At 47.7% G+C, this 115,343-nt stretch carries 86 protein-coding genes, 7 pseudogenes and 1 riboswitch (2 of these 94 cut by a window edge); of the genes and pseudogenes, 18 read left to right on the forward strand and 75 right to left on the reverse strand.

What is annotated here, in order from left to right; genetic code table 11:
* The 9 genes and pseudogenes from MHH48_RS17905 to MHH48_RS17945 all read right to left on the reverse strand — a co-directional run.
* Positions 1 to 23, reverse strand: the start of a protein-coding gene (locus MHH48_RS17905) for a GNAT family protein (RefSeq protein WP_076323595.1). Its footprint begins 568 nt before the window's first position; only the first 23 of its 591 coding nucleotides appear in the window; its start codon is at positions 21 to 23; its stop codon lies off the left edge, out of view.
* 235 nt (positions 24 to 258) lie between these two features.
* Positions 259 to 1,731 carry a serine hydrolase domain-containing protein gene (locus MHH48_RS17910; RefSeq protein WP_076323596.1) on the reverse strand — a complete coding sequence of 491 codons (1,473 nt, stop codon included), beginning with the start codon at positions 1,729 to 1,731 and terminating at the stop codon, positions 259 to 261.
* Positions 1,732 to 2,182: 451 nt separating this feature from the next.
* Positions 2,183 to 3,487, reverse strand: a complete 1,305-nt coding sequence (locus MHH48_RS17915) for an alpha/beta fold hydrolase (protein WP_076323597.1) — start codon at positions 3,485 to 3,487, stop codon at positions 2,183 to 2,185.
* A gap of 178 nt (positions 3,488 to 3,665) precedes the next feature.
* On the reverse strand, positions 3,666 to 4,094 hold the full coding sequence (locus MHH48_RS17920) for a DUF3021 family protein (protein ID WP_076323598.1): 429 nt from the start codon (positions 4,092 to 4,094) through the stop codon (positions 3,666 to 3,668).
* A 13-nt stretch (positions 4,095 to 4,107) separates the two neighbouring features.
* Positions 4,108 to 4,554, reverse strand: coding sequence for a LytTR family DNA-binding domain-containing protein (locus MHH48_RS17925; RefSeq protein ID WP_218641283.1), 447 nt, complete (start codon positions 4,552 to 4,554; stop codon positions 4,108 to 4,110).
* Positions 4,555 to 5,650: 1,096 nt separating this feature from the next.
* Positions 5,651 to 5,890 (reverse strand): annotated as a pseudogene (locus MHH48_RS17930) (aldo/keto reductase); the annotation flags it as partial.
* Positions 5,891 to 5,892: 2 nt separating this feature from the next.
* A pseudogene (locus MHH48_RS17935) lies at positions 5,893 to 6,150 on the reverse strand (2-dehydropantoate 2-reductase N-terminal domain-containing protein); the annotation flags it as partial.
* A 304-nt stretch (positions 6,151 to 6,454) separates the two neighbouring features.
* Positions 6,455 to 6,982: a LysR family transcriptional regulator substrate-binding protein gene (locus tag MHH48_RS17940; protein ID WP_340386361.1), complete on the reverse strand. Its 528-nt coding sequence runs from the start codon at positions 6,980 to 6,982 to the stop codon at positions 6,455 to 6,457.
* A gap of 2 nt (positions 6,983 to 6,984) precedes the next feature.
* Positions 6,985 to 7,353 (reverse strand): LysR family transcriptional regulator, encoded by a 369-nt coding sequence (locus MHH48_RS17945; protein WP_340386364.1) that lies wholly within the window; start codon positions 7,351 to 7,353, stop codon positions 6,985 to 6,987.
* A gap of 183 nt (positions 7,354 to 7,536) precedes the next feature.
* On the opposite strand from MHH48_RS17945, the gene MHH48_RS17950 reads away from it, so the two are divergent.
* The gene (locus tag MHH48_RS17950) at positions 7,537 to 8,391 is read left to right on the forward strand and encodes an alpha/beta hydrolase (RefSeq protein ID WP_340386367.1); all 855 of its coding nucleotides are present in this window, start codon (positions 7,537 to 7,539) and stop codon (positions 8,389 to 8,391) included.
* Positions 8,392 to 8,719: 328 nt separating this feature from the next.
* On the opposite strand, the gene MHH48_RS17955 is transcribed toward MHH48_RS17950, so the two are convergent.
* Positions 8,720 to 9,076 carry a helix-turn-helix domain-containing protein gene (locus MHH48_RS17955; RefSeq protein ID WP_083659889.1) on the reverse strand — a complete coding sequence of 119 codons (357 nt, stop codon included), beginning with the start codon at positions 9,074 to 9,076 and terminating at the stop codon, positions 8,720 to 8,722.
* A 153-nt stretch (positions 9,077 to 9,229) separates the two neighbouring features.
* On the opposite strand from MHH48_RS17955, the gene MHH48_RS17960 reads away from it, so the two are divergent.
* The 6 genes and pseudogenes from MHH48_RS17960 to MHH48_RS17985 all read left to right on the forward strand — a co-directional run bounded on the left by MHH48_RS17960 (position 9,230) and on the right by MHH48_RS17985 (position 12,593).
* Positions 9,230 to 9,871: an NAD(P)H-dependent oxidoreductase gene (locus MHH48_RS17960; protein WP_076326757.1), complete on the forward strand. Its 642-nt coding sequence runs from the start codon at positions 9,230 to 9,232 to the stop codon at positions 9,869 to 9,871.
* Between the two features lie 134 nt (positions 9,872 to 10,005).
* Positions 10,006 to 10,080, forward strand: a complete 75-nt coding sequence (locus MHH48_RS17965; RefSeq protein ID WP_340390704.1) for a hypothetical protein — start codon at positions 10,006 to 10,008, stop codon at positions 10,078 to 10,080.
* A 106-nt stretch (positions 10,081 to 10,186) separates the two neighbouring features.
* Positions 10,187 to 11,173, forward strand: a complete 987-nt coding sequence (locus tag MHH48_RS17970; RefSeq protein WP_340386371.1) for a zinc-dependent alcohol dehydrogenase family protein — start codon at positions 10,187 to 10,189, stop codon at positions 11,171 to 11,173.
* Positions 11,170 to 11,520, forward strand: coding sequence for an antibiotic biosynthesis monooxygenase (locus tag MHH48_RS17975; protein WP_076321350.1), 351 nt, complete (start codon positions 11,170 to 11,172; stop codon positions 11,518 to 11,520). Before MHH48_RS17970 ends, MHH48_RS17975 begins: the two co-directional genes overlap by 4 nt.
* Before the next feature lie 203 nt (positions 11,521 to 11,723).
* Positions 11,724 to 11,954: pseudogene (locus MHH48_RS17980) on the forward strand (LysR family transcriptional regulator).
* A 219-nt stretch (positions 11,955 to 12,173) separates the two neighbouring features.
* Positions 12,174 to 12,593 (forward strand): annotated as a pseudogene (locus MHH48_RS17985) (DUF4158 domain-containing protein).
* Positions 12,594 to 12,733: 140 nt separating this feature from the next.
* Here MHH48_RS17985 and MHH48_RS17990 read toward each other — a convergent pair.
* The 8 genes and pseudogenes from MHH48_RS17990 to MHH48_RS18025 all read right to left on the reverse strand — a co-directional run bounded on the left by MHH48_RS17990 (position 12,734) and on the right by MHH48_RS18025 (position 19,398).
* Positions 12,734 to 12,964 carry a hypothetical protein gene (locus MHH48_RS17990; protein ID WP_076321352.1) on the reverse strand — a complete coding sequence of 77 codons (231 nt, stop codon included), beginning with the start codon at positions 12,962 to 12,964 and terminating at the stop codon, positions 12,734 to 12,736.
* Positions 12,965 to 13,452: 488 nt separating this feature from the next.
* A complete protein-coding gene (locus MHH48_RS17995; protein WP_076321353.1) occupies positions 13,453 to 14,847 on the reverse strand; it encodes a serine hydrolase in 1,395 nt (464 codons plus the stop codon).
* A 19-nt stretch (positions 14,848 to 14,866) separates the two neighbouring features.
* Positions 14,867 to 15,265, reverse strand: a pseudogene (locus MHH48_RS18000) (chemotaxis protein); the annotation flags it as partial.
* 116 nt (positions 15,266 to 15,381) lie between these two features.
* Positions 15,382 to 15,618, reverse strand: a complete 237-nt coding sequence (locus tag MHH48_RS18005; RefSeq protein WP_076321354.1) for an integrase — start codon at positions 15,616 to 15,618, stop codon at positions 15,382 to 15,384.
* A gap of 106 nt (positions 15,619 to 15,724) precedes the next feature.
* A complete protein-coding gene (locus MHH48_RS18010) occupies positions 15,725 to 16,393 on the reverse strand; it encodes a Type 1 glutamine amidotransferase-like domain-containing protein (RefSeq protein WP_076321355.1) in 669 nt (222 codons plus the stop codon).
* Between the two features lie 295 nt (positions 16,394 to 16,688).
* Positions 16,689 to 17,060 (reverse strand): hypothetical protein, encoded by a 372-nt coding sequence (locus tag MHH48_RS18015; protein WP_076321356.1) that lies wholly within the window; start codon positions 17,058 to 17,060, stop codon positions 16,689 to 16,691.
* 435 nt (positions 17,061 to 17,495) lie between these two features.
* A complete protein-coding gene (locus MHH48_RS18020; RefSeq protein WP_256720419.1) occupies positions 17,496 to 17,981 on the reverse strand; it encodes an HIT family protein in 486 nt (161 codons plus the stop codon).
* Positions 17,982 to 18,474: 493 nt separating this feature from the next.
* Positions 18,475 to 19,398, reverse strand: a complete 924-nt coding sequence (locus tag MHH48_RS18025; protein WP_076321357.1) for a 2-dehydropantoate 2-reductase N-terminal domain-containing protein — start codon at positions 19,396 to 19,398, stop codon at positions 18,475 to 18,477.
* 147 nt (positions 19,399 to 19,545) lie between these two features.
* Here MHH48_RS18025 and MHH48_RS18030 point away from each other — a divergent pair, with 147 nt between their 5' ends.
* A complete protein-coding gene (locus MHH48_RS18030; protein WP_076321358.1) occupies positions 19,546 to 20,097 on the forward strand; it encodes a TetR/AcrR family transcriptional regulator in 552 nt (183 codons plus the stop codon).
* A 298-nt stretch (positions 20,098 to 20,395) separates the two neighbouring features.
* Here the strand turns inward: MHH48_RS18030 and MHH48_RS18035 are convergent, their stop codons facing one another.
* A complete protein-coding gene (locus MHH48_RS18035) occupies positions 20,396 to 20,764 on the reverse strand; it encodes a VOC family protein (protein ID WP_076321359.1) in 369 nt (122 codons plus the stop codon).
* Between the two features lie 1,176 nt (positions 20,765 to 21,940).
* On the opposite strand from MHH48_RS18035, the gene MHH48_RS18040 reads away from it, so the two are divergent.
* Entirely contained in the window at positions 21,941 to 22,534 is a 594-nt protein-coding gene (locus MHH48_RS18040; protein WP_076321361.1) for a TetR family transcriptional regulator C-terminal domain-containing protein, read from the forward strand.
* Between the two features lie 503 nt (positions 22,535 to 23,037).
* On the opposite strand, the gene MHH48_RS18045 is transcribed toward MHH48_RS18040, so the two are convergent.
* The 3 genes from MHH48_RS18045 to MHH48_RS18055 form a co-directional block, all read right to left on the reverse strand.
* The gene (locus MHH48_RS18045) at positions 23,038 to 24,039 is read right to left on the reverse strand and encodes an NADP-dependent oxidoreductase (protein ID WP_076321362.1); all 1,002 of its coding nucleotides are present in this window, start codon (positions 24,037 to 24,039) and stop codon (positions 23,038 to 23,040) included.
* 96 nt (positions 24,040 to 24,135) lie between these two features.
* Positions 24,136 to 24,459 carry a metalloregulator ArsR/SmtB family transcription factor gene (locus tag MHH48_RS18050; RefSeq protein WP_076321363.1) on the reverse strand — a complete coding sequence of 108 codons (324 nt, stop codon included), beginning with the start codon at positions 24,457 to 24,459 and terminating at the stop codon, positions 24,136 to 24,138.
* Positions 24,460 to 25,074: 615 nt separating this feature from the next.
* Positions 25,075 to 25,449, reverse strand: coding sequence for a helix-turn-helix domain-containing protein (locus MHH48_RS18055; RefSeq protein WP_076321364.1), 375 nt, complete (start codon positions 25,447 to 25,449; stop codon positions 25,075 to 25,077).
* A 141-nt stretch (positions 25,450 to 25,590) separates the two neighbouring features.
* Here MHH48_RS18055 and MHH48_RS18060 point away from each other — a divergent pair, with 141 nt between their 5' ends.
* Positions 25,591 to 25,944, forward strand: coding sequence for a DoxX family protein (locus MHH48_RS18060; RefSeq protein WP_076321365.1), 354 nt, complete (start codon positions 25,591 to 25,593; stop codon positions 25,942 to 25,944).
* 1,287 nt (positions 25,945 to 27,231) lie between these two features.
* Here MHH48_RS18060 and MHH48_RS18065 read toward each other — a convergent pair.
* The 19 genes and pseudogenes from MHH48_RS18065 to MHH48_RS18155 all read right to left on the reverse strand — a co-directional run bounded on the left by MHH48_RS18065 (position 27,232) and on the right by MHH48_RS18155 (position 52,462).
* Positions 27,232 to 27,807: a dihydrofolate reductase family protein gene (locus MHH48_RS18065; protein ID WP_076321367.1), complete on the reverse strand. Its 576-nt coding sequence runs from the start codon at positions 27,805 to 27,807 to the stop codon at positions 27,232 to 27,234.
* A gap of 730 nt (positions 27,808 to 28,537) precedes the next feature.
* Entirely contained in the window at positions 28,538 to 29,461 is a 924-nt protein-coding gene (locus MHH48_RS18070) for an alpha/beta fold hydrolase (RefSeq protein ID WP_076321368.1), read from the reverse strand.
* A 715-nt stretch (positions 29,462 to 30,176) separates the two neighbouring features.
* Positions 30,177 to 30,770, reverse strand: coding sequence for an AAA family ATPase (locus tag MHH48_RS18075; protein ID WP_076322133.1), 594 nt, complete (start codon positions 30,768 to 30,770; stop codon positions 30,177 to 30,179).
* Positions 30,771 to 31,430: 660 nt separating this feature from the next.
* Complete coding sequence (locus MHH48_RS18080) at positions 31,431 to 31,835, reverse strand: VOC family protein (protein WP_076321369.1); 405 nt, start codon at positions 31,833 to 31,835, stop codon at positions 31,431 to 31,433.
* Between the two features lie 854 nt (positions 31,836 to 32,689).
* Positions 32,690 to 33,700, reverse strand: a complete 1,011-nt coding sequence (locus MHH48_RS18085) for an SGNH/GDSL hydrolase family protein (protein WP_076321370.1) — start codon at positions 33,698 to 33,700, stop codon at positions 32,690 to 32,692.
* The gene (locus tag MHH48_RS18090; RefSeq protein WP_076321371.1) at positions 33,697 to 35,073 is read right to left on the reverse strand and encodes an FAD-dependent oxidoreductase; all 1,377 of its coding nucleotides are present in this window, start codon (positions 35,071 to 35,073) and stop codon (positions 33,697 to 33,699) included. Before MHH48_RS18090 ends, MHH48_RS18085 begins: the two co-directional genes overlap by 4 nt.
* A 33-nt stretch (positions 35,074 to 35,106) precedes the next feature.
* Positions 35,107 to 36,126 carry a glycoside hydrolase family 130 protein gene (locus MHH48_RS18095; RefSeq protein ID WP_144023415.1) on the reverse strand — a complete coding sequence of 340 codons (1,020 nt, stop codon included), beginning with the start codon at positions 36,124 to 36,126 and terminating at the stop codon, positions 35,107 to 35,109.
* 32 nt (positions 36,127 to 36,158) lie between these two features.
* On the reverse strand, positions 36,159 to 37,061 hold the full coding sequence (locus tag MHH48_RS18100) for a carbohydrate ABC transporter permease (RefSeq protein WP_076321373.1): 903 nt from the start codon (positions 37,059 to 37,061) through the stop codon (positions 36,159 to 36,161).
* 112 nt (positions 37,062 to 37,173) lie between these two features.
* Positions 37,174 to 38,073, reverse strand: coding sequence for a sugar ABC transporter permease (locus MHH48_RS18105; protein WP_076321374.1), 900 nt, complete (start codon positions 38,071 to 38,073; stop codon positions 37,174 to 37,176).
* Positions 38,074 to 38,144: 71 nt separating this feature from the next.
* Complete coding sequence (locus MHH48_RS18110; protein ID WP_076321375.1) at positions 38,145 to 39,551, reverse strand: sugar ABC transporter substrate-binding protein; 1,407 nt, start codon at positions 39,549 to 39,551, stop codon at positions 38,145 to 38,147.
* Between the two features lie 130 nt (positions 39,552 to 39,681).
* Positions 39,682 to 41,307, reverse strand: coding sequence for a response regulator (locus MHH48_RS18115; RefSeq protein ID WP_076321376.1), 1,626 nt, complete (start codon positions 41,305 to 41,307; stop codon positions 39,682 to 39,684).
* Positions 41,294 to 43,048 carry a sensor histidine kinase gene (locus MHH48_RS18120; protein ID WP_076321377.1) on the reverse strand — a complete coding sequence of 585 codons (1,755 nt, stop codon included), beginning with the start codon at positions 43,046 to 43,048 and terminating at the stop codon, positions 41,294 to 41,296. The genes MHH48_RS18115 and MHH48_RS18120 overlap by 14 nt, the downstream gene beginning before the upstream one ends.
* A 304-nt stretch (positions 43,049 to 43,352) precedes the next feature.
* Positions 43,353 to 46,427 (reverse strand): family 16 glycoside hydrolase, encoded by a 3,075-nt coding sequence (locus MHH48_RS18125; RefSeq protein WP_076322134.1) that lies wholly within the window; start codon positions 46,425 to 46,427, stop codon positions 43,353 to 43,355.
* A gap of 432 nt (positions 46,428 to 46,859) precedes the next feature.
* Positions 46,860 to 47,032: pseudogene (locus MHH48_RS18130) on the reverse strand (IS1595 family transposase); the annotation flags it as partial.
* A 100-nt stretch (positions 47,033 to 47,132) separates the two neighbouring features.
* On the reverse strand, positions 47,133 to 47,369 hold the full coding sequence (locus tag MHH48_RS18135) for a hypothetical protein (protein WP_076321378.1): 237 nt from the start codon (positions 47,367 to 47,369) through the stop codon (positions 47,133 to 47,135).
* Between the two features lie 939 nt (positions 47,370 to 48,308).
* Positions 48,309 to 49,457 (reverse strand): hypothetical protein, encoded by a 1,149-nt coding sequence (locus MHH48_RS18140; RefSeq protein WP_076321379.1) that lies wholly within the window; start codon positions 49,455 to 49,457, stop codon positions 48,309 to 48,311.
* 246 nt (positions 49,458 to 49,703) lie between these two features.
* Positions 49,704 to 49,937: a transcriptional regulator gene (locus tag MHH48_RS18145; RefSeq protein WP_076106729.1), complete on the reverse strand. Its 234-nt coding sequence runs from the start codon at positions 49,935 to 49,937 to the stop codon at positions 49,704 to 49,706.
* Positions 49,938 to 50,963: 1,026 nt separating this feature from the next.
* Positions 50,964 to 51,254 (reverse strand): winged helix-turn-helix transcriptional regulator, encoded by a 291-nt coding sequence (locus tag MHH48_RS18150; RefSeq protein ID WP_256720420.1) that lies wholly within the window; start codon positions 51,252 to 51,254, stop codon positions 50,964 to 50,966.
* Positions 51,255 to 51,487: 233 nt separating this feature from the next.
* Complete coding sequence (locus MHH48_RS18155) at positions 51,488 to 52,462, reverse strand: TIM barrel protein (protein ID WP_256720421.1); 975 nt, start codon at positions 52,460 to 52,462, stop codon at positions 51,488 to 51,490.
* 231 nt (positions 52,463 to 52,693) lie between these two features.
* On the opposite strand from MHH48_RS18155, the gene MHH48_RS18160 reads away from it, so the two are divergent.
* Both MHH48_RS18160 and MHH48_RS18165 read left to right on the forward strand, forming a co-directional pair.
* Positions 52,694 to 53,338, forward strand: coding sequence for an MBL fold metallo-hydrolase (locus tag MHH48_RS18160; RefSeq protein ID WP_256720422.1), 645 nt, complete (start codon positions 52,694 to 52,696; stop codon positions 53,336 to 53,338).
* A gap of 143 nt (positions 53,339 to 53,481) precedes the next feature.
* Positions 53,482 to 54,063, forward strand: coding sequence for a CGNR zinc finger domain-containing protein (locus tag MHH48_RS18165; protein ID WP_076321380.1), 582 nt, complete (start codon positions 53,482 to 53,484; stop codon positions 54,061 to 54,063).
* A 389-nt stretch (positions 54,064 to 54,452) separates the two neighbouring features.
* On the opposite strand, the gene MHH48_RS18170 is transcribed toward MHH48_RS18165, so the two are convergent.
* The 14 genes from MHH48_RS18170 to MHH48_RS18235 form a co-directional block, all read right to left on the reverse strand.
* Positions 54,453 to 55,709 carry an FAD-binding protein gene (locus tag MHH48_RS18170; protein ID WP_076321381.1) on the reverse strand — a complete coding sequence of 419 codons (1,257 nt, stop codon included), beginning with the start codon at positions 55,707 to 55,709 and terminating at the stop codon, positions 54,453 to 54,455.
* Positions 55,710 to 55,980: 271 nt separating this feature from the next.
* Entirely contained in the window at positions 55,981 to 56,214 is a 234-nt protein-coding gene (locus MHH48_RS18175) for a hypothetical protein (RefSeq protein WP_306023962.1), read from the reverse strand.
* A gap of 225 nt (positions 56,215 to 56,439) precedes the next feature.
* Complete coding sequence (locus tag MHH48_RS18180; protein WP_256720423.1) at positions 56,440 to 60,291, reverse strand: family 43 glycosylhydrolase; 3,852 nt, start codon at positions 60,289 to 60,291, stop codon at positions 56,440 to 56,442.
* A 255-nt stretch (positions 60,292 to 60,546) separates the two neighbouring features.
* Positions 60,547 to 62,376, reverse strand: coding sequence for a sensor histidine kinase (locus tag MHH48_RS18185; RefSeq protein WP_076321382.1), 1,830 nt, complete (start codon positions 62,374 to 62,376; stop codon positions 60,547 to 60,549).
* A gap of 20 nt (positions 62,377 to 62,396) precedes the next feature.
* Positions 62,397 to 63,839 carry a response regulator gene (locus MHH48_RS18190; protein WP_076321383.1) on the reverse strand — a complete coding sequence of 481 codons (1,443 nt, stop codon included), beginning with the start codon at positions 63,837 to 63,839 and terminating at the stop codon, positions 62,397 to 62,399.
* Positions 63,840 to 63,945: 106 nt separating this feature from the next.
* The gene (locus MHH48_RS18195; RefSeq protein ID WP_083659571.1) at positions 63,946 to 65,547 is read right to left on the reverse strand and encodes an extracellular solute-binding protein; all 1,602 of its coding nucleotides are present in this window, start codon (positions 65,545 to 65,547) and stop codon (positions 63,946 to 63,948) included.
* An 86-nt stretch (positions 65,548 to 65,633) separates the two neighbouring features.
* Positions 65,634 to 66,530, reverse strand: a complete 897-nt coding sequence (locus MHH48_RS18200) for a carbohydrate ABC transporter permease (RefSeq protein WP_076321384.1) — start codon at positions 66,528 to 66,530, stop codon at positions 65,634 to 65,636.
* Positions 66,524 to 67,474 (reverse strand): ABC transporter permease subunit, encoded by a 951-nt coding sequence (locus MHH48_RS18205; RefSeq protein ID WP_076321385.1) that lies wholly within the window; start codon positions 67,472 to 67,474, stop codon positions 66,524 to 66,526. The genes MHH48_RS18200 and MHH48_RS18205 overlap by 7 nt, the downstream gene beginning before the upstream one ends.
* A gap of 460 nt (positions 67,475 to 67,934) precedes the next feature.
* Complete coding sequence (locus MHH48_RS18210) at positions 67,935 to 69,173, reverse strand: Gfo/Idh/MocA family oxidoreductase (RefSeq protein WP_076321386.1); 1,239 nt, start codon at positions 69,171 to 69,173, stop codon at positions 67,935 to 67,937.
* Between the two features lie 76 nt (positions 69,174 to 69,249).
* Positions 69,250 to 70,071: a sugar phosphate isomerase/epimerase family protein gene (locus MHH48_RS18215; RefSeq protein ID WP_076321387.1), complete on the reverse strand. Its 822-nt coding sequence runs from the start codon at positions 70,069 to 70,071 to the stop codon at positions 69,250 to 69,252.
* A gap of 38 nt (positions 70,072 to 70,109) precedes the next feature.
* On the reverse strand, positions 70,110 to 71,279 hold the full coding sequence (locus MHH48_RS18220) for a dihydrodipicolinate synthase family protein (RefSeq protein ID WP_076321388.1): 1,170 nt from the start codon (positions 71,277 to 71,279) through the stop codon (positions 70,110 to 70,112).
* A gap of 15 nt (positions 71,280 to 71,294) precedes the next feature.
* Positions 71,295 to 72,446, reverse strand: a complete 1,152-nt coding sequence (locus tag MHH48_RS18225) for a Gfo/Idh/MocA family oxidoreductase (protein ID WP_076322136.1) — start codon at positions 72,444 to 72,446, stop codon at positions 71,295 to 71,297.
* Between the two features lie 258 nt (positions 72,447 to 72,704).
* Positions 72,705 to 73,541 (reverse strand): helix-turn-helix domain-containing protein, encoded by an 837-nt coding sequence (locus MHH48_RS18230; RefSeq protein WP_076322137.1) that lies wholly within the window; start codon positions 73,539 to 73,541, stop codon positions 72,705 to 72,707.
* 476 nt (positions 73,542 to 74,017) lie between these two features.
* Positions 74,018 to 74,608 (reverse strand): TetR/AcrR family transcriptional regulator, encoded by a 591-nt coding sequence (locus tag MHH48_RS18235; protein ID WP_076321389.1) that lies wholly within the window; start codon positions 74,606 to 74,608, stop codon positions 74,018 to 74,020.
* A 218-nt stretch (positions 74,609 to 74,826) separates the two neighbouring features.
* Between MHH48_RS18235 and MHH48_RS18240 the strand changes: the two are divergent.
* Both MHH48_RS18240 and MHH48_RS18245 read left to right on the forward strand, forming a co-directional pair.
* Positions 74,827 to 75,114 (forward strand): annotated as a pseudogene (locus tag MHH48_RS18240) (nitroreductase family protein); the annotation flags it as partial.
* Between the two features lie 375 nt (positions 75,115 to 75,489).
* The gene (locus MHH48_RS18245; RefSeq protein WP_076321390.1) at positions 75,490 to 76,662 is read left to right on the forward strand and encodes an MFS transporter; all 1,173 of its coding nucleotides are present in this window, start codon (positions 75,490 to 75,492) and stop codon (positions 76,660 to 76,662) included.
* Between the two features lie 264 nt (positions 76,663 to 76,926).
* Here the strand turns inward: MHH48_RS18245 and MHH48_RS18250 are convergent, their stop codons facing one another.
* Positions 76,927 to 77,100: a hypothetical protein gene (locus MHH48_RS18250; protein WP_179090586.1), complete on the reverse strand. Its 174-nt coding sequence runs from the start codon at positions 77,098 to 77,100 to the stop codon at positions 76,927 to 76,929.
* 497 nt (positions 77,101 to 77,597) lie between these two features.
* Positions 77,598 to 78,026, reverse strand: coding sequence for a MarR family transcriptional regulator (locus tag MHH48_RS18255; RefSeq protein WP_076321391.1), 429 nt, complete (start codon positions 78,024 to 78,026; stop codon positions 77,598 to 77,600).
* Between the two features lie 158 nt (positions 78,027 to 78,184).
* Here MHH48_RS18255 and MHH48_RS18260 point away from each other — a divergent pair, with 158 nt between their 5' ends.
* On the forward strand, positions 78,185 to 79,495 hold the full coding sequence (locus MHH48_RS18260) for an amidohydrolase family protein (protein ID WP_076321392.1): 1,311 nt from the start codon (positions 78,185 to 78,187) through the stop codon (positions 79,493 to 79,495).
* Between the two features lie 345 nt (positions 79,496 to 79,840).
* On the opposite strand, the gene MHH48_RS18265 is transcribed toward MHH48_RS18260, so the two are convergent.
* Positions 79,841 to 81,190: a lytic polysaccharide monooxygenase gene (locus tag MHH48_RS18265; protein WP_144023417.1), complete on the reverse strand. Its 1,350-nt coding sequence runs from the start codon at positions 81,188 to 81,190 to the stop codon at positions 79,841 to 79,843.
* A gap of 861 nt (positions 81,191 to 82,051) precedes the next feature.
* Here MHH48_RS18265 and MHH48_RS18270 point away from each other — a divergent pair.
* On the forward strand, positions 82,052 to 82,303 hold the full coding sequence (locus tag MHH48_RS18270; protein ID WP_340390705.1) for a hypothetical protein: 252 nt from the start codon (positions 82,052 to 82,054) through the stop codon (positions 82,301 to 82,303).
* Positions 82,304 to 82,532: 229 nt separating this feature from the next.
* Here the strand turns inward: MHH48_RS18270 and MHH48_RS18275 are convergent, their stop codons facing one another.
* From MHH48_RS18275 to MHH48_RS18285, 3 genes are all read right to left on the reverse strand, one after another.
* Complete coding sequence (locus tag MHH48_RS18275) at positions 82,533 to 82,922, reverse strand: hypothetical protein (RefSeq protein ID WP_076321393.1); 390 nt, start codon at positions 82,920 to 82,922, stop codon at positions 82,533 to 82,535.
* Positions 82,923 to 83,984: 1,062 nt separating this feature from the next.
* Positions 83,985 to 86,144, reverse strand: coding sequence for an amino acid adenylation domain-containing protein (locus tag MHH48_RS18280; protein ID WP_179090587.1), 2,160 nt, complete (start codon positions 86,142 to 86,144; stop codon positions 83,985 to 83,987).
* A gap of 228 nt (positions 86,145 to 86,372) precedes the next feature.
* Positions 86,373 to 86,467: riboswitch (cyclic di-GMP riboswitch) on the reverse strand.
* 664 nt (positions 86,468 to 87,131) lie between these two features.
* On the reverse strand, positions 87,132 to 87,290 hold the full coding sequence (locus MHH48_RS18285; RefSeq protein ID WP_179090588.1) for a hypothetical protein: 159 nt from the start codon (positions 87,288 to 87,290) through the stop codon (positions 87,132 to 87,134).
* 122 nt (positions 87,291 to 87,412) lie between these two features.
* Here MHH48_RS18285 and MHH48_RS18290 point away from each other — a divergent pair, with 122 nt between their 5' ends.
* Together MHH48_RS18290 and MHH48_RS18295 are read left to right on the forward strand one after the other, a co-directional pair.
* Entirely contained in the window at positions 87,413 to 87,676 is a 264-nt protein-coding gene (locus MHH48_RS18290; RefSeq protein WP_179090589.1) for a hypothetical protein, read from the forward strand.
* 126 nt (positions 87,677 to 87,802) lie between these two features.
* A complete protein-coding gene (locus tag MHH48_RS18295) occupies positions 87,803 to 88,045 on the forward strand; it encodes an alpha/beta fold hydrolase (protein ID WP_076321396.1) in 243 nt (80 codons plus the stop codon).
* 544 nt (positions 88,046 to 88,589) lie between these two features.
* Here the strand turns inward: MHH48_RS18295 and MHH48_RS18300 are convergent.
* The 14 genes from MHH48_RS18300 to MHH48_RS18365 all read right to left on the reverse strand — a co-directional run.
* Positions 88,590 to 89,021, reverse strand: coding sequence for a universal stress protein (locus MHH48_RS18300; RefSeq protein ID WP_076321397.1), 432 nt, complete (start codon positions 89,019 to 89,021; stop codon positions 88,590 to 88,592).
* Positions 89,022 to 89,023: 2 nt separating this feature from the next.
* Positions 89,024 to 90,259: an MFS transporter gene (locus MHH48_RS18305; RefSeq protein WP_076321398.1), complete on the reverse strand. Its 1,236-nt coding sequence runs from the start codon at positions 90,257 to 90,259 to the stop codon at positions 89,024 to 89,026.
* A gap of 221 nt (positions 90,260 to 90,480) precedes the next feature.
* Positions 90,481 to 91,047: an XRE family transcriptional regulator gene (locus MHH48_RS18310; protein ID WP_076321399.1), complete on the reverse strand. Its 567-nt coding sequence runs from the start codon at positions 91,045 to 91,047 to the stop codon at positions 90,481 to 90,483.
* A 428-nt stretch (positions 91,048 to 91,475) separates the two neighbouring features.
* Positions 91,476 to 92,402, reverse strand: a complete 927-nt coding sequence (locus MHH48_RS18315; RefSeq protein ID WP_076321400.1) for an alpha/beta hydrolase — start codon at positions 92,400 to 92,402, stop codon at positions 91,476 to 91,478.
* Positions 92,403 to 93,090: 688 nt separating this feature from the next.
* Positions 93,091 to 93,549 (reverse strand): cupin domain-containing protein, encoded by a 459-nt coding sequence (locus tag MHH48_RS18320; RefSeq protein ID WP_076321401.1) that lies wholly within the window; start codon positions 93,547 to 93,549, stop codon positions 93,091 to 93,093.
* A gap of 589 nt (positions 93,550 to 94,138) precedes the next feature.
* Positions 94,139 to 95,512, reverse strand: a complete 1,374-nt coding sequence (locus MHH48_RS18325) for a M20/M25/M40 family metallo-hydrolase (RefSeq protein ID WP_076321402.1) — start codon at positions 95,510 to 95,512, stop codon at positions 94,139 to 94,141.
* A gap of 14 nt (positions 95,513 to 95,526) precedes the next feature.
* Entirely contained in the window at positions 95,527 to 96,807 is a 1,281-nt protein-coding gene (gene fabD, locus MHH48_RS18330) for an ACP S-malonyltransferase (RefSeq protein WP_076321403.1), read from the reverse strand.
* A 22-nt stretch (positions 96,808 to 96,829) separates the two neighbouring features.
* Positions 96,830 to 97,546, reverse strand: a complete 717-nt coding sequence (locus tag MHH48_RS18335) for an alpha/beta fold hydrolase (protein WP_083659573.1) — start codon at positions 97,544 to 97,546, stop codon at positions 96,830 to 96,832.
* A 40-nt stretch (positions 97,547 to 97,586) separates the two neighbouring features.
* The gene (locus MHH48_RS18340) at positions 97,587 to 98,558 is read right to left on the reverse strand and encodes a hypothetical protein (protein WP_076321404.1); all 972 of its coding nucleotides are present in this window, start codon (positions 98,556 to 98,558) and stop codon (positions 97,587 to 97,589) included.
* A gap of 33 nt (positions 98,559 to 98,591) precedes the next feature.
* Positions 98,592 to 108,899, reverse strand: coding sequence for a non-ribosomal peptide synthetase (locus MHH48_RS18345; protein WP_076321405.1), 10,308 nt, complete (start codon positions 108,897 to 108,899; stop codon positions 98,592 to 98,594).
* Positions 108,900 to 108,917: 18 nt separating this feature from the next.
* Positions 108,918 to 109,718 (reverse strand): CPBP family intramembrane glutamic endopeptidase, encoded by an 801-nt coding sequence (locus MHH48_RS18350; protein WP_256720425.1) that lies wholly within the window; start codon positions 109,716 to 109,718, stop codon positions 108,918 to 108,920.
* A complete protein-coding gene (locus MHH48_RS18355; protein ID WP_076321406.1) occupies positions 109,715 to 110,524 on the reverse strand; it encodes a type II CAAX endopeptidase family protein in 810 nt (269 codons plus the stop codon). Before MHH48_RS18355 ends, MHH48_RS18350 begins: the two co-directional genes overlap by 4 nt.
* A gap of 4 nt (positions 110,525 to 110,528) precedes the next feature.
* Positions 110,529 to 111,401 (reverse strand): type II CAAX endopeptidase family protein, encoded by an 873-nt coding sequence (locus MHH48_RS18360; protein WP_076321407.1) that lies wholly within the window; start codon positions 111,399 to 111,401, stop codon positions 110,529 to 110,531.
* Between the two features lie 68 nt (positions 111,402 to 111,469).
* Positions 111,470 to 115,343 carry the 3' portion of a non-ribosomal peptide synthetase gene (locus MHH48_RS18365; protein ID WP_076321408.1) on the reverse strand. 8,297 nt of this gene lie beyond the right edge of the window, so 3,874 of the gene's 12,171 nt are visible here — the last part of the coding sequence; its start codon lies beyond the right edge, outside the window — the gene reads right to left on this strand; its stop codon occupies positions 111,470 to 111,472.

Genomic DNA, 115,343 nt, shown 5'->3' on the forward strand with positions numbered 1-115,343 from the left:
TAACTTGATTCAATGATTGTCATAATTTGTCCCCCATATTTTATATAAATGTAAATAATATCCTTTTCTATTGTACCATATGTTGGACTTGTCAATTCACCTCTATCAGGCAAGATCATGATTATCCCAGAACGTCCTGTTATTCAACTATCCTGACCGTTAGTTGAACAAAAGCAGCCGATCTCGTAAACGGCTGGCTTCTCTTGTCTTCTTTTGAACTAACGTTTCCCGTTAGCTTAATAACTAAAGAGTCGGCCATTAATTAATCTCAGCAGTTAATTTTACAGCATCGATTCGATTTCCAGCTGGATCGAAATGTATGAGTCGCAAATATCCATCGGGGTCCGTGTGAAATTCAAGTTGTTCCTCAATGTGTGCGGTAACGCAATTTAGTGTATTCGTTTGTTGAGAAACCGGAATTAGCTCGTATTTAAACCATGCCCCTTTATTTTTTTGCATGAACAGATAGAGTCTGTTATCCTCTAAGGTCACGACTACGGTGGATCTGGGGTCAATGCCGAAACGGTAGAATGTGTCGTAAAACAACCCGACTGCAAACCGTGGCGTATTGATAATAGTCAGTTGATCTAAAGCCTCGGTCAATTGATCTGCTTGCAATGAATCTATATTTCCTTCCGCGGTACTGTATATTCCCGCATACTTTTCAAGTGTATTTGGGGCTGTATCTAACGGCTGTATAGCTCCGGGCTGGGCAACGTCTTCTCCCATCACGATCTTGGCTAAACATTGACTTATAATGTCTATGGGCGTGAGGTTGATATTGCTCAGCACGATAATAGCGATTTCCTCATCGGTATAACGATTAAACTCCACATAAAACCCATTCATCGTTCCGTTATGCCAGACACGCTTTCTTGGCTTATTATTAATGGATTGCTCCGTTACAACCCAGCCATAACTCCCGACAGGTGAGGTCATACTCCCGAATAATTGATCACGCACATGTTTTCCAATCAAATCATCCCTATATAACGCCCGATCCCAAAGGTAAAGATCATCGATCGTTGAGTACATCACACCTGCTCCCACATGTAGGCACATGTCGACATACTCGGTTGGAATGATTCCTTTGCATATGGAGTACCCTGACGCAAATTGTTTCAGGAGTGTTCTTCCGTCTTCACATCCTGTATTCACTAAATTTAATGGCTTGCAGATGTGTTCAGATATATATCGTTCGTAAGATATCCCCGATGTCTTCTCGATAATGAAACCAAGCAAAATATATGACGAACTGGTGTAACTGAATCCTTCTCCTGGGGGAAACTGAAGTGGTTTATCCTTAAACGAACCAATGGTTTGTTCTATAGTAGCATACAGCCTCATCGTTTCTTTCCAATAATTCGGGAAACTTGGATAATCAGGTATTCCTGAAGTGTTCGTCAATAAATGGTGGATCGTAATGATGTCGCCATTCGGATAATCTGGTATGTAAATTTGGATAGGATCATCAATGCGAAGCTTTCCCTGCTCTTGCAACTGCAACACCGCCATAGCGGTAAACCCTTTTGTAAGAGAACCGATACGAAACTTGGTTTGTGGGGTGTTGGGTACGTCGTGCTCAAAATTCGCCATGCCATATCCCTTTCGCAGCAATATCTTATTCCCTTCGGCTACCAAGACTGCCCCGTTGAAATACCCCCGATTCGCTAGTGCATCCATGTAATCGTTTAATTTTGCTACTGTGCGTGAAGCATTACTGGTTCTCATTTACTCTCCCCTTTGCTCTTGTGTATAATCTGCAACTGCGGTTTCAGCTTGGCAATTCATGTCTTGTTTAGTGCGTACGAGCTAAGCAGCCCTCGGCCAATTTTAAGCGTAGTTTCACAATATCACAGGTATAGAAGTGCATATAGCGAGAAAATAATTATAATCAGATTTACCCTTCCATTAATGAAATCTGCCCGTTCTTAATAAGCTAGAGCAGTTAAATGTAATTAAATGCTTATCTAATCGGCAATCGGGACAAGAACTTGTACCGATAAAACAAAAAAAGCCGCTAATAGCGACTTTCAAAGGGACCATGTTCTTGTCCACCGACAGTTCTGTTATCATTTCTTCACACTCATTCTTAACTTCTTTGAAAATTTCTCCATATCCCACCCTTACATCAATACGGTTCAAATTACAGATTCTTCTTACTAACTTATAGAACAGATACTCAATACGTCGCTTTTGGAGAAAACTGACCTTGATTCTTTAGAGCATAGTCAAAGAAACGAAGGATAAGTTCATTTTGTGTTTCAATCGCATAATATTTATCGATATCTGCTTCTTGGCCTTCTTGCAACAGGTTTGCCAATATAGGCGAGAATAAAGGCAGATCGGTTAAACTTAAATGTTTTGCGCCTTTAAAATGAACATTGTATGCACCTTTGAAATTTTTATTTGAAATTCTATTCGCGATATACGAAGAACTGCTGTCGAGCTGTATCCACACATCATCCGAATAAACGTTAAGAAGCGGGATGGTATAAGCTTCGGATTTTGCTTTTAATTCGTTTGTAACCTTATCATACACAAGCTCGCTAAAGAACGGAGCATCTATATTTACTACGGCGTCAATGTCATCGCGTTCTCTGCTCAGTGCTATGCTTGCCGCACCCCCCATAGAATGACCGAACACGCCTATTTTCTGTGTATCGATGTGTTCATATACAGAATCTTTTTTTTGCTCGGCTTGTTCCAGAATCGTATCCATGACAAAATCCATATCATCCGTTCGCAATTTCATCCATTTTTGAGTAAGCTCGAAAAACTCACCAACCGAATAAACCCCTTTATTTGCATTGTTGAATTCTTGCATGTACTCGGAGTTAATCGTCACGACCTTTCCATCCTCGGAAACGGTATAAAAAGAATGATAGGGATGGTCAATCGAAACGACGACATAACCGTGGCTCGCAAGTTCTGTAAAGGTAGAAGTATTACTTGTTTTAATACCGAATGCTCCATGGGAGAACACAAGCAAAGGATAGGTTCCGTCTGCCTGTTCAGGATACCAAAATTCCACGTTAACAAACCGATTGTCTTTCTGATCCGTAAACTCTTCGATACGATTCTTGTCCACATAGCTGTAAGTGGCGGTCGCCACTGGATACGGACCTGTCACTTGCGGCAGCCTATGCTGTGGAAAAAGTAAAACAGGAACAAGGGTAATGACTACGGTCAGTGTTAACAAAAGGAATTTCCATACCGTAGAGAAAGCTTTGTAACGCGGGGGGTGTGTTTGTTTGCGCAGGAGCGCAACCATTTCCTTGAACGCTAATATAAAGAGCAAGCCTGCAAACAGTCCCCAAGTGTACTCCCATACGACAACTTTACCCAAGCTCAGCATCATGAATACTATAAACATTGCGATTCTCGTCCAACTCTTTATCTTGCTGCGGCTTTGCTTGGTTACAATGGAATAAACGGCAATTGCCAGCTCGAAGACCAACGTAACAACAAGTATTAAAATCTCCATAAGACTTCTCTGCTCCTCCTCCAACTTTTTATGAGTTCATCATAATAAATGGAAGAGCAGGTGTATACGCATAAACGATAAGCTGTAGCTGAGAGCCAATAGGTTGTAAAAAACAACGCAAAGTATTGTACTTACGCTGCGAATAAGACTTTATTTAGGAACGGTTTGTGTATATCTTCTAAACCTCGTTTTTAAATGTTTTTAGTCTTTCATTGATCTTTTGAGCTTCCTTTTTGTCATTCTTATACGTCAGCAGGCGAACGATAGCGTAAACTATGGCAATTTCCACAGCCAATAATAGTATGTCGAAAGTGCCGTATACGAGATTCAATAAGACAGCCAGAGAAATTAATAGAGTTTCCAGAAAAAAGAAATGTAAAATCACGCGAAGGCGCATTTTATTCTCGCTAATCGCATGCGGCGTATATAAAATGATTCCGGTCAAAGCACCCAGAAAAGAGAAAGCCATAATTGTAAAAATCGTATTTAATTCGAAACTTGCATCAGGAGCATAGATTTGCCGCAAAATAGTGATGATTATAATGATGGAGGCGAATATAATTAAGAAATCTCTAATCATTTCTTTAATGAGCTCGGAATACTTCATATAGGTCCCCCTTTTATAATCCAAGTATGTGTTTAAGCATTGGCACATACTGCCGTGATATGACTACCTTCTCCCCGTTATCCAATAATGCTTGAAAACGGCCGCTGATCGACGGATGAATACTAGAAATTTTGGCTATATTTAGAATCGTGGATTTGGAAGCGCGAAAACAATGTTTCTCTTTGCAAAGTTCCTCCAGTTCATAAAGCTTTTGTTTGACTTCATGAACGTTGTTCTTACAATACGCAAACACTTTTCCGTCAACAGCTTCAAAATAATAAATATCACTAATTTTAATGCGGCTGATCTTATCCTCATGATAACCAAGTATAATGAGTGTTTCGGTTTTTATTTTATTAACGAGCTCATGTATTTCTTCGTCTACTTGGTGACACCTGATGCGGATCTCCTCTTCTTCTGTGTTGTCTATTACTTCGATGAAAATTTTGATAAAAATCACCCTCGAAAATTCGAATTAAACTTGTTAACGTTTATAACGTTCGGTCTTTCGTTAGTTGTTAAAAGAAATCCACTCTTGATTATTCTCCATTTTTTCCCCATCTCTTCGCTGAAATAACCTATGCCAAAATAGCGGCAAAATCCCTCTTTCACCCGCATTACGCAGCGATTGATATAAACTATCCTGTCGGTTAGTTGAACAAAGGTATTTGATCATGTTGATCGACTGCTTTCTTGTTTGATAACGCTAGCAACGAATCAATCCGATAGTTTTGATCGAATCCTTGATTCTCTATTACAAGAAAACATGGCTCTGTGATGTGTAAGTGCGCATCAAAAATGGTTTGCATGAAATTCCTCCTCTCCTATTGCCTGATGTAAGTATTGGAAAAACAGCACTCATGTTTCATTTGATGGAATTAAGTTTCAATTATGGTACTAATATATTCTAATTGAAAGGCAATAAAATAAAAAGTACCCAATAAATAATTAGAATTATGTGAGTTTGCCCCACGCCATTGAGCAAATCTGCCCGTTAGCTTAATGAAGTAGCGATGGGATTACTTAGATATTCATCTAATCGGTAACCGAACTATGTTCTTGTCCTTGGCTCGGGACAAGAACTTGTACCGATAAAATAAAAAAGCCGCTAAAATAGCGACTTTCAATGGGACCATGTTCTTGTCCCTCGACAATAATCAAAGGTGATCTATAGTTAGAGTTATTCTCCATCGTTCTGCATAGACTATCACCGTAGAAGTATTCTTCCTTAAGTAATGACTTTCTCCAAAATACATAAGTATATGCATAGGGACACATGAGGGGGAAATCATCAAACTTACCTGTTTTTTTGAGCTCCTTCAGCTGAGTTATACAATGTCTATGATCAAGCAACATCCTCCGAACAACATAGCAGCATTGCATCCACCTTCAGCTCGATTCTCTACTTTACCATTATGTGGTACGATTCACCGTATCACCACAAAAGCGAAAGAACTCTTCATGAGACATAGCATGAAGAGTTCTTTCCATAGTATTGACCATATAAGAATCAGGCTTTGCATGATTAGTAGATGCACGCCTTACTTGCGTCAAATTTATATGAATGGATGTGGAATATACAGTTCTTCTAAACGGGTAATTTCTTCAGAAGTCAATTTAACCGACAACGCCGAAACCGCATCTTCCAGATGGCTGATTTTGGTCGAACCCATAATCGGCGCTGTGACCTCTTCCTTTTGCAGCAACCATGCAAGCGCAATTTGTGCACGCGAAATTCCCCGGTTAGCTGCATTTTCCGCAACTCTTTCCGCGACTTTGCGATCAGCCTCTTCCGTTGCAGGACCGCCTGAAAATCCGTATATTTCATGACCACAAAGATGAGATCATACTGATCATCCCTGTCCAGAGCCCTGATGACACGAATACGATCTACTGTTGTTTTTCGCTGAACATAATGGCGAATGACAAGTCCCTCTCTCTCCAGAACATCCGCCCGTTTTCCTCTAGCCAATACGGTCACCTCATTGCCGCCCTGTTGCAAAACGTGGGTCAAATAACTACCTATAACACCTGCGCCATAAACCAATACGCTCATGTCGGTCTCCTCTCCTCCATATGAAACAATGGGATCTGGATTCACTCTTTCGTTACGAAGAACTTGCGCCTAATGCAAAGATCGCCGTTCCTCCACAAGCGAAAGAACATTTTATTCTTGTTTTTAGTGAGGAGCAGCTAATCAAAACGAATTTACAAGGACGTTATTTCAAGGTTTAGTATTGGACGTGATCATGAACAGCGTCTATCAATATGGTGAGTGATCATTATAGCAACTTAAACGATGTGAAACCATTGTTTCTATCAAAAGTAAGAAGCTACCGAAGTTTTAGACAAAATGTGCACTAACTCATATACCTATTAAAAAAACACAGGAGTTCAGATTGAAAACTTTTTGCAGTAAAACTAAGCTCACGATTTTTATGAACAATTAAACCATGCGAAAAGCTCATTTTGGAATTAAACGGAAGAATCTTTAGTTTACCAATCTTTAGTTCGTTGTTGATAGCTATTTCAGGGACTAAGGCAAAACCTTTTCCACAGCTTACATATTGTTTTATCATCTCAAGACTTGATAGCTCTAACGCATCTTTAATCATAACCCCGGCATCTTTTAAAACATCTACAGCAGTCGTATGATACAAACAAGATGTGCCGCTACTGATAAAAAGCTCATCATTTAGAATCTGGACTCCCGCATTTTCCACTTTCCGAGCTATATCCTCAGATGCAGCAAAAACGATCGTCTCTTCCATAATCGGATAAAAAAGAATATCTTGGCGATTCGGATTTTGAGGAACAATCCCAAAATCCAACTCATAATCCAGTACACCTTTTAGGATATCTTGATACGCTCCTTGTTCTATACGCAAATTTACGCTTGGATAATTTCTTGTGTATTCCTGAACAAAGGGAAGCATCCGAGTAAGAAAAAAGATTCCTGTGTTCTAATACGTATTGTTCCGCATGGCTGATCCAGTTCATTCATACTTTCTTTAAGGGATTGACTTAAGTGAACATACTGATAAGCATATTTGGAAAATACCTTTCCTGCTTCCGTAAGTTCTATCCCTCGTGGATATCGGTGAAACAATTTTTGTCCGCTAATTTTTTCTAACTGTTGGATATGAGTTGTTACTGTGGATTGAACATAACCTAAACGATCTGCAGCTCGACTGAAACTTTTTTCTTCAAGTAAGGCAATAAACGCCAGAATAAAACGACCTTCTAATGAATCTATCACATCGATCACCTTTCTATATTTCGAATCGATCACCTTTCTATATTTCGATTTGAAATAGTAGATATTCGATTTATTCGTTAGTCAAATATGTATTTTTATTATACGATAACCGTAGTTCAAAACCAATTACGATAACGCCATCAAATCAAGGAAACATAAAAATATTCAGAAGGAGATGTAAAAATGAAGATTAGTTATCATCAGCAAAAGGTTGGAGAAGTCGAAGTTTTTTATCGTGAAGCCGGCCCTAAGGACGGTCAAGTTATTTTATTATTACACGGTTTTCCGTCTTCAAGTCATATGTTTCGCGACCTAATTCCCAAACTGGCAGAACAATACCGTGTCATTGCCCCTGATCTCGCTGGATTCGGTCATACAACAACTCCACCGCGCAGTCAATTTAAATTTACGTTTGACAGCTTGTTCCAAGTTATTGAAGGCTTTACTGAAGCATTAGCTCTCAAACAGTACGTACTTTATGTATTTGATTACGGTGCACCTGTTGGGTATCGTTTGGCAGTTGCTCATCCGGAAAGAGTTCAAGCAATTATTAGTCAGAACGGGAACGCTTATATTGAGGGATTTAGTGACGCATGGGGATCCTGGGAGACGTATTGGCACTCTCCAACACCTGAAAATCGTGAAGCATGTCGCGATTCCTTGACCCCTGAGACCATTCGTAACTTTCAGTATCTACATGGAGCTGATGCCAGCCTTGTTTCACCAGACGGTTATTCCTTAGATATTGCTTTCATGTCGCGCCCAGAAGCTGAAGAAATCCAACTGGACTTGATTCTTGATTATAGAACAAATGTGGATCGTTATCCTGATTTTCAAGCTTATTTCCGTAAGCATCAACCTAAACTTTTAGCCGTATGGGGTGAAAATGATCCTGCCTTCCTCCCTGCTGGAGCTGAAGCATATAAGCGTGATATTCCATCTGCGGAAGTCCATTTACTTGATACAGGGCATTTCGCTCTCGAAACACATGCTAAAGAGATCAGTGAGCTTATTCAACAATTCTTAAAAAAATGTTAAAAACAAACTAAAATTTCAATGAACCGATTGATCCAATGTTCTGTTCCTTATACCAGATCCCAGCCTATTATCCATTGTTTCTTGCAATCCTATTAATGATTTTCTAATAAAAATGTTAGTTGAACAGGCTTCCGATTTTTCGGAAGCCTGTTGCCCGTTTATGCTAATGTTCTCCGTTAGCCACTCATGCAGCGCTGCTGCATCAAAGATGATGAAAATGGTTTGATTCCATCCATACTGCTACTACGGCTGGAGAGGAAGGTCGTTTTAAGTTGGTGCTACGAGCCCATTTACTATTAATGGGACACTTACCTATGATTTCACATCACTATACCTCTTTGCTAAATGGAATTTTCTTTGCTTGCATCTTTTGATAATCACTCCCCCAATCATACATCGCAAGAATAATAGCCTTCATTGAATGCCCCAAATCAGTTAGTTGATACTCTACTTTAGGTGGAATTACAGGATATATCGTTCTAGAGACTAAACCGTCTTTTTCTAACTCACGAAGCTGAAGGGTTAATGCTCGATGTGTGATTCCTGATAAGCGTGATTGCAATTCATTAAACCGAAGTTTCCCATCTAATAAATAATATAGAATGACAGGTTTCCATTTCCCACTAATTAATTTAACCGTAACTGCTACTGAACAGGTACGACCTTCACATTCATCAATATTCATAATTGCACCTCTAATAAAGTATACTTTTTATACTAACGGTAGTTTTTATATATTATATATAAAAATTTTGCGTACTTCAACCACTTTAAATCATGTGTTAGTATGACACATATCAACTTGAGGAGGAATTAAAATGAAAAAAAAAACGAACAAATTCTAGAAGCACACCGCTATCGTTATGCTACAAAAAAATTCGACCGCACGAAAAAAGTTAGTGATGAAGATTTTAACACAATTATGGAAGCAGCAAGATTATCCCCAAGCTCTTTTGGATTTGAACCTTGGAAGTTTTTACTTATAAATAGCGAGAAAATCCGTGAAGATTTAAAACCATTTAGCTGGGGCGCAGTTAACTCTTTAAATGGTGCAAGTCACTTCGTAATTGGATTGATTAAGAAAAATATTACTGTCGATAGTCCACTTGTGAAACATATTATAGAAGATGTATGGGGTAGCACTTTAGAGGAAAAGAAAAGACACCTTCACTTTTTCCAAGAATTCCAAGAAAATGATTTTAAGTTGTTAAATAATCCACGTGCTTTATTTGATTGGTCATCAAAACAAAGTTATCTAGCTCTTGCTAATATGATGACAACTGCTGCTTTTCTTGGCATTGATAGCTGTCCAATTGAAGGCTTTAACCACGAAAAAGCAGAACAATACTTCTCAGAAATTGGTGTTCTCGACACGTCTGAATATGGTATTTCCTTTATGGTTTCTTTTGGATACCGAGATGAGGTTCAACCACCTAAGACAAGACAAAGCATGTCTGAGATACTTGAAGTAATTTCATAATCAAAACCATTTAAAATGTTCCTATTCCAATTAAAACCCTTTTAAAAACTCCCTTTCATATAAGTAATGCAGAAAAACCAAGTAAATTAATATGGATACTACTTCAAGAAGACGTCGGACTGTCGCAGTCAACGGTGTCTGATTATCTTGCAACTCTGCAACGAGTGGGCTTGGTCGAAGTCAGGCGCATCGGTCAGTGGACCTACTAGAAGAGGAACGAAGCAACTATCAGTGCTCTTGCCGAGATCATAGGGAATTAGTTGTAATTTTTTTACCACGTAATATCAAAAATTTACGCCGAAACGAGGATTTGCAATGAAAGCGATAATACTTAAAAAATTTGGCGGTCCGGAATCGTTCGAACTTTGCGACGTGCCCAAGCCTGTGCCGCACACGGGACAAGTCCTGGTCCGGGTACATGCAACCTCCATCAATCCGTTGGATTACCAGGTCCGACGTGGCGATTATCCCGATTTGGTGCAACTACCGGCCATTACCGGACACGACGTATCTGGCGTTATCGAAGAAGTCGGGCCGGGTGTGACGAACTTTTCTCCAGGAGACGAAGTCTGGTACACCCCGCAAATATTTGACGGACCAGGAAGTTATGCCGAGTACCACGTTGCTGCCGAAAGCATTATTGGGAAAAAGCCTACCTCGCTGAGCCATCTTGAGGCGGCAAGCCTGTCCTTGGTTGGCGGGACGGTGTGGGAAGCACTGATCGAGCGTGCGGCGCTAAGAGTGGGGGAAAGCATTCTAGTACACGGCGGCGCGGGAGGAGTCGGTCATGTGGCGATCCAGCTCGCAAAAGCCATGGGAGCAAGGGTGTTCACGACCGTGCGCGAAGCAAACTTTGAGTTCGCACGAAGTTTGGGTGCCGATGTGGTCATCGACTACAAAAAGGAGGATTATGTCGACGCTATCATGCGGGAAACGGGTGGCCGCGGGGTCGATGTCGTGTTCGACACCATCGGCGGCAACACATTATCGCGCAGCCCCGACACGCTCGCACAACTTGGCCGCGTTGTCACGATCGTGGACATTGCACAACCACAAAACGTCATTGAGGCCTGGGGCAAGAACGCGAGTTATCACTTCGTTTTCACAAGACAAAACCGCGGCAAGCTTGATGAGTTGAGCGCATTGATAGAGCGCGGTCAGCTGCGGCCACACGTTGGCGCCGTCTATTCGCTTGCCGACATTCCGCTCGCCCATGCCCGGCTAGAGAGTCGGAACAACGGTGTTCAAGGAAAAATCGCGATTGCAGTCGGGCCGTCGGCTCATTTTAAAGAAACGCCATGATTTATGAGATCGCTCTACTCCCCGTTCACAATGAACACATTGAAAAGTTCAGACGTGCATTTGCCGAGGTCGCTCCTTTGCTCAGCCGCGCAAAGGGTTACGGCGGTCACTTCCTCGCGCAAGGGATCGAAACACCCCAGCTATTCCATCTAATCGTGCGATGGCAATCACTCGAGGATCATACGCCGGGCTTCGAAGCGAGTGAAGACCATCGGATGTTCATGATGGGCTTACAGGAATATTTTTCGGAAGAACCGAGGGTCTATCATATTGGAGGGGCAGCTTTTGCTACAGGCGAACATGATGATCCGAACAGCGCCGTTGGCATGGGAATGCTAGCACCTTAAGGAGTTTGTTGCTTTAAAGCAATTGGGCCGTTGTTGGGTTGTTCTTCGTGCCTAACGGAATCTGTGCCGTTTGGAACTCTAAGGTTTCCACCGTTCCCGACAATGGCGGGATTTTGTTGCGCTTTGGTGTCATCACCCAAGTCACCACGTGCCATCCGACAAGGGATTACAGCTAAATCAGTTCATGAGCGGACGGGGTCATTTTGGAACTACGTCATCTTCGTTGCTTCCTGGCCGTAGCTGAGGAACTCCACTTAGCCCGTGCCGCCGAGCGGCTTCACATCTAGCAATCGCCACTGTCGCGCGCCATCAAGGAGCTGGAGGAAAAACTGCGCTTGGTGCTGTTCGCCCGCACCACGCGCAGCACCCGGCTGACAAGAGCGGACAAGCTGTTCCTGGGGTACTGCCAACAATATGCTGATTTTGTACGCTAAGCTCTGATTGACAGAAAAAATGCCGGTATCCTGTATGCTAAGGATTACCGGCATTTCTCAGTTGTATAGATTTTCATCGTTATTTAAAGTGGTTTTAACCATTCATTGTCTGGTTTAGCAAGTACCCTAGCGTTTTGGTAAGCCATTTCAAGAGATAAACATGTTTTTGCGACGTATTCAGAATTGTTATCTTTCCGTACAGCTAGTACAAAATCTCGTTTGGGCTTCGCTGTACAGTTATGTACTCTACGGTATCCTGGTTGGTCATTGTTCGATGTGAAAGATATTCCTGAGACTGTCTTACGTTACATAGCCAAGCAAATTGATGTTGATCCAGAAGTCTATTCTCTGTATGCCCAACTGGACCCAACCTGACGCGAACATTTCGAAGAGATCCGCCAGGAATATGGATATCGTAATTTCTCTGCGCGTGAATACCGTAGTTCATCCCAACTTTTATTACATCATGCCATGGAGAACGGAAATCCAACTCATCTGATTCGTATCGTCCTAGACGAACTGCGAAAAAGAAAAATTATCCTTCCTGCCATGACGACAATTGAAAGGCTCGTCTGGGAAACCCGTCATCGAGCGGAAGAGAGGATTTTTAAACAACTGACATCTTCCCTTGTTCAATGAATGATTAACAACATGAAAACCACTCACTTTGTATCCGTCAAAATTAGCTTTAAAAGTAATTTGAACTATATCCGAGTAAGAATTCGTAGTAACTCGTCCCTCTAGTATGAACTCATGTTGAGGATAAGAGTTCGATTTCCTCAAGATAAGATATGCTGTCTTTCGATGAGAAAGTTACTAGCATACTCTTTCCTAAGTACGTCCATGATCTTTGGACGAAGTTCAAAAATAATAACTTCTTCCAAGCTCTTATGTTGAATGTCGACATTATTCATAGTTGGTGACTCATCGCTGTAAGCATCAACACCATCCATTATTGTAAAGTTGATTACCCCTATGGCCCAAATCAAAATAATACATCTCCACCACATGAGAAATATCCTCCATTAATTTTGGCTATTTTGCCTATACAGTTATCAAACTATACTGCCCGTTAGTTTAATAAAAGGGCGTCTGCCACCGTCGATGAAATCATATCGGGAATGTAACCATGTTCTTGTCATCAGTCGGGAATGTTATCAAGTTCTTGTCATTGTGTTTTGACAGGACTTGATAATAAATATAAAAAGCCGCATAATCAGCGGCTTCAAATGTTATTATGTTTTTGGCACCCGACAGTGATGTGTTCACCCCCCCAAAGCGGTTTAGGACGGAGGGTTCTTCAATTGACGATTCATAGAATGCCGCCTGGATTGCCGTCACTTTTGATACGGTTCTGCATGCTATAAAAAACGGCAAGTTTTACAAAAGGCTATCCCGCAAAAGGATAGCCTTTACTTCGAACCAAAATGTAAATACGCTTAACATCATTCTCCAACAAAGCTGTTTAATTCATTACCTATTGAGACAGTTCTGCAACTTAGGCGAATTTTTTGTCCACCCGGAATGATCTTCCCTCTTGATGAATATGTAATGCCACAACATGGCCATCAACGTTTCTTTCGAAATCGACGACTGCGTTAAGTCCTTCTGTTGAAAATTTCGTCTCCGATTCTGGGGACAGCCGGATTGGGGACTGTTCCTGAATCCGCAAGTCCAAGTCATTGCCATCCAGTATGACTGAAGCTTGCAGTCCGGATGTTGCTTTATAATCGCCTACATATTCATTTAGTATATTGCGCGGTACATTAACGTTATTTTTGTCAGGAAAATATCCGGGCCATTCGTATTCGCGCGCGATGGCCTGCTCGATTTCACTAAGCATTGGATTGCCTTCATTCGAGTTGATCATGATGACAGCACCAAAACCGAGATGTTTGGATAAAACGAACCGGGCTACGAAGCCTTCATCCCACCCGCTATGGCCGAAACGAACACTTTCCCCTTCACCCTCAAGGAAAAAGCCAATACCCATATGATTCTCGACCTGGGCGGTTAACATTTGGTTTAGCGTGTCTGCAGAAAGAATGCCATTCGAATTATTTTTCAATGCTAATTGCAATTCGACGCCTAAACGGGCAAGATCTGAAGGCGTCGTCCATAGGCCTGCGGCCGCCATTTCGGGATAGACATGCCACTTGCCTTGGAGGGGCCTGCCTTTCCAAGGGTGTGCCGTTGCGGTAAACTCATGCCATTGAGGCGGCAGCGGCTGTTCGTATGTACTGTTCGCAAGACCTAACGGTTTGAATAGCAACTCGCTCATGATTTCAGCAAAAGGTAGACCCATCCAATCTACAACAAGCTGTTGCGCGACGGTTGTGCCCCCTCCGGAATATCGGTATTGCAATCCTGGAATGAGATTGACTTCCACGGCCGAGGTATTAGCTGGATGTTGTCCATTCAGAATTTGGACTACCGTGGGAATTTCATCGGTTGTTTCGTAACCGGGAAATCCGTGAATAGTAAGCCCGGCACTATGACTCAGTAATTGCCGAAGCGTCACTTTTGGCTGCCAGCCTGAAACAGACGGTATTTTCCAGGACTTTAGGTAATCGTTCACGTCCCGATTAAGATCCAATCTCCCTTCCTGAACTAATCGCATGACCGCTAAAGAAAAAACCGGCTTACTGATCGACCCGGCTTGGAAGAGTGTCGTTTCGGTTACCGGCTCGGGTTTTCCCGCCTCGCGGAGCCCGAATCCCCGAGCCCATTCCAGTTTAAAATTATTGATAACCGCAATGGATACCCCAGGCGTGTTGTAATATTTCATTCGTTCATCTAGCGTTGCTTCCTTGCCGTATTTATTTTTATAATGGGTTTCCGGTAGTAAACGATGAATAATGGCTTCAATTCTTTCCTCAATCGCTTTGGACATCGATTTCCCCTCGCTTTGCTCGTATTTGCTCTCTTCTTATGAGTTCTTCTTTCGAGCATAGTACACCTACAAATAATATAGGATGATCAAAAAGTACATCAAGATAATCATTAAATCGCTTGTCATTGTCGATTACGGTATCGACGATTACATTCAAACCCATTTCTGAAAACAATTTAATTGTTGCATAGTACACTGAGATTATGGGATCAAAAAGTATTTGTCCGACATTATCCACTTCTCTTGTAGGTTCAATATCTGGAAATTTATTATCAATAAAATCATTGTAATTACCAAAAAAATCATCTATGGATAAATGATGAAAAAGAATCTCTTTCTGATTTTTCAGCTCCATAGAAATACTACTCTTTCCTGAACTTGAAGTTCCGTTCATCAACACAATGAGTCCTTGCTTCAAACGAATCACTCTCACATATAAGATTTGCGTATCATTCAGACAACGTTATATTCACAAAGTTCATTAAATTATCCAATTGATAAAATATTCGAGAAGCGATTAAACTATCCTGCCCGTTAGCTTAATGAAATAGCTGACCGAATCCGATGCCCTAGGCTACTTGGCTTCAACCGATTAGATTGCTTCGCTAAGTACTCCTTCAGCAGAGTCAAAGTTATCTCGGTTATATCCAGGTCACCGAGTTCCTTCATCAGCATTTTGTGCTGGAGGGCGTATGCTTTCAATGTTTTCGGACTAAATCCTTGGATACGTTTATCAGTCTCATACAGTCGCCACAACTCACTTAAAATCATAACAAAACCTCCTATTAGAACTATTAAATCTAGTTTGCTTCTAATAGAAGGGTTTAATCTTTCTGATTTGAACTAGTGTTTCCCGTTAGCTCCACAGCGGGGTATATCAGGGCGAAAAATGTTTCCAATTCCCTTCGGAGACAACTTCGACCGCTCCGTCGATCACTTTGATGGCGGTCTGATCATCAATCGCATACGTCTGCCCTTGCATCCCAGCGGCCCATCTCTCTGCAGCAGCCATGTTGTTTTCAGGCAGCATCACGTGGTCCAAATGCGGAAATATTGCAAAATCAACCAGACTCAGCGTTTCATCGCCACCGGTGGGTGGAGTCCAGCCAACGAAGAATTCCCCGATGTTAGGTGCCATCACCATACTCCCGGCGCTCAGTCCAACATAAACTGCCTGCAGAGACGGCAAGAGGTCTGCGAGTCCGGACTGCCGCATCCAGTGGCACAGGTAGAGGGCGTCGCCTCCCGCAACCAGCAGGACGTCCGTCTCCCGGACTAGCGGCACCCAGTGGTTTTTGTCGATGCTTGGCAGCGCTGTGAGCTCCAGCACGCCGACGGACTTCCAGCCCAGGTCCACCATGGGATTCTCGGAATTCCCGCTGATGAACTGCCAGGCTTTGACGCCGGGGCCTACCCAGGGGTGTCCGTACATCGCGGTGGGGACGCACAGGGCGTTGGAGTCGGCGATCGGCTTGCCCAGCATGTCAACTAGCGAGTCGTGTATGCTTTTGTTATTAATGCCTGCAGATGTGAGCAATAATTTCATAACTTCACTCCTTTGTGTGTGTCTGTCGTTTTTCTTTTAGACTTTAGGGGGGGCTACATAAACTACAATATAGTACATTTCAGTTCGGATTGTTTCTTACAGATTGCTAATCTAATCTGCCGTTAGCTTAATGAACTAGAGCAGTGAAATGTAGTTAAATGCTTATCTAATCGGTAATCGGAATATGTTCTTGTCCTTTACGGCAATCGGTACAAGTTCTCGTCATAGTCTCCGACTTCAATCTCTTCGATTCGTCCCAAGGATAAATATGACTATAAAGGCTCCTTTGATTTCTCTATTGGTCTTTTGTTTTTAAGTGAAAAGTTTCTTCTTTGTCATCCCATTTAATTTCTACTTTAATAGGCATAGTTTCGTTCGTTACTGCACAGCCTGAACAACTAGAAGGCATTTCAATTATTGCTCCTTTGTAGTTCCCCTCTTTAAGTACGCTTTTTCCATCATTAATGGTAATTTCTAAATTATTAAGTTCTTTGCCAGTTGCATTTTTATAACCAAAAGTGAACTTTCCACTTTCCTTATCTCCATTAATGTTTGCTGTATATTCGCCACTCCAACTATCACTCTCCCCAGTAAGCGAAATTGATTTAATATTGCATCCGACCAAAGTTAAAATCATAATCAATATCAACACATATTGTTTTTTCATTATGTCCTCCTCTGTAATATTGTTCTAAATAATATGACGCTGGGGACAAGTTATAAGTTCCATTTAAAACTGTTTCACTTATATGCTGTACCACTAAACTGCCCGTTAGCTTAATAAGGTGCGATCGCACCTGACCTTAGATAATCATCTATTCGGTAAAGTATATAAGTTCTTGTCATTGAGCTAGAACAAGAACTTATATACTTAAAACAAAAAGACCGCAACTTATGCGGCTTTCAATGTCTATATGTTCTTGTCGTTCGACATTAACAAAGGCAGCCAATCTCGTAAACGGCTCCTTCTCTTGTCTTCTATTGAGCTATCGTTTCCCGTTAGCTTAATGAGAGAACCTTATTTTTTCCCCAATCCTTTAGTAAGGCCCACGTAATCTCAGGTTTATCTCCTACTGTGGTTATCATTCGCTCCTCTTAGACCTTAAATGTTTTCCTTTATCCAAGAACGCAACTTATCAGCATAGAAAGAGCGTTCATCTGGATCGGTCTGAGAACCCTTTGTCAGATAAAGTTGATCATTCACATATCTAGGATAAACATGGAGATGATAATGCCACACGTCTTGATTGCCAGCAGGCTCATTATGTTGCCGCGTAGAAATCCCATCACATCTATATGCACTTTTCATTGCAAACGCGGTAAGCTGAGCCGCACGGTGAATTTCAACAGCATAATCCGCAGGGAGTTCAAAAATGTTCTCGAAATGTTGATTAGGAACAACAAGAACATGTCCTTTATTGTTTGGCCACCATTTGCTCGCTATAAATGCCGTTACATATTCATTCTGGTAAATGATATCTCTCTGTTTAGTTCCCATATTAACACGGCAAAATGGGCATTCGTATCCTTCAGGCTTATGAGAATATGTTTTCATTTTTTCTTGTTCAATCCCTTCAAATTTTTCCAATTGAGAATATAGACGCAGGCAACCTCTGTTCGTTGCGTTATTCTGCCCGTTAGCTTAATGAAATTGCATGGAAACATAGTTAGATACTTGTCTAATCGGTAATCGGCTCATGTTCTTGTCCATTACGGCAATCGGTACAAGTTCTTGTCCCGATAAAACAAAAAAGCCGCTAAAATAGCGACTTTCAATGGGACTATGTTTTTGTCCCCCGACAGCAAGTTTACCACTTATATTAGGGCTGCTAATTACAACGTATACTTCAATATAAATACTACCAAATATTGGAGTTACTTTCGAACTGGCAAATACTTCTTTAACAGAAATCCATTCCTTATCTTTCGTTTCATGATAAATAGCTTCTAATGGAGTCGGAAAAGATCTTTGATTATCTCCATATAAATAATATTTCGATGTTCATATTCAGATTAATGCCCAATTGAAGGATTTAATGAAAATAAATTAAAAACTACCATAAATATTTTAACAAAAAAAATTACTGAACATGTATTTCCGATTTGATATCATTTTGACTTAAAAATTTCATTAAATCATTACTCAGCTGCACAATCTCATTGTTAGCATTATTCGCATAATCCGGCAACATCATATCGCTAACCATTTTAGTTCCTAGCCATGTCATAAAGAAAAGATCCAAAAATATGTTTGGAAATTTAAGCGCCATTTTAAGCATTGGTGGATCAATTGAAACGCCAGCTTTTTGTATTGCCCTTAGATACGCTTTTAAAGTGACTGTTATTTTGTGTGCCGTCATTCTGGTTCTGGCTGTTTTTTGGTCAATTATCTTATTCTCAGAATGCAAAACGCTCAACATAGCAATGTCTGATACGGAATGTGTGATTAGATACGCTTGCATATCCTTTTTAATAACGTAGGGAAGCTTTGCTGTTTTAAATAATTTTGCGAGGTTTTCTATACGTTCTGTCACTACGCCATTAATTTCTCCAAAAGCCGTTGCCGCTATAATCTTTGGTAGAAATCGAGCATGCAATACTCCATCTTTAATCTGTCCGCCGAAGCCGGGAAAAGCTGGCAAAAGTCTATCCCCTACGATATCCAACCACGAAGAAAATCCAATTGAATTACTAGTCATCGTAACTATATTTTTGCTTTGATTATCTTTTAGTGCTAACAACGCTGATTCGGACCGATCATAACGAACGGTAACGAAAATAAAATCGTATACATCGTCATTTTCAAGCGTATCAATGACATTCACTTGTATCGATCTAACTGTACCTTTTTCTTTATATTGCAGGCCATTTTCTCTTAATGATTTAAATCTATTAGAATGTGCAAACAGGGTAACGTCAAACCCTGCTTCAATAAGCTTAATTGCGTACATGCTCCCGATGACACCTGCACCAAAAATTAAAATTCTATCTTGTTTTGCTGACATTAAAACCACCCCTACTTATTAACATTTCCTTTTGATTATCAGACAACATGTTGTATGATGTGATTGTAAATCTTTATTATTCCTTGATCAATCCTCAGTTTTTTATTATTTGTCGGATGATATCTTATTCGCTAGTAGGAGGGAAACATGAAAAAGCAACCCCAAATAACGGAGAAAACAAGACAAAAGTTTGTAGAAGTTTTTTGTGAGTTATATAGCCAAAAGCCGATTGAGAAAATTTCCGTTCAGGAAATTGCGAATAAGTCAGGATATAACCGCAGCACCTTTTATCAATACTTTACTGACATTTACGAATTGTTAGACTCTGTTGAAAATGACTTATTAAATGACATGAAAAAAGAATTGGCGAATAAAGAGCTATCGATGCATACGGTTCAAGATACGCTCTATTGTCTGGACAAAAGAGAACATCTCCTGGTTCTTAGTGCCCTTTTGGGCGATTATGGAAGTACCCGTTTTTTAAAACGCTTAAAAAAAGAAATCACTTTGAATCAATTAGAATTAAACGTTCCGCAGAACCATTCCTTAACGCCATACTTAATTGAGTTTTACCTGACAACTTCCCTTTCTTTATTTCGTCTTTGGCTCCAGCGTCAAAAGGATTTATCGTCAGAAGAATTTTTCGAGTTAGTGGAGAATCTATATTCAAGAGGGATTACGCCCTATTTTAAAGAATGAGTCTGTCATTCAAACCAAATCCATATGGTTGTATAACAATAAGATAGCATTGACGACGCATATGTTCGTGAACCTGTTGATAAAATAAAATAGCATAACCAGGAAGAAGTGTTACTGATAGCTTGACAATTCGTCAATATGAAAAAACTCCCCTCACAGTAACAGGATTTATTATTTCACCTGTCTACCGTATGGGGAGAATACAACTTTTAGGAATAAGGTCTTAATGTTGTAATAACATTTGGCTCACTGTGACAGAAGAAGTTATCACTATTGTTAAGCTAGATATACTATTGGTTTAGGCTTTACTGTGAAGGGTAACTAGGTAACCGTCTGGGTCGGCAAATGTAAAAGTTCGTCCGAATGGTCCATCTATTGGTGAAGATGTAATCTTTACGCTTGCTGCAATAAGCTTGTCGTGGATTTCTTGCGTATTGGGGGCATGAAGCCACAGAGCGACACCAAGTCCAGGCTGATTACCTGAACCGAGTTCTGTTTCAGGCAACAGGTCACGAAGAGCAAATGCAATAGGCTTTGTTTCAAAGACTACAGCATGAGGTGGCCCTGCCTGTGAGCGAACCAGTCCAAGATAGTTTTGATAGAATTCTGCAGAGCTTTCAAGATTACTCACTTGAAGTGAAATGAAGTCGGGTCCAATTGCTGACATAATGTTAATGTCCTCCTTTGTTATATGGGGGTGTTATGTTATTAGTTGTAATACTGACTTGAGTAAAAAACAATCACAGATAGATTTGGATACTTCTCCAGGGATCTTTTCAAGGAAACCGCCAATACAATGCACATGTCAATGGAAGCTCTTTGTAACCATACGGCATGACTATAACGCACGATTCGTGTCTAGAGCTTTTGTCTCAAAAGCCAGAGCTCTCTACTCATATCTCGCTCGTAGGTTATTCGCCATCGCCTCGAATTAAGCATCGGCGATCCATTCGTTTCATTATAGAGTCATGTAAATAACCTCACTCTCACTTTGGATGTCTTGATTATACAAGCCCCCTACTGCCAACAGTATGTCAGTAGCATTCTTTTATTTTCTCGATTTCTTCATTTACTCGATTTTTGAAAGATTCAGGTTCAGTGACTAAGACATCTTCCCCCATCCAAGAATCTAACACACCAATTCTTCCGGTTGACGGACACGAAAAACTACTGAAAACTGAATGTCAGTAGTCCCATAAATGAGTTAGAAGATAAAATTAAGTTTCTGGTGAGAAAGATGGAGGTGTTATTTTGTTTACGAGTCCCTCCATTTAATTCTGCCTATTAGCTTAATGAATTAACGGCCGTTAATTCATTAAATAGATATCTAATCGGTAATCCTCGGCTTATGTTCTTGTCCATTCCGGCAATCGGTACAAGAACTTGTACCGATAAAACAAAAAAGCCGCTAAAAATTGCGGCTCTCAATGGGACCATATTCTTGTCCCTCGACAGGCCATCCTTTTCAGGATGGCCCCTTCTGTCTTGAAACCTAATCTCTGCCGGTCAACAGTCGTCTTCCTAACTGCAGTCGGGCTTCAAGTTCGATCCTGTTTTTGCAATCTTCGCAGCAATGCATTCCTTTGAAATTTCGTTTCACACGGTCGTAAGCTTGAGTCCCCTCAATGACATAAAACTCTCTTCTGCAACTATTACAGGTGGAACGAAAACGAAAAACTCCATCGATTTGTTCTTGCATTGAATCCCCTCCCGTCAATCAAGTCAAAGCCCAGTACTATTGACGTTATAACTGCGATGCGATATAACTGAATAAATTCTAAATAACACACTGTATTAATTATTTTAATGCAGTGTGCTAAATAAGACAAGGGGGCGTTTACCGTTGCCGAAAGTCGTGGACCACGCACAAAAGAGAAAACTAATCGCCGAATCAGCATGGAATATCATTGAAGAAAAAGGGGTTGAACATGCGTCAATCCGTGCCGTTGCAGCTGCAGCAGGGTTGTCACCCGGCGCATTGCGGTATTATTTTTCAACACAGGACGAACTGTTGCTATTTATCGTAGACTATTATTTGACAAGAGGAGTTGCCAGAGCAGAAGAGCGCCTGGAAATAAGCCCTATTCCGATGAAGGCTGCGAGGGAAATTCTGTTACAACTGCTTCCTTTGGATGAGGAAAAACGAACTGCCGTCGGCGTCTGGTGGATCTTCGCCATCCGATCCCTCACGAGTTTGGTATTACAAGCTAAAAAAGACGAGCTCACGGACGGACTCCACTACCTGACTAAAGCTGTCCTTGAAATTCTAGCTAAGGCGAAGCTTCTCCCCTCTTCAGTGGACATTCAACTCGAAACATTAAGATTGGCCTCGATTGTCGAAGGCTTGACGATACTCGCATTGCTCCGCCCGGAGCTATATACACCGGAGACCGTTGAACAGATCGTCACCCGCCATCTTCAGGAGCTATGCTCGTAAGCTACGGATGGATGAACACATAGACGATTCCCGAAAAAAACTTGCCGTTACTTATGGTACGATACTCCGTGTTTTGATCTTCAATTAATCTGCCCGTTAGCTTAATGAAATTGCATGGAAACATAGTTAGATATTTATCTAATCGGTAATCGGCTCATGTTTTTGTCCTAGACTGGGGACAAGAACTTGTACCTATAAAACAAAAAAACGCTAAATTAGCGACTTTCTTTGGGATCATCTTCTTGTCCCTCTACATCATTGAATGTCACCTTAGTGTCATACACTAAATAACACCATATTTCGTGTGTTGTTGTTGTCTCGGACGACGACTATTACAAGAACTTGATAACATTCCCACCCTTCATAACAGCTAATGATTTGTTTAGATGCAAAAAAGCGTTCCTGATCATTCTAGAACGCTCTTTTCACTAATACCTGCATTTCCCGGAATCATAGATGGTTAAAATGTTCGCATACTTAGCCGTAGCCAGTAAGCATTGAAGTTACTTTGTTTTAATGACCACCTTTCCTTTGGCACTTCCGCCTTGCAGGTGCGAGAATGCTTGCGCAGTCTCTTCCAAATGATACACCTTATCAATAACGGGCTTAATGTGGGCACCTTCTATGAATTCTTTTAATACCTTCAATTGTGTTCCACTCGATTTCATAAAAAGGAAATGATATCTTGTATGGTACTTCTTCTCAAGCGCTGTGATCTTACGGCTCACGATGGACAAAATTGCCGTTTTCATCCAACCCATCTTTGCTTCTTTTCCAAATTTTGCGTTTGGCAAGCCAGAGATGGATACGATTTGTCCACCTGGCTTCAGGACACGGAACGACTTTTCCAAAGCCGCTCCTCCTAGCGTATCAAAAACAGCGTCATATCCAGTAAGCACTTCTTCAAAATTTTCTTTTTTATAATTAATGATCAGATCGGCGCCCATCGATTTGACCAACTCATACCCTTTATCGCTTGCTGTTGTTGCAACAAAAGCTCCCATCAATTTGGCCAGTTGAATAGCGAACGTCCCCACTCCTCCTGATCCTGCGTGAATTAGAATTTTTTGGCCCTTTTGGAGATGCAAAATATCGGTAAAGGCTTGGTAAGTCGTAAGTCCGACCAGTGGAATAGATGCAGCTTCTTCAAAGTTTAGATTCTGCGGCTTTAACCAAATATCTTCCTCGTGTACAGCAATGTATTCCGCCAATGTGCCGATACGGCTCTTGCGTGGTCTGCCATAAACTTCATCACCAGGTTTAAATGCACTCACCCGATCGCCAACCTTAACTATAACGCCGGAGAAATCATTGCCTAAAATTAGAGGAAACTTGTAACTCAACAGGAGTTTTACTTTCCCTTCCTTTATTTTATAGTCGATAGGGTTTAAGCTGGCTGCATGAATTTCCACTAACACATCTTGTTCTCCGATATGAGGCATTGGTTGTTCTGTCAACACTAAGGGAACATTTTTACCGTATTTCTCAATGGTTATAGCCTTCATTTAATATCACTCCCATTATGATTATTAGTTTAAACAAATGAACCAATAGGGCGAAAATAATCTGCTCTACCGTATTCCATTTAAGTCTTTTGGTAGTCACTGAGGCCAAGTGCACTCTGCTTCAATGGCAGTAATCAAAGTTTTGAGTTGTTCAAGCGGTTTGCGGATAGTCAATATATAATAATTTTCTACGCCCTTTTTCTCGGATTGAATAAAACCAGACTGTTTCAGCACCTTCAGATGATGGGAGACAGCCGGTCTAGATAAATTGATGTGGCCTGCTATCGCATTTACATTAAGTCCCGATTTGTTCTGTGCCAGCACCATAATAATAGCTTGACGATTTTCATCGGTCAGCACTTCCAACAGCGGGATGGACTCTTTGAATTGTTGCAGAACTTGCTCGGTTCGCTGGCTCATTTGATCCATCCTTTCCGTTCATTCGTTTAATCGCTTAAACACAATTATAACTATATTCTTGATAAAATCAAGCGTAAGCAGCCTATCTCGTAAACGGCCGGAGGACAAGAACTTGTACCCTTTGCCGTAATAAAAAACCGTTGGAATTAATTATCAACGGGGGTTTTTAAAAATTCAATTTTCTAACATATAGATCAACCGAGCTGATCACTTTGATCGCTACCCTCTTGCTTTTATCAAGCTATCGTCTCCAGATAGCTCAGTGTATTGCAGTAAAGGATGATTACTTTTACTTTTGCATATATGTTCGTGTCCCTTAATTCACTTCCATCAAATAACACCTTCTAGGTTCGGTTGAAGAGGCAACCATACCGGTTGCAGCAAACGCCAGGCTGTTAGACACCACGAATTTTAATGCTTATCACAGTGCTCGGCCGTTTCATAATTATGGCGTTTACTACCTGGCCAGATAGTATTTCGGTTCCACATGGCACTTGTACTTGGCTGTAGATTTGGGTGGTCGTTCAGAAAGTATTCGCTCGCACCTCGGTCCGCGGTTACTTGCATTTCTTTTTGCATGAGATGAACGTATGTTAGTGGGACCGGATCGCGCGTTTATAAACCGTTCCGGAGGCCAAAAGAACCTTCCGTTACTTCATTGTCTTTGTCGTTCAGTTCCCGCATATGCTCGACATGCCCGATGCCCCAGTCGCTCATTGCCTGAAGCAGGGGCTTCATCCGTTGTCCGTACTCTGTTATCGAATATTCGACCTTCGGCGGAATCTGCGCATACACTTCGCGGTGTACAATATCGTGATACTCCAGCTCCTTCAACTGCTGGGCAAGCATCTTTTTTGAAATGTCCGGAATCGCTTTTTGTAGTTCGCTGAACCGCATTGTATCGCTGCTCAGCAGACGTAGAAGGATCAACGTTTTCCATTTGCCCGTAAGAATCTCCAGTGCCGTTCCAAATTTGCAATAGATCGTCATCGCTATCCCTCGCTTTACGTATGTTCCAAGGTTACCTTTTGGTTACCAGGTTAGGTTTAAGTGCCTACTTTCCTATCGGGCTTCCTCACTATAGTATAGGGGCAGAGGTCGAAATTGAACAAGCGAGAGGAAGTGAAATAGATGAACGTAACTTTATGGGCGATACAAATTGTGCTTGTGGGTGGTTTTGTTTATTCCGGATGGATGAAGGCGGTTCGTACCGAGTCGTCAAAAAAAGCTTGGCCTTGGGTAAACGACGTGCCTAAAGGACTAGTTATCCTGATCGGAATTTTGGAACTTCTGGGAGCGCTGGGACTAGTTTTACCGCTGGCTCTAGATATAGCGCCGGTGCTGACGCCTATCGCTGCGATTGCTCTGGCCGTGATCGTGCTGATCGGCATGCTGTTCCATATTCGGCGAAAAGAGTACCGGGAACTTGGCGTGAATATCGTTTTTATAGCGCTGACGTTGATTGTGGCGTTCGGTAGGCTGTGATGCTACCGGACACCGGTAATGAATCTTTGATTTCCCTTTTCCCTTTGAAAAACTACTCGTTTATTCTGAGTCTGTAGCCCAAAGCTCTTCCGGTTTGGATAAATTGATCGGCATGCCAAGAAGACAGCTTCTTCCGAAGATAATGGACATAGAGCTCAACGATGCCATTTCCCGCTTCCGAATCTAGGCCCCAAATTCGGTAATAGATTTGCTCCTTCGGTTCCATTTAAAACGGTTTCACTTATATGCTGTACTACTAAACTACCCGTTAGTTTAATAAAAGGGCGTCTGCCGCCGTCGATGAAATCGTATCGGGAATCTAACAATGTTCTTGTCATCAGTCGGAAATGTCATCAAATTCTTGTCATTGTGTTTTGACAAGGATTTGATAACATAAATATAAAAAGCCACATAATCAGCGGCTTCTAATGTCACTATGTTTTTGTCACCCGACAAAAAATAAAAAACCGTTGGATCTAAATCATCAACGAGTTTTTAATAATTCAATTCTTTATCTAGAAATTGTATTTATTAGGATTTCTAAAAAAGTCAAGATAATTATATCTTCCAATAGGCTCAAAGGTCCTCCTATCCTCATTGAACTCCAAAACAATTATATCTCCACTCAGTCCAGAATTAGTTTCTGTTTCAACTATGGCTATTCTGTTCTCAGCTAGCTGTACAACTGACTCGCTGACGAATGATGGAAAATCAGGTTCATTATTTTGGGGGAATGGCTTAAGAGCAATAAGTATAAGACAAATTAAGATTCCAATCAAAATATTTGTTTTAATTTTTCCTGCATTGCTTCTCCTCCTACTAAGATTTTTTTAAGTATCTACATATATAAAACACATTGTATCAAATAAAGTTTGGTTTCATATCGGGACATATTTAAAGCTGGTAGTTTGCCACAGCGGTAGCTACTGATCTTTGATCTCGGTCATCACTACGAGATATGAGCAGAAGACGTTCTGTTTATGCGAGGTGTGTGATGTTGGAACCAGAGTAGCTGACGAATTTAAATTCGATTTCTGTCTAGTCGGCTATCGGACCAAGTTCTTGTCCTTGGCTTGGGACAAGAACTTGGTCCGATAAAATAAAAAAGCCGCTAAAATAGCGACTTTCTATGGGATTATGTTTTAGTCCCCCAACAGATTCAGTTCAATAGCATGTTGTGATTGGCAATAGATATCGAAAAGGTTAGCCGGCTTTGGAGTCGGCTAACTTCAATGTCTTCATTGAGATATCGTGTCCCGTTAGCGTAATCTCCTTTTGGAGACAAGGTCATCTAACCGTCTGGTAAACGAGGCCTAAGGCTCCAGAATCAAATGTCTTGTTTTCGATAAGTTTAAGATTGATCTTCTCCTTGAGACCTTGGAATAACGGCAACCCGCTGCCGATCAGGACGGGAGAAACCGTAATTTTATACTCATCTATTAAATCAAGCTGCATAAGGTAGTGTGCGAACCTAGGACTGCCGAGGATGACCATATCCTTGCCTGGCTGCTGTTTGAGGTTCTTGATCTCTTCCTCGACATCTTCTTTCACCAGTCTGGAATTGTTCCATTCGACTTTCTCCAGCGTCGTGGAAAAAACGATTTTGGCTGTCTTTTCGATCCACTCGGCATGATTCCGTTCATGCTGCGAGGCTGATGGGTTCGAAGGCACAGATGGCCAGTAACTGTGCATCATCTGATAAGTCCCACGTCCCCAAATGACAGTGTCGGCAGTACTTAGAATTTCTTTCGCGTGCTTCTCCAAATCAGCATCGTAAGAAACCCAGCCAATGTCCATTTCACCGTTCGGCCCTTCTACAAAACCGTCAAGCGATGCGTGCAAAAATAGAACAAGTTTTCTCATTTTCAGTTCTCCTTTGTTCATAGAAATATCTACATTAACTATATTATAGGACATTTCAGCTTGGTTGTTTCTTATGGATTGCTAATCACAAATGGAGTAGTTTAGTCTAGATTGCGTTCCCATTAGTTCAATGAATGACTAACAGCATGAAAACCACTCACTTTGTATCCGTCAATATTAGCTTTAAAAGTAATATCCCCCATAATTTTTGGATATTCTGCCCATACAGTTATCAAACTATCCTTCCCGTTTGCTAAATGAAATTGCATGGAAACATAGTTAGATGCTTATCTAATCGGTAATCGGCTCATGTTCTTGTCCATTACGGCAAACGGTACAAGTTCTTGTCCTTGGCTCGGGACAAGAACTTGTACCGTAAAAACAAAAAAAGCCGCTAATTGCGACTTTCAAAGGGAACATCTACTTTTCCCCCGGCAGTAAGGAAGTTAGATTTGTTCTGTGAGATCAAAAGGGTTGCACCATCCGTTTTAGCTTAATATCCCCGCCGAGTGTTGCTCTTAAACCAGTTTTCTATAAAACTGCGACTGTTACAACCTAAAGGTGCATATTTTTACAACAGCAGCCGCAAGTAGTTGGCTGCTGTTATTGTAAGGTGCGTTGTATTCAAGTCAATTAAATCAACTTGATGATTTTGTTGAACGTAGGATACAAGAGAAAATGCCGACCAACACGGACGCCTCAGATTAAACACCCTCATTTTGAGTTTACTTTAATTAAATTCCTTTTTAACAAAGTCAATGAGCTTGGACTTTAATGCATCACCGCGCTCTCCCTTATGGTACATATCTGTTCCGTGATAACCACTCTCATCCACAATTAGCTCTTTATCAGTTGCTCCGGATGCTTGATATAATTTGCGCACTTCTTTTTCAATTGAGCCTCCATAATCACCAGGTGAAAAAACAAACAAGGATGGTGCTTTAATCTTTTCGACACTTGGTATTGCATCAAGGGGCCCACATTGTGCAGGAGAAGAAAGAATAATGAGCCCCTCAATAGGCAGCTCTTGACGAACGCCTGCAATGATTGCTGTACTACCGCCACATGATGCTCCTGCCAAAAACACTTTTTGTGCACCCAATCGTTTGAGTTCGCTTAAGGCTGCATCTGCATCACGATCTATATTCTGAATATCCTCTGGAGAATTCTGTGAGGCACCGTGATTACGATATTCAGGAATAACAACCAGATATCCACTGTCAGCCAGTTCAGTTCCCATGTCAAGAAAAGAGCAAATGCTATAGCCTTGCTCGTGTGCAAGCAGGACTCCTTTATTTCCGCTACCAAGCACAAGTGCTGACAGATACACCCCATCACTGGTTGTCAATGTAGTTGCTTTATCACGTAACTCATCTGGAACACAAATATTCACAAGATGCCCGTTAGAAGAACTCGCCGTTCGATCCGGCCAGGCAGGATCATACTCAACTGGTGGGTTTGTTGGTATGTTCGTCACTTCGGCAAGTGGTGTTTCATTCCCGGTCTCAGTTGTGGGGGATGTATTTTGAGGTGGATTAGTTGAAAAATGGTCTTCATTTGACGATACAGGCATTTTTTCGGAGCATCCTGTAATCGTTACTAACAAAATGAGCAAGACAAGTACCATTTTTGTTTCTTTAAAAGATACGATCATAGATTTTCCATACCTCCAACTTTCACTGAATTTACAACAGAGTGTTCTATTTTTGGCTTTTTTCTTGGAATCCTCTGCCTTTGTCACCTTGTATAGGGGGATGAACACCGTTTATTCCAGCTCGTTATAACAAAAACGTCTCTCGACGTACTTTCTCAGTATACAGACTTTAGCAGAAGTTTTTCATGCGAGATAAGGATGCTAAGCCTCGGATGTTTATACTTTTTTATCTCTTAATAAAATAGATTCGTCCATTGTATTGTCGCTTGCATTGTTTTCCAACGTCGATACTTCTACACGTTCTAGAGTTTGGCGAACATCTTTTCATTTCACGAAGAAATCGATTGATCTGATGCGCATCCTCCTAGAGGGAACGCTGTTAAAAGCGTTACTACTGGAAAGCAAAACGATTGGGAAATATTTTTTTCTTCATTTTTTGTACCTCCGTGTACTTCGATTTTTCTTCTCCAAAACAATACGAAAATCAATTTTTAGTTTCATATATTTATTAATATAGTCCAGAGATATCATCATTTATTGAACAAATTGTCTCCGAGTTTCAATCAGTTAGATATTTATCTAATATGTATTTTCGATCATCAAATAATAAGTTCTAAAACCTCCCCGGATTATTCAATGAAACAAAACAACCCCCAATCAAATGATTTGATTGGGGGTTGTTTTGAATTATGATGTTATCTGATGGATACGCCATCTAGGAAACACTAACATTTCTTTTTCGTAATTTCTTAAATACCGAGTATTCCTTATTGGACTTAATAAAACTTAATATCTTTTCGGCACATTCTGTTGGATTCATCTCTTCCGTATTTACTTCGAGGTCATATTCATCAAAGCAATATACTTTGCTAAACTGTGAAGCTGCTAGTCCAATCTGTCTATCTCCTCTTGTTTGCTCTCTTCTTATGAGTTCTTCTTTCGAGCATTTTACACCTATAAATAACGTAGGCTGATCGAAAAATTGATCAAGAAACTCATTAAACCTCTTGTCATTGTCGATTACGGTATCTACTATTACATTAAAACCCATTTCTGATAACAATTTAATTGTCGAATGGTACACTGAGAATATGGAATCATCAAGTATTTGTGAGACAACCTGATGATCTATTTCCCTTGTAGGTTCATCTGGAAATTTATTATTAATAAAATCATTGTAATTATTAAAAAAATCATCAATTGATAAATGATAAAACAGAATCTCTTTCTGATTTATCAGTTCAGTCGATATAGAGGTCTTTCCGGAACTTGAAGTTCCATTTAGAAAAACTAAGATCCCTTTCTTCAATTTAATCATCCCTTCAAAAAAATAATCATTTCGTATCTTTCAGATAACGTTATATTCACAAATTTCATAAAATTATCCAACTCAGAAAATATTCGAGAAACGATTGAAATATCCTGCCAGTTAGGTCAACGAGCTGCCGAAGAAGCACGGCTACCTCTCTTTTTCTCCCCTTGTACCGTTTCTTGACCGTTACTTCAGTTATTGGAACTTTTCAAACTCGTTTTTTAACCAGTACTGATTTTGGATGACAAGAACATTTATACTTTGCCGTCTTCGTTGCAACTTCGCTTAATTACCGATCTGTCTTTGGTTCGGGACAAGAACTGTTCCGATAAAACAAAAAAGCCGCTAAAATAGCGACTTTCTATGGGAGCATTCTTGTCCCTCGACAGGATCCCATAACTGCTTGTTTAATCGTTAAAACACAAAAGTCCGCAGTTGCGCGGCTTTTAAGCGTGTATGTTTTTGTCGTCTTAAACCAGTTTTCTATAAAACTGCGACTGTTACAACCTAAATGGTGCATATTTCTACAACAGAAGCAGCAAGTAATTGGCTGCTGTTGTTGTAAGGTGCGTTGTATTCAGGTCAATTAAATCAACTTGATGATTTTGTTGAACGTCAATTATTCTGTGGGATGGTGTTCGGTTATGTCCCCAAGAGTCACCCCCTACCGCTGAACCGTTGGATCGCTTCCTCGGTCACCGGCTGGAAAAGGTTAATGAGGTTGCCGTCGGGATCACGGAACAACACAGCACGGTTCCCCCACGGCATCGTGGTCGGTTCCTTTACCCACTCGTCGACAAACGGTTTCAAGCGCTCGTATTCGGCATCGACATCGTGGACGCGGAACTCGAGGATGACAGTGCGATTGTCGGCCGCCACAGCGGAACCAACGCCGAACAGCGGCACCGTCTGGGAGTGACCGATCGCCAGGGTACACGATGGCACAACGAGTTCCGCAAAGGCAGCCGCGGGACGTTCCGCCGAAACACCCATGACTTTCTCATAGAACTCAACAAGACGATCCACATCGTCGGTAATGATACGTACAGAAGCAAAATTCATAAAATACCATCCTTCCTATAATAAATGATACAGTACTATATCCTTTTTTGGGCAAGAACAAGCTCTCCACCCCAATATGTTTACTTAATCGATAATAAAATAACGCTACTGACAACGGTATGTCAGTAGCGTTTTAACATTTTCGGGCATTCTCTATGCTAATGTTGATCCCCCCCCGTTGTCGCATGCACCTGTTTTCGATATGGGCCCCAATTCATCTACCTGCAGACCGCTCTCTTTCAGACGTTAGGTCATTGATTGTCATTCCGCTTGACATGGAATTGCACGCGTCCTGTCTGCCACCGGTACCACCCTAAAATTCCCCGTGTCGCTGCCATCTCTGACTCTCTAGTATGAATATTTTTACTCATAAATGAATAGATCCAGGATTACATTTGAACTGCAGTCATATGCATATCCTTGCGTGGTATGCTCATGAGGTGATCATAGAAGAAAAACCGCCTTTGATTATGCGGCTGGATTGTGTGTATTCCTCTATTGTCTCCCGTTAGAACTCCTAAAAATATGGTAATTGAACAAAAACGAGCGCCTCGGTACGATGGGGTTACGCACGAGGTCATAGCCTCAAAAAGCCCATCAGGAGGACGCTCTACTATAAAGTAAGGCACAAGACAAGCAAGATCAACTGATTGAAAACATTACCGTTCATCATCTCGTCGTCGGCTTAGATATCGCTTAGGAGGTTCATGTGGTCGTGCAGTCAGCTTTAGAGGTATTGCTGGGACGAGGACCTCAACTTAAGTTGACAAAATTGACGTCCGCTCTATCGTTTCTATTCTAGCGTCATAAGGTCTTGAGGCGTTCCCATTGGTCGTAGCAAATATAGTAGAAATTCATCCCTGCACGTTTCTTTGCACTGCCCGTAACGCAATTTCATGAAGATCACGGAAACGCCAGCCTAGCAGCTCATACCCCTCGGCACCAGGGTGCAGGCCATCCGTCAGAAAGGCTTCATCCTCCGGGCCGAGCCAGTTCAAGCCATCTTGATAGAACAACTGGCTATCGCCCCGAGCCCTTAGCAGCTCCACGGTCTCACGGATGAGCTCACGCATCATAGGCAGGGTGAAGCCCAGCGAATTGAGCTGCGTTTCGCGGAGAGTGCCATAAATCGGAGAAATGACAAGCAGCGGGGTGTCCCTATGTTTGTCGCGTATCGTCTCCAGCAGACCAATCAGCAGCGGCTTGAACATACGTGGGCTTAAGGTGCCCCCGCCATAGATGTTCACCCCCGCACAAATGGAGATGAAATCGGCCGGCAAGTCGCGTATCAGCCGTCCGATCATCGGTTCCATATGGCAGTTGCCCGAGAAGCCAAGATTGGTCAAGCTGAAGCCTGCGGCTTCAGCGGCAATGGCAGGCCAAGCACGGGAGGGGCTGGAAGCCCCGACGCACTGGGTAATGGAACTGCCATACGTAATCCAGCGGGGCCGGGTGTCCGGCAGCGGGACTCCGATAGCTTGAGCCCCAATCCGCAGGCCGGTTACGGTCATTCCTATATTTTGCGGAAGCCAAATCTCCATATCCTTGGTTCCGTCCCCAAGTCCGCTGAACAAGGCTTCTGTCGCTCCGGCGGGTAGGCTGATCGTCTCGCATAATTCTCCTCCTGCCACGCAATCCATGGCGGCGTTATCCGCAAGCGGTGCAAAAGATACTGCCACCTCGGTGGAGTCCGTGCGCAGCCGCAGGCGAATACCGGCACATATCTCGGCTTTGCCATCGATTCCCGCGGGTGGATACAGTTCGTAATCCATGTAAGGAATACGCCAGGGCTTGAATCCATTATCCCTGCGCTCGAGCGACACGGCACCGTGAAACCACTCATCCGTTAAGGGAAGCTGCTTCACGGCGATTTCCCTCCCTTCTGCTTCTCAGCCGGAATGAAATCTTCTCCCAGCCATACATCCTGCTCCAGCAGCCGCTGCTGAAGCTCGGCTATGGAAATGCCGCGCGAGACGGTGCCGTCCCGCAGCGCCAATGCAGCCGCCGTTCCCGAGGCCTGGCCCATGGAGAAGCAGTTCGGCATGACCCGCAGGGAGCCTTGCACTGCTCGATCCGAAGATACACATCGACCGGCAACCCAAAGGTTGTCGATGCCAATCGGCAGCATGATCCGGTATGGGACGCCGTGTGAAACCCCTGGCGGAAGGTGGTTAAAAGTCATTTCGCTTTTGCTGTTGGCGAGATGAATATCGATATAATATGCGTTGCGGGCAATGTCATCCGGGAAGGAGCGCGCAGCAATGAAATCATCGACCGTCAGGATATAGTCCCCTTCGATACGCCTAGTCTCACGGATGCCAAGCTGCTCCCCGCTCGCCACCATATGAGCGTGCTCAAAACCCGGCACGTAGCGGCGGAAGAACTGCAGCTGGCGTTCCGCCGTGCGGCGCCCTTCAATCGCCCCCCGCGTCAAATCCTCGGCAAGGGTGCCATCAACGCCGAATACATGGCCGAAGTTGACGCCAACCAAATAGTCGCTGACCCAAGCAAGGCCGGAGATCGACTTGCGGCCCTCCGGCAGCGCGCCGTCCTCGATCGCCAGCTCCACCGTCTTGTGCAGTTGGCCCGTATCCCCGCTCTCCTCCAGGTACTGTTTGAACCTTGTACGGTCTACATTCGCAAGCAAATAGCACATGCTGCCAGGCTGAAGTTCGCCCGCTTCCCCGCCCTTCTGAAAAGGAACTCCCGCCAGTGCGGCAATATCCCCATCTCCCGAGCAATCGATAATATACCGGCAGGGAATGAAAGATCGTCCTGTCTTGTTTACGACAACGACACCCTCAACCTTCCGGCGGTCCTCAGACCGGACAACATCGTAAACAAAGGTGTGATACAGCGGCGTCACACCGCTTTCCAGAATGGCATCATCATAAACCCGCTTCAGCACTTCGGGATCGATCGGCACCCAATCCAGCATCTCTTGATATTCCTCGCGGTACCGAGGATCGCATGCCTGCTTCATTCGTTCCATCAGCTCAAGGCCGAGACCGCGGATAATCGGCTTCCGCTTATCCGTAAAGGGACAGAAAGCCGGAACGAGCGCAACCGTACCCATGCCGCCAAGGAAGCCTCTCTGCTCCACCAGCATCGTTTGCGCTCCCCCTTTCGCAGCGGCAATGGCCGCGGCGATTCCTGAAGCTCCTCCGCCGATCACCAGTACATCCACTTCGCGGGCAACCGGAATGCTGACGGATGGCAACGTAATATGTCCTTTCATAGAAACCTCTCCATTCTGTATAGCTTTAACTTGTCATAGTTGCTTATTGACTGTGCCTTCCAGACAAAGATGCAGCAAATCATCTACATGCGCAGTTGCCAGGCATTCTACGGTATCGGCGGCGCCGTAGTAGATTTTGACTTCCCCAGTATCCTCCAGAATCATGCCCCCCGGAAAAATAACATGATTGCGAAAGCCTCCATCGGTCTCATAATCAGCTTCCGGGGCAAGCAGCGGCGTCTCCGCCCTGCCGATGATCCGGCTGGGATCGGCAAGATCCAGCAGCAAAATGCCGGACGTATAACGCTTCTTCCAGCTGTCCTCCCAGCCGTTCTTGCCCCGCCTGCGATCGATGTCCACGGCATGGAATAGGGTCAGCCAGCCTTTGTCCGTTTTGACGGGCGGAGCGCCCGGGCCTACCTTGTCATTGGCATAGGCTACATCTTCAACCGCCAGCAGCAGCTTGGAATTGCCCCAGTATTTCAGATCAGGCGAGTCGCTCATCCACATGTCAAAGCGGTCAATCCCGCCCCGACTGTATACAGGCATCGGTCGCTCCAACCGGACATACTTGCCCCCGATCCGCTCCGGGAACAATACCATGTTGCGGTTGTCCGGCAGCGACAGACTCAACACCTCGAAGGAGCGGAAATCCTCGGTGACGGCGATGCCGCCGCGCAGCCCATGCTTGGTATCGACCGCAAAGCACATATAGCATTGCTCGCCGACTACCGTTAGACGCGGATCATACACGCGGATGACCTCTTCATCATGCCAGGACCAGCACGGTTCCGGCTGCACATCCCATTTTATGCCGTCATCGCTGAAGGCCAGCCCAAGATTCGTCGTGTGATGAGGAGCAACAATCCCTTGATGTTCATCGCCGTAGTCATTGCGGAAAACCATCACATATTTGCCTTTAAATTTGGTAACCCCGGCATTGAAGACCAACGCCGGACCGTAGGGTACATCACCCGGAGTCAGAATCGGATTTCCGGCATACCGCGTAATGATCGGGCTGGAAAACAAAGGTCCCACTGCAGAATCTCTCATTTGCATCATGCTCCTTGTATATGGAATTGAGTTTAACCTTTAACTGAACCGGCCGTTACTTGAATAAAGGACTTATTCGCCACAATATAAGCGAGAAGCATCGGCAGGATCGACAGGCATGCTCCCGCCATCATCAAATGAATCTGCATAGCCGCGGAAGAACCGTAACGAAGATTCGCCAGCCCGACGGTGAGCGTCTGCAACTGCGGATTCGTCATTGTGAACACCAGCGGCAGAATATATTCGTTCCAGGCATGGCGGAAGGCAAACAGTCCTGCCACACCAAGCCCCGGTGTTAGGAGCGGGAGAATGATCCGGAAGAAGGTTCGGGCGAACCCTGAGCCGTCCACCATGGCCGCTTCATCAAGCTCGCGGGGAATCGCTTTGAAGAATCCCAGCAGCATAAAAAATGTGCTGGAATGGGCGCTGATCAGAATTAGGATCACTCCCCACAGCGTGGTATTCAAGTTCAGCGCGACCATCAAATCGAATTGCGGGCGCAGCACAATGGCACCAACGGATATAAACATCATCGACGCCTGCGTCGTCACATACAGGGATTTGCCGGGAAAATGGCGGCGATCCACCACATAAGCCGCCATGGCAGCGACCAGCAAGGTGCCGACGGTAACCATAATGCTGACAAATGCGCTGTTCCAGGTATAGCGGGCAAAATTGGCCTGCTTCCAGGCTTCGGCATAATTGACGAACTGCAGCTTGGCCGGCAGCAAGCTTCCTCCGGTCATCATTTCGGCGCCGGTCTTGAGTGAACCGGACAATGTCATCAACAGGGGAAATAATGTCAGTATCGCCGTTATCAATAAAAACAGCCACATCACCGCACGGCCCACTATTTTGCCAGTGTGACCGGAAGGCGGTCGGGCGGCGATTTTACCTCGCGCGTCCGGCTGTTGGGGTAACACCTGTTCGTTCATTTGCTGTTCCTCCTGCACGCCTGCAGCCGTTCATGATCAACCGATCTGCGGCTTGTTGTGAAATCGTAATGGCCCTATGCAAAGTTGCAATGTAGACTTTTTGAACAACCTTCTAATACAACTTGTTCATTTTACGGCTTAATAAGAAATACAAGCCCGTGATCGCTCCCACAATAACAGCGGTTGCGAAGCCTACGGCGCTGCCGTATCCTAGCTGCTGCTCGACAGGAGAACCCGTGGATACCGGGAACAACAGTTTGTACAGATAGAGATACATGACCTCGGTTTTGCCGATCGGTCCGCCTTCCGTGATGAGCATAATGCTCTCATAGCCTTTCAGGGATGCGATAATTGCGAGCATGATGACCAACTGGGCTACCGGAGCCAGCATCGGAAGCGTAATGCTCCAAAACCGTCTTCCGGCGTTTGCGCCGTCCATGGCCGCGCTCTCGTATAAATCCTGCGGAATGCTCTGCAGTCCGGCCAGAAACAGCAGCATATAATTGCCGACCGCCCCCCATACCGCCACAATAATGACCGTAAGCATCGCATGCTTCGGCCCGAGCCAGTCGATCGGCTGCGAGACCAGGTGCAGCTTCATCAATACGGTGTTAACCATCCCGTTATAGGAATTGAAGATCGTATAGAACACCACGGAGATAACCGCAGTGCTGATGATTGTCGGCATAAAATAGATTCCTCGCAGCAGATTTCCGCCCCGCAGCTTGCCGTTCAGGACGACCGCGAGCAGCAGGGACAACGGCAGCGTTAGCAGAAGCTTGCCTCCGGCGTAGATAAAGGTATTGCCAACCGATTCCCAGAACAGCGCGTCGCGCATCAGCCGACGGAAATTGTCCAAACCAATGAACAGCGCATCGCCGTATCCGGCATAGTCATAAAACATATAGCGCAGCATCCATAACAAAGGATAGATGCCAAGAGCCGCTGTCAAAATGATGCTCGGGGACAGAAACAGAGCATTCTCCCCCACGCGTTTCCATTTAAAACTCACGATTCGTTCCTCCTTCGGGGAAAGAAAAGGGGCATCCGCCAAAAAGTGCGCGGCAGCCCCATCCTTGCCTGTTATTCTCCCTGCGGTTTAGTTGGATCAAAGGCAGGGTTCAGCGTTACAGTGACCTCGCCTTTCTCCACCGCCTTGGACAATGCGGCGTTGTATCTTGTGTTTAAATCTTCCGTAATCGCTTTCAGATCTTCATCGGTAAGGATGTATTTGAAGAATACATCAGCGTAGGTGGAACCCTCTGGAGTAACGTTTGGCGAAGCAGGCCAGAGCGAGTCGTGTTCCCCGACCAGGAAGCCTTCCATGCCATTGATCTCCGGATCTTTAGCTTGTTCTACAATGCTTGGCACAATGGCTATCCCGAAGCCTTTTTCATGATAGGTCTTCAGAACCTCGTCGCCGTGCATATACTGCATGAATTTCCAAGCTGCTTCCTTATTGGCCGATTGAGCGCTGATGCCGAGCCACGTTCCGGCGGACACGATTTCGGAAGTTCCCCTGATCTGACCGTCCAGCGTTGGAGCCAACGCGCCCCCCCAGTTGATTTCAGTCGGGAATTGATCCATGTACACGCCCGGCTCCGTCGAGAAAGAAAGATACATACCGATTTTGCCTGCGGCGAATTGGGCTCGCAGCGGATCGATGTCCAGCGCTTCCGCGCCAGGCAGAATACTTCCGTCTTTATACATTTGCTTGAAATATTCGATGACCTGCGAGTAAGGCTCGAAATCGAATTGACCTGTCTTCAGATCAAAGCCAAGTCCCTGATAACCGCTCAAAGAAAGAATTTCCCGGACGGAACGGTCAAATGCTTGCTTCGGATTTTTGAAGTTCAGTGCAAAACCATAAATGCCTTCGGCTTTGCCAACTTCAGTAATTTTCTTGGCATCGTCCACCATTTCCTGCAGCGATTTCGGAGGATTCTCGATGCCGGCTTTGGCAAAGAGATCCTTGTTGTAGACCAGACGCATGGTGAGGCCGGTGTTGGCGAGCGAGTACACCTTGCCGTCAAATCGGTTGACATCGTCGATCAGCAAGCTGCCGAACTTCGCTTTCAAGTCATCGGTAAGATACTCGTCAATCGGTTCAAGATACCCTTTTTTGACAAATCCGGATGTATTGGCGCTCTTTAGGCGAAGCACATCCGGCGCCTGGTTGCTGGAAAAGGCAATATCGACGCTTTGCGCGTAATTCTCGGACATGACCGTCAATTCCACCTGGATGTTATCGTCGTTTGTTTCATTGAATTTGTTAATTAATTCCTTAATATACTCCTGGTCATGACGGTCGTCAGTCCAGTATTTAAGCTGTACGGGTTGGCCCGTCTCGGTTGATGGAGCTGCCGTTCCGCCGTCAGACTTGCCATTCGTCGTACCACCATTGCCATTGTTGTTGTCGTTCCCGCCGCAGCCTGCGATTCCTGCGGCTAGAACAAGACTCAAGCCGAGACCTAACCATTTTTTTCGCATACATTCTACCCCTTTGATTAACGTTTGTATTGTGAGCTCGTTTTTTATTATAGAATCCCGTACTTGGAAAAGGAGTGAGGCAAATTCACTCTCAAGGGATAGAATTCTATGGTCTCCTGCAGCACTCGCCTCATGCCTCCGGCCGATCCATGTGATAGCCCGCCCTGAATTCCGACGGTGTCTGGCCGGTGATCTTCTTGAACATCTCGCTGAAATATCTGCGCTCCTCATACCCTACCGCCGCAGCCACCTCCTGCACCTGCGCCCCCTCCACCAGCAGCTGCCTCGCTTTTTGAATGCGTTCCGAGGTGATAAACTGCGTGACCGTCATCCCGGTCACCTGCTTGAACAAGCTGGAAAAGTAGCTGGCGCTGAGGTGCACATGGCCGGCGCATTCGCCGACGGTAATATCCTCGGCCAAGCGGCCCTTGATATAGCCTATGGCTTTATAAATCACCTTCTGCCCTTCGGATAAGCTGTTCCGGCGAACCAGCTCGGCTCCCTCCGTGCACAAGGCAAGCAGTTGACGCTGCAAAGAGGCCAGCGGCAGCCCCGCTGTCCCTTGCACTACTCTGAATTTCTGAATCAGCGGCTGTATCTCCGAATACGGAACCATTTCGTAAAGTGTGCGGATCGCTGAAGCGGCCAGCTCATCGTACAGGCTGAGGAGATAATCCGGATTTTGCCGTGAGATCCGTTTCTGCAGCGCTTCCGAAATCGCGGACAGCATCGCGTCCGTCCGGACGACATTCCCAGAACGCAGGGCCAGCAGCAGCTCGTCCTTGTACTCCAGCGCCAGCGGCTCCTGACTGCCGCTCTGGAGGATATCGTCATACATAATGGCCGCATTGCCTTCGGTGAACAGGTGATGGGAGAGAGCACGATGAGCCTGCCGGTAGGAATCCGGCAGCCCGCTGATCTCCTCCACTCTGCCGCCGACCCCGACCGAGACCGTGAACTTGGTATATCGTTCCATATTCCGACAGCACTGCTCGGCAATTTCGATCGGACTGGACGGTCCTGTATCGTTCAGTACGGCCAGGTACTGGTCATGACGGGCTCGGAAAAGAACGCTGCGTGCATAATGGGCAAGCGTCTCCTGCATAATATTCAACAGCGAAAACCGGATCAGCTCGATCTCCTGGATGGACTGCTCGGCAACCTGTTCCCGGAAACGGTCAATTTCTATCAGCATCACCACGAAGCCGCGCGGCTCCAGCTCAATGTTCAAAAACTTCCACCGTTCCGATGCCTCTTCCCATGAAGTGCGGTGGCTTACGAGCAGCGCAAAGTATTCCTGCCGCAGCGCAGGCATGCTTTCACGGAGCTTGTTCTCCATTTCCCTCAGACTTATCCGCTTGGACCTCTCTTCTATGATTTCTGCTTTTGCTTGCAGCACAGCCGACATCATGTCTTCTTCTGAAAAGGGCTTCACCACAAAATCAAACGCTCCCAGCTGCACCGCCTGCTGCGCATATTCAAAGTCGGCATAGCCGCTGATCAGAATGACCTTGCAGCCGGGGTTCTCTTCCAGCACCAAACGCAGCATGCTCAACCCGTCCATGATCGGCATTCGGATATCGGTAATAACCAGATCCGGCCGCAACCCATTGATCAGCTTAAGCCCCTCTTCCCCATTGCTCGAAACACCTGCAACGCGAATCCCCTGCTCTTCCCAGTTCATCGCGGTCAGCCCTTCCACCACGCTTTTAATATCGTCGATAATGCAGAGACTGATCGCCTCAGAATTGCTCATCCAAATGCTCCCCTTTCTTGGGCAAAGTAATCCGTATTTCGGTTCCACGCTCCGGCGCACTGTCTACATGAAATTCCGCACCGTTCCCATAATAGAGCCGGAGCCGCAGGATCAGATTGGACACCGCATATCCCTTCTTCGATTCCCGGCAGAAGAGCGCGCGTACCTGGTCTTCGTTCATGCCGATGCCGTTATCACGTACGGCAATCGTCCAGCGTTCCCCGTCCTCCGTGATTTCGATCTCAATCCGGCCCCCGTGCTTCAGGTCGCGAAAACCGTGCAAAATGCTGTTCTCCACCAGCGGCTGCAAAATGATGCGCGGAATCGAAAGCGATGACAGCTCCGGTTCACGTACATGGATCTCATAAGAGAATAAGTCTTCATAGCAGCTTAACTGCAGCTCCAGATACTGGCGCAAATGCTCCAGTTCTTTCGACAATGTCGTTATCTCCTGACCGTTGTTCAGCCCGAGCTGGAACAGGCGGGAGAGCGACATGACCATTTGCTGCGACGGCTCGATCTGCTTCAATTTCAACTTCCAGTAGATGGTGTTGAGCGTGTTGTACAGAAAATGCGGGTCCATCTGCGCCGACAGTGCCTTAATCTCGGCTGTCCGCTTATGCGTCTGCGCCTCCGTGACCTCATCAATCAACACCACAATCTGTTCCAGCATCCGGTTAAACCGGTATCCCACCTGACCTAGTTCATCTCCGCTGCTGCTTTCAAATCGAGCGCTCAGATCGTTGTTCTCGACCCTTTTCATCACCTTCAGCAGCCCTTGCAGCGGCTTCAGCAAATAGCGCGCAAATGCGCCCGAGATCAGCGTGGTGACGGTAAAAGCAGCCAGTGTAACCCCAGCGATCAGCCATTTAACATACACCATGTCCTGGAGCACATCGGCCCGGGAACGGATGGTGGTCATCGTCCAATCCGCTATGCCGATACGGGCATAATTGAGCAGATAGGTTTGTCCGTCCAGTTCAAAGGGTTGACTTCCCTCCGAGCGGTTCATTATGCCACTTAAATTTCCCGCGTCCACCACCTGCCTGACCAGCGGTTCCTTCACGGGATAGACCGTCTCTCCTTCAGCGTTCAGCAAGAAGCTGGACGCCCCTTCCGCGGTGTTCCCCTGCACCAGCTTGCGGAAGCCGTCCTCACGGATATTCACGACAATATAAACACCGCTGACCGGCGTGTCAAAGATCGGCTCCAGAATGAGAGAGATAACGCGTTCCTTTCCGGAGAATAGCATATCCTCATGGCCTTCCACCCAAAGATTCTTTTTCTCTTGTTCAATTCGCGCATACAGAATGGTATCCTCAAATGCAGTGAGCCGATTTCGGTTCATGGACGAAGGATAGAACTCGCCAATCGGCGTAAATACGTAGATCGATTGGATTAGCGGCTCGGCGATCCGAGCCTGCGAGAAAACGTTGTCAAGATCGTTCAGATGCATGTAATATCTGCTGGCATCCCCGGAGGCGGCATCCTTCAGCATATCGTAGAAAGGCTGGCTGATCATAAACGTCATCATAATCAACATCAGTTTGTTCAGCTTCTCATCCACAATCTGTGCGGATCTGACCACCGTGTCCTGCGTGAGCTTCAGTGCATTTTTTTCCAGCGTCGCAGTCGAGATATAATAAGACAGTCCTCCGGTCATTAGAACAGAAAGCACGATGACGGCCAGAAAAGCGACCTTGAGTTTGTTGCGGAACGATTGCCTGCGGAGGTACTCCAAGCTTTTCACGCCTTCCGTTAAATTCTTTGCTTTGATTATGTCACTGCAGCCCCTGTTCAACAACGTAAAAAAACGAAGCTGTCCCGGGCAGCCATGTCATGGCTTTAGGGGCAGCTCCTTCTTAGGGTCCCATAAACGGTGACCGACCTGTGGATCGGCTTTTTTTGAAGTTATAGAATTTATAAGCTTGCAACGGAGCTGAACAATTCTATAATCGCAAGAAAAACTACTGCTAAACGCGGTCTGTCTTCTGTGAATGTAAGTCGATAGACGTTATTCTTACCGGTACAGAATGTTTTGCTAACTAAATCGGGTCAGGCGTCAGAACCAAAGCATCATCAAAAGTTACGCCAGCCGAGGTGGTCCGAAACCCTATTTTCCCTGCTGTCAGTTCTGTTTCGGGATTGGTCCATTCCATTTTCAGTTCCCCACCCACATAACCTTTTATTGTGTTCCCTTCAATGGAAGCCTTCATCGTATACCACTGGTTCGCCTGAGCTGTAAACGGGGTACTGGATACAAGGGTCATGACGTTGTCCACGGATTTGTACAACTCCAGCTTTTGGGCTGCGGAATGGATTCGGAACATATAGAAATTACCTGCATCCTGTACCCTGAAGAGAATCCCTGCGTTGGCATTGGTGATGGGCATTTTCGCTTTGGCTTCATACGTATAATCCGTCCACGAATCGCCGGCAGTAATGACTGCAGTGGCTGCTTGATTCTGAATCAAGGCTTTTGTGCCGTCAGTTGTCACATTCCAGGAACCTGAAGCAGACGTCCAACCTACCGTATTTCCATCTTCAAAATCGTCGCTGAATTGGATGACCGTAGGATCCGGATACACGGGAGGTTCATTCACGTCCGTGACATGGATCGTAAAGGACTTCTCAACATACAGTCCGCCTGAATCTGTGCTCCTCACCCGGATGCTGTAGCTGTCCTTGGCTTCGTAATCAGGCGTTACGGCTAGAATCAACATATTGTCCGATATGGTGAAGCTGCTGTTGTCCACATCCCCTGCACCTGCTGTCAGCATATAAGTAAATGTTTCTTCCGCATCAGGGTCGCTGGTGGAAAAGGTTCCGACCATGCCTCCCGCCGTCGTGTTTTCAACAACACTGTTGTGTGAAAGGGCAATCTCCTCAGGCGCTTTATTGATGAGGCTAACCATGGCATCGTCAAAATGGACGCCGGCCGAGGTGGTCCGAAATCCGATCCCCCCAGCCGTCAATTCGGTGACAGGATTGGTCCATTCCATCTTTAATTCTCCATCCACGTAACAGGATATCGTGTTCCCTTGCATAACAGCCTTAACTGTATACCACTGCTTCTCAATAGCCGTGAACGGCGTACTGTTTACAAGCGTCAGTTGTCCATTCACGGATTTGAACAACTCCAGCTGTTGATTCGATGAATGAATGCGATACATATAATAATTGTTTGCATCCTGCACCCTGAAGACCATGCCCGCGTTGGCATTGGTGATGGGCATTCTTAATCTGGCTTCATATGCGTAATCCGTCCATGAACCCCCGCTATTAGCGGTAATCAGGGAGGTGGCTGTCTGGTTCCCGCTGGACAACACGCGATTCGTGCCAACTGTCGGGACGGTCCAACTGCCGGACATCGACGTCCAACCCGCCGTATTTCCGTCTTCGAAATTGTCGCTGAATAGCGGCGGCTTGGAATTGGCAAAAACGATACCATATACATTGTTATTAACGGTAACATTCAAGTCGTCCAAGGTTGTGGCAAGCTTCCCTCCAACATAAACATCTGTAAACGTGACGCCGTTAACCCTTCCGCCTTTCGTGGCATTCCCGGAAATTCTGGATTTCTGGGTGCCGGTCTCGCGAACATTGATGTTCTTGACTACAACATTGCTTACATCGCCGGAAGTGCTGGTGGATACCCCAAGCCAATAGTTCCCGAATTGATTGATACCGACGCGTTCGATGTCGATATTCTCAAACGTAATATTTTTGGCGTAACCTTCCTCCGGGAGAGTATTCAGTTGGTATCCATGATCAACAAGCAATGCCCGGGCGCTTTGAAATACATACGAGTTTCGGATAGTAACGCCGATCTGCGGTTGGGCTACCCCCATGCCAATCTTGAAAGCCGCACATCTTGTCCATGCAAAAGCGTCATCAAAGACCACATTTTCCAAATGTTCAAGCTCGCCCGGCCAGTCTTTTGACATCCCCGTCTGCAGCCAGGTTTTAGTGGAATATGTGTCATCATCCGATATAGCTATCGAATGTTGAACAAGCACATTCTGACTCTCGTTGATATCGATAACGTCATTCTCGATTTTGTATAAATCCTGGAATCCTTTAAGATTGTTTATGGTTACATTGTCGGAACGAACCACCATAAACGACCAGAAACCGCCATCCCGCAATATTAAGCCGTCAAAAGTAAAATTGGATGTTGCGATCGGAACGAGCAGATTATTGAGGAAACCTTCATTTTTATTTGGCGCCGGCATCTTTCGCTCTCGCATCGCAATGCCTTTACCATCAATCGTTCCCCGTCCCCGAATCGTAATATTGGTGGAGTCTACGGCCGTGCGAATAAAATACGTTCCATCTGCATTTCGTGAATCCTTGCGAAAATCAATCACGTAGTCTTCCCCCTTGCCTGTGCCTGCAATGACGGCGCCTCCGGCCAGGTAAAAGGTCACGTTGCTTTTTAATGTCAGGTTCCCGCTCTTATAAACACCTGCCGGAACGAAAACTACGCCGCCGCCGGCTTGATGGGCGTCATCGATCGCCTGCTGAATCGCGTCCGATGCCAGCGATGATCCCGTGTTATCCGCGTGGTATGGCGACTGTGTCACATTAAAAATCCCGGCACCTGCGGACGGGGGTATATCCGTTTCCAAGGGGTCTGCCGCGATGACAATCTTCTTCCTCTGGTCATTGATTTTTACGATGACATAGGTTGAGGATGAAAGCGTGAACGTCAGCTTGTTCCCGTTAACTGTGCCTTCGATGTTTTTAGCCTGAGGACTGATGGAGAATGATGTAATCGGCACATTGTTGGTAACTTCGATTCGGACCGTGCCGGAAAAAGAAAATTGGGCATAGTCATAGTCAGCCAGATAACTGATTACAGGAATCGCTTTGTTATCGGCTTTCAATGAAAACACGCTGGATGCGGTATAGATGGATGGCATCGGGTAGTTTTGTATCGTGGCCGGTGCTATGGCGCTCTGTGCCAAAGATGTCGGATCAGCGGCATCCGTCATATCCATTGAAGAAATAGAATAGCTATCGATTTTGGCAGCTTCCGCAGCTCGGGGTAACAATCCTGTGATTATAACGGCAAGCACGACCAACAGACTAACTGCTTTTCTTGTAATGGTAATCATAAATACCTCCTCAAGATTATTCATCTGCCGAACAATAATAAGGCAGCGCAGCTCAGTTCGCCCGATTGTATTCTTGCTTGCGTTTTTTTGTGAAGGCGCTAACATTTTATCGGAAGCAAGCAGCAGCAGCCCTTTCTGAGGTTCCCCCCCTCCATCCAAACTTTTCACTGTCACGATGGATTATAATCCCTGCCCGCATAAAAAGGAGTGGGGCAAGCCCACTCTCCAGGGATACATTTTAACTGTTCTCCATGCACGCAGGGATTGTTGAATTTCGAAACAGAACAAGTTGGTTCTCGTTGGTGAAGACTATCAAAATCTAAATCAAGAAAAAAATGATCTTACAAACAGCCCTCTGCAACGAACGAGAAGACCTCATATTTGGGTTTGTTTTATTGAATGTATGATTGAGGGCTTATCCCTGAGAAAATGTGCTTTTCCGCCACGTTTACGTGGCTTACGTTTGGCAATATTCCGCTTGCCCTTTTCCGAGTACAGAAAGTAAGTCTCATCCATTTGAACAATAACTTGAAATGCTTCGGTCGGAATCTGCTTCAAAGCGAGACGAATCTCTTGCCGCAGTAAAACAAGGTGGCGTGCGTGACTTCATCGGGATGGATTGAGGCAACACGAAGAGCATTCTTGGCTGCGCTTCGTGTTTTTTGATTCCAAAAAAAATCTCCTCGTAGCGAGGAGATCGGCACATTAGATTAGAGCAATCGCGAGCAGTGTGAACAGGCTTAATGTTAAAATGGAGCTGCGAGCCCCGAATCCGAAGGGGAAGAAAGCGGAGGTCGTTACAGTTCCGTCTCTTCGATCTGTCTCCAAGTACACATTATCACAATCCACTTTTACGATTCTTCCTACGTGTACACAACCGTCTCTTGTCGTAATGCGGACTTTCTGATTCATGAATCGCATGCAGCTATAATAGGCTTCCATCTCATCACCCCTTTCTTTGACAACGTAGCATATGAACGCGTTGGACAAAAGGTCACGGCAGTTATACCCTCTACAATGAATGAGATCGAAGGTTACCGATAATAATGTAGATTCCGCTAGTTTACGAAATTTTGAGAAATTAAACCCTGTCAGCACAAGGCTGGCAGAGTTTAAAAAATGTTATTTGTTTAGAAAAAGAAAGATCTAGTTTTAATAACCAGCAAAATGAAAAGAACTAAGGTAGCTGTCATACTTGTTCCTATTCCACCATGACCATAACCTGTTCCGCCAGCCGATAAGAAGCCGGCTGCCTTCACTTTTTATTGAGCTATCATGTCCCGTTTGCGTAACACGGCTGCCGATCCATGCCGGTAGCCGTGTTTTAATTAAGCTATCATTCTTCGCTAGTTCGGCGAAGCCGTAACAGGTTTCGTCCCACAACGGCCATCATGGCAACGGATGGATAACCCAACATACACAATACGGCAGATTAGTCGGACATAGTGGAAAAATTATTGGCTTTTGCTCTATATACTTAGACTATCTAGAAGCTGATACAACCATAATCGTACTTAGTAATCTGTTTAAACCTGTTGACGCCATCGCCAGAAAAGCAGCGGAAACCATGATCACTTAATCCTTATACGAATATGTCTTGAGACAAATAAGAATCTGGGGCAATTTAAGCTCCAGATTCTTTCGTGTTTATCATATATCATTCTAAATTCTTTTCCTTGAAAAATCCATTTACATCGGGCATTTGCCATTTTCGATACCCCGTTCATCCCATCGTAAAACGAGTATAAAAAAGGCTAGCCAGAATTTCTGGCTAACCCAATAATCCGTAAATGTCGATTTATCGAATTCTCAAACGACAATTGTTAAGACTCGAGGCTTGCTGTAGAACTGATAATTCCGAGTGGCCGGTTCATCAACCAACTATCTATAAATCGTTGCCAAGAAGATTTGTCCATCCTCTTCCTCGTAATGAAATGACAGCTTGCCTGAACCAAAGTTGTAAATCATGTCATACACGCCATCAGCCTCATTGAAAAATTCATCATTCGGTTTGCCAAGCCACAATTTAACTGTTGACGGGTACAAATTTCGCTTTTCGGCAAAAAGGTTGAATACCATAAGTCTTGAGCTGGAATCCAGCTCATGGAGATAGGAATCGAAGCCTATCGCATAGTTCTGATAGACATAAAATGCACCCCATTCACCGTTTTCCCGCAGCTTGGCTTTTTTAAGCGTACTTTGGAGCGATTTATGAGTCATGCCGAGCTTGATTCCTGGCAGGTCGGGAAGAATCCCTTTCTTGGCAGCAGCCTTCAGGCTTTCGAGATAAGCGCGGTCACCGATACCTGAGTTTGGCCAGGATGGATGATCATAATCCGTGTATCGCGTCTCCGTCAAACGCAATTCCAGCTTGCTCACGTTAAGTTTGAACGTATTTACGGCATTCTTGAAAACAGCGTTATTGTAAAACTTGAACTGCACCCGTGCATCTGACAGCATGCGAACGCCCTCTTCCCGTCCTGCAGGATAGTAGTTATCCATTTTTTTGCCTTTATGATCGACGAACTTCACGGGCATCAGCGACCCCGAACGAATAATGAAAGGGGTAGCCAGATTGAAATTAGATGTCCCCCATTCTGTAATCATCAGAATATCCGGCGTGCCCTTTTCTTGGCTTCGAATCGTATAATGCCAGGTCTGGGGCAGCGTAACCGAATGCAGGCCAAGGTTCACGGATTGTATCGTACCATACGTCGCTCCTTTTTTGACGAGAGCTGCTTTATATGTACCTGTGTATTGCTTGTCCCCCGGCTTATTTCCGGTCCAGTAGTCCATTTCGGTCAAGGTTGATGATTTTTCATTTTGAGCGTAAATATAAACCGTATAGGAGTTCTGATACGTATCCCTTAAATTAAAAGACAATCTGCTTATCTTTTTTAATTTCTCAACAGGTATGCTCTTCCCCTGTGCCTGTGCGGAATCTGCTGACATGAACATGCAAAATCCTGCCAAAAAAATCGTCAGCAGAAAGGCGCACAGCCATGTTTTGTTGCGATAGTACTGAATCATCCTTCGATTTCCCCCTGTTAATAGAGATGATATGTATTTTATGTCGTATTTAAGTGTATCATCTCCCTAGGGTATTTCCCACAAAAAAAATGTCGATTATTCATTGTTATAATAATTTGTGATCCATACCGCACTACTATTTTTCATTGCCAAATCCGTCACCAATCAGAGGCGGAGGCGGATCGATCCATTGCTAAGCATAATCGATCACATTTGTAGTCTTAATGCAACCTACCACTTATTCCATTAATCTCCCTTTACTTCATTATCGTTCGGAATTAATTCATACAAGGCACGAACATCACAACCGATGGAATCGGCGATCGATATAGCAATTTTGAGTGGCATCACTCTTTTGTTTTCAATAAAGTCGTAAACTCGTTCCGGTTTAAAAAGCAAGTCTTTTGCCAGCCATTCCGCTGACTTTCCGGATTCCATCAATCGTTCATTCAGTAAGCAACGTCCTAGTTCAAATTTCAAGAAGCGACGACCTCCCGCATAAGATAATACTTAACCTTAAGCGTTGTCCATTGCCAGCATGAATATACTTAATAAAGGGCCCCATAACGAAGGATTTCCCCATGCGTCTGGCCAATTTGTTGGGCGAGTTCCATCGCCGGGATATCGTACCCGTTAGTGAAGCATTTCCTGTTCTTAGAACACAATGATGAATTACATAAATACATCTTTATACCATAATCCCGCAAAGAAGATGATGCCAAATAAGCACATAAGAGCAAATAACGATAATATACCGACCACAGAAACCAAGAATACTTTTTTTGAGAGTTTCTTAATGGTTCATCCCCACCCATTCCGCTTAATTAGCCATTTGTTAGACACACTTAACTTGTAATTAGTTCTTCATTCCTTTCCAGCTAACCTGCCCGATACTTCAATGAAACAAAAAGGAGCCAACTAGCGAAGCGGCTATTTTTTCTCGATCCTCTAGTAAGGCCCATGTAATCTCAGGTTCATCTCCTATTAGGGTTATCATTCGCTCCTCTTCGACCTTAAATGTTTTCCTTTATCCAAGAACGCAACTTATCAGCAAATAAAGCGCGTTCATTTGGCTCGGTCTGAGAACCCTTTGTCAGATAAAGTTGATCATTTTAGGGTTCTTCAGCCCGAACTTTTCCCACATCATATGAACCTCCAAGCTTTACGAGCATATTCGCAGACTCTCTATTTATTATCCGAGTCTTCTCTTCGCTGTTCTAGCGGATCTTCGAATGATCGGTAGCACTAAAGCGGGACCAATGATCGCGATTGAAGCCAATATATGCAAAATCCAAAAACAATAATTTTCATTGTTCTTTCCTCCTCTTCAACGGACCCCTCATATTTGATTAACTCAAACTTAGCATCACTTCAAACTGATGTTAAGAACCCACTTTAAAGTAGGGTACTTACTTAAAAGCAAGCATCAAAAAAAGCTGCCCGAATTCCCGTGGCAGCTTTTGCTTTCAGTGGATTGTAATTGTATACAAGTTCATTGAACCATGTTTATGATACGGACTCTTCATATTTCCGCTTATTATGATTTTCTCCCCAAGCACACATGACTTCTGCTACCGGAATCAATGTTCTGCCGTATTCGCTAAGAGAATATTCTACCTTGGGAGGGATCGCAGGGTAGACCGTTCGATCGACGATACCCTCCCATTCTAAATCTCGGAGATGTTGTGAAAGCATTTTTTGTGAAACATCAGGTATAAGCTTTTCCAGATCGTTGAACCTCTTCTTGGATTCAATCAAATGCCAAACGGCACGGAAGTGCTTGAATGCAACTGGCAAGAAGATGTGATCGTCTTCTCATCAAACATTCGGATGAATGCCGGGCATTCGTTGGTTATTAAGCTCGGGTAGACGAGTGACTCCTATATCAGTACATACGGTCTTTTCGGCAGCTCTATCGAAAGTAGTCCGCCTCCACGCCTGCAAATATGAAGAAAGGCTGCCCGCATGCTTTGGAAGCAATGCGGCAGCCTTTTGCATTTTTTTCTTAAGTGCAGTCTTGTCTATGTCTGTCAGGTGGCTTTCACGGATTGGATGCATTCGAAGTTCTCGCGGTATTGTTCTACCGTCCAGTTGCATACCTGCCACAGATCCGTAACCGGCTGATTGGTAAAAGGCAGCGTATGAAGATAACCCGGTGGACCGTATTCCGGAGTAAAGGTCAATTCGGTAGCATCAGCAAGCTGTCTCGCTTCGGTGATTCGCTGCCACCAGTCAAAATGCCGCGCGACTTCATGCGCGTACTCGGGTGCCCGCGGGTCCGGGACCTGCGGTCCTTGCGCATAACCGACACGCCCATGGATATGTACGCTGCGGGCGATGGCCAGATCCAATTCGCTCTCCAAATGTTCCAGCGTTGATTCGGTCACGCAGCACCAGTGGCTAAAATCGGCCGTCAGCCCGAGCCCTGGGACGGCATTCAGCACTTTCCCCGTATCCCAAGGATTAAATAATGCTCTGCCCCTGTGGGTTTCATGGCCCACCTTGACTCCCATCTGCTGCTCAAGCTGTACGGCTCGCCGGAAATAATCGATCTGCTCTTCAAGAGGAAGATAGTCCTTCAAGGAATGGGCAGTGACATGGTTTGGTCCAAATGACTTCGCCCGTTCCAATTGTGCTTCGAAAGAAGCAAAGTGGTCTGGCCCTTCGGTAAAAATCATCCCCACGTAATCAAGCTCATGGCTTGCGAGGAGCTCCTTAAACCGCTGTTCGTCTTCAGGTGCCGGCAGGGGCGCCTCAACTCCATCGTAGCCGACGGAAGCGATCGCGCCATCTGCTCTTCCAATGTGCCCGTGCCCTCCATGCCCCACAATGCCTTGATCAATTTTAGTTTCATCCTTTTCCACCTCTCCCGGTTGATTGGACCCCGCTTCCCCCATTATTTCCCGATACTTCGCCGGTTGTCCATGGATCCAAAGGAATGATTCGTGGATGGATTTGATATCTTTATATTTGCAGACCCGTCCCCGCCATTTGCTTATGTACATGTTTATTTCCCAATTTCTTTTAGGCTTACGCTTTAACACGCTAAGTGGCTGTCAAAATTCAATGGAACAGCTTGTCAATGTCCATATGAAATCTCTCTAGAGATCCTTGCGTTTCAACAACTTTATATAACCATTAAAAATAATTTTTACTGGTTATAATAATTATGTTAGGTTGTACTTATAACTGGTAAAAAGATTTAATCAGGTTATAATACAGGAGGTTGATGGTAAATGAACATTCAAAAATTGCCTTGGGCGGGTATCCGAGTCGAAACAGGTGATATAACAATTGTCATCGATCCAATTACTCGCATTCTCGAGGAGTTCGGGGGCGCTCGTGAGCCCATGTATCCGCTCAGCTATTTCGGTAATGTAGACGCCGTATTGATTACACATCTGCATGAGGATCATTTCGATCCAGCTGCCATTATTGAGTCTTACGGTTCTAAGATCCAGGTATACGTGCCCGCCGGAATGGAAGATGCAACTCGGGCTGTCGGGTTAACGAACGTAAACGGCGTCACAGTGGGCTCATCTTTCGAGCTTAGTAGGGATGTGAAGGTGACTGCTTTGCCATCTGTAGATGGTCTCGGCGATATCCAAGTTGCTTGGGTCGTAGAAGGAGCTGGACGTAAAGTTATTCATTGTGGGGATACGCTCTGGCACGGTTACTGGTGGAGTTTTGCTCAAAACTACGGGCCGTTCGATGCGGCATTCTTACCGATCAACGGAGCAGTGCTTGAGTTGCCGGGGATGATACCCAGCGGGCAACCCATCTGCCTAACACCAGAGCAGGCCGTGGCTGCAGCCGTAGTTCTTGGCGCCACAACACTTGTACCCATTCATTATGAAACGATGAATTATCCGCCTATCTAAAACGAAACCCCGAATATTGCCGCCCGCTTGGCAGCGGCTTCGGGAGGTAAAGTGAATATCAGTATGATAAAAACTACGGAAAAAGTAACATTGTAACTCGTTGACGGCAGCTTATAAAAACCCGATACAAGGGAGAATTATTCATGGAGCAGAAGGTATTTACACTTGGTGGCGCAGTTTGGATCAATTTGACGAATACAATCGTGATGCAAGACAATCAAAAGGTTGATCTTCTTGAAGAACCGAGCCACTTGCTACAGTGGCTTGGGGTGAACGGCTTGCTCAAAGACGAACTTCCGGACGATCCAGGAATAGTCACTGTTCACGATACACTAGTACGCCTCCGGGACATTTGCATGGATGCGATCTCCGATCTGCACCGGGAAGGAAACTTGTCTGACCGCACCTATACCAGACTCGAGAAGAAGTCCTGCGACCTGGTTCTAGACGTTCGGATGGAGCGGCGGAACGGTAGTATTCACCTAATCCACGAAGGACGAAGCCTGAAGGACCGGGTCAGTTATGCGGTATTGCATTCTCTGGTCGAAACGCTTGCTAAGTATCCGCCAGAACGGGTACGCAAGTGCGAGCACGAGTCCTGCATCCTCCATTTCGTGGACACGTCCAAAGGCGGCAAACGCCGCTGGTGCAGTATGGACCTTTGCGGTAATCGCCAGAAGGCTGCTGATTTTTATGCCAGAAAAAAAGAACGGTTAGGGAATTGAGCGGCAATGAATAAACCTTTTGATATCGTTGGCGAGCATCACTTCTATGAAATAATTGTGGCTTTGCATCTGCTTCTGAAGTTTTTACAAGATAAACGTGACGTTGATCGTTTGTTGTTATAAGGCTCTTTTGTTGTAGGACCATGTTCTTGTCCCGCGACATTAATTGAAATATCGTATCACTTTTCCGCCAAATGCTTTATTTTGTCTAAATTGATAAATATGTTTCAAATAGTTTACATAATTTATAATATGTATACTAATTCGCATCAGAATAAATATTCTTTTACTAACCAAAAAACCTCCAACCCTTATTGCAAGTGGTGGAGGTCTTAACGAATGAAACAAAATGTCATTGTGTTTCATTCAATGGTAATTAATCCTTTACATCACTGCATAATGTAATGATCCAGGAACGTATTTCGAAACTTCCCTATTGGATCGTATCGAAGTAGCAACTGACGAAAATCCGCTAACCGCTCATACCGAGCTTGTATCAATTCCGACTCCATCGTAAACAGTTTCGCCCAATGTGGGCGTACTCCAAACGGTTCCAGTTCACGTTCTACAAGCGGAAGTAACTGGCGCACGCGCTCCCAATCCGGCTTCCATGTAAAATGCAATCCGACACTGTTTTGTTGGTAGCACGGGCTCATCCAGTGGGTATCCAAGGCTATCGTTCGTATCTCGGAGGTGTAGAGCAGCGGAGCAATTCTATCACTTAGCTTACTTAGTGCACGAATCGCTTCGACTGCATGCCGCCGCGGTATGAAATATTCACTTTGCAGCTCGTTGCCTGCACTAGGTGTAAATTCCATGCGGAAATGAGGCAGTCGGTCGTACCATGGTCCAGGAACGCCTAGCTGCTCGCTACAGTTCTCCACGGATTGGCCCGTCACCATATGACGTCTTTCCGTTGCCGGTAAAGCTCCGAAGAAATGGGATGATACCTGATCCCCGCTTATTCCCGACTTTCGTTTTACCCACACTTGATTGAATATGGGCTCTGCCCAATCCGTGAACAAGCTGACACTGTATGCGGCTGATAAAATCTCTTCTATGTCACTATCCAGTGCAGAAAAAGGAAGTCGGTCATAAACGGTCTGACTTACCTGAAACGAGGGGACTAAATCCAGTGTAAGCTTTGTGACAACGCCCAGTCCGCCAAGTCCAACAACCGCCCCATCGAATTCGGGGTCTATCCCTCGGGTGAGTATTATAACTTCTCCATCCGCTTTTATTAACTCGATCCTACGTACAGAAGACGCTAGGCTTGCATTTAGATCACCCGAACCGTGTGTGGCTGTGGCCACAGCACCGGCCACGCTGATGTGTGGCAGTGATGCTAAATTATGTAACGCGTAGCCATGATCATCTAAATAGCGGCACAGATCACCATACCGAATGCCACCCTCGACAGTTACGGTTCTCTCTTCGCGGTCGAGATCGATGACCCGATTCATCTTTCGAAGCGAGAGATTGCTGCCACCGGTGTCAGCAATCCCATTAAAGGAGTGGCGTGAGCCAAGCACGCGTATTTTTGTGCGACTCATTACGAACTCCTTGACCTCTTCCAGACTTTTAGGCTCAAGCAACTCCATCGATCCGTAGCGATAATTCCCGGCCCAGTTCAGCTGATCTTCCATATGTACACTCCTATTTGCTAATTTTGTTTTGAATCTAGAATTAGGTATTCGGCATAGCGTCCCACTCTCCTGCCCTCTAATGCATCAACATTCCAATATGGAATCGACAACGACATTCGAAGGAGCTCTTGTCCTCGACTTGGGATAACAGCTACTTCGATAAAAAAGCCGCTTAATAGCGACTTCTTAGAGCGTTCAGTTTAGAGGCTTTGGTAAATTGTACTCATCGTAAATGAATTCAAAATCATGGAGAATAAAGTTATCTATTGGTTCAGGGTTCCAGTCCCACCCAAGGGCTGGACAAAATGCCATCGCGGAAATTGTAATCCTTGAAAGCGATCACAAGCCCGCCCATAGGAAAATACCGGAATATCACGTAATACAGGATCCCCGGTACGAGCATGAGGAACAGCGGAATATTCTGCCGAAACCTCTTGGTCTCGTAAAAGGCTTGTTTGGCCATCGGCACACTGTCCGTTTCGGCGGTCGCAGGTGTTGTTGGCATGTTCTAACCTTCTTTCTTGGTTAATTGCTTTTCGATGATGTTTATACTGTATCGCAGTCCCTCCGGTGCATACCTTAAGAATCTCTAGGTTTTTCTATAGATTTTTTTGTTTTTCGCGTACAGAAAAAAAAGGACGCGTATTCGCTCGCGTCCTTTTTTGGCGCTTCCCTTTCCCGTTTGCGTTAGCTTTTCATTTAGACGCCAGGGCTTGATACTTCCTTCTCATTATTGCCGGGACAACAAGAAGCGTGCGTCCCTAAGTAAATAATTTGCCGCATCGTTCGATATGTGTTTTCCTTTTTGCGCCTGCACCTCGTTAACAAAGCTGTTCAAATTGCCGTTCTCCAATTTTTTCTGCAGGCTATTGGCAATTCCGGCATTATCGATCTCCTTGCTCTCGGCAAAACGCGTCACTAATGCCTTTAGCGAATGGATATTTGCTACGGTATAGAACACAACGGTTTTATTGCCTGAGTTGCCGGCTAGATCAACTGAAGACACCACAAGCTCATGCCTTCCTAGCGGCAATGAAAAGAGTGGGATCGTGGTGCCGATCGGATAGGAATACGTATCCAGCGTCACCGTCGTCTTGCTGTTGTCGACCCCTGATGCCGTATCCAGCGTAGTCACTAAAGGGGTCAAATCCTCGCTATCTTCATAGGTGCCGCCATCTCCAGGAATGACAACTTCTATAGTCGGGTCTTTCGTATCCAGCTTAAAGCTGACGGCTTTCGCCATCTCCTCATTCCCTGCTGGATCAACCGAACGATAGGTAACTGTGTAAGTGCCGTCTTGGCTGAATGTGATTGGTGCCGTATAGGTTTGCCAAGTTGTCCCGCCGTCCAGACTGTAGTCGGTTTTTGCAACGCTATCCCGTGGAGCTTTTGCTGACAAACTTACCGTTACCGGATGCGTATACCAGCCATTTTGGCCATTCGGAACTTCTGGCGAAAGAGCCGCGGATGTGATCGGCGCAGTTTTCGATCCTCCCGTAACCATGACTTTGAAATCGTCGAAGTCGATTGAAGCGTTAGCGTAGCCGTCGATGCCGAACAGCTGGCCGGTCAACTTACTGCCTCCTGTATGGCGGAAGAGGAAGTCAGTGGCCGCCGGAACAGGATCATCGTTAATATAAACGGTATAAGTCTTGGCGTCCCAGTTTGCCACCATTTTAATTTTGTACCATGTATTGTATGAAGTGTTCTTGACCGGCTTCTTGGCCCCCCCATTCTGTACGATGATTTTACCCGTATCAAAAGCTGTGACCATGGAATAATTGCCGGTGCCGCTGTCATTTCTCACCATGGCACCATTGGCGTACTGAAAGCTGCTGTTTAATCTGGCACGATATTCGATGACGATGCGCTGATCCGCTTCTGCCTTGACCTCGCCTGCAAACGGCAGGAACAAATTTGCCTTGCCCGCAACAGCGGTTGTGGTCAGTCGAAGGAACTTATTCCCGTCCTCTTCTTGCACAGTGGCAGTAGCGCCATTGGTTAGAGCTTCGATGGTAATGCCGTAAGGGTACTTGCCCGTCTCATCGCCGGAGAAATCCCGGTAGGCGTTATAGGTCACGCCATCCTCGGTAAGGTTAAGTGAGCCAAGCAGGGCTACTTCCGCTTCAGCAAGGCGATCCAGCGCCTCCTCAAACTGCTCTTCACGCAGATCAGGGTCTACAGACATCTCTTCCGCATGATCCAGCTCAGCCAAGAGAGCATTATACGTATCTTGACTATAGGTTCCCAAGCCTTCGCCCAGCGGATAAGAGAAACCGACTATCCTGCTGCGCATGTTATCTACAATCTCATCAAGACCCCATCCCGGGATCACTTCTACGGAAACGGCAGCAGGAATCTTCTCGCCATTCAGTGTTAATATGACAGGCACCTGAATCGTGCCAAGTGAGTTGAAGTGTATTCCTTCCAGCTTCCAGCTGACCTCGGCGATGCTTATCTCACCCTTGTAATTGACGTCAACAACGCCGGGCAGCCTCGGTGTCACTCCGGAGGGAGTTTTTACTTGAGAAATAATCTGAGGAACCTGAGACGGATCGGGTGTTACTGTTAAGTTGAATTTTGCTTCCTTGCCGCCGTATACGGCTGTAATCACCGTATCCCCCGGCCCAGTGTCATATACCTGACCGGTGACCGTAACCTTGGCCACGTCTGGTTTGCTGCTGAAGTACGTGGCGTCAGCCGACACATCCTGGACTTCATAGGTGTTGTAGCGAGCTGTTAACTGCAGTTGCCCTGTCAGCCCGCTGGTCAGGATGTTGTTCAATCCGCTGATGGCAATGGACTGCACAGACTTAGGTTCAGCGGCAACGGTAACCATGGCTGTGGCCGTCTTTCCGTTATATGTCGCGGTGATCGTGGCGCTGCCTGCCTTGAGTCCTTTGACCCCCATCCCATCAATATCAGCGACCTCTTTGTTGGAAGAACTGAAGGAAACTCCGCTGTCCACAGGGGAATAGGTAGTGCCTGTTACCGTATACACGGGCAAACTGCGGCTTTCACCTAACCCCAGCGTGTACCCCGGAGAATCGAATAGAATTTCCGACGCAACATCAAGCTTGAATATATCCATGCTGTCAATTTCGGCAAGGTTGGCACCCGTCGAGAAACGGATGGTATTGTTGCCTTGTTTAAGATAGACTTTCACCGTGGAGGCTCCCCAACGATTCCAGCCGGAATAGACGATGTTCAAACGGGCGCCGGAACTGCCGTTAACCGACAAGATATGTGAAGCATCCACCCCATTCGATGAGCCGTTGGCATTGCGCACAGACAGCACATAAAATCCCGCCTCTGGCACGTTGACTGTAAACTGGGCATAATCATTGGCGTTCTTGATATTGGCGATCTTCTTCCCGTCGGAAGCGGTACCTTCCCACCAAACGCCGGGGCCGGTTCCGCCGCTGGGATCTTTCACCAACAGGGCTGCTTCCGCCTCATAGCGCTGACGTGCCGGCTCCCCTGAAGGCTTGGCAATCGGTTTGTTTGGATCGACGGGCTCTCCCAGGTTTGGCGTTCCGTCTGCGTTCCAGATGAATTTCTGCGCTCGGACATTGCGGGTCCACCCTGATCCTGGCCAGCGGGCGGAATGGTAGATAATCCAGTCCTCACTGCCGTCGGGAGAAGTGGTGAGACTGTGGTGACCCGGGCCATAAACGCCGTTGGCGCTGGAGAAAATCGGATTGTCCTGTTTTACCCAGGAGCTGGGGTTCATCAAATCGTCGCCAATCTTGGCCGTGATCAGTCCGAGGCAGTAACTGTCTGTCCAGCTTCCGTTTGCGGAATAGACCAAGTTGATGGTGTTACCGCGTATATTGACTTGGGGACCTTCGTTGATCCTGCCCGGGGACGTTTCCCAATCATGGTCAGGCGTCGAAATCAATACCCGCTGCGAGCTGATGGTCCGTGGATCGCTCATTTCCGCTATATATAGATTTTGGAAACTCCCATCCGTTTCCTCCCATCCGGACCAGATGAAATAGTGTTTCTCATTTACAGTCAGCACAGTGCCGTCGATCGCCCAGCGGTCCGTGGAATCGGTTATTTTCCCTTTGAACTCCCAGGTTCCGGTCATCGGACTCTCACTGGCGTTCTCCAGCACATACATGCGGTGGTTTGCGTTGGTTCCGTTGTCAGCCGCGAAGTAAATATACCATTTGTATTTGCCATCGATATCTTTGAGATAGTGCATTTCGGGTGCCCAAACATTGGAACTGTACATTGTACCCTTAACCGGTGTCCAGGCTAGGCTTCTCTCGCCCGCATCAATGCCGGTAATCGTCTTCGCTCTGCGGATCATGATGCCGCTGGCGTTGACAAAGACGTTGTAATAATAGCCGTCCGTATGCTTGTAAACCCAAGGGTCGGCCCCTGTCTGCATGATAACATTGTAGAAATCAGACACATCCTTTCCCTCCTGCCGGGATGCCAAATCCGCCCTATCTGGCGTTTGCCCTGCCGCCATAGCCGCTCCGTTCCATTGCGGCAGCATCAGCAGCACTGCGAGACAAAACAGCAAATACCTGAATCTTTTCCTATCCCATAAAACCGCTTTCAACTTCATCCATCCCCCTGTCATTGATTTTTTCAGCCATGTCCTCATTCTACTTTCAGAGAAAATTTAAAAAATGTACTATCTTAAATTGTTTTGGTAACCGTTTTAGAAAAAGTGTCTTGACCTTCGGATTATACTTAACCCTCTCAACGTCTGATTGATATTGCCGGGAATTCGAAGAAAAAAAGGACACAATCCCCAATTAAGGGTTGTGTCCTGGTGAAAAAACATTACATTGTAGTGTGTCCGGCTATCGATATAACCTTACTCTTCAGAAGGTTTGCGGTTGTTTAACAGCTTTGGAATCCTCACGGTCACTGTCGTCCCATGACCGAACCGGCTTTGTATGGCGATCCCGTAACCCTCTCCAAACAATAGCCGGAGCCTGTTATGGATATTGGAAAGTCCGATGCTTGTAGCAGGTTGGCCATCTGGTGCAGGTTCCGGGGATGCCATGCCCAGCTTAGCCTGAAGGGAAGCCAATTGCTCCGGGTCCATGCCCTTCCCGGTATCCGTGATTTGGAAGCACACGTCCCCATGCGCATCTATGGTCCCGGTAACTTGAAGCCGGCCCCCTTGATCCATCCGCTCAAGCCCATGATAGACCGCATTCTCAACAATGGGTTGGAGAATCATCTTGGGGGTTTGCATCTCCAGGAGTCCCTCGTCCACATCGATCTCGATGATAAATTTATTTTCATACCGGATGGCGATAATGTTCATATAAGCCTGAATACAGTCCAGTTCTTCCCTTATCCGCACAAGATCATCTTTTCTTATACTGTACCGGAATATTTTGGACATGCAAGATGCAATTTGCGCGATCTCCCTGCTTCCGTATTCCAATCCGATGCTGCTGATGCAATTGAGCGTATTATAGAGAAAATGGGGGTTGATCTGGCTTTGCAGGGCAGAAAACTCCGCCTGTTTCTGACTCAGCTCAGATTCATATAATCTGGCCTGGGTATTGATCATATCTCTTGCCATCTGTTCCCTTTCATTGATTACCCGGTTAATATCGCAGGCCAGCATGCCTACTTCATTGGTAGACCGGACTTTAATGCGGAAGCCCATGTCCCGGCTCCCCACTCTCTTCATATCCAGAACAAGTCCCATCACCGGACGCATCAGATTGTTCATAAAGAAACTGCCCATGATAAGCATGCTTAGAATCATCCCAATCCCCACGATAATGCTGACTTTCCGTATAGGGTTCATGTCTGCAGTAAGCTCTTGCACTGGAATCATACTCACAACCCGCCACCCGTCCGCCTGCTCCAAACCCTTAACCTGGACAAGAATATCTTCCCCATCGATAGTTGTTTTGACCCCGTTAAGCAGGATGCCCTTATCCATAGACAGAACTTCCCTGAATAACGCACCTCGGGCATTGGAATTGGTGGAAGCAATCACCTCATCTCGGCTATTCAGAATGTACAAGATAGAGTTGGGCGTTAATTCCGTATTTTCCACAAGCCCCTGCATTTTGTCCATATTGACCAAAACGGTACAGTAACCCGTAATTTGGGAGAAATAGATTCCCCCGATGGCCTCCACAATCGGCGCTATATAAAAGAACTGTTCCGTTCCTGTTCTATCGTCTTTTAGAATCGAAGTGAACATCCCCTTGTCCCGCAGCGAAGGATCTTCCTTATACTTCTGGATAAAAGTATCATAACGATTGAGAAAAAAAATATCTCCGCTTGCTGATGCCAAACTGTAAAGCCGTCTTCCCCGAATATCATTAATTACAATTCCGTCCACATACGAATTAAAGGATCTCATATATTCCATGAGATCCAATGCATTTGGACCGCTATTAAACGCCCTTTTGTAATCATCATCCACTACAGAAAATTCCTGAACCCGTCTGCTATTGACCGCAATACTGGTGCTGACCCTGATATCACTAAATGCAGAATCAATTTTGCGGCGTGTTTGTTCTATCATCTGGTTACTGTAATGGGCGGCTCTCTTCTGGGTTAAATTAGAGAAACTATAATAATAATAAAATTCCATGACAGTAAATATGATGATTGAGAAAAAAAAGATAAGCCATATCTGATGCTTCAATTTCAGTTTACTGAGCTTCATGGCCCGCCGCTCCGTTCATATCAACTTTTTCTGAATTTGGTGGGGGTCATCCCGCAATGCTTCTTGAACACTTTATTGAAATAATAATAATCGACATACCCGGCCTTAATGGCCACTTCTTCAATGGATAGATCCGTCCGCTTCAGGAGCTCACGGGCTTTCTTGATTCTCAGCTCCGACACATATTCAGAGAAGGTTTTGCCCAGATTTTTTCTGAATAATTGACAGCAATACACCTGGTTAATGAAGAATTGGGCAGATAAATCCTTCAAATACAATTTCTGCTCAAAATGATGGTTGATATAATTTATCATCCTGTTGAAGCAGGACTGGATGTCCCCTTCCTGCAAAGAGCGACTGTTTCCTATCCTGATGGAGTCGAGAACCTCATGTAAAAAGCTGCATAGCGACTCAAAGTGTTCAAATCGTTCCTTGATCTCGGAATAATTCAGGAATTCCAGTTCCATATCCTTCAATTCCTCAGAATATGCTTTTATAAGGATCCCGACGGCTTGATTCCACAGGTAGACAACCTCAGACATGCCCAGATGATGATCCCTGAAATATGCCTGCAGCCCTTTAATGTACGCTTCCACATCGTCAAATTGATTTCCCTGAAGGATGTGGTGGATTTCATCGATACATGGCTTCACCAGATGTAGCTTCGGCTCGTAGTGAACGACGCCCCCAGCTTCTTCAAGAAAAACCTGGGAAGCGGACAGGTCTGCTTCTTTTATGAGCTTGCTCATATGCTTTAGTTGATTAGAGATGCTGCTGACGCCCATAACATGGATGCCCGTCTTATTCAGAACCCACTTATCCGAATGTCCTTCCAGACAAGCCCTATGCTCCGTCATCAGGACAACTAGCATTTTTCGGGCTCCAGCTTCAACTTCCACAACATGAACAGGCTTTCCCTCCAAAGAAAGCAGGTTCCTAATATTTTTATTTTCTCCCTCGAAATAGATGGTCAACACCTGATAATAGTACACAGCTGCATCATCGGGAAGCGGTAGGAAGCTCTTTATCTCGTCCTCATTCGCCGAGGTCAGCGCATCCAGAAGGAGTTGGTTGCGTGCTGTGCTTCTTCGGGAGAAGTGCATGGCCAGTTTCGCGATGAAGGGGTCAGCCTTATCGATATCCAGGGGTTTCAGGAAATAATCCAGCGCGCCATAGCGCAGCGCTTCCTGGGCATATTCAAATTCCGCATATCCGCTTACGATGACAAACTCAATGTCCAGCCCTTCTACTTTGGCTCTCTTCATCAGATCCAGTCCGGATATCTCTGGCATACGGATATCCGTAAATACCAAATCGGGTTCATTCGCTTTTATGGCATCCCATGCTGTGTAAGCGCTTTTAAATTGTCCGATAATTTCAAATCCATATTTATCCCAATCGAAGGCGTTGCGGATTCCTTTAATTGCCCACGGCTCATCATCTACAATCATGACCTTGTACATGGGTATCCTCCTGAACATATGGATTCCCCCGAATAATAGCAAAATTATTCGGGAACAGCAACGAAATAAGGATAAACCACAGACAGGTTTATCCTTATGCCATGGATTACTTGCTCTGTGCTTTGATATCTCTATAATTCTTTATATTCTCATCCTGAACAGCCTGACCGCCGGCGTCCATATATTCTTTCACCAGCTTGTCATACAAGGCGTCGAACTCTGCCGGCTTGGCAACGACCATCCTGTCACTCATTTGCTTGTTCATGTCACCCAACGTTTTGCCGTACTTGATACTAGCTTCGTTCGAGACGCCGTAATAGAAGCCTGTATAACCATCCGTCGTATTGATCTTGTATGAATCGACAGCCAGTTTTTCATAGCTCTGATCTCCGGCTGCTAAGGCTGCTGCGTACGTTCGGACATTCTTTTCGGTATCGCCCAGCTCTGCACCGTTTACAATTAGAGTATAATCCATATTCAGATTGCTCGTTTGCATATTTTCGCCGGTTTGCGCAATCCCTTGCGGGATGCCGTTTACAAGCTTATGGTTGACGCCTTCTTCACCAAACTGAAGGAAGAACAACACCTCCGGATCAGCCATCCAGTTCAGATACTTTATGGCCAGCTCCGCATTCTTGCTGCTTTTCGGGATGAAGGAGAAAATCCCGTTTTCATTGTACATCTCTTTCAGGTATTTCCCCTCATCGTTTTTGAATGTATCTACAGCAACATAGTTGGCATCAGGTGCATTTTGCTTCAGTGGTTCACGAATTTTTTGTGAAAGTGGATAATCCCAGTTGGCAGCGTAGAAGCCTACCTTGCCATTGGTCACATCGGCATCCGCTTGTTTGGTTGTTTTATCCAGCGCAAAGTCGGGGCTGATCAGCTTTTCATTGTACAGTTTGTTCAGCCATTTATAAGCATCCTTGGTGCCGGGCTTCAGCCAATTGGTGGTGGTAACGAATTCCTCCTCCGACATCGGACCCCAGAACGAAGGAATCAGGTTGCCAAAGGTGTAGTTCATGCCGGAAGCCGCAGTTGCCCACGGAATGACACCATCCACATTACCCGGGTTCTTGTCACGGAAAGCAACGAGGGTATTATATAGTTCATCCCGATTCGTTGGAACAGGCATTCCCAGCTTATCCAGCCAATCCTTGCGGATAAACATGCCGTTCCAAGCAATCAGAGTCCGCTTGCCTGGGATCGAGATTTGTTTGCCCTCATATTTCCCGTAGGAAAGAACTTTCTCGCCCAGATAAGACTTTAATTGCTGGCCGTGCTTCTCCAACAATTCATCCAGTGTATAGAGGCCACCGCTTTTTGCGAAACGGGTTACGGTATTCCCGTCATAGGTGAAGGAAATATCAGGAGCTTCGTTGGCAGCCATCAACACATTCAGCTTGTCGACTTCTTGGGAACGGGGGACAGGAACAAATTTTACAATGGCGTTATTAGGCTTCCCGAATTTTTCATTGACATATTTGGTCCACGTGTTGTTGTTCAAGTCCGGTTGTCCCTGAATACCTCTGTCAAACACTTCCACTGTCAAGGTTACTGGGGAACTGGAGCCCTTTTCCGATGCGTTGGACCCTTTTGATACCGTTTCCCCATCGTTATTGCCTGCGCCACCACAGCCTGCCACTCCTACGGCTAGAAGCACTGTGCTAAATAGAATTGCTGCTTTCTTCTTTATGCCCTTATACACTTTAACCACCCTTTCGTTCTTGTGATTGATTCTCTTAAATCATCCGCGAGGCCGGGATCCCCCCTTCATCATAATCTGTTTCCCCCTCAACCCTTGATAGCCCCAGTCATCACACCATCCACGAAATACTTCTGCAGTTTAGGATAGATCAGCAAAATCGGAATCGTTGTAAACATGACACTGGCCGCTTTCAAAGACTCAGGGACAATATAGGAGCCGACACTTCCTTCTCCTCCTTGTTGGCTATCCAACTGCTGATTGGCCGAAATGATCTGGTATAGCTTCATCTGCATAGGGTACAGCTCTTTTTTCGTAATGTAGAACAGCGCATCCTGGAATCCATTCCATCTGTCCACCGCATAGAAAAGGCTTAATGTGGCGATCGATGGCAACGAAAGGGGGAGCACAATCTTGATGAGAATGCCCAGATCCGAAGACCCGTCAATGGCTGCCGATTCCTCCAGGCTCTCCGGAAGATTGCTGAAGAAGGTTTTCAGGATGATCATATTAAACACGCTCATGGCACCCGGCAAAACCAGGCTCCAAACCGAATTCATCATGCCCAGGTTTTTAACCAGAATATAAGAGGGAATTAAACCGCCGCTGAAATACATGGTGAAGACTAACGCCGTCAAAATAAAGTTTCTTCCCTTCAGCCGCTTCTTCGTTAACGGATACGCTGCACATATGGTCAGGAACATGCATACCAAAGTGTAAAATATCGTAAGCACAATACTGTATCCAAGCGTATAAAGCATATCCATATCGCTCAATATGGTTTTGTACGTTTCTGCTGTGAAGTCTACTGGCCACAGTCCTACCTTTTGAGAAATTATCGCTTCGTTGGAACTGAAAGAAAGCGCAATCATATACAGAAACGGTACGATACATGTGAAGGACAATGCCACGATTAATACAATGATGGCAATATCCGCTACAGTCATTTTTTTCATCTTGCCCCTATTGCTCGCCACCCTCACCATATCCCATCCTCGCCTAATTTTTTCGCAACAAAGTTTGCAGATAACAGCAGGATCAGGCCGACCACGGATTGGAACAATCCAACCGCCGTGGCCTGGGAGAAATCACCCGAACTAATACCAACTCTATACACGAAAGTACTGATAACATCAGAATAATCGCTAACCAGTGAATTCCCCATCACAAAGGGACGGTCAAATCCGATAGAAACCATTCTTCCTATTTGGAGAATCAACAAAATATTGATGGTTGACTTAATGCCAGGCAGTGTAATATGCCACATTTTGCGAAGCCTGCTGCAGCCATCAATATCGGAGGCCTCATACAACTCCCTATTGATTCCGGTAATGGCCGCCAAATAAATGATGGTGCCCCATCCGATATTTTGCCATACGCCAACGGCAATATAAGTAATCAGCCAAGGTATTTTCCGCGACAGAAACTCGATCTTCTCCAAACCAAAGCTCGACAGGAAATTGTTGATCATGCCTCCGTTAGAAAACATCAGATAGACCATACCGCCAATAATAACCCAGGACAAAAAGTGGGGCAGATACAACACGGTCTGGGTCATTTTCTTGAATTTTGCTTGTCTTACTTCATTGAGCAAAATCGCCAGAAGAATGGGCGCTGGAAAACCCGCGATCAAGTCCAGAACGTTCAGGACCAGCGTATTCTTCAATGCACGGTAGAAGCTGTCCTGCTCAAAAATAAACCGGAACACATCCAGTCCTACCCATTCGCTCCCTCTAATTCCTTCAAAAATGTTGTAATCTTGGAATGCCATCACAAGGCCATAGATGGGTGCATACTTGAAAATCAGGATATACGCCATAGGCAGCAGCAAAAGAAAATATAACAGACCGTCTCTTTTGATGTAGTACAGAAAGTTATTTTTCCTTTTTGTTGCGCCGTACTTTCGGGAGCTGTCTAAAACCGCTTTCATTTTTCCCATCCCTCCGACTGTAATAAGGAGCTCTCATGTTTATCATTTTACCTTCAGGATTAAATAAAAAAATGTACTCCCTTAAATCAATTTGGTAATAACTTAAAAAGGTAGTTGTATGTAAACTGTAGAGGGAGGAATTAGTCAGGTAAAGCGATGGGAGTATTGGATTTGGTAGTAATCCCCTTTTCCGTTGAGGCATTACAAACAAAATAAAGAACCAGAGACCATTTGGTCCTGATTCATTTAAATAGGTAGCATGCCTCCAAAAATACATAAAATGAATTTTTAATACATGTAACATTGTCGGCTTCCCCTTGCAACAAGAAACCCCATCTTTAACTGTTTTGGAATCCAAAAAACAGTGAAAAGTGGAGTTGCCTCGGGAAAATATTGATTTATGGTTTATCTTTAGATTAAACCTCGACATTGTAAAAAGAAGAGCCCTGAAGGAACGTCTCTAATTGGTCGGTCTACCGTTATTTGTGCGCATATTGGCAGGTAGCTCGAATCGGCTGTAGCCCTCCATCCCGAACTGCCGGGTCGACGTCGCCCAAGGAAGCGGATATTCACTGTACAGTTGCCGCTTCGCTGCCGCGTCTCTCATCTTCTCGGACAAGCTGGGTAGCAAGCGCACCGTGGAATCTCCATCCTCCCGCTCGGTCACGAATCGGCCGGGAATGGCACGAACGGCGCGAGCCGACTCATAGGCGCCGTTGGATACCAGTACGAAGCTTCGGCTTGCATTGAGCGGCGAGAAGAGTGTCCCTGGGGTTTCAATCGCTTCCATCAGGTTCAGATACATGCTGCACATCATATCGGTCGGACCAAACGCCAAATCCTCTTCGGCGTCCTGTGCGCGAATTGTCAGCTTGTTCTGATAATTCCAATGCGCTTCCCCTCGCGTTCCGTAAACGGCAATCGAAGGCACTTCGCTTACTTCGTGACAAAGCATGGCGTAAAAATGAACGATCACACCGTTAGCCATAACGGCGCGAATACAGGAGACATCGTCCCCCTCAATGTCATTGACGTGGTAAAGCTCGGCCTGCACCGATTCCGGGTACAAGTCTGCGGCGCCTCCTCCGGCCGCCAGCAAGCTATGATGCAGCAAGTGAGCAAACGGATTGTTGAACGTCCCGTCCAGCACATACTGGCCGTCGCTGACCAGTTTGCCAGCCCAGCGGGTTCGATCGTAGTAAGAGCGAAGCCGTTTCCACATGCCAATGCCGACCACATGCTCCACCTGCCCGAGCACACCGGAGCCGATCCTTTCCAGCAGCGTTCGGAACGCCTGGCCCGACGTATTCTGGAAGTTCACCTGGCACAAGCGCCCGGTCTCCATCTGCACCGCGATCATCTCGTCCAAGTCCTGAATCGTTACCGCCGGGGGCTTCTCCACCAGCACGTGAAAGCCCATCCGCATCACCTGGATGCACATCTGCTTGTGGGAGGAGATCGGCGTGACGATTACGACGAAATCGATATCCGGATGCAGCGTGAGCATCTGCACGTAGTCTATAAAATGGACGGCCCCAAGCGCGGTCAGCTTGCCGTAAGACTCCTGATGAGCGCCGACATTCGGCTCCGCAAAAGCAGCAACCTGCAGGCTACCCTCTTCGACCAGCTTCTGCATGATATTCACATGTTCAGCGCCGAATCCCCCGATCCCGATCAGCGCGGTGCGATAAATCTTCACATTCCTTCCCTCCAAAGCTATGCCTTGACGTGCCGGGAACGATTCTCCCGGCCCGCCAAAGCTGCAAATTTATAATTCATACATGCTGCAAATAACGTTCCTTGATGAGCGTGAGCGCCTCGTCTCCCGGCATTTCCCATACCTGCCGGTTGAAGATTTCCACCTCGATCGCCCCCACGTAACCGGCCGCTTCAACGGCATGACGCATCCGGCGCAACTCGATAACGCCGTCCCCAATCATCCCTCTGCCCATCAGCAGGTCGGGTACCGGCACGATCCAATCGGAGACGTGGAAGCCGAGTATACGCCCCTTGGCCCGCTCAATTTGCGCGTACAGCTCGGGGTCCCACCAGACGTGGAACGCATCGACGACGACGCCGACGTCTTGCGGGTCGTGCTGCTCCACGAGCGTGTTGGCTTGCGCCAGCGTATTGATGACGGAGCGTTCAGCGGCGTACATCGGATGCAAAGGCTCGATGCCGAGCTTGACTCCGTGCGAGCGGGCGAACGGCACAAGTTCCGCGATCGCTTCTTCGACCGTCTTGCGGGCGAAATCGATATCCCGGTCTGGCGCCGGTCCGCAAACGAGCACGAGCACATCGGTGCCGAGCTCGGTCGCTTCCTCAACAGCGCGGCGATTGTCGTCCAACCGCTCTTTGCGCGCAGGCGCGGTGGCCGCCGGAAAATAACCCCCGCGGCACAGGCTGGAGACGCGCAGGCCCGCGTCCCGCACAAGCCGCTTGCTCTCGGCCAGGCCGGTCTCGGCCACTTTATGCCGCCACAGCGCGATCCAAGGCACTTCGGCGCGAACGCATGCTTCCACGGCCTCACGCATATTCAGCCGATCGGTCGTAATCTGGTTCAAGCTGAGTCTGTCTATGGAATGAAGCGGTTCCATACTGATCCCTCCCGGATTTCAAACATCTCTATAAATGATTACGGCCGAATACCCGCTAGCGCCAAGACAGGCTTCATCCGTTCGGCGGCAAGCTCTGGATCGGCCAATAGCCCTGCCCGGTCGGCAAGCACGAACAGCTCGGCCAAATGGACGATCGAGCGCGATCCCTCAGCTCCCCCGATCATGCGGAAATGCGGTTGGTGGCCGTTCAAGTAGGCCATGAACACAATTCCCGTCTTGTAGGCGTACGTCGGCCTCTGGAAAATATGGCGCGACAAGGCGACGGTAGGCTCCATAATCGCCCCATAACTGACCAGATCGCCCGCGTCGAGCGCATGAAGCGCCTTGGCGGCAGCCGGCGCGATCGCGTCGAATATGCCGAGCAGCGCATGGCTGTAACCCTGCTCATCACCCTTGATCAGCTCTGGGTAGTTGAAGTCGTCGCCGGTGTACATCTTGACGCCTTCCGGCAGTAGCCGGCGCATCTTGATTTCTTTACCGGCATCGAGCAGCGAGATTTTAATCCCGTCGACCTTGTCCGCGTTTGCCCGAATGACGCGCAAACAAACGTCCATCGCCTCGTCCAGATCGTCCTTGTAGCCCCAATAGCCGGCTAGAGCGGGATCGAACATGTCGCCTAGCCAATGCAGGATGACCGGCTGTTTCACCTGTCCCAAAATGCGCCCATACACCCGCTCGTAATCCTCGGGCCCTTTCGCGCAAGCGGCAAGCGCGCGGCTCGCCATCAGAATGACTTGACCGCCTTCGCCTTCGATGAAGCCGACTTGCTCTTCATAGGCGGCTTCCACGTCGTATATCGTGACCGACGGTCCCGGGAGCAGATGATCGGTTCCCGCGCCGCAGGCGATTTTGCCGCCAACCGAGCGCGCTTCCGCGATCGAAGCGCGGATAAGCTCCTTCGAGGGGTTCCAATCGAGGCCCATGCCGCGCTGCGCGGTATCCATCGCTTCCGCCACGGCCAGACCGAGCGACCACAAATGGTGCCGGTAGGCGAGCGTCGAGTTCCAATCAATCTGCGAATGATGCAGCGGATCTGCGTCCGCAAACGGATCGCAGACGACATGGGCGGCCGAGAAGGCGATGCGGCCCGTAAACGGCTTGGCCGGCACGGAGAACGAGCCTGCTTTGCCCGGAGTATATTCATACAACGCTCCCCCTGCGCGGGGGAGTAGCAGCGATTGGGTCATCTGTACTCCCCTCCTTTACAGGCTCAGCTTCTGCACGTCGATCCAGCGGCGCTCCTGCCACGACTGCAAGCTGAGATCGGCAAGCTGGGTGCCCTTCGCACCTTCGAGCAGATCCCATGGGAACGGCGTGTCGATGACGACATGCTTCAAGAACATTTCCCATTGCACCTTGAACGCGTTGTCGAACGACGTGTTGTCCGGGACCTGCACCCATTGGTCGTGGAACTGGAACGGATTCGGAATGTCCGGATTCCATACAGGCTTCGGCGTGTTGACCCGATGCTGCGTCTTGCAGTCGCGCAAGCCCGCCACGGCGCTGCCTTCGGTGCCGTCGACCGTAACCGTGAGCAGATCGTCTCGATCTACGCGCACCGCCCAGGACGAGTTAGCCTGCACGATAATGCCGCCTTCCAGCTCAAACATGGCGTACGCCGCATCGTCCGCCGTGCAGTCGTATGGAACGCCCCGCTCGTCCAGACGTTTCGGAATATGCGTAGCGGCAAGACAGGAAACAGCCTTCACTTCCCCAAACAAATTCTCGAGCACATAGCGCCAATGTGCAAACATATCGACGATAATGCCTCCGCCGTCTTCCTTGCGGTAGTTCCACGAAGGGCGCTGACCCGGCTGCAAGTCGCCCTCAAACACCCAATAGCCGAACTCCATCCGCACGGACAAGATGCGTCCGAAGAAGCCCGAGTCGATCAAGCGCTTCAGCTTGAGCAATCCTGGTAAAAACAGCTTGTCTTGCACGACGCCGTTTTTCACCCCGGCCTCAGCGGCGATGCGGGCCAGTTCAAGCGCCCCTTCAAAATCGACGGCCGTCGGCTTCTCGCAATAAATATGCTTTCCCGCGGCGATCGCCTGCTTGATGCTTTCGGCGCGGCGCACCGTCGTCTGGCTGTCGAAATAGATTTCATAGTACGGATCGGCGAGACATGCTTCAAGATCGGTACTCCAACGTTCGACGCCGTGGGCGGCGGCCAGCGCCTGCAGCTTGCTCTCCTGCCGGCCGACCAGAATCGGGTCGGGCATGATGACGTCTCCGCTCGATAGCGCGACGCCCCCTTGCTTGCGAATCGCAAGAATCGAACGGATCAAATGCTGGTTGGTTCCCATCCGTCCGGTAACGCCGTTCATAATAATGCCGATGTTGCGAACTGCCACATTCATCGCTCCCTTCGCTTCGTATAACCGTATTGTAGTCGATGCGAAACCGCTTTTCTTACGATTACGGGAACACGATTCTCAATTTTGGAAGCGAATTATTCGAGCAAAAAACAAAACCCCCTGCCGGCGCTTATCCGATGGGGGATGAAGGGGAAAATATGTTTCAATCAATCGGCTGGTCGTCCTTTGATCGTTATCTTGTTCGTTTGATCCCACATTTGTGCGCTCGCTGTCCGTTTGACGGAAGGATCCCTGCTACTCAGCTTGCTCGGGCGTGTTCAGTTCCCGGTACGTTTTTGGCGACAGCTTGGCGACCGCTTTGAACGACCGGTAAAACGTAGACACGGAATCGTAGCCGACCTCGAAGCAGATCGAAATAATGTCTTTGCCCGTTTCCGCCAGCAGCTTCTGGGCGACGCGGATGCGCACCTCGGTCAAGTATTGCATTGGCGTCAAGTCGTACCGTTCCTTGAAGATGTTGTTCACGTGCCGCGTGCTGATGCCCAGCTTGGAGGCGATGTCCCCCGCGGTCAGCGGATCAAAATACTTCGAATCGATATAGCTTCGGATTTTCTCGGCGCGCAGCCTATTAGAGCTGGAGCCCGCTCCAGCGGCCTCCGTTCCGGCCGAGCGAACCAGCAAGAGCAGCAGCTGAGACAGCTGTACTTTGAGCGAAAGCCGAACGAGCGGCGACTGCTCCCTGGACTGCTCGAACAGCATTTTCCTCAGCAGCTGCCGCATCTCGCTCGCGGCAAACAATCCCGGCTTCATCAGACAGGAAGCCGGGAAATAGGCGTGGAGCAGTTGCGCCCTCATATCCGGATCGAGCACCACCTCATCAAACGCCAACACTAGCAAGGTCAGCCTGGAGTCAGACATGACCGAGTGGACGGAATACGGCACGATCAGCGCCGTATCGTCGACCGCCAGCTTCCGTACTTCCCCCCCCAGCCGGATAGCTCCTTCGCCTTCCAGCACAAACAGCAGCTGGTGCGTCTGGTGATAGTGCTCGGACACAAGATGTCCGCCCGTATGCTTCTGCTCGTATAAATCTATCGCATTCCTGGACAAGTCAATCCTTTTAATCGTCACGGTGAAGCCTCCGGTTTTTTGAAGCGTTTCATTTATAGCCATTTTAGCGCGATCGGCGGCTTCTATACAACATTTTAGAATAAGCGCAGCCCGGACACCGCAAGCCCCCCCTAGTTGCAGCTTTATTGCGGTCTTCAGGTCCATCTATCCATGCTGTTCGCTCCTTTTTCCGCGGCAAAAGAATAAAGGGCGATCATTAACGTCACATTCCTGCCTGTTAGCTTAATGAAACTGCATGGAAACATAGTTAGATATACTTATCTAATCGGTAATCGGTAATCGGTAGGCTCATGTTCTTGTCCTCGACTCGGGATAAGAACTTGTATCGATAAAACAAAAAAGCCGCTAAAATAGCGACTTTCAATGGGTCTATGTTCTTGTCCCTCGACAGCTAGCAAATATGGTTTGAATCGGGTTCGTAAATTGTTCGCATTTCATCTTGTTTCTTCCGCAGGATAGAGCAATAGCGACATGACCTATCCCAGCAGTTCATTGGCTCCGTTCATCACTATGGGCATAGACTGTTTAACGAATGATTCCGCACTTATTAGACGCCCCTCATTGTTCCAAACGTAAGCCGCCCCATACATCCCCCAACTTAACATGATAGATGCTGTATTTATTAAGAATTGCGCGTTTGGACTCGTTAGCATCTTGTCTTTGTCTATAAAGGAAAGAAGTATCGTTTGAATTTTTTCCTTTATTTGAATTTCGAATACAGCTCCAAGCGAGGTATACCTTCTTTTGCACATAGTGCTTAGATCCTTGTGAAAATCGCATACACCTAGAAAAATACTCTGAATGGTTTCTTCATTTAATACTTCGTGACCGCTTATTCTACGATTTATGATTGTCATAAATGATTCCATAAGTCTGGCCTCTAAAATTTCGAATTTATCTACAAAGTGCGCATAAAAAGTCGCTCTGTTAACAGTAGCCCGCTCTGCAATATCCCTAACGGTTATCGATTCAAAGTCTTTTTCTTGAATTAATGAAGCAAAAGCGTCTTGAAGGAGTCGCCGTGTACGTATCACACGAGGATCAGCTTCATTCTTTTTAATTGTCATGGTTAAAATCTCCCCTAATAAAAACGACATTATAGAAATCGTGTTGTCTATACAACGGTTTATGGTTATTGATGATTGCGCACCATTCGGTTGTTATTATAACATGAAAACACAACAAGTGTTGTTCAAACAACTCATGTTGTATTGAAACAAAATGCTGAATGCCGCTTTTCCAAAAGGAGGAGAGAACGATGTCGGTTTCATAACCTTTGCAAACGATGGAGTACCAACTTTTTTCGATGTTCATTTGAGAACGCCGGTCGGTTCGTAGCTATGATCCCGAGATCAAGATTTCGCGGGAGGAATTGACCGAAATATTGCGGCAAGCCACGCTGGCCCCTTCAGCCGCTAACCTGCAGCCGTGGCGGTTTCTCGTTATCGACTCACCTAAGCTGAAACAGAAGCTGCTTCCGATCGCATTCAATCAACAGCAAGTGGTCGAATCTTCGGCTATCATTGCGGTACTCGGAGATTTGGAGCGTTATAAATTGGCCGAGAAAATTTACTAAATGGCGGTCCATGCGGGTCACATGCCTGCAGAGACGGCAAAACCGTTCAATGTAGTATAAACAACGGCGAGTTAAGGTCTTTTACAGGTTCTACGCATCAGATTCTAACAAGGCGTCGTACAGCTATATTAGCTGGATGGTGCTAGATTCGATTTGGCGAAGCCGCAGATTATGTTTGATGGGCCTGCAGATAGAGCCGATGACAATGCTATGAATTGGCAAGAAGCAGCAGAGGAGCCAGTCAACAAGCTAGGAGCTTCATTGATTTGATGATTACAATTAACCAATATATGAGTATATGCTGATATATGCATAAATTGCGATTTATTTTTTTATTTCGATATTTTTAAAAACACATCAGGAGAGTGAATTATGAAGAGCACATGGAAAGTTTATGTTCTAGCCTTGGTCAGCTTTTTAGTTGGAACATCCAATTACATCATTTCCGGTATATTGGACCGGATCGCAGAGACGATGGGAACAAGCGTTGCGGCAGCAGGCCAGCTCATTACGGTTTATTCCCTGGCCTATGCGGTCGGCACGCCTATTTTAATGGCGCTGACGGCCAAAATGGACCGGCGTAAGCTCCTCCTTTATTCGCTGGGCCTCTTTATTATCGCAAATCTGCTGACATTTATATTGTCCGGTTTCGGTCTCTTCATTGCCGCTAGAATCATTACGGCGTTAGGCGCCGGGGTAGTCACCGTTAACGCGCTCAGTATCGCCGCCAAAATCGCTCCGCCAGGCAAGCAAGCCAGCGCCATCGCCAACGTCACCATGGGCATTACCGCATCGCTCATCATCGGCGTCCCACTCGGCAGAATGGTAGCCTCGGCTTTTGGCTGGAAAGCGGTATTTCTGGCCATCGCAATTGTCGGGGTCATCGCCATGCTTGTCATTGCTGCGGTTTTTCCACGTATGCAGGGCGACAAGCCTGTCCCTTTGATCAAACAATTTGCTTTGTTAAAAAAACCTCAGGTTTTGGTTGCTTTAGCGATTACTTTTTTCTGGTTGGGCGGATATTCCCTTGCCTATACTTACATCTCCCCTTTTCTGCTAGAGGTGACTCATTTAAATGAATCATTGATTAGCGCAGCTCTGTTCGTGTTCGGCATTGCCAGTTTGATTGGCTCGAAAGTCGGCGGCTACAGCGCGGATAAACGGGGCATCAAATACACGCTCGTTTCAGGGATGGTGCTTCACGTCATTTCGTTGATTTTGCTATCCTTAGTCGGACAGTCGGTCATTGCCGTATTCGCCATTTTGATCCTCTGGTCTTTTGCTGCCTGGTCATCCGCTCCGGCGCAGCAATTTAACCTGGTTTCGCTTGTTCCTGAATCCTCGGGCGTCATGCTGAGCTTGAACAGTTCCATGATGCAGCTTGCCATGGCTGTCGGCGCAGGAATCGGCGGGCTGATCGTTAACCGTGTTTCTTTGGCATCCATTACCTGGTTCGCGGCACTCGGCGTAGTCATCGCCATCATTGCCGCGTTTGTATTGTCCAGCATGGCATCACGGCATTCGGCGGAGCAGTCAGCGGATTAAGGGTATGCTAAACATGGAATATTTGTTAAAGGACTCTACTCACTAGGTTGATCTCTCGGATCTTATTCATTCTTAACAAAAAAGGAGACTGCAAATGAACTGCACCCCAATTGTTGGACGCAACAATGCGGTGTGGTTTCTTGTTGTTTAGGAAAATGGGCCGAGGAAAAAATCTGTAACCCTGTTCAGAATACCCCAAGAAAACCCGGATACGTCGCTTCTCGAAAACTGCAGATATGATGCATGCATCGTCATTATGGGTGATTATTCAATAGATGGTTCCATAGAAGAAATACCTGGCCCGTCCCTCGCTGCACCAGCGTTTTCTTTTCCTTCTATTCTCCACTCCCTTTGAGTAAATCCTAAAAGTTTAAACACTCGTTCACTAATGATTTCAGCGACAGATTTTCCTGTAGCTTTCTTAATAATCTCAACCAAAACCTCAGGTTTTTTCCCTTCAAATGATATGTACCTTCTGCAAACTTACGTACTACTACCTTAATAAAAAGCCTGATACATCAGGCTTTTGAATATTTATATATGTAGACACTTTTGTATCATTAGACACTGGTTTTTAAAATTTAATCGAATCGGTAATTGGACCATGTTCTTGTCCTTTTCGGCAATCGTACAAGTCCTTGTCCTCGACTCGGGATAAGAACTTGTACCGATATAGCAAAAAAGCCGCTAAACTAGCGACTTCCAATGGGATAATATTCTTGTCCCTCGACACCCCTTGGCTTCTATATGTTTTTCCTCGTCGTAAGCGCGTATTTGTACATCTCCCGATCTCGTTCAGCCTATGTTATCTAAGGAATATTATTATTGGAGCACCATATGGACTGTTCACTACTTGCTTGCTGTTCTATTTATATCACCAATTGGGACAAGCATATTTTGAAAATGTCTCCATAATTTCATTGGAATCATCTTCTTTATATGCGCTCATTGATTTTAATCAACAATTTCTTTAAGACTTGCTTCTCCTCGTCGGTAAGGACTTGAACGATTTCTTCCTCCACCTTTTGGAATGAGTCTTGAAAGTCTTCAATCAGTTCAATCGCTTTTGGCAATACATATATATTTTTTTGCCGTTCATTATTGGCCGGGATTTTGCGCTCGATGAACCCTTTTTGCTCTAGACCTTGAAGCATGCTTGTAATGCTGGCCCCACGTAGATGAAACCGATCTGCAAGGTCCTTTTGAATAATATGATTATGTTGGTTCTCGTAAATATAGTCGATTACTTTTCCTTGTTGAGCGTTTAACCCCAGTTCTTTTATACTCTCGTCCGCTCTTTTCTTTAACTTAAGACCGATAATCTGAAACAAATCCAGATAAGGTGTATCCTTTCGGGATTGCATGATCGTCCCCCCTTGTGATTGTTAGAAAACTAATTGTAAGCAACTAAACTATACAGTGATCCTATAGGCTTGTCAAACAAATATTAGTTTATTGACAGTTAGATAACTAACAGTTATACTCCGAATTGTTGAACGACAAACACATGGGAGGAATTCAAATGGAGAAGATAACTCAAAATGCTGCGTTAGAACAAGTTACGGCGATTACAAATGTACGTATCTTTGATGGAGATCAAATTATTGCACCCAGACATGTTGTCATTAAAGGGGAATCCATTATTTCAGTGGGCGGAGACCTTCCGGCCGATGCAACGATTATCGATGGAGAAAATGGGACTCTAATGCCTGGTCTGATTGATGCACATGTCCACACCTCAATCGGCGGATTACGAGATGCCTTAAAATTCGGGGTTACAACAGAACTCGAAATGAACGGCGATTTTACTAAAAGAGGGCGCGAGATTCAGTTGAAAAATGTAAACGACGTCGCTGACGTCCGTTCTGCCGGCACAGCGATCAGCGCTCCGGGTGGACACCCAGATGAGTTACTGCCCGATGGAGATGAAATACCGGAATTTGTATTGAAGGAGCTAGAGAAGTTATCCGAGGAAGACCGGGAAGCGATGTTGGCCGCATACGCTCACGATCACGAAGAAATCCCGCAAGTGACGACGGTGGAAGAAGCGATTAAGCATGTGCATACCCAGGTGGAGAATGGAGCCGACTATATTAAGGTCATGATTGAAGAAGGAACGGTCATGGGGGCACCTGGCCTGCCTGTACTAAGCGACGAGATTTTAAAAGCAGCCGTGAAAGAAGCCCACAAGTTGGATAAGCTGGTCATTGCCCACGTCTTGACGGCTCTTTCATCGCAAGAAGCTATCGATTTTGGAGTCGACGGTTTAGGCCATTTGTTTATCGACAGACCCGAGTACACATCCGACTTAGTGAAGTCCATAGCGCGTTCAGGCGCTTTTGTTATACCGTGCTTGGTGTTGAATTCATCGATTATTGGAAATCCGGCATCGGAATTGGCGAATGATCCACGTGTTCATTCCAAATTAAGTCCGGACTGGATCGATATTTTGAACTCAAGCTTCAATACGTTTCCGCAAGGTAATATGGAAAACAGCTTTCAGAATGTGATGGATCTTCACCGTGCCGGAGTTGATATTCTGGTAGGGACGGATGTCGCGCCGGTTCCCGTTCCGAACCTTGGCGGTCTTGCTCATGGGGCCAGTGTCCACCACGAAATGCAGCTGCTGGTGAAGGCCGGGTTCACTCCGATCGAAGCTCTTCAGTCGGCTACTATCAAACCGGCCCGTTGCTTTGGTCTTCACGATCGCGGCCGTATTACCGAAGGTGCGCGCGCTGATCTTATTCTTGTAAACGGTGATCCGACCACTAATATCTCGGATACCTTGTCGATCAAATCCGTATGGTTCAATGGTTCGCAGCAGCTAGGTTAATCAGATGCGATATCCCTGTATAAGGAAAGCTAAAACTCCATGCCAAAGCATGGAGTTTTAGTTGATTTAATTGATTATTTTAAGTCGATGCTCATTGCTCATCGCAGGGAGCGGTTTGCACTTTGCCGCCCCCCTTCTCGTTGACCCGAATGCATTTCGGGATGAGGCGTACGGCCCGGCAACAATTCCTTCATCCTATTCTCCCCCCCTTCTAGTCTTATATTTCGCACTGGTAGTATCAGTATGGTAGAGTATTGATGGAATCTATTCGATTGAATCAACCATGAAAAATAAGCCCACCGCTCTTTGCAAGCGGCGGGCTTCCTGCTCTTCTAAAGCATGCGTTTACGGTTGTAGCTGCCAGAGCGCGGGCACGTTACTCGGCTCCCAACCCGGCAAAGAGGTATGGGGCTGGATGCATTTGTACACCTTGCCGTCATAGGATACGAGCGCATTGACCTCATAAGCGGTATTTGGCGCCCATGGCGTTGCACTCGGCCCGTCAGGCGTTGACACTGTCACGGCATTGCTGTCGCCAGATTCATTGTTCGACGGGTCGTAAGCGCGGACCGTAAACGTATATTGCGAGTTCGGCGACAAACCGGTAATGACCTTCTCGGTTGCCGTTCCAGTGACGGTAGCGATCACCGTGCTGCCGTTGTAAATCCGGTAACCAGCGATGCCGGAATCATCTGTGGATGCATTCCACATCAACGTGACTGATGTCGACGTCGGGGTGCCCATCACATGCAGGCCGGTCGGATTGGTCGGCGGCGTCACGTCAACCGGTAACTGCGTGGTCGTAAACTGGACACTGTTGCTGCTCGGCGATCGATTGCCGGAAGCGTCGAACGCCTTCACAACTATGTTATAAGTCGTGCCTGCCAATAGATTGGTGAGATTGGCGCTCGTCTGATTGGCAGGTATGGTGGCGATGACATTGACACCGTTGTACACCTCATAACCCGTGACGGCATTGTTGTCCGTCGAGGCCCCCCAAGTCAGCTTGGCCGTCGTTGTGCCAACGTTGCTGACGGCCAAATTAGTCGGCGCCGTAGGCGCAATGCTGTCGCCAGGACCGAATTGGGCATCGATGACGATGTACCAGGCATTTTGGGTATCCGCGATATCCCACACGCCGAGGATGACATTGTAACCTTCTCTTTGCGGCACGTTGCAGGTATGGGTTAACGTGGCCGGCGGCTGCTGGCCATTCCCGTTAATCGTGCAGAACGGAGTCAGATCAAACTGGGCGCGAGTCAACGGTGCATTTGGATTCCAATCCGGCTTGGTGATGAAATAACGGTAGCTTGTCGTGGCATGACGAGCGGTAAAAATCCAAGTGAAGTTGTTAGTGCCGCTCGTCATGTTCACCTTGTTCCAGCGCGTAGCTGATTGCTGGTCAAGCTGAGCGAAGCCGGCAAGGCCGGCGCTGGCGATTTTGCCGTCAGGGGGGCCGGCAGCAGGAAAACCTTTCGGCCCCTCCAGGCTCTGAGGCTCATAGATGATCGGGCCGCAGTTGGTATTCAATCCGTTTTTACACTGGATCGCGCGGCTGGCCGGATCATTAATATATCCGTGGGCTGACACGGTCTTCGAGAACGCGAACATACAAGCGAATACGAGCAGCAATCCGCCGCCAATCAGCATGAATCGCAGGATGAAACGGGAATCCGAACGGGTTTGAAACATCATCACATTACCTCCCATGATTTGGTTTGGTCATGATGCGCCTTTCGTTTTTCGACACCATCTTTGTCGCGATCTTTTGAGCTGCCTCCTCTCTTGAAAATGATCCTCTCAAAGCTGTGCATAACCGTTATCGTGCGGGCATCCGCTCCTTTTTAAGCCGATTTATACAAACTCCTTAGAGCTTATATACTCGTACAAAGTCATGAAAACAATACCTAATCACATTGTGAGAAGCGTAAAGACAAGCGGGTTAGAAATCTTCGTGGGAAGGGGAAATTAAACGTGAGCAACTCTGCTCTACTAAATAGAATCAGCTATGTAAACTGCTGATGAATGCTGACATTCATAGTGCGCAACGATGTAGAGATCAAAACCAAGTAGGTACGCTTATGGGTGAAGCCACGGAGGGGATAGTAATCATGTCTTAATATGGAGGAATCTATATATAGGCATAATCTAGTTTCGTCAAAATTGGAGTCGTGTTAGCGGAGTGTCATGAAGCCAATCGAAGTTGATGTATGGTTAAACAGAAACGAAAGATATATTACCAGTAATTGGTTGTATATAATTATTGAATAATAACCAAATCATGTCAAGGGTGTAATTTATCTACTCTTTGCTCAAGCTCCTGTGAAGGAGTTTGAATTTATCCTCATATTGCCCATTCTTCATACCGATTGGGTGAACGAAAAACTTGTTGCAAAATCACCAATTTTCACTGTAGCAATCGGTGTCACGCCCTTAAGTGCATATTAACAAGACCAAGATCACCAATGTTAGACTGTACAGAAGCTTGCCCTGTACATCGTAAGAAACTCTATCTTTGTTTTTCGAGAAATCGTCTCCAAGGATGAATTCCGCTTGATGCTAGCCCCACTGGACAACATTACTGACGGTCCACTTCAGATCGTCCCTACAGGTTGGACCATGCAAGGGGACCGTGTGGCAGTGGAAGCCTACTCGACAATGAAGTTAAAGAGTGGACGACACTATCAGAATCATTATCATTTTCTCTTTGAGCGCCGAGGCGATAAAATCGCAGTCTACCACGAGCATCACGACACGGCTCACGTAAACGACGTATTATTCAATCTCACGGATGACGCCGAGAAATAAAGTAACTATTTGGTAATCGGGATTGATTTAGTGCTCCGCAGGTGGAAATATTAAACATTACGCAATCGGGACAATAACTTGTACCGATAAAACAAAAAAGCCGCTAAAATAGCGAATTTCCTGGCATATCCCCCTCAGTTTTACGTAATTTTTCAACTGGACTCTTCCCTGACGGACAGAGCGGTGTTCATGAATTGTGGAGGCGTAACACTTAACATCCTTTTTATTACTATCCTCCAACATGAAACACACCAATTACAGTTTCACCATTAACATCAAACAGCGGAATATCACGACCATCTGGTGATCTACTGTTCTGTATTGCAATGGCTTCCTCGGGTGATTTTGGTAGTTCACCGTCTAAGTCTTTTTTTAGCACATATCCTGCAGTACCATCCACACCTGTAGCACTGATTAATTCAGGTTCCGTTTCTGGAGAAGTAGCATCTGAGCTAGAACCGTATGTCTGTCCATTTATATTTTTAGGATAGTTAGGAGAATTTGTTTGGCTTTGATTAGTCGTACTTTTAGCATATGTGCTTTGGAATACCATTACACCTCCTACTATACAAACTATAAAAACCACACCAATTAATATTCTATTGCTTTTAGAATACATCCTCACGTTTTCGCTCCTTTCTCACTCTTCACTCTATATCCGTTCGTCCCGTCCTTTTCACTTCATATACTACACCAAATAATGGAAGATTCGCAATTCTGCTCGTTAGCTTAATGAAATAGCTGTAGAATTTTAATAAGATATGTGTCAAATCGGTAATCGGACCAAGTTCTTGTCCTCGGCTCAAGACAAGAACTTGTACCCCTAAAAAAAAAGCCGCTAAGATAGCGACTTTCAATGGGACAATGTTTTGTCCTCCGACACTAACGTCTAAGTACATCTTACCAGATGTCTTTTTTTCGTTGTCTACCACATGGGATATCACCAAACATGCCGTCTTTTTGTTATGGATGAACGAATGTAGTATCATCCATATTTGCTTGTATAACGTCCACCCAATTTGTATTATTCATCATCTCGGAAGAATCCCCATGAAATGCCTTCATGGCTTCCTGATCATCAAGCAGCCGATATCTCATCCAAGCCGTCAAGTACCCCCTATGATTGCCACCATTGCCTTCAATCGCTGTATGTGCTGCACCTTTTGCCACCCCCATCATAACAGGCGTGCTTAAAAACCAACATACACGTGACCTCTACGATAGTCTATAGATTTCTCTATCGTCTTCTCTGTTAAAGTATGAAACTGAATGGATATACGTAAAAGATGTAGCTATGTTTCGTTACACGCAAATTTCTTTCATAAAATCCTCATGCACCTTTCTTGCATTTCCTTAGCCCATAAATTCAAACATATGCGCCACAAGGAATTTCATTAATAAATTTAGCCATACTTCTGGTACAGATCACCGTGCACGTCCTTCAACGCTGTCGATGCATTTGAGGACTACTACTCTTTCGGGAATGGGGTCAGATTCTTGTCATCAATTAATGACAATAACTTGACATAAATAAATAATCCGCTTTTAAAGCGGATTTTAATGAGACTACGTTCTTGTCTTCCGACATTAATTATGAGTCAAATGCGTTCTCGATTCTCTCGGCATCCTTGTCCAGTCAGATCCTTTTGAGCATTTGCTGCGTTTCGTTTAGCGGTTCGTCTCAGTTGACAAGCATCGGACGAAGAAGATCAGGGTCCGGCAGAGCTTTTTTATCGACTTTCCCGTTAGGGGTAAGCGGCAAACTTTCCATCTGTACCACAAGAGAGGGCAGGAAATATTCAGGCAAATTTCGGGCTAAATACGCCTTGACATCCGTTTCGGACAAAACCTGTTTCGCAACAAAATACGCGCATATTATCGGATTGCCACTCTCGTCGGCTTTGACGGCTACCGCGACTTTCAAGATTCCGTTGTGTTCCAGCAGTCGAGTCTCGATTTCTCTCGGTTCCACGCGATACCCTCTGATCTTCACTTGATCGTCGATTCGCCCGATAATTTCGATATTGCCATCCGGCAGCCACAGGGCCATATCCCCCGTTCGATATAACCTTTCCCCGAGGAGCGGATGTTCCACAAACTTGGCTTCTGTCAATTCCAGCTGGTTTAAATACCCCCGCGCGACACCGTCCCCTCCGACGCAAAGCTCTCCCACTACTCCGATGGGCTGAAGCTTCAACTGTTTATCAAGAATATAAGCGGAGGAATTGCATATTGGTCTGCCAATCGGAATGGCGGATTCGAATTCACGTTCGATCGGGAAATAAGTGGAGAATGTCGTGTTTTCCGTCGGACCGTATATATTGACCATCCGCAGATCGGGACAGGTCTTACTTACGGCGTTTACGTGCTTCGGCGATAACGCTTCTCCGCCGATTAGCAAGGTGTTCAACGTACAAAAGACGTCAGGATCCTGTTCGGCCAGATTATGGAACAAAGCCGTAGTCAGAAACCAAGCCGTGATGCGGTAGCCGATGATGGTTTCCTTCAATTTGTGAATGTCTAATAGATCCTTGTTCTTCATCAAAAACAAGGTAGATCCGTTCAAAAGGGATCCCCAAATTTCAAAGGTTGACGCATCGAATGCAATTGCGCCGGTTTGCAAAATTCGATGATCCACGGAAAAATTGAAATAATTGGTCTTCTTGACCAGTCTTACGATGTTGCAATGTTCAACCATGACACCTTTCGCTGTCCCCGTTGATCCAGAAGTATAGATGATATACGCTAGACTTTGCGAGGTTACTTCAGATATCGTATGGGGACAGCTGTCAAGATAAAGCTGCGCGTTGTCCCAATAAATTACTTTTCCTTCAAATGCAAAGTCAGGCTTCCAACTGGAAGGGGCCAGCAAAAATCCCGCCCGACTGTCCTCGAGCATATATTCGAGTCGTTCGCACGAAGAATCGGCTTCGATGGGCATATAAGCGCCGCCCGCCTTCAATATGGCTGTAAGCCCGACGATCATACTGACAGACCGATCCGCGACAATGCCAACGACGCTCTCCGGCTTTACGCCGTGATCCTGTAGTGCTTTTGCAAGCTGATTCGCGTGTTCGTTCAATTCCCGATAGGATATCTGATGGTCCTCGGTCATGACCGCTGGGCGATCGGGGGTTAAGCTGACCTGTTCCTCAAACAAGTAATGGACCGTTTTGCCGGAAGGATAGTCCGTCTTAATTCCGCTGAAAGCCTGAATCTGTCTCTCCTCTTCTTCGGACAACAAACGTATATCGGCAATCACTTTCTCGGGAAAATCGGCTACTTCCTGCACAATACGGCTCAAGTGGTCGCCCATCTGCTCAATCGTTTCCTTTCTATACAAGCGGGTCGCGTAATCAAGGTGTATCATGAGAGATTCCTTCTTAAAAGCCGTCAAAGCAAGCTCAAACGTCCCCAACTGATCAGATTTCAAAGGAGTAGTATTGGCGTTTTGCCAAGTAAACGCCGCTTTGATGAACGGATTGCCGCTCAGATTCTTACGCATATTCCGATCTTCGAGTGCTTGCATCGTGGTATGCTTGACTTCTATCAGAAACTTATCTAATGGCTTATGTACAGTAGGAGAGTATCGTATAGGAAGCATCTGGCTTTCCAACGAATACCCAATTACAGGGTCATCCTCGCCGGTATATTTGGCAAGCAGGATCGCATAACAAGCCATTAGTGCCATATCCACAGTTATTCCGAAATTGAACGCAAGTTGATAGAGTTTTCGGGTCGTTGCAGAATCAAGGCAAAAACTAACCCGGCTTCCTTCATCGTTGGTCCATCCCCCCCACGGAAATTCGTCAATTGATACTTCACATGTCGTTTGTTCCATGACCATCAACTCCCGGATTATCGATTCATTAATGTCTGATTGATAACGAACAGAAGAATCCTCTTCGCATTCTGCGATGAAGAAGTATCCCCCCTCCTGAGCCAATATGACTATGGCCTCGTATAGCCCCAAACTTAGTTTCTTCTTACAGCGAAGCTCGCCTTTGTTTTTTGGAACGTCAAAAAACCCCCTTTCTTCAAATGAATAAAACGGAGGTCTCCCGTCGTATTCGGCAACTGGCTGGCATCGCGATCACAGTAGATCCCGCATTAGCCCCTATAGCTTTGCGTCGCCACCTTTCGGTGGGTTTGCTATTGTCGTACAAAACTAGCATTAAATTGTAAATCGTGTTCATATTATGTATTCGTTTTACAATTACTGTATCTTGTTTCCAAATGAAAATCGATAGGTCTTTTGTTCAATATTGTCTTTCTAGAATTGTTTTGATGATATAGATAACCATCATGTAACTCTAGGACATGATAGTTAATCTTTACTAATTTTTGCTTTTCGTCGACTTCACTCTACTTCACTTAACTTCACTTAACTACCTATTAAAACTATATTATTCAAAAAAGCAGGATACGTTTTTACAAACAAAAATCGATTAAGAACAGAGACATACACACATTTTTGTCCCTGGCAGAATTCCACAAAATTACGCCATTACTCTAATAGATTCAGTATTATCAGTCTCCTATCCCTGCGTATTCTTCTATTATTACTTGGATATTGGGTTATGGATAATTAAGGCAATAGTTCTATTTTTCAACTTCACCCCTATATCCATTGTCCTAACTACGACTACGGATATCATTGGATCCAATACTTTTGTCTCTTGTAATACGGGACAAAAAAACCAAAGTTATTAGTACGTTATAACTGGTAACGAGATCTCGCTTCCGAAGAGTGGAGCACTCGAAACACAGCACTAATTTTCACAACCATCGGAATCATCTCCTGTAGGGAGATGGTATGCAGCTGTTGTTAAACTAGCCCGTTACGGTCCTGTCCATGATGAGTAATTTCCTTCAGGATCCTGTCAATCTTATAGTCGCCCACTAACAATCGATTCACCTGATTCGCTGCCGGGTCCTGCGGTCCTCCGCATGCACTGATCGTCATCAGCAGCATCATGCTCGCCACAATGAACGTTGGCCGCGCCCATCAATGCCCATGATGTGGGGTCTATCTTGCTGCTGGAGGAGCTTCCGTTTCCGGACTTTCCTGGACAGCTGGAATCGTGGTCGATGGAGCACTAGATTCAGTTGGTGCTGCGCTCTTCTCTGTTACAAGATGCTTCGCGCAACCCGAAACACTTGAAAAATTTGCTCACTGATTATCTAACTACAATGTCATCAGAAGGCAAAGTGGTCTCCTCAAATCCTGAAATCCAAGCATTATCGTTTATGTGGATGAATTACAGGGCTTTCATCAGTGGACTAAATGCCAAACAAGCGGTCTCAGAAGATACGCTGGACGAATTTATTGAAGAAAGTGTAAATGTATTTACTAAGGCACTTAGCCCTTAATTATTTGTTTCTATAAGAGTAGCTCCGAGGGAGCTTTTCTTGTAATACAAATGAAAGTATGTGCTTGCATTCATCAGTACAATCATTTACATATAACAATCTAATAAATGAAAGGTGAGATTCTGAATGGTTAAACCATCTTTTCCCTATGAAAAAAAGCATCAGCGAGTGCTTGGTCTAGAGATGTCCTACGTAGACGAAGGAAGTGGCGATCCGATTGTCTTCCTACATGGCAACCCTACTTCCTCTTATCTCTGGCGTGAAATTCTTCCTTATGCTCAAGATTTCGGTCGTTGCATTGCTCCTGACCTCATAGGTATGGGCGATTCTGGCAGAGAGCTCCGTCCCGAAACTCTTTGTCAACTGTGATCCGGGCACTTTGCCGACATCTCATGTTGAGTTTTGTCGTAATTAGCCAATGCAAACGGAGATCACCGTACGTGGACATCATTATCCCCAGGAAGATTCGCCTCAAGAAATTGGCGAGGCACTTGCTGCCTGGTTAAAGAATTTAACATAGTCGTTAAGGACCTTCTAGGGATGGGTTAAAATTAAAAACAAGTAAGCGACAATCCTACCAAATTGCTTGTAAAAAGCAGTCGATTGCTCTAGCCGAATGCCATCAAAACAGGGAGCAGTGTTGTCGGTGGTTTGCTCCCTGCTTATTATGTGCTTTGTCGTCTGACAAAAGCGGTCTGGAGGTCGATTATGATTCGAACTATCCTGCCCGTTACCTTAATAAGGAGCAATCGCACCAGACATTAGATAACCATCTAATCGGACAAGTAATCAAAAGGGATACAGAAACAGCGGCATTGTAGGACACAAATATCCTAGAATGCCGCTGTATGATTCATCTATAACGTTCCCCGTTAGTATAACAATGCATCATTTCTGCAGTTCCGTAAAGGAGTTAATGTACAATGAGGACTGGACAACTTGATAGCTGCGAAACCTTGTGGCTGACACTTCCTAGCATCATTTCTTTTATGCCCCTTAGCCCACGGCTTCCGATAATAATAAGTTGCTGCTCGGTATCCCTTGCATAATTTAATATTTCATGTGCAGGATCTCCCTTAAGATGAACTGTTTCCGGATTGATCCCTGCAGATTTTAATTTAGATTTGGCTTGTTGCAACTGTTCCAAACTCGCTTTCTCCATTTCGTTCAATATTTCTTCCAAGAAATTCTCTGGTACATATGTCATGCCATTCGACACATATTCCTGGCTGACATTAACCAAGGTAACTTGAGTTTGTTTGTTTCGGGCTATTTCAATGGTTGCATCGAGGAGTTTGTTCGTTATTTCAGCTTTATCAATGGCCACAATAATTTTGTCAAACATATTTATCGTCCTTTCCGTTGCAGCTCGTAGCTATTTCGGCTGCCTACAAAACGGTTTCTTGCTGCTCCAATACCGACTAAAAAGAGTAAAACCGAAGCGCCAAGCAGAATGAAAAGTGGCAGGTTCCAACTATTTGTCGCATCATGCAGGTATCCTATAAGGGCAGGACCGATTGCGGCAAGAAGATATCCAATCGATTGCGCCATGCCAGACAGTTCCGCTGCTTGATGCGCATTTTCAGTACGTAACCCGAAAAACATCATGGCCAAGCTAAAGGCGAAACCTCCACCAATTCCGAGTATGATGATCCACAACAGAATGACATTGGAACTGCCGTAAAGAAGTCCGAGCGTCCCCGTCAAAAGCAAGATGGTTGTGATGACCACTAACAAACGTTGGCTAGACATACGTCCAGCAATAACGGGGACAATAAAGGTAAATGGAAGCATAGCTAACTGCATGATCGAGAGGTACCATCCTGATTGATTGGAGTCAATTCCTTGCTGCTTTAAAATTTCAGGCAACCATGCGATCAGCACATAGAAAACCATGGACTGTATACCCATAAACAAGGTTACTTGCCAGGCAAGCGGGGATCGCCAAACATTCACATCGTTGCTGACCATCTGTTGACTCGTCTTGGCTGTTTGTTTCGTTTGATTTCTTAATTGGGGTAACCAACAGAGAATCGATACAAAGCTTAGAATCCCCCATATTCCCAATGCTCCCTGCCATTTTAGCCCTGCGTTCATGGCTAGCGGTACACTGATTCCCGATGCGATTGCTCCACATAAATTCATTGAAATGGAGTAAACTCCTGTCATGGAGCCAATTTTATTTGGGAAATCCCGTTTAATTATACTGGGCAATAATACATTACAAATGGCAATTGCGAATCCAAGAACTGCTGTCCCAATAAACAGATTAACTGCGCCAGATAAAGATCGTATTACAATACCAACAGTCAGAAAGATTAGGGCAATCAAAATGATACGCTCAACCCCATACCTTCGTCCTAACTTTGGTACTAGAGGCGATAATAAAGCAAAGGCAAGCAAGGGTACCGTTGTGATCAGGCCTGCTAATGTATTTGAAATATGAACGTCATCCCTTATAAAACTCACTAAAGGACCAACTGAGGTTAAGGGAGTACGTAAATTAGCTGCAATAACAATAATGCCGAGAATGATCAGCCCTATTGAGGATGGTACGGCCTTTTTATTTTGTTTGTTCGGCATTCTTCATTTCTCCTTCTTAAATTCAGACATATTATTTCTTTCCTGCTGATTGAAAAAACTATGCTATAACATCCGCGCGAATAATAAAAGTATATTATAATATACTATTTTTAACAAGAAGTATTTCATAACATACCTGATCTCATCTAAAAACAAAAATACAACTCTGAATTCCCGTCATGGAATTCGGAGTTGTATTGAATAAGTGGCATTTTCGATTTTTAGAAACCATATTTTAAGGATATATGGAGCACTGTTTCACTATTCGTATGATTCGTATAAGAGTGAGGAGAATCTGCACGAAAACTGATCGTATCATATTGATTCAATGTGTAAATCTCTCCATTGACTTGAATTTCAATGGAACCCGTCATTACTGTCGCAATTTCAGTTGTATTCACATGATGACCTTCAGGGTGATACGAGCTATTTGGCTGTAAGTAAGCCCGACACATTTCAATATCGCTGCTTGCGTTTTTAAAGACTGGTTCAATGATCCAATTTTTTTGATCATTAGAAAACCGCAGTCCTTCGCCTGCTCGATACAAACTAACAGGGTCTTCTGATTTGAACAAAGCCAATAACGGTAAAGATATGCCTTTTGAAATTTTCCATATAATCGCCAAAGTTGGATTTGTATCGCCACGTTCGATATTTCCCAGAGTAAGTTTGCTTACGCCCGTTAATTCCGCTAAGTCGTCTAAACTCATGTTTTTTTCTTTTCTGTACTTTTTCAAGGCACCGCCGATTTGTAATACAATTTGTTTTGATTCATCGACTTCATCCATTTGATATTCACCTCAACAAATAACTTTATAGCTAGTATATTGTTTATCTAGACTCTTTTCCATACGATTAGTATTTGATGGTGGACTACACTCCTATGTAAAATTCTGATATCTATGTACTAATCTGCCCGTTAGCGTAATCTGCTGGGAAGTTGGTACGGTGTAGTATTCTGTTACTCCAATATTTTTCTGATGAAGAAGTTCTTTAACGATATCTAATGGTAACTTCTCAGTCTGCACCGCGTGTGTTGCAAAGGCATGACTAAAATACTTATCTAACTAGTAATCGGCTTATGTTCTTGTCTCTCAGCAATTTTCTTGTTCTCCGACATTTGTCGCTTCTGCCTAAATCAATTAAACTATCGCCATCGCCTCCGTTAGTTCAATGACTACATCAACAAAAGAACGGAAAAAATGCCGTTCTTTTGTTATTGCACGAATTTTTTATCATCCATATTTGCTTGTTTAACGTCCACCCAATTTGTATTATGCAACATCTCCGAAGAATCCCCATGAAATGCCTTCATGGCTTCCTGATCATCAAACAGCCGATATCTCATCCAAGCCGTCAAGTAACCCCTATGATTGCCACCATTACCTTCAATCGCTGTATGAGCTGCACCTTTTGCCATCCCCATCATAACAGGCGTACTTGCGTTAGTACTATGCAAGGCTAATTGATTCGTTGATACCGGTGAGATTAGAAAATCTCGTGTACCGCCCATAATGAGGAAAGGAACGGTAATAAGTGCTGTATCGTACACATCTTCTGGATCACAATGCTTCAAATCCGGGAGAGCGATGGATACAACCGTCTTAATCAAGGATCCACTTATATAGTTGGTATGAGCATTAATAACCCCAGTAGACCCTTGAGAATGTCCAGCTACACCAATATGCTCCATTTGTATTTTTTGATAAAACAAGCTGTTTGCTAGTTGGTTTTCATTTTTCAAATAATCAATAGCCTCCACAATTTCTTTACCTGTTCCTGTTGTCTTGCTATAGGAATCTATTACAATGAATCCCCAGCTAGCAAGATGAGTTAAGAGCTCATCATAACGATCTGGCGTGGCATCTGTCCCATTCCCCCAAGAAATAATAGGATAGGATTCGTCTCCTTGAAATGCTGGGTAGTAAATTCTAAATAAAGCCTCACCGTTCGTACTCTTAACTTCTTCTACCTTTACATGATAGCTTCCTTGCTGTGCATAACGCTGCTCAATGCTTCCTTCTGCAAGTTCTGGTACATTAGAATGAATGATTATTTGCATGAAAATTGTTATTGGAACTGCAACGATAAGGACTAAAGCTGACAACCATAAAATCCACTTTCGTTTTTTCAAAACCGACATACACGTGACCTCTACGATAGTCTATAGGTTTCTCTATAGGTTTCTCTATCGTTTTCTCTGTTAAAATATAGAACTAAAGGGATATACGTGAAAGATGTAGTTATGTTTCATTAAACAAGTGCTAGATTGAAAAATAGATACGGAAGACCGAGAATAGCTTAAAAAATACGATTTGCTGTAAGTGCAATAGACTCGAAGTTGATCACCAAAGAGATGTGATGGTTGATACTCCGATGCTTGAGTGAATACAACGCTCGTTATAATAATCAATATAGGACGTGACCACGCTATAAGCTTCTGCTTTGTTAGTAAATAAATTCGAATGTCGTAGCTCAGGTTGATAACCTTCTTCGTTGAAACACCTAATCGACAAAGGTCCTCCACAATGCACCCAATTTTGTGTCAAAATCCTACAATAGGTATAAAAAAAAGCCCAGAGAATCAGGCTTTAGTACTGTTCGTAATGTGGTCACATTTGTCTCATTAGACATCATCCCGCAGAATACAAGGATTGTATCAGGAGATCCTGCCCGCCGGTCGGGAATTATTCTGGCAGCTAGTCCGCTCGAAATTGGTACCGGGGCATCGCTAAAGCCCCGGTTCTGAAACCATGGAGCCCGGAGTATACGTACATTACTGTTGCGGCGGTTTCGGTTTCGGATTTCTCCGGCGAGTAGAAATTAGAATATTACGCTTGTTCTGCCCAGTTAGCCGGATATGTTACATAGATAAATCGTGCATATTCTGGCACAGAAAATTGAATCCTACTTCCATTTGGAATCAGGATCACTTCTCCTGGTCCAGCTGACACCTTTGTACCATCGATGATAACATCCAGATGTCCCTCAATCACATAATCAATTTCATCGTAGTTAAGTGTCCAGTCAAAGGTTGTTTTTTTCATCTCCATGATACCGCAGCCAAGTCTTGGACTTTCCTTTAGCGAAAAAAGATCTTTACAATAGACGATATCATTAGGGTTGCCTGTATCGAGACGATCCTCTTCTGTTACTTTCATATTTGGCACTTTAATAGAAGTAATCCCTCCAGGACCTCTATGAACGTTCTGTTCAATAGCATCAGCCCCTACTTTTTCCATGATGACTTTACGAACCATCTCTTCAATCATCTTTTTATCGATACTCATGGGTACCCTCCTCTACTTCTTAGGTGCAGTTTTTTGGAACCATTTTACTTGCAATGAGCATAGCAACCATTACAGCCGTGATACACTTTTGAACATCGATTCTGTTCTCGACTAAAAGAGGTGTGAAACAAATTTTTGCCATTTCCTCATCTCCCATACCAGAGAATAAACACAAAAAGGCCTAAAGTTATACCGCTTCCTAACAAGTAGGAATGCTATAACCTTAAGCCTCTTTGCTTTAGTAAGACTACGCCTTTGTAGTCCTCTATTACATTTTAAACGTGAATGAAACGTTTGTTTCACACGCTGTAGATTCAAATTGCATGCTCCCTTAAGTTTATCCTCTACATAGCTATTTACAATAGATAAAACTAAACTTTTTTGTGAACATTCTTCAACGTTGAATCCTTTGCCATCATCTATAACTCCAATCGTGCAAAAGCTGTTGTTGGCAACTCATAGAAATAACGCTGTGTCCATGCTCACAATCTTGAAAAGCTATGCAAAAAAAGCGCTTGAAATGGCCATTTGCATTTCAAGCGCTAATAAAATTGTAAATATGCGAATATTCAAAACGTTTTAAAAGGCATCATGGCATCGCTCCGTACCGTTCCAGCACCCGGTAAATCGCATCCGTGCCGAACCCGACCGCTTCTACAGGAATGCGTTCATCAGCCGCATGAATCAGTTTGGTAAACTGCATGTCCTTGGGCAGTGGCATTGGCAGGAAACCGTAGGTTTGGATGCCGAGCCTCGCAAACCATCTTCCGTCAGTCCCTCCGGGCAGCAGCATCGGCACCGTAACGGCCTCCTTATCCGCTTCTTTCAACACATCGGACAGCAAATCGAACATTCCCATGTCGGGAGCTGCGGCGCATGGATCATGGCGCAGCACTTCCAACCCGATCGAATCATGAATCGCGAATCGGCGCAGCTCGTCCATAAATTGCTGCGGAGTGACGCCCGGCAGCGTTCGGCCGTCGAGCTCAACCGTAATTTCGCTTGGATGAACGTTGATTTTCTCGCCGCCGTGAACGACGGTCCCACTGACCGTATTACGCAGAAGAGGGGCGAACGTCTCGCCCTTTTCCCCCAGCAGCTTCAGGATGAGGCCGCACAGCCGGGGACGCAGCAGCCCTCTCAGCAGCAGCGCTGGCAGCAGCGGCAGTGCGGCGGCCATGCCTTCAATCATCAACCGCGCCGCTGGTGCCACACGTATCGGCAGCTTATTCCTGCTAAGCGATTGAAGCATGTTCCCCAATTGCGCCATACAATCGGCTCCAGGCTTGCCCATGGAGCCATGGCCTCCGTCTCCTCGAATCGTCGCTTTGAGCCAACAGAGCTGCTTCTCCGCCACCATAATCGGATAAAAGGTTTTTCCCAGCGCATGAAACGAGAAGCCGCCGAATTCGCCGAGCGCATACTTGACGCCCGCAAAATAATCGGCATGCCGCTCTACCAGGAAGGAAGCCCCGTATTCGCCCCCTGCTTCCTCGTCGCTGACAATCGCCAGAATGAGATCGCCGCGCAACGGCAGCTTGCGGACATGCGCGCGGAGGAAAGCCGATACGAGCATCGCCAGGCCGCCTTTCATATCAAGAGCACCCCGCCCCCAGACGAAGCCGCCCTCGATGTTGCCCCCGAACGGGTCGCGGCTCCAGTCTTGCATGCCTATGCCAACGACGTCGACATGCCCGTACAGCAGCAACGGCGGTGCCTTCCCGCTGCCCTTTATCCTGGCCAGCAGATTGGGCCGGGCCGGATCAAGCGAACAGGTCCGCGTCTCAATGCCCGTATCCTCAAACAGTTGCCGGATATACATGATGCATGCGGCTTCCTCGCCCGGCGGATTTGTTGTATTGAAGCGGATCAATGCCTGCAAAATCTCCACGGGAGACGGCAGCCCCGCGGGGCCCCGGGCTCCATCCTGTTCTAAATCGTCATTGGCCAGCCGGATACCCATGACCAAGCTCCTTCCTATAATAGACTGCCAGCGTAAGGTCGGTCGGCAGGAGAAACGCCCGGCAAGCTGCGCAGGCCGAACTCATCGCACAGCCTTGCGAGTCGCCGCTCCTGCTCATCGGCGGACGTGCCTTTGGTGCGAAACACCGATTCTAGCATCGCCAGCGCTTGCCGAACATGCGCTTCCGCCACTTGCTCTCCCGTCTCCCGCAGCCGATCGACCAACTGCTGCACGCCGCGGTAAGGCGAAACGACGCCTTGTTCATATTCAGCCGCGTTCCAGTTGCGGTTGCGGACGCAAGTGGCGATAGCCAGACAACGATTCAGCAGATCAATCGAATAAGCGTTCGTTTGCCGGCTTGCGGCAACCAGATGCGCTTCATCCTCCTGGTCGTCAAAAGCGAATACGCGCAGTCCGTCCGCTGGCGCCAGCCGTTTCAATACATTGCCCGGACCCAGTTCTACGGCAGAGGCAACGCCAATACTTTTCTGAAAGGCAAGGACAGCCGGCCAATTGACAGGGTCCGTCAATCCCCTTGCCAGCATACCCGCGATCTCCGCCGTATTTCCGTATGGCAGACCCGTCAAGGAGGAAACGACGGGAAAATCCATTTCTCCAAACGAGACGCGGCTCAGCACTTCGACAAATTGCGCCGCCGCCGGCGCCATCAACGGACTATGGAACGGCGCGCTTACCTGCAGCGGAATGACTGCGGCCCCATGGGCGGACAGTCTTTCGGACGCTTCATGGACAGCCTCTTTGTGGCCCGAAATCACCGTTTGCCGCTCTGAATTCATATTCGATACCACAACAATACGGCTTCCGTCCGTGCAGCCTGCGCTGATTTCCAAGCATACTTTGGCGACAACATCAGGACTCGGCCCGTTCACGGCGGCCATTGTGCCGATCCCCGCAGCGGCGGCCCCTTGCATCAACTCGCCGCGGCGGCGTACGAGCCTGAGCGCATCCGGGAACGTTATGGCTCCCGCGCAGGTTAAAGCGGTAATCTCGCCCAGGCTGTGGCCGGCTGCCATCGCAGGCAGGTATAACCATTCACGACTATAGACGCGGTACATTGCCACACCAAGCGCAAGAATAGCGGGTTGGGCATTGTCCGTCCTCGTCATCTCCGTTGTCGGTCCCTCATACATCAGGCTGTCAAGGCGCATGCCCAGCGCTTCGTTCGCTTCCTCCATCGTCGCTTTGACAACCGGATACCGCTCGCTCAGCATTTTTCCCATCCCGACGCGCTGCGATCCCTGACCGGGAAACCATATCGCATGTTTGTTCAGCATCTTCCATCACGCTCCTTACGGGTCAGATCGGGGCAGGCGCCTCGGTCAGCTTTTTGTTAATCACCGCTACAACATCGGATTCCCACTCATGCAGGAAAAAATGTCCGCCTTCAAACAGCATCAGCTCGCAGCCTCCCGTCGCATACCGCTCCCATTCGCCGAGCGGGCCTTTGACGCAGCCGTCATCTTTACCGCTCAAGATGGTAAGCCGGAGCGGCAGCGGCGGCCGCATCCGATGCTCGTATTCGCCGACAAGCTTGAAGTCGGCTCTTAGGATCGGCATAAACATATCCAGCAGCTCCCGATGCCGGAACAGCTCGTCCGGCATGCCGCCGAGCCGCTTCACTTCCTCGAGAAACTCGTCATCCGGAAGCAGATGGGTCCGGCGAGCCTCCTTCTGCTCGCAATGCGGCGCCCCTCTGCCGGAGAGGAAGACTGCCGCAGGCAGCGGGAATCCTTCTTCCCGCAGCGCATGCAGCACCTCATACTCGAGCAGGCTGCCCATGCTGTGGCCGAATAAAGCATAGGAGTCGGAGCCAAGTGCCGTCTCCCTTACCAGCGGCAGCAAATCCCGCACGGCCTCCGCCGCGTCCGCATAGAACGGCTCGTCCATGCGGCTTCCCCTGCCCGCCAGTTCGGCCGGCACCAGACGCACGCCGGGATGCAGCCGGTTCGTCCAGCGTTTGTACACTTGAGCGGAGCCCCCTGCATATGGCAAACAAATTAAAGATATCGTCATAACGCCCGCCTCCCGGGTAACATGTTGACGCAAGCGGCTTTTACGCGCCGGCGACAAGCGTGGTCCAGAACGTTTTTTCCTTCGCGAACAAATCGTCCGCGAGCGCCAGCTCTCTGCCGCGTTTGAAGTCCCCCGTCACAAATCGGTCCTTCACCAGATCCCATCCGTCCCTCACTACGCCAAGCTGACCGGACAGCGACTCATGCAGCGCTTCGTCGATCAGCCCCTTCTCCCGCATGGAGCGGAGCAGCGACGTGTTGGCTATATGCCGGTTGCAAATGATGTTGACGCCGACAAGGCCATAGGTCAAATGAGCTTGCTTCTTCTCCGGGTCGGAATCTACATTCCACATACCCTCTATTGAGAACTCGCCAAGCTCCCTCGCCAGCCGCTCCGCATTTTCCACCACTTCAGTCAGCTTCAACTCGTAGGGCTGAATTTTTTCCTGCAAGTTGTATACGTAGAAGGCAGGCCCCAAATAGCTCGGGTTCACGTTGTATTCCGAGTTGCCGTACGCCTTGAGCAGCCTTTCCTCCGGCACCTCGTGCTCCTCGTAGCCGGCAAGCGTATCGTCAATGACGTAGAAGACGCCGCGCTCCTTGTCGTATCCGTTAAACAGCGAATAATGATACCAATGGAACCTTTTCCAGGCCATACTGCCCGGCAGCCAGTCATACAAATCGACGTTTACGCTCAAGTTGCGTCCGCCCTCCAGCATCGCCCTGATTTCATCCGGCACCGTCTCCATGCTGCGGAAATGACCGGGCTCGATATAGCGGATCACCTGCGACAGCGGGAATCTGGCCGGATCGTCCATATAATAGAGCGTGTCAATAGTCGGATAGCGGAAGTCTTTGTCGGTTGCAGCCTCCCAAGGAAAGTACCGGTAAATGTTCAAATACGCCGCATCCCTGTAGCTGGGATCCTCGGACACCGCTATGGAAAAGGCCTGGTTCAGCATGCAGTTCATCCAAAACTCGTTAAACGGTTTCCTTTTCATCGACAGCTTCATGGTTCGCCGCCCCCTTAGGCTCAGAATTTTGGTTCAAGCAAGCTTGCTTGCCGCAAGCACAGCACTGATTTTTTTCTTTGCTCCGTCTTCGACCAGCGCGTGTATGATCGCCGTATAATCATCCGCCAGCGCCCAGGCATTTTCTTCGCGGAAAAGACTTGTCGCATATTCCAGCGTAAAGACGATCTTGCCGTCCCGCTCCGCCGCTTCAAGCGTCAAATCGAATTTGCTGACGCCCGGATCGAATTCCTTGGGATCGAATTCAATGCCGCCCGAACGGTAAGCGACGCGATCGATATTTTGCAAAATAAACATCGTATCGAACAGCGGGTTGCGGCTGCGGTCCTGTTCGATTCCCAGCTTTTGCACCAAATCCTCAAACGGGTAATTCTGGTGTTCCAGCGCCCGCAGCACATCCTCATGCAGCTCGGTCAAATAGTCGCCAACGGTCCGGTACGATTCCGGGAAGCTGCGAATCGCGACCGTATTGACGAACATCCCCATCAGCCCTTCCAGCTGCGCATGATTGCGGCCTGCTACCGGTGTGCCGATAATGATATCCTCGTCACCGCTCCATTTGCTCAGCAGCATCGCATAAGCCCCGAGCAGAACGGTGTACAACGTCGTGCCGCGCTCGCGCGCAAACGCCTTGATCTGGAGCGTCAGCTCCTCATCCAGTCTGAAGTTGATCAGACTGCCCTTGAAGATTTGCAGCTCCGGTCTTGGCAAGGAAGTCTTGAGCTCCAGCGTTGGCAGTTCCCCTTCGAACGCCTCCAGCCAGTAGCGCTCATGCCCCATATAGGCCTCGCTGCCGATTTGTTCTTCTTGCCATACCGTGTAATCCCGGTACTGGATATCCAGCTCTGGCAGATCGCCGCCGCCGTACAAAGTGGTCAGTTCCTGCAGCAGGACGCTGACGGAGACGCCGTCGGTAATAATATGATGCAAGTCCAGCAGCAGCAAATGGCGCTCCTCGCCAAGCGGAATCAATCCGGCACGGAACAGCGGGAGTCTGCCGAGATCGAACGGACGGATAAAGCGCTCCATCAGCGCGCTGATGCCGCCGAATAATCCTTCGTCTCCGCCTTCCGCGAGCAGCTTGCCCGCCGCCATTCTCAGCTTGGCGCCCCGCTCCAACGAAAATACCGGCTCCGCATGCACGCGCTGGCGGAACTCGTCCTCCTCGTGATGGAACGTCGTCCTGAGCGATTCATGGCGGCGCATTATTGCAAGGAAAGCTTCCTCCAATCGCTCCACATCGAGCTTGCCCTGCATATGCACGGCGAACGGCACATGGTACATCGTTGCCTCGCCCGAGATCAGCCCCATCATAAATTGGCGGCGCTGCGCCCTCGACATCGGGTAATGCTCGCGCTCCGGCTGCTTCGGAATGCGTGCGGCCGCCACGGTTCCGCTAGTGTCCAGATGGGCCGCTAAACCTTCAAGCGTAGGGTTCATAAAAATATCACGCAGCGGCATTTGGATGCCAAAGCGTTCCGCAATGCGGCTGATCATGCCCGCCGCCTTCAGGGAATGGCCTCCAAGATCGAAAAAGCTGTCCTTGGCGCTGATCGCATCCGTACCGAGCAGTTCCTTCCAAATCTCCGCCAGCTTGCGCTCGGTATCCGTCGACAGCGGAACAAGCTCTCGTGTGCTAGTGTCGGCTGGTCCCGGAGCCGGCAGCGCCCTTCTGTCGATTTTGCCCGTTGGCGTAAGCGGAATCGCATCCAGAACGACCATGAAGGCCGGAACCATATAAGAAGGCAACTTGTCCGCGAGATATTCGCGCAACTGCGCGGTCAACCGGCCGGATGGCGCGGCGCCGTCTTGCTCTGCATCTGCTGCTGCGACGTTCAACATGACGACATACGCGCAAAGCGCATATTCCCCATCCTCTTCCTCAAATGCGGTAACGACCGTTTCCTTCACCTGCTCATGGCGAAGCAGCAGCTGTTCAATTTCACCGATTTCAATCCGGTGGCCCCTGATTTTTACCTGGAAATCGCGGCGTCCCGCGTAGGCGAACTCGCCATTTTCAAGCCTGCGCCCAAGGTCGCCCGTGCGATACATGCGTTCGCCCGGCGCATACGGATTCGGCACAAAAGCGACATCCCATTCGGGATGGCTGAGATACCCGCGCCCGACGCCCGGCCCGCCGATGCAAATTTCGCCCGTCACGCCTGTCGGCTGCAGCTTCAGTCCTTCGTCAAGCACCATCATGAGGGAACCTTCGATCGGCGTACCGATCGAAATGTCCTCGCCTTCGGTCACTTCCCGGATCGAAGTCCACACCGTCGTCTCCGTCGGACCGTATAAATTAAACAATCTGGCTCCGGTAGCGGCGCGCAGCCTGCCGAGCACATCGGCCGTCAGCGGCTCCGCTCCGATCATCAATATGCGCAGCTTCTGCAAACCGTCCGTTTCGCCTCGCTGATTCATCCACCATTTGAAGCGCGACGGCGTAATTTGCAGCACATCGACGCCGTGCGCGTCAATCTGGCCTTCCAGCAAGGCGGCGTCGCCCCGTTCCTCTTCGCTCGCGAGTACAATCCGCATACCCAGCGTGAGCGGAAGCAGATTTTCAACGACAAAAATATCAAAGGAGACCGATGCCATCGCCAGGATGCTCTGGCCCCTCTCAAACGGAATCCGGTCTCGGAAGCCGCTGATGAAATGCGCCAGCCCGCGATGCTCGATCATCACTCCTTTGGGACGCCCGGTCGAGCCCGACGTATACAGCACATACGCCAAATGGTCCGGCTTATGGACTAACTCCGGATTGCCTCTGTCCGCCGCATACAGCTCCGGATCGTCCAGATACCACTCGGCAACGGCTCTCGTTACGACTCCTGCATATGCTTTTTCCGTCAGCAGAAGCGCTTCGCCGCAATCCTCAAGCATCCAGTCGATCCTCTCTTTCGGATAAGCGGGATCAATGGCGACGTATGCGACTCCGGCTTTCAGAATCCCCAAAATGGCGACAAGCAGCAGCGGGCTACGGGACGCCATCAGCGCGACAATGCGCTCAGGCCCCACACCCTTCGCCCGCAAGGAATGGGCAAGCCGATTCGCGCGTTCGTTCAGCTCGGCGTACGTCACCGTCTCCGTGCCGAATTGAATCGCCGCCGCATCCGGCGTGCGCGCCGCCTGGCGCTCCACCTCCTGGACAAACCCCGTCCATTCCGTCGTGGCTTGCGAGGAAGCCGTCGCATTTCCTTGCTGGTCCGTCGTGTCTTTCTCGGCTCGAGTTTCCATCCTACCATTGCTCCCCTCTCTGCTAGCGGCCTGTACCGGCATGCCTCCTCCGGTCAACAGTGCCAGCAATTGCTCCCGCTCGCTTTCACTCATCAGCTCAAGCTCGCCGACCGTGCGACCCTGCGATCTGTACATCTCCCGTACGAGTACGGTATAGCTCTCCGCCATGCGGCGCGCGGTTTCCTCATAAAACAAATCCGTTGCGTATTCCAGTTGAAGCTCGATTTCCTCTTCCCGCTCCACCGCTTCCAGTGTCAAGTCGAACTTGCTTGTCCCCGTCTCGAACGGCATCTCGCCAAAGACGAGGCCGTCAGCTTCCATCACCGCCCGGTCCATATTTTGCAAGACAAACATAACGTCAAACAAAGGATTGCGGCTTCTGTCCCTATCGGCCTTCAGCTCTTCGACCAGCTCCTCGAATGGATACGTCTGGTGCGAAAGCGCCTCTACGACATGATTATGCAGCTCCGCCATATAGGCCCTTACCGTCTTGTCTCTTGCCGGTCTGGTCCGCAGTGCCAGCGTGTTGACGAACATGCCGATCATGCCATGTATATCGGCATGCTCCCTGCCGGCGGCGGGGGTGCCTACAATCACTTCGGCCTGCCCGCTGTATTTGGCCAGCATCGCGGCAAAAGCGCCCAGCAGCACCGTATACAGCGTCGTCTTGGCTTCCCGAGCCAGCTTTCGCGCCGCTGCCGTTGTTCGCGCGTCGAGACGGAACGAATGGCGGCGGCCCTTATAGCTCGGCAGAGACGGCCGCGGCCGATCCGTCGGCAGCTCCAGCACAGGAAGCTTGCCTTCGAAGATTTCCATCCAGTACCGCTCATCCTCTGCATAAGCGGCATTTGCAAATCCGGCTTCCTGCCACACCGCATAATCGCTGTATTGCACTCGCAGTTCCGGCAGCGCTTGTCCGGCATACAACTGCGACAGCTCATTCACCAGCAAACCGGAGGATACGCCGTCTGTAATAATGTGATGAACGTCCAGCAACAGCAGATGATCCTCCTCATTCAGTCGCAATAGCCCCGCCCGCAGCAGAGGCACCTTGTCCAGATGGAACGGGCACTGAAAGACTTCCATCAGCCTGGTCACCTCGGCGCCGTCTGACAGTGCTCCCCGCAGCGCTTCGTCTCCGGTCAACGCTGAGTAATCCAGCGTCTCCAGATTGAACGCATACGGCGGATGAACCATTTGCCTGAACTCGTCCTTAGTCATATGGAAGGTAGTCCGCAAGCTTTCGTGGCGGCTGATCAGCGCCGTAAACGCGTCTTCCAGCCTCGCCGCATCCAGCCTGCCCTGCAAGCGGAGCGCAAACGGCACATGATACATGGTGGCGTCTCCGGCCAGCATCTGCATCATATATTGGCGGCGCTGGGCGCGCGACATCGGATACCAATCGCGGCGCTCCGCCTTCGGGATCGGCTCGGCCGCCACAGCGGCACCGTCCCGCTCCTTCAGCCAGGCGGCCATTTCCGCAATGGAGGTAAGCTCGAATATCAGGCTGAGCGGAACCAGGGCGCCTGTCGCCTGCTGCAGCTTACCCGCCAGCACGGCAGCCTTCAAGGAGTGGCCGCCAACCTCGAAAAAGTCGTCGTGAATACCAATTGGTCCGGCCGTATCGCCCAGCACTTCCTCCCAAATGGCGGCGACGCGCTCTTCCATCCCGTCTCGCGGAAGCTCCGGCTTTCCCCGCTCCCGAAGCCCGAGTTCTGGCTCCGGCAAGGCGCGCCGGTCCACTTTCCCGTTCGGCGTCAGCGGTATCGCGTCAATCGCCGCGATATAGGCCGGTATCATCGCTTCCGGCAGCTTGTCTTTCAGCTTTCTTCGCCATTCCCGCGAAGGGAGCTTGTCCGAAGCGACCACATACGCGCACAGCTCCTTGTCGCCGCTTGCCTGCTCGCGGGCGACCACAACTGCATCCTCCACCTCGGGAAGGGAAATCAATTGCGAGCGAACCTCGTTCATTTCAATCCGCACGCCTCTGATTTTCACCTGTTGGTCGACCCGGTCCACGTACATCGCGTTGCCGTCCGGCAGCCACTTTGCGATATCGCCGGTTCGATACATGAAGCGGCCCTTATGGTACGGATGCGGCAAAAAGCGCTCGGCTGTCATATCCGGCTTGTTCACATAACCGTCGGCAAGGCCTCTGCCAGCAATATACAGCTCCCCGGCTACACCGATAGGAGCAAGTTGGTCGCCATAGCCGAATACATAAATTTCGACGTTGTGCATCGGTCCGCCAATCGGCACATAGTCGCCGCGGTAAACGCCCGGCTTGTATACGTACATATTGGAGCAAACCGTCGCCTCCGTCGGGCCGTAGCCGTTAATAATCCGAATCTCGGGATTAAGCTTCTTATACAGCTCCAGCGTTTCATCTTGAATTGGCTCTACCCCAACAAGCATTTTGTCCAGCGTAATCGCGGAAGCCGATTGTTCCAGCAGCCGCGCAACCTCTTTCAGCAAAGACGGCGGCAAATAAGCGAATGTAATCCGCTCTTCCGCAATCACTTCGGCAATTCGCCGCGGATCAAGCAATTTCGGCTCCGGGTAAAGTACCGTGCACGCCCCGAACATAAGCGGCATAAACAGCTCCGCTACGCTGACGTCAAACGAAATATTGGTCAGGCTGAGGCATCTGTCTCCCTCGCCGTATTGCCCCTCGAAAAACGTCCTGAGCGAATGTCCGAAATTGTAAAAGCTGCGGTGCGGCACCATGACGCCCTTCGGCTGACCCGTTGAACCTGAGGTATAGATGACATACATCGGGTCATCGGGATCCTGTGCCCCTGCGGCGGCAGCATCGTCTCCGCCGGAGAACAGCGTCTCATCCGTTATGTCCAGCACCTGCAAGGAGGCCGGCACGATGGCCGCGGCTGCGGAACGCGCGCCGTCCGCGAATACCAGCTCCGCGCCGCTGTCCTCCAGCATATAGCGGATGCGCTCCTCGGGATAATGCGGATCTACAGGCATATAAGCGCCTCCCGCTTTCATAACAGCCAGCATAGCGGTCAGCATGGGAATGGATCGCTCCGCCATGATGCCGACTACGCTGCCGCGTCCCACCCCTTTGGTGCGCAAGGTACGCGCCAGCGCATCGGTGCGGCGATCCAGCTCCCGATAGGTCATGGATTCACCGCCGTAAGCTACGGCCGGCAGTTCGGGAACGGCCAGCGCCTGTTCCTTAAAGCAATCATGCAGACAGCGCGGCGGCGAAAAGTCCGCTTCGCGTCTCCCCAACGCCAGCATGTGCAGGCGCTCCTCCTCCGTCAGCATCTCCACTTCGCCGAGCGTGGCGCCCGGTCGGAGCGTCACGCTGCGCAGCAGCTGCACATAATGCCGCATGAACCGCTCGGCTGTCGCGCGGCGAAACAAATCGGTATTATATTCCACGACAAGCCGCAATTCCGCACCATTCTCCACAGCCTGAATCATTAAATCGTATTTGGCGGTTCCATGCTCAAAGCGCTGGTGGCGATACGACAACCCCTCAGATGAAGCGTTTGGAATACCCAGGTTTTGCATGATGAACATCGTGTCAAACAGCGGACTCCGGCTGGCATCCCTTCTGTCCATCCATTGCGCGATTTCCTCGAATGGATAATCGGCGTGGGCGTAAGCCCCAGTCGCCATCTCTTTCACTTCGGACAAAAAAGCTCTGAATGGCTTGTCCGCGCGCGGATAAGCGCGCAGCACCAGCGTGCCGGTGAACATGCCCGCGATCGCTTCTAGCACGCGCCTATTCCGTCCAGCAATCGGCGTGCCGACGGCAATGTCCTCGGCCCCTGTATAGTGGGCGAGGAACGTGTAATATGCCGATAGCAGCACCATAAACGGAGTCGTGCCCGATTCGGCCGCTAGGCTGCGCACAGCCTTCATCAAACCGGCCTCGACGTAGACGTCGAACGTTTCGCCGCGATTGCCTTTGACGAGCGGCCGCGGGGCATCGGTTGGAAGCGCAAGCGTCGGCCAGTCTCCTCGGCATTGCTCGCGCCAATACCGTTCGGCGTTCCCAGAGAGCGGCCTGCTCTCCTGCCATACCGCATAATCCTTGTATTGCAGCGGCAGCGGCGGCAGCGAACCTCCCTGATATAAAGTCATCAGGTCGGACAAAAGAATGCCCGCCGACATGCCATCGGATGCAATATGATGCATATCAAGAAACAGCACATGGCGCTCCGGCCCCAGCGTCAGCAAAGCTGCGCGGAGCAGCGGAGCCGTATCGAGCCTGAACGGCCGGAACAAGCTTTGCAGCACGGTGTCCGCTTCCGCTTCATCGGCCTCCATGCGAATCAAGCGGAAAGAAATGGCGTCGTGAACACGTTGTCTGATCTCTCCGTCGATGACGTGGAAGGTGGTGCGAAGCGTCTCGTGACGCTCTACAATGGCTTGCAGGACGGTCTCCAGCCGATCTGCATCAATAGTCCCGTCCAAGTGCAACAATTCGGGCAAATTATAGCTGCGATCATCCGGCATCGCCTGCTGTTGCAAATACATACGTTTCTGCGGCGATGAAACCGGATAATGCTCTTGCGGAGCTGCCTTTGGAATCGGCTCCAGCGTATCGCCGAACAAAGAGTCGGACACTTGGCCGGTCAATGGCCCGTCCTGCACTCTGGTTACTCTTGATCCGCCAACACCTCCAGCCGCCGCTTGCCCGTCACGAGTACCGTCCGCCATTTTCCCGTCATTGGTGCCGGCTACTGCTTGCCCGCCGTTCGCCTCTTTCTCGCCGATCCCAACGCCTGCCCCTTGTCGATCATGCCCTGCGCTTGTTCTTTGCGCTGTCACCGCGCCGCTCTCCCTGAGACGCTGCTCGATCAGCGCTGTGAACGAAGGCAGATCCGCATGTCCCAGCAAATCCGCCGCCTGAATGCGGACGCCCACAAGCTCGCTGACCCGGTTTACTATTTTGAGCGCAATAATGGAATCTCCGCCCAGCTCATAAAACCCGGCATTCGCAGGCAATTCGTCATAACCCAGTAGCTCTCCCCAAACATCTGCGACATGCTGCTCCCATTCCAGGCGGGAGCGCTCCCCGGTTAACGTAACGCCGCGGCGACTCTGACTCGTCATCCCGCCGCTCCGCTGAAGCACGGCCTGCCATCTGGCAAACGTCTCGTTCATTTCTTGCCCAAGCTCCTCGGGAATATCTCCACCGAGCGAATATCCGCTCCAGGCCGCAAATGGCATATGAAGCGCTGCTCCAGCCCGCGTCTCCTCCACCCAGCAACGATGAGCATCGAACGGATACGTCGGAAGCGGCAGCCGATGGCAGCGTTGTCCCCGAAAGATTGCCTTCCAGTCGATCTCGTATCCGCCCACGTAACGTTGGCCCAGCTCCAGCGCTTCCAATTCCCGTTCATTTGAACCGGGTTGCTGTCTCATATTCCCGACCGGAGCTGAGTCGGCTGTCCCGAAGAGGACGTTCGGCAGCGCAAGGCCGTTAAGGCCGCTTTCGGCAACGGAATGCAAGGTGTGGACAAGCTCCTCCCAGCCGCTTACCGCAATCGCCAGGCGATACCGATGGGCTCCCCGGCCAACGGCCAAGGTGTAGCAAAGATCGGCTAGGCTGCGGTTCTCATCACCGCGATGCTCCTGAGCCCAGTCCCGCATCTGCAGCACGAGCCGCTCCAGCGCCGTCATGCTGTGCGCTGACAAGCAGAACAGCTCCGCTCTGTCCGAATGACCCGATGGTGTACCGGTAGGAGCCTCCTCCAGCACAACATGGCAATTGGTCCCGCTCATACCAAACGCGCTTACTCCACATCTTCTTGCTTCGCCGTTCGTCTCCCATGGCGTCAATTCGTCATTGACATAAACGGGCGAATCCACAAACGGAATGTTGCGGTTGGGCGAGCGATAATGAAGCGTTGGCGGAAGCTGCTTGTGGACAAGTGACAGGATAGCTTTGAGCAGCCCTGCAATGCCGGCGGCATGGTCGAGATGGCCGATATTGGTTTTCAGCGAGCCGATGGCGCAAAATTGCCGCTTATCGGTATATCTCCGGAAGGCGCGCGTCAGCCCGTCGATTTCGATCGGGTCACCCAGCGAGGTTCCCGTGCCATGAGCCTCCATATACGTCAAGGTTTCGGGATCAATGTCCGCATCCTGCCAGGCGCGCACAATGACGTCCTCCTGAGCGAGGGCGTTCGGGGCGGTAATGCCGACCGAGCTGCCGTCCTGATTCATCGCGCTGCCTTTGATGACAGCATATATAGGGTCGCCGTCCTCCTGCGCACGCGACAGCGGCTTAAGCAGCAGCGCAATCACCCCGTCGCCAATGCCAGTTCCATCCGCCGAGTCGTCGAATGTTCTGGCCCGGTTGTCGCTTGACTCGATGCCAAGCCGTATACCGGTATCAAGCGGCAGCACGTTAATCTTGACGCTGCCGGCAATCGCCGCCTCACATTCACCGCTGCGAATTGATTGGCATGCCAGATGGACCGCTACCAGTGAGGAGGAGCAGGCGGTGTCCACGCTGATCGCCGGTCCGCGCAAATTAAGCAAATACGAAATCCGGCTCGGTATCATGGAGCTCAGATTGCCTGGCGCCGCCATGGACAAGGCATCCGGGTCCAAAGCTTCGATGATTCGCTTGTAATCATGCAGCGCGTCCCCGTTATAGCCCATAAAGACGCCGGTGCGCGAACCATGCAGCGCAGCTCCGCCGTACCCTGCATTCTCAAGCGCTCCCCAGGCCGTCTGCAGGAACAGGCGTTGCGCTGGACTCATCAGCGAGGCTTCCTTGGGCGAAAGCCGGAAAAAAGAATAGTCAAAACCCGAAATATCTTCGATATACGCCCCGTCAAAAAAGGAAACGGAGCCGTATTGCGCCTCCATGCGGCGCAAATACGGCTTCAATTCCTCCTTGCGGGAATCCGGAAACCCGCCTACCAGATCCTTACCACTCCGCAGAAGCTCCCAGAATGCTTCATGCGATTCCGCGCGCGGCAGCTTGGCGGATATCCCGACAATCGCAATATCCTTGAGGGAAACATTGGAGACGGATCCCCCGCTTGGCCCCTTCCGCCCGGATGTGTCTTTTTTGGTATCCAGCAAATCCAGTTGAAACATGGCGCCCTTACCTCCTAGTTAGTAATGGAATTGCTTAACGGCCTGTTCTTTGTCCGCCCTTCCGCCAATCCCGCGCAGCAGCAGCAACATATGCGCCGCGATGCCGAGTCCGCTGATCAGGGCTAGTAATCCAAGCGTACCGGACTGCCAATCGCCCGCCCATTGCAGCACGATATACAAAGTGCCTGTGCTGCACACATGAGCCGCAAGCGACCCCCAAAGCGAATACGACCCGGCGCGAACGGCGCCGTATACGATCGCACCTAGCGCCGCAAATGCGCCGACCGTCACATTCATAAATACCGTTCCGAACAATACGGCCTGGAGCAGAACTGTCCACGGAACCGAAAGACGTTGACGCAGCGTATGGAACAGCATTCCTCGGAAAAGCCATTCTTCCAGCAAAGACCCCAGCAGCAAGCTGCCGAACACAAAAATGATCAGGCTGCCGCTAGCGACAAAAGCGACCAAATCCGAAATGGGAGGAAAGGTCGCTTTTACCCACGGAAGACGGGTAAAAGCGCTGATAAACAAGCCTAGCCAGACGCCTGTCCCGGCGGAAAGCAGCAAAGATCCGGCCCGCGCAGGAACTAATCCTAAATCCTTCAGCGAAATTTTTTGCCAGCGAAGCAGTGGAATATAGACGGCAAGCACGATGATATTGGATACAATCAGCACAATGCCGGAATTGCCTTTGATCCAGTCTTTCAGCCCGGGATCGCCGACCCAGTTGTAGAGGACTTGATTGACAAGCATCACGACCGCCGCATAAATGACCAAATATAAGACGGTATTTCCCGCTATTCGCAGTCCCTTCACAATGGCGTCACCGCCTCGGAAGACAGCGTCGAGGAGATCGAAGTGCGATGCTTGACCGCAAGGAATATGCCAACCGCAATCATGGCGGCCGCCACAGCCATCACAACCGACATGACGGTGACGTCCGTCGTCTCCGGCCCGTAATGCCAAAGCAGGTATTGGCTGCCCTGACAGGCGACTTGCGCGGCAATCGGCGCCCAAATGGATTTAAACCAGACATACAAGAGCGCAAATATAACCGCGCCGAGAAAACCGTACAGCGACAGCGGAATGTCTCCGAAAAAGAACAACGCCCCATACAACACGCCCTGAATCACAATTGCGATCCAAACCGGGAGTACGCGTCTGAACTCATTCATCAGAATGCCTCTGAACAACGTCTCCTTGTAAATATTTCCGAGAATCAGGAAAACCAGAAATACATACCATTCCGCGCGGTTCAGGTAATCAAACAATTCGCGGAACTGGTACTTATCCGATGCAATGGCGGGAAGACGGGAGAATGCGACCGTAAACAGGCCGGCTCCAAGCCCGATCCATAAAGCGATCGCTACTGATTTGCCGCCCATCACGCGAAACTTAGCCGCCTTAAACAGATTTTCTTTGAATATAAGCCTCCAGGCCAGCAGTATGAGCGGCAAACCCACCATATCGTTCAAAATAATGACGGTTACCGTGTTCTGTTCAAACCACGTGCTTTTGGGGTACACATAATCGAAAAATAATGTCGTTACGGTAAAAAACCATGCAAAATACAGGCCGATAACAACAGTCACGCGAGCCAGCATCATTCCCCACGCCTTCATGCGGTCAGCCCCCCTTTTGTGCTGCTGACGGCGTGTCAGCCGTCAGAGCTTGACCGGCGCGTGCGCCGATGCCGCCGCTGCCAGAGGTCCGCCAGACATAGACGGTACCTCCAATCAACGCAGCCAGACAGAGCGCTGTAATAATATACAGCGAAACATCGCCCAGCTTGCCAAACCATTCGTAGAACCCGATGTATTTAAACAGAAAGATTGTGCCCATGGTCGTATTCTGTACCAGAATAGGCGCCCACAGCGACCCGGTGCGCAGATACAGTGACCCGTAAATCAGGCCCGAACCGATGCTGATGACCGAAAGCGCCAGGCTCGGCTGGAAGTAAGCGTATGCTGCGGCTTGCAGCACCAGGGCCACATATACCGGCATAACCCTGCGAAGCTCGCTGAAAATGAGACCCCTGAACAATATTTCTTCAAATGCCGGGCCGATCAAACCGGCGCCCAGAATGACATACCAGATCGAATCCCCCCTGATCGTATCGTTGACAAGCGCGGGAATGGACGGAAATTGCCGCGCAATATCGTCAATGACGATCAGGCCGATACTGAACAAACTTCCGGCAAGACCCAAGCCAATCATTAACAAGACGCGCGAGGTTTTCAGCCGTTTAAAGCCCGACGCGCGAAACAGATTTTTTTCCGCATGGGGCCATATCCATCCTTTGATACGAAAGATGAGCAAATAAACAAGCGTAATCAACGTGAACAGAACAGCCATAAACATGGCTGGATTGCGATCCAGAAACTTGGCGAAGGACAGCGTCACTTCGTAATTGTAAGTAGAGCGAAGCAGATAGAGCAGCGCATAAAAGACCCCGAGATAAAGAGCGATATTACCTATCATGATCAACACTTTTTTCACAGGAATGCCCCTTTCTTCCTTCTATCAGATGTATTCTCAGGGTCAGGCTAAGCCCGACTTGGCCCATGCTACGTCCCCGATTCGGCGCTTCCTATTGCGACGCGATATTGCTCGACCACGCTTGACAGCAGCTCCAGATAAGCGGAAGCCCAATCCAGCACCGCTTCCTTGCTGAGGCGCCGGGCGTCGTACGTCCATACCCCGCCAAGCTCTGGCACTTCCGCCCCTCGTGGTGCTGCGGCAGCACCACTCATATACAGCACAACATCGAATCGTTCCAATAGCGCCTCCCGCTCCTTGAACCCGTGCAACGCTGCTCCTGCAAATAACGGGAACAAGGCAAATCCGGCTTCGGCTTGTGGCTGCTTTCTGATTTGCCGCGGGGTATAACATTCTCCCGCGTTCACCCGTTTGGCAGCATGCCGCAGCAGCGTATCGAAATCCCGCACCTCCCCAAAGTCGATTTCCTTCGGAGCAATCAGCCCGTTGTCCGTCATTGCCGGAAGCACAAGCCGGCCCATGCCGGACTTGCCGCGCCAGAAGTATAGATATACGGCATACGCCGCGGCTTCGACCGTTACCGAGCGGGATGCCGCAAGTTCCGTAAGTCCTTCCGATACCATCGTGTCCAGTTGGAACTGAACGCTGCCGATACGCTCCGCGGCATAACCATTGCAGACGCAGTCGTCTGCCACCGACAGACCGCTCCAGCTCCAGCTGGCGAGCTCCCGATTTCTCGACTCCAGATAAGCCGCAAGCGATGCGATCGTCGGGTAGGTGAACAAATCCGTTACGCCCAGCGCGCCGGGATACAACTCCTCCAGCCGTTGATGCGCCCGCACCAGCAGCAGCGATTCTCCCCCAACATCGAAGAAACGATGATGGATGCCGAAGTCGTCCCTTTTCAGAATTTCATGCCATACGGCGGCAATCGCCAGTTCAATATCGCTTGCCGCTTCGACAAACGGAGTGGCGCTACCCGCCGCCAGCTCCGGCTCCGGCAGCGCCTTCCGGTCGATTTTGCCGTTTGGAGACAGGGGCATGGCTGGCAGTTCCACCACGGCCTGCGGAACCATATAATCCGGCAGGCGCAGCGCTGCAAAATCCCGCAGTTCCTGATGGTCCGCAGGTTCGGAGCAAACGATGTATGCGCATAAATATTCGCTTCCGCTTGTGGCGTCCCGCTTCATAACCACCGCTTCCGAGACCGCCGGATGACCGAGCAGCACATGCTCGATTTCCCCACATTCAATGCGCTGGCCCCTTATTTTTACCTGATGGTCGATTCGGCCCAAATATTCGATCGTTCCGTCAGGCAGCCATCTGGCAAGGTCTCCTGTCCGATACATCAGACTGCCCTCCGTAAACGGATTATCGACGAACTTTTCTTCCGTCAAATCGGGCCGGCTGATATACCCCCGTGCAAGGCCCGCGCCGGATATGCACAGTTCCCCGGCAATGCCGACAGGCTGGAGCTTCATCGATTCGCTCACGATATAAAGCGAGATGTTGTCGATCGGCTTGCCAATCGGTACATTGATCGAAATATCGTTGATCGAATTATCGCCGTCAGAGCAATCGTAATAGGAAACGTCAACCGTCGCCTCGGTCGGGCCGTACAAGTTCACAAGCCTGGCATTGAACGGAACTCCGATCCGCTCGCGGAACCTCCGCACCTGATCCGCAGTCAGCGCTTCGCCGCTGGCGAACACATGACGCAGGCTCTCCAGCCTGGCATCGCCGCGCAGCAAGCCGGGATCCTCCAAGAACAGGTGCAGCATGGACGGCACAAAATGCATCGTCGTTACGCCATGCCGCGCGATCGTATCCATCATAAGCGCGGGGTCCTTTTCGCCGCCCGGAGGCAGCAGGACCAGCTTGGCTCCCGCAAAGCTCCACCAGAACAGCTCCCAGACCGATACATCAAAAGTAATCGGCGTTTTCTGCATGACGACTCCGCTTGCGTCCAGTCCGTATTGCTTCTGCATCCAGCCGATCCGGTTGACGACGGAATGATGCTCGATCATGACGCCTTTCGGCTGTCCGGTCGATCCCGAAGTATACAGCACATAAGCAAGCGAACGTGAATCATGCAGCTTCTCCACAGGGAAGTCGTCCCGCTCCTGCGTCATCACCTCATGAACGTCCGTAAATGGCAGAGACGTCTCCAGCCCTTCCGGGGCTTTGCCCTTCGTCAAGACAAGCTTGGCTCCGGAATTATCCAGCATGTAGCGGATTCGATCGGGCGGCAAGCTCGGCGTAACAGGCACATAAGCTCCGCCCGCCTTCAGCACGCCAAAGATTGAAATCATCATCTCCAGACTGCGATCCATCACGACGGCCACGCGCTCCTCGCGCTTGACGCCTTGCTTTCTGAGCGTCTGCGCCATCTGGTTCGACCTCCGGTTTAATTCTGCATACGTCAATGCTCCGTTCTCCGCCGCAACCGCAACGGCCTGTGGCGTTTCAGCCGCTTGCCTTTCGAGGTAAACCTCTACCGTATCGCCGTTTGCATACGGCGCTGCCGTGCGATTGAACGCTTTGCTCTGCTTCTGTGCTTCTGCGGCGCCCTGCAGCCCGATCCCTCCGAGCGGTCGCCCCGGCTCCGCCAGTGCAAGGCCGACAATACGGAAATACCATTCCGCCATTCTGCGTATGCTGTCTTCCTTAAACAGCGCCGCCCTATATTCGATTGTCAAAGCTGCGCCTTTTGCGCCCTGATCCGCAATCTCAAACGTCAAGTCCAGCTTCGAAACGCGATTGTCCGGAACTTGCACCTCGAATTGCAAGGCGTCCGCCGCCGTCTGTCCGGCCTCCATATGCTGCATCACAAATATCGTGTCAAACAGCGGATTGCGGCTTAGGTCACGCGGCACATCCAGCATCGTCACCATATGCTCAAACGGGAGCAAGCTGTTGTCCAGCGCCGCAAGCGCAATTTCTTTGAGCTGCTCGGTGAACGCTCTGAACGGCAGTTCGCCGGATGGCTGGCTTCGAATTGGCAGCGTATTGACAAACATGCCGACCAAAGACTCGGTTGCGGGATGGAAGCGGCCTGCGATCGGCGTGCCGACAATAAGATCGTCTTGCCCCGTCATCAGATGCAATAACGTATGGTAGGCGGTAAGCCATATATGGAATGGCGTAACGCCCCATTGCTCTGCCGCCGCCGAGGTCCCCTCGACAAGCTCCGCCGGAATCGGCAGAGCAAGCTTGGCACCTTCGAAGCTTTGTTCAGGGGGACGCGGATAATCAGTCGGCAGTTGCAGCACAGGAAGCGTACCCGCTAGCTGGAACGCCCAATATTGCTCCTGCTGCTCTCTCGCCTCCGAAGCCATCCACTCCTGCTGCCAAACGGCGGCATCTTTATAGTGAATGGGCAGCGGCTGCAAGGAGCCGCCGCGATACAGCTGCTCGAAATCGCGCGCCATCACATTCATGGACACGCCGTCGGCGACGATGTGGTGAATGTCCAGCAGCAGCGTATGCCGACTTTCGCCGTCTGTCGCGAGAAACGCCCGAATTAACGGAGCCTTTCGCAAATCGAACGGGCGGACGACCGCGCGCGCAAATGTATTCAAGTCCGCCGCATCCATCAAGGCATGGACGGCGAGTTCAAACGAAACCCGCTCATGGACATGCTGCACCGGCTTTCCGTCTGCCCAGTCAAAGCTGGTGCGCAGCGGTTCATGGCGGTCAATGAGCCCTTGAATCGCCTCGCGAAGCCTGTCCTGATCAAGCTTGCCCGTCAGGTTCAGAGCAAGCGGAAGATTGTAGGCCGTGCTGCCCTGATAAAGCTGCTGCAGCACAAACAGCCTGTTCTGCGCGAGCGACAACGGGTAGAACGACCGGCTTTCCGCCCGGGCAATAACCACGGCCCGCTTGGGAGCCGCGTTGTCGATGCGGGCCGCCATTTCTTTCAGCAGGGGAGCGTCGAACACA

Origin of the sequence: Paenibacillus sp. FSL F4-0100, assembly GCF_037993005.1 — a bacterium.
GTDB lineage: Bacteria > Bacillota > Bacilli > Paenibacillales > Paenibacillaceae > Paenibacillus_AQ.

Bases quoted from the DNA above. Each gene is read 5' to 3' on its own strand.
- MHH48_RS18180 (WP_256720423.1), bottom strand. From the start codon at position 60,291: ATGAAGTTGAAAGCGGTTTTATGGGATAGGAAAAGATTCAGGTATTTG.
- MHH48_RS17915 (WP_076323597.1), bottom strand. From the start codon at position 3,487: ATGGAGATTTTAATACTTGTTGTTACGTTGGTCTTCGAGCTGGCAATT.
- MHH48_RS18035 (WP_076321359.1), bottom strand. From the start codon at position 20,764: ATGTCAGCAATTGGACCCGACTTCATTTCACTTCAAGTGAGTAATCTT.
- MHH48_RS18140 (WP_076321379.1), bottom strand. From the start codon at position 49,457: ATGATTCAGTACTATCGCAACAAAACATGGCTGTGCGCCTTTCTGCTG.
- MHH48_RS18170 (WP_076321381.1), bottom strand. From the start codon at position 55,709: ATGGAAGATCAGCTGAACTGGGCCGGGAATTATCGCTACGGATCGATG.
- MHH48_RS18090 (WP_076321371.1), bottom strand. From the start codon at position 35,073: ATGAAAGGACATATTACGTTGCCATCCGTCAGCATTCCGGTTGCCCGC.
- MHH48_RS18295 (WP_076321396.1), top strand. From the start codon at position 87,803: ATGGTTAAACCATCTTTTCCCTATGAAAAAAAGCATCAGCGAGTGCTT.
- MHH48_RS18030 (WP_076321358.1), top strand. From the start codon at position 19,546: ATGAAAAAGCAACCCCAAATAACGGAGAAAACAAGACAAAAGTTTGTA.
- MHH48_RS18355 (WP_076321406.1), bottom strand. From the start codon at position 110,524: ATGAAGGCGTGGGGAATGATGCTGGCTCGCGTGACTGTTGTTATCGGC.
- MHH48_RS18015 (WP_076321356.1), bottom strand. From the start codon at position 17,060: ATGAAAAAACAATATGTGTTGATATTGATTATGATTTTAACTTTGGTC.
- MHH48_RS18265 (WP_144023417.1), bottom strand. From the start codon at position 81,190: ATGATGTTTCAAACCCGTTCGGATTCCCGTTTCATCCTGCGATTCATG.
- MHH48_RS18235 (WP_076321389.1), bottom strand. From the start codon at position 74,608: ATGACAATTAAAAAGAATGAAGCTGATCCTCGTGTGATACGTACACGG.
- MHH48_RS18125 (WP_076322134.1), bottom strand. From the start codon at position 46,427: ATGATTACCATTACAAGAAAAGCAGTTAGTCTGTTGGTCGTGCTTGCC.
- MHH48_RS18155 (WP_256720421.1), bottom strand. From the start codon at position 52,462: ATGTACATAAGCAAATGGCGGGGACGGGTCTGCAAATATAAAGATATC.
- MHH48_RS18270 (WP_340390705.1), top strand. From the start codon at position 82,052: ATGCTAGCCCCACTGGACAACATTACTGACGGTCCACTTCAGATCGTC.
- MHH48_RS17950 (WP_340386367.1), top strand. From the start codon at position 7,537: ATGAAGATTAGTTATCATCAGCAAAAGGTTGGAGAAGTCGAAGTTTTT.
- MHH48_RS18315 (WP_076321400.1), bottom strand. From the start codon at position 92,402: ATGTCGGTTTTGAAAAAACGAAAGTGGATTTTATGGTTGTCAGCTTTA.
- MHH48_RS18050 (WP_076321363.1), bottom strand. From the start codon at position 24,459: ATGAGCCAGCGAACCGAGCAAGTTCTGCAACAATTCAAAGAGTCCATC.
- MHH48_RS18110 (WP_076321375.1), bottom strand. From the start codon at position 39,551: ATGCGAAAAAAATGGTTAGGTCTCGGCTTGAGTCTTGTTCTAGCCGCA.
- MHH48_RS18010 (WP_076321355.1), bottom strand. From the start codon at position 16,393: ATGAAATTATTGCTCACATCTGCAGGCATTAATAACAAAAGCATACAC.
- MHH48_RS18070 (WP_076321368.1), bottom strand. From the start codon at position 29,461: ATGATCGTATCTTTTAAAGAAACAAAAATGGTACTTGTCTTGCTCATT.
- MHH48_RS18340 (WP_076321404.1), bottom strand. From the start codon at position 98,558: ATGAAGCTGTCGATGAAAAGGAAACCGTTTAACGAGTTTTGGATGAAC.
- MHH48_RS18200 (WP_076321384.1), bottom strand. From the start codon at position 66,530: ATGGTGAGGGTGGCGAGCAATAGGGGCAAGATGAAAAAAATGACTGTA.
- MHH48_RS18310 (WP_076321399.1), bottom strand. From the start codon at position 91,047: ATGGATGAAGTCGATGAATCAAAACAAATTGTATTACAAATCGGCGGT.
- MHH48_RS18345 (WP_076321405.1), bottom strand. From the start codon at position 108,899: ATGTTTCAACTGGATTTGCTGGATACCAAAAAAGACACATCCGGGCGG.
- MHH48_RS18080 (WP_076321369.1), bottom strand. From the start codon at position 31,835: ATGAATTTTGCTTCTGTACGTATCATTACCGACGATGTGGATCGTCTT.
- MHH48_RS18100 (WP_076321373.1), bottom strand. From the start codon at position 37,061: ATGAACGAACAGGTGTTACCCCAACAGCCGGACGCGCGAGGTAAAATC.
- MHH48_RS18175 (WP_306023962.1), bottom strand. From the start codon at position 56,214: ATGCCAACAACACCTGCGACCGCCGAAACGGACAGTGTGCCGATGGCC.
- MHH48_RS18205 (WP_076321385.1), bottom strand. From the start codon at position 67,474: ATGAAAGCGGTTTTAGACAGCTCCCGAAAGTACGGCGCAACAAAAAGG.
- fabD (WP_076321403.1), bottom strand. From the start codon at position 96,807: ATGCTGAACAAACATGCGATATGGTTTCCCGGTCAGGGATCGCAGCGC.
- MHH48_RS18160 (WP_256720422.1), top strand. From the start codon at position 52,694: ATGAACATTCAAAAATTGCCTTGGGCGGGTATCCGAGTCGAAACAGGT.
- MHH48_RS18305 (WP_076321398.1), bottom strand. From the start codon at position 90,259: ATGCCGAACAAACAAAATAAAAAGGCCGTACCATCCTCAATAGGGCTG.
- MHH48_RS18320 (WP_076321401.1), bottom strand. From the start codon at position 93,549: ATGAGTATCGATAAAAAGATGATTGAAGAGATGGTTCGTAAAGTCATC.
- MHH48_RS17920 (WP_076323598.1), bottom strand. From the start codon at position 4,094: ATGAAGTATTCCGAGCTCATTAAAGAAATGATTAGAGATTTCTTAATT.
- MHH48_RS18185 (WP_076321382.1), bottom strand. From the start codon at position 62,376: ATGAAGCTCAGTAAACTGAAATTGAAGCATCAGATATGGCTTATCTTT.
- MHH48_RS17990 (WP_076321352.1), bottom strand. From the start codon at position 12,964: ATGTGGTGGAGATGTATTATTTTGATTTGGGCCATAGGGGTAATCAAC.
- MHH48_RS18215 (WP_076321387.1), bottom strand. From the start codon at position 70,071: ATGGAACCGCTTCATTCCATAGACAGACTCAGCTTGAACCAGATTACG.
- MHH48_RS18005 (WP_076321354.1), bottom strand. From the start codon at position 15,618: ATGATTTTAAGTGAGTTGTGGCGACTGTATGAGACTGATAAACGTATC.
- MHH48_RS18025 (WP_076321357.1), bottom strand. From the start codon at position 19,398: ATGTCAGCAAAACAAGATAGAATTTTAATTTTTGGTGCAGGTGTCATC.
- MHH48_RS18055 (WP_076321364.1), bottom strand. From the start codon at position 25,449: ATGACGATCTATTGCAAATTTGGAACGGCACTGGAGATTCTTACGGGC.
- MHH48_RS18325 (WP_076321402.1), bottom strand. From the start codon at position 95,512: ATGGGTATCCGGCTGGCCAATGACGATTTAGAACAGGATGGAGCCCGG.
- MHH48_RS18280 (WP_179090587.1), bottom strand. From the start codon at position 86,144: ATGGAACAAACGACATGTGAAGTATCAATTGACGAATTTCCGTGGGGG.
- MHH48_RS18095 (WP_144023415.1), bottom strand. From the start codon at position 36,126: ATGAGAGATTCTGCAGTGGGACCTTTGTTTTCCAGCCCGATCATTACG.
- MHH48_RS17955 (WP_083659889.1), bottom strand. From the start codon at position 9,076: ATGAATATTGATGAATGTGAAGGTCGTACCTGTTCAGTAGCAGTTACG.
- MHH48_RS18245 (WP_076321390.1), top strand. From the start codon at position 75,490: ATGAAGAGCACATGGAAAGTTTATGTTCTAGCCTTGGTCAGCTTTTTA.
- MHH48_RS18165 (WP_076321380.1), top strand. From the start codon at position 53,482: ATGGAGCAGAAGGTATTTACACTTGGTGGCGCAGTTTGGATCAATTTG.
- MHH48_RS17910 (WP_076323596.1), bottom strand. From the start codon at position 1,731: ATGAGAACCAGTAATGCTTCACGCACAGTAGCAAAATTAAACGATTAC.
- MHH48_RS18060 (WP_076321365.1), top strand. From the start codon at position 25,591: ATGAACGTAACTTTATGGGCGATACAAATTGTGCTTGTGGGTGGTTTT.
- MHH48_RS17995 (WP_076321353.1), bottom strand. From the start codon at position 14,847: ATGTCCAAAGCGATTGAGGAAAGAATTGAAGCCATTATTCATCGTTTA.
- MHH48_RS18260 (WP_076321392.1), top strand. From the start codon at position 78,185: ATGGAGAAGATAACTCAAAATGCTGCGTTAGAACAAGTTACGGCGATT.
- MHH48_RS18115 (WP_076321376.1), bottom strand. From the start codon at position 41,307: ATGAGCAATTCTGAGGCGATCAGTCTCTGCATTATCGACGATATTAAA.
- MHH48_RS18300 (WP_076321397.1), bottom strand. From the start codon at position 89,021: ATGTTTGACAAAATTATTGTGGCCATTGATAAAGCTGAAATAACGAAC.
- MHH48_RS18190 (WP_076321383.1), bottom strand. From the start codon at position 63,839: ATGTACAAGGTCATGATTGTAGATGATGAGCCGTGGGCAATTAAAGGA.
- MHH48_RS18255 (WP_076321391.1), bottom strand. From the start codon at position 78,026: ATGCAATCCCGAAAGGATACACCTTATCTGGATTTGTTTCAGATTATC.
- MHH48_RS18065 (WP_076321367.1), bottom strand. From the start codon at position 27,807: ATGAGAAAACTTGTTCTATTTTTGCACGCATCGCTTGACGGTTTTGTA.
- MHH48_RS18045 (WP_076321362.1), bottom strand. From the start codon at position 24,039: ATGAAGGCTATAACCATTGAGAAATACGGTAAAAATGTTCCCTTAGTG.
- MHH48_RS18275 (WP_076321393.1), bottom strand. From the start codon at position 82,922: ATGTATTCTAAAAGCAATAGAATATTAATTGGTGTGGTTTTTATAGTT.
- MHH48_RS18220 (WP_076321388.1), bottom strand. From the start codon at position 71,279: ATGACCCAATCGCTGCTACTCCCCCGCGCAGGGGGAGCGTTGTATGAA.
- MHH48_RS18135 (WP_076321378.1), bottom strand. From the start codon at position 47,369: ATGGAAGCCTATTATAGCTGCATGCGATTCATGAATCAGAAAGTCCGC.
- MHH48_RS18335 (WP_083659573.1), bottom strand. From the start codon at position 97,546: ATGACGATATCTTTAATTTGTTTGCCATATGCAGGGGGCTCCGCTCAA.
- MHH48_RS17970 (WP_340386371.1), top strand. From the start codon at position 10,187: ATGAAAGCGATAATACTTAAAAAATTTGGCGGTCCGGAATCGTTCGAA.
- MHH48_RS17975 (WP_076321350.1), top strand. From the start codon at position 11,170: ATGATTTATGAGATCGCTCTACTCCCCGTTCACAATGAACACATTGAA.